General features: G+C 67.2%; 110 protein-coding genes and 2 tRNA genes (1 of these 112 running past the window's edge). 63 read left to right on the top strand and 49 right to left on the bottom strand.

From position 1 onward, the window contains the following. Positions 1-557: the final stretch of a phosphomethylpyrimidine synthase ThiC gene (thiC, locus tag AC1PPL_RS13110; RefSeq protein WP_252101990.1), read on the top strand. It extends 1288 nt beyond the left edge of the window; the window shows 557 of its 1845 coding nt (coding positions 1289-1845); its start codon lies off the left edge, out of view; the stop codon is at positions 555-557. A gap of 51 nt (positions 558-608) precedes the next feature. Here thiC and AC1PPL_RS13105 read toward each other — a convergent pair whose 3' ends face one another. Continuing rightward, positions 609-2234 (bottom strand): methyl-accepting chemotaxis protein, encoded by a 1626-nt coding sequence (locus AC1PPL_RS13105; protein WP_479973470.1) that lies wholly within the window; start codon positions 2232-2234, stop codon positions 609-611. Between the two features lie 253 nt (positions 2235-2487). On the opposite strand from AC1PPL_RS13105, the gene AC1PPL_RS13100 reads away from it, so the two are divergent. Further along, the gene (locus AC1PPL_RS13100; RefSeq protein WP_312129554.1) at positions 2488-4140 is read left to right on the top strand and encodes a methyl-accepting chemotaxis protein; all 1653 of its coding nucleotides are present in this window, start codon (positions 2488-2490) and stop codon (positions 4138-4140) included. A gap of 36 nt (positions 4141-4176) precedes the next feature. On the opposite strand, the gene ruvC is transcribed toward AC1PPL_RS13100, so the two are convergent. The 5 genes from ruvC to AC1PPL_RS13075 form a co-directional block, all read right to left on the bottom strand. Continuing rightward, on the bottom strand, positions 4177-4737 hold the full coding sequence (gene ruvC / locus AC1PPL_RS13095; RefSeq protein ID WP_015914253.1) for a crossover junction endodeoxyribonuclease RuvC: 561 nt from the start codon (positions 4735-4737) through the stop codon (positions 4177-4179). Between the two features lie 79 nt (positions 4738-4816). Beyond that, the gene (gene mtgA, locus AC1PPL_RS13090; RefSeq protein WP_123676134.1) at positions 4817-5539 is read right to left on the bottom strand and encodes a monofunctional biosynthetic peptidoglycan transglycosylase; all 723 of its coding nucleotides are present in this window, start codon (positions 5537-5539) and stop codon (positions 4817-4819) included. Between the two features lie 3 nt (positions 5540-5542). Then, positions 5543-6391, bottom strand: coding sequence for a shikimate dehydrogenase (aroE, locus tag AC1PPL_RS13085; RefSeq protein ID WP_287923685.1), 849 nt, complete (start codon positions 6389-6391; stop codon positions 5543-5545). Next, complete coding sequence (locus AC1PPL_RS13080) at positions 6391-7251, bottom strand: energy transducer TonB (RefSeq protein ID WP_015914250.1); 861 nt, start codon at positions 7249-7251, stop codon at positions 6391-6393. The genes aroE and AC1PPL_RS13080 overlap by 1 nt, the downstream gene beginning before the upstream one ends. Positions 7252-7330: 79 nt before the next feature. Continuing rightward, positions 7331-9502 (bottom strand): ribonuclease catalytic domain-containing protein, encoded by a 2172-nt coding sequence (locus tag AC1PPL_RS13075; RefSeq protein WP_479973469.1) that lies wholly within the window; start codon positions 9500-9502, stop codon positions 7331-7333. Positions 9503-9630: 128 nt separating this feature from the next. On the opposite strand from AC1PPL_RS13075, the gene AC1PPL_RS13070 reads away from it, so the two are divergent. From AC1PPL_RS13070 to AC1PPL_RS13055, 4 genes are all read left to right on the top strand, one after another. Beyond that, positions 9631-10362, top strand: a complete 732-nt coding sequence (locus AC1PPL_RS13070) for an RNA polymerase sigma factor (protein ID WP_479973468.1) — start codon at positions 9631-9633, stop codon at positions 10360-10362. A gap of 108 nt (positions 10363-10470) precedes the next feature. Then, positions 10471-11061 (top strand): ferritin-like domain-containing protein, encoded by a 591-nt coding sequence (locus AC1PPL_RS13065; RefSeq protein WP_479973467.1) that lies wholly within the window; start codon positions 10471-10473, stop codon positions 11059-11061. 71 nt (positions 11062-11132) lie between these two features. Next, a complete protein-coding gene (locus AC1PPL_RS13060) occupies positions 11133-11528 on the top strand; it encodes a c-type cytochrome (RefSeq protein ID WP_479973502.1) in 396 nt (131 codons plus the stop codon). 146 nt (positions 11529-11674) lie between these two features. Further along, the gene (locus AC1PPL_RS13055) at positions 11675-13228 is read left to right on the top strand and encodes a Wzy polymerase domain-containing protein (RefSeq protein WP_479973466.1); all 1554 of its coding nucleotides are present in this window, start codon (positions 11675-11677) and stop codon (positions 13226-13228) included. Here AC1PPL_RS13055 and AC1PPL_RS13050 read toward each other — a convergent pair whose 3' ends face one another. Then, positions 13229-13816 (bottom strand): YqiA/YcfP family alpha/beta fold hydrolase, encoded by a 588-nt coding sequence (locus tag AC1PPL_RS13050; RefSeq protein ID WP_479973465.1) that lies wholly within the window; start codon positions 13814-13816, stop codon positions 13229-13231. It abuts the gene before it with no gap. A gap of 91 nt (positions 13817-13907) precedes the next feature. On the opposite strand from AC1PPL_RS13050, the gene AC1PPL_RS13045 reads away from it, so the two are divergent. The 6 genes from AC1PPL_RS13045 to AC1PPL_RS13020 all read left to right on the top strand — a co-directional run bounded on the left by AC1PPL_RS13045 (position 13908) and on the right by AC1PPL_RS13020 (position 21431). Then, entirely contained in the window at positions 13908-16331 is a 2424-nt protein-coding gene (locus AC1PPL_RS13045) for a protein kinase domain-containing protein (RefSeq protein WP_479973464.1), read from the top strand. 56 nt (positions 16332-16387) lie between these two features. Further along, positions 16388-17560, top strand: coding sequence for a rod shape-determining protein RodA (rodA, locus tag AC1PPL_RS13040; protein WP_479973463.1), 1173 nt, complete (start codon positions 16388-16390; stop codon positions 17558-17560). A 61-nt stretch (positions 17561-17621) separates the two neighbouring features. Beyond that, positions 17622-19082 carry a metalloprotease TldD gene (gene tldD / locus AC1PPL_RS13035; RefSeq protein WP_103737173.1) on the top strand — a complete coding sequence of 487 codons (1461 nt, stop codon included), beginning with the start codon at positions 17622-17624 and terminating at the stop codon, positions 19080-19082. A 22-nt stretch (positions 19083-19104) separates the two neighbouring features. Continuing rightward, positions 19105-19653: a hypothetical protein gene (locus tag AC1PPL_RS13030; protein ID WP_479973462.1), complete on the top strand. Its 549-nt coding sequence runs from the start codon at positions 19105-19107 to the stop codon at positions 19651-19653. Between the two features lie 253 nt (positions 19654-19906). Further along, positions 19907-21025, top strand: coding sequence for a 3-deoxy-7-phosphoheptulonate synthase (locus AC1PPL_RS13025; RefSeq protein WP_047350663.1), 1119 nt, complete (start codon positions 19907-19909; stop codon positions 21023-21025). A 94-nt stretch (positions 21026-21119) separates the two neighbouring features. Next, the gene (locus tag AC1PPL_RS13020; protein WP_011806738.1) at positions 21120-21431 is read left to right on the top strand and encodes a hypothetical protein; all 312 of its coding nucleotides are present in this window, start codon (positions 21120-21122) and stop codon (positions 21429-21431) included. A 48-nt stretch (positions 21432-21479) separates the two neighbouring features. On the opposite strand, the gene mpl is transcribed toward AC1PPL_RS13020, so the two are convergent. Continuing rightward, the gene (gene mpl / locus AC1PPL_RS13015; protein ID WP_088888358.1) at positions 21480-22904 is read right to left on the bottom strand and encodes a UDP-N-acetylmuramate:L-alanyl-gamma-D-glutamyl-meso-diaminopimelate ligase; all 1425 of its coding nucleotides are present in this window, start codon (positions 22902-22904) and stop codon (positions 21480-21482) included. 216 nt (positions 22905-23120) lie between these two features. On the opposite strand from mpl, the gene AC1PPL_RS13010 reads away from it, so the two are divergent. The 7 genes from AC1PPL_RS13010 to AC1PPL_RS12980 all read left to right on the top strand — a co-directional run bounded on the left by AC1PPL_RS13010 (position 23121) and on the right by AC1PPL_RS12980 (position 29641). Continuing rightward, positions 23121-23732: a hypothetical protein gene (locus AC1PPL_RS13010; RefSeq protein WP_088888359.1), complete on the top strand. Its 612-nt coding sequence runs from the start codon at positions 23121-23123 to the stop codon at positions 23730-23732. Then, positions 23729-24316, top strand: coding sequence for a TlpA family protein disulfide reductase (locus AC1PPL_RS13005; protein ID WP_088888360.1), 588 nt, complete (start codon positions 23729-23731; stop codon positions 24314-24316). Before AC1PPL_RS13010 ends, AC1PPL_RS13005 begins: the two co-directional genes overlap by 4 nt. A gap of 110 nt (positions 24317-24426) precedes the next feature. After that, entirely contained in the window at positions 24427-24891 is a 465-nt protein-coding gene (gene accB / locus AC1PPL_RS13000) for an acetyl-CoA carboxylase biotin carboxyl carrier protein (RefSeq protein WP_011806734.1), read from the top strand. A gap of 113 nt (positions 24892-25004) precedes the next feature. Beyond that, positions 25005-26354, top strand: coding sequence for an acetyl-CoA carboxylase biotin carboxylase subunit (gene accC, locus AC1PPL_RS12995; RefSeq protein WP_011806733.1), 1350 nt, complete (start codon positions 25005-25007; stop codon positions 26352-26354). 84 nt (positions 26355-26438) lie between these two features. Then, the gene (gene prmA / locus AC1PPL_RS12990) at positions 26439-27332 is read left to right on the top strand and encodes a 50S ribosomal protein L11 methyltransferase (protein ID WP_088888362.1); all 894 of its coding nucleotides are present in this window, start codon (positions 26439-26441) and stop codon (positions 27330-27332) included. Positions 27333-27381: 49 nt separating this feature from the next. Next, the gene (locus tag AC1PPL_RS12985; RefSeq protein WP_479973461.1) at positions 27382-28719 is read left to right on the top strand and encodes a zinc-ribbon and DUF3426 domain-containing protein; all 1338 of its coding nucleotides are present in this window, start codon (positions 27382-27384) and stop codon (positions 28717-28719) included. 25 nt (positions 28720-28744) lie between these two features. After that, on the top strand, positions 28745-29641 hold the full coding sequence (locus AC1PPL_RS12980; protein ID WP_047350669.1) for a carbohydrate kinase family protein: 897 nt from the start codon (positions 28745-28747) through the stop codon (positions 29639-29641). 96 nt (positions 29642-29737) lie between these two features. Here AC1PPL_RS12980 and AC1PPL_RS12975 read toward each other — a convergent pair whose 3' ends face one another. The 8 genes from AC1PPL_RS12975 to AC1PPL_RS12940 form a co-directional block, all read right to left on the bottom strand. Further along, positions 29738-30376, bottom strand: a complete 639-nt coding sequence (locus tag AC1PPL_RS12975) for a histone (protein ID WP_479973460.1) — start codon at positions 30374-30376, stop codon at positions 29738-29740. A 180-nt stretch (positions 30377-30556) separates the two neighbouring features. Next, positions 30557-31747, bottom strand: coding sequence for a ribonucleotide-diphosphate reductase subunit beta (locus AC1PPL_RS12970; RefSeq protein ID WP_011806728.1), 1191 nt, complete (start codon positions 31745-31747; stop codon positions 30557-30559). Between the two features lie 138 nt (positions 31748-31885). Continuing rightward, entirely contained in the window at positions 31886-34810 is a 2925-nt protein-coding gene (locus AC1PPL_RS12965) for a ribonucleoside-diphosphate reductase subunit alpha (RefSeq protein ID WP_479973459.1), read from the bottom strand. Between the two features lie 356 nt (positions 34811-35166). Then, the gene (ampD, locus tag AC1PPL_RS12960; RefSeq protein WP_479973458.1) at positions 35167-35766 is read right to left on the bottom strand and encodes a 1,6-anhydro-N-acetylmuramyl-L-alanine amidase AmpD; all 600 of its coding nucleotides are present in this window, start codon (positions 35764-35766) and stop codon (positions 35167-35169) included. After that, positions 35747-37255 (bottom strand): sigma-54-dependent transcriptional regulator, encoded by a 1509-nt coding sequence (locus tag AC1PPL_RS12955; protein WP_479973457.1) that lies wholly within the window; start codon positions 37253-37255, stop codon positions 35747-35749. Before AC1PPL_RS12955 ends, ampD begins: the two co-directional genes overlap by 20 nt. A 15-nt stretch (positions 37256-37270) precedes the next feature. Then, positions 37271-38971, bottom strand: coding sequence for a sensor histidine kinase (locus tag AC1PPL_RS12950; protein ID WP_479973456.1), 1701 nt, complete (start codon positions 38969-38971; stop codon positions 37271-37273). 4 nt (positions 38972-38975) lie between these two features. Then, the gene (locus AC1PPL_RS12945) at positions 38976-39206 is read right to left on the bottom strand and encodes a PP0621 family protein (RefSeq protein ID WP_479973455.1); all 231 of its coding nucleotides are present in this window, start codon (positions 39204-39206) and stop codon (positions 38976-38978) included. Then, complete coding sequence (locus tag AC1PPL_RS12940) at positions 39203-40003, bottom strand: cytochrome C assembly family protein (protein WP_479973454.1); 801 nt, start codon at positions 40001-40003, stop codon at positions 39203-39205. The genes AC1PPL_RS12945 and AC1PPL_RS12940 overlap by 4 nt, the downstream gene beginning before the upstream one ends. A 91-nt stretch (positions 40004-40094) precedes the next feature. Here AC1PPL_RS12940 and ffh point away from each other — a divergent pair, with 91 nt between their 5' ends. Continuing rightward, positions 40095-41474 carry a signal recognition particle protein gene (gene ffh / locus AC1PPL_RS12935; protein WP_123676271.1) on the top strand — a complete coding sequence of 460 codons (1380 nt, stop codon included), beginning with the start codon at positions 40095-40097 and terminating at the stop codon, positions 41472-41474. A 121-nt stretch (positions 41475-41595) separates the two neighbouring features. On the opposite strand, the gene miaB is transcribed toward ffh, so the two are convergent. The 7 genes from miaB to AC1PPL_RS12900 form a co-directional block, all read right to left on the bottom strand. Then, positions 41596-42942 carry a tRNA (N6-isopentenyl adenosine(37)-C2)-methylthiotransferase MiaB gene (gene miaB / locus AC1PPL_RS12930; RefSeq protein ID WP_479973453.1) on the bottom strand — a complete coding sequence of 449 codons (1347 nt, stop codon included), beginning with the start codon at positions 42940-42942 and terminating at the stop codon, positions 41596-41598. A gap of 137 nt (positions 42943-43079) precedes the next feature. Continuing rightward, positions 43080-43529 (bottom strand): hypothetical protein, encoded by a 450-nt coding sequence (locus AC1PPL_RS12925; protein ID WP_015914225.1) that lies wholly within the window; start codon positions 43527-43529, stop codon positions 43080-43082. 102 nt (positions 43530-43631) lie between these two features. Continuing rightward, positions 43632-43708, bottom strand: a tRNA-Met gene (locus AC1PPL_RS12920). Between the two features lie 26 nt (positions 43709-43734). After that, entirely contained in the window at positions 43735-44514 is a 780-nt protein-coding gene (locus AC1PPL_RS12915) for an enoyl-CoA hydratase (protein WP_015914224.1), read from the bottom strand. Between the two features lie 50 nt (positions 44515-44564). Next, positions 44565-46346, bottom strand: a complete 1782-nt coding sequence (locus tag AC1PPL_RS12910) for a M61 family metallopeptidase (RefSeq protein WP_479973452.1) — start codon at positions 46344-46346, stop codon at positions 44565-44567. Positions 46347-46513: 167 nt separating this feature from the next. Then, positions 46514-47224 carry a DsbC family protein gene (locus AC1PPL_RS12905; protein WP_011806716.1) on the bottom strand — a complete coding sequence of 237 codons (711 nt, stop codon included), beginning with the start codon at positions 47222-47224 and terminating at the stop codon, positions 46514-46516. A gap of 43 nt (positions 47225-47267) precedes the next feature. Further along, positions 47268-48407 carry an FAD-dependent monooxygenase gene (locus AC1PPL_RS12900; RefSeq protein ID WP_287926693.1) on the bottom strand — a complete coding sequence of 380 codons (1140 nt, stop codon included), beginning with the start codon at positions 48405-48407 and terminating at the stop codon, positions 47268-47270. Positions 48408-48508: 101 nt separating this feature from the next. On the opposite strand from AC1PPL_RS12900, the gene AC1PPL_RS12895 reads away from it, so the two are divergent. After that, the gene (locus AC1PPL_RS12895; protein ID WP_011806714.1) at positions 48509-49378 is read left to right on the top strand and encodes an MOSC domain-containing protein; all 870 of its coding nucleotides are present in this window, start codon (positions 48509-48511) and stop codon (positions 49376-49378) included. Positions 49379-49503: 125 nt separating this feature from the next. Further along, entirely contained in the window at positions 49504-50598 is a 1095-nt protein-coding gene (gene ychF, locus AC1PPL_RS12890) for a redox-regulated ATPase YchF (protein ID WP_011806713.1), read from the top strand. A 167-nt stretch (positions 50599-50765) separates the two neighbouring features. On the opposite strand, the gene AC1PPL_RS12885 is transcribed toward ychF, so the two are convergent. Then, a complete protein-coding gene (locus AC1PPL_RS12885) occupies positions 50766-51299 on the bottom strand; it encodes a YqaA family protein (protein WP_479973501.1) in 534 nt (177 codons plus the stop codon). 169 nt (positions 51300-51468) lie between these two features. On the opposite strand from AC1PPL_RS12885, the gene dusB reads away from it, so the two are divergent. The 4 genes from dusB to AC1PPL_RS12865 all read left to right on the top strand — a co-directional run bounded on the left by dusB (position 51469) and on the right by AC1PPL_RS12865 (position 54918). Next, complete coding sequence (dusB, locus tag AC1PPL_RS12880; RefSeq protein ID WP_479973451.1) at positions 51469-52530, top strand: tRNA dihydrouridine synthase DusB; 1062 nt, start codon at positions 51469-51471, stop codon at positions 52528-52530. Further along, positions 52511-52744, top strand: a complete 234-nt coding sequence (locus AC1PPL_RS12875; protein ID WP_011806682.1) for a Fis family transcriptional regulator — start codon at positions 52511-52513, stop codon at positions 52742-52744. Before dusB ends, AC1PPL_RS12875 begins: the two co-directional genes overlap by 20 nt. Positions 52745-52826: 82 nt before the next feature. Next, entirely contained in the window at positions 52827-54428 is a 1602-nt protein-coding gene (gene purH / locus AC1PPL_RS12870; RefSeq protein ID WP_479973450.1) for a bifunctional phosphoribosylaminoimidazolecarboxamide formyltransferase/IMP cyclohydrolase, read from the top strand. A 19-nt stretch (positions 54429-54447) separates the two neighbouring features. Next, the gene (locus AC1PPL_RS12865; protein ID WP_172208412.1) at positions 54448-54918 is read left to right on the top strand and encodes a c-type cytochrome; all 471 of its coding nucleotides are present in this window, start codon (positions 54448-54450) and stop codon (positions 54916-54918) included. Between the two features lie 85 nt (positions 54919-55003). Here the strand turns inward: AC1PPL_RS12865 and AC1PPL_RS12860 are convergent, their stop codons facing one another. The 3 genes from AC1PPL_RS12860 to thiD all read right to left on the bottom strand — a co-directional run bounded on the left by AC1PPL_RS12860 (position 55004) and on the right by thiD (position 59179). Continuing rightward, positions 55004-56764 carry an alkaline phosphatase D family protein gene (locus AC1PPL_RS12860; RefSeq protein WP_479973449.1) on the bottom strand — a complete coding sequence of 587 codons (1761 nt, stop codon included), beginning with the start codon at positions 56762-56764 and terminating at the stop codon, positions 55004-55006. Between the two features lie 182 nt (positions 56765-56946). Beyond that, positions 56947-58251: a glutamate-1-semialdehyde 2,1-aminomutase gene (hemL, locus tag AC1PPL_RS12855; RefSeq protein ID WP_479973448.1), complete on the bottom strand. Its 1305-nt coding sequence runs from the start codon at positions 58249-58251 to the stop codon at positions 56947-56949. Continuing rightward, positions 58235-59179, bottom strand: a complete 945-nt coding sequence (gene thiD / locus AC1PPL_RS12850) for a bifunctional hydroxymethylpyrimidine kinase/phosphomethylpyrimidine kinase (protein ID WP_015914197.1) — start codon at positions 59177-59179, stop codon at positions 58235-58237. Before thiD ends, hemL begins: the two co-directional genes overlap by 17 nt. Before the next feature lie 115 nt (positions 59180-59294). On the opposite strand from thiD, the gene AC1PPL_RS12845 reads away from it, so the two are divergent. The 13 genes from AC1PPL_RS12845 to AC1PPL_RS12785 all read left to right on the top strand — a co-directional run bounded on the left by AC1PPL_RS12845 (position 59295) and on the right by AC1PPL_RS12785 (position 75487). Next, entirely contained in the window at positions 59295-59447 is a 153-nt protein-coding gene (locus tag AC1PPL_RS12845) for a rubredoxin (protein WP_011806676.1), read from the top strand. Between the two features lie 51 nt (positions 59448-59498). Continuing rightward, positions 59499-59891, top strand: coding sequence for a response regulator (locus tag AC1PPL_RS12840; RefSeq protein ID WP_015914196.1), 393 nt, complete (start codon positions 59499-59501; stop codon positions 59889-59891). A gap of 11 nt (positions 59892-59902) precedes the next feature. Then, complete coding sequence (locus tag AC1PPL_RS12835; RefSeq protein WP_011806674.1) at positions 59903-60268, top strand: response regulator; 366 nt, start codon at positions 59903-59905, stop codon at positions 60266-60268. Between the two features lie 16 nt (positions 60269-60284). After that, complete coding sequence (locus AC1PPL_RS12830; RefSeq protein WP_011806673.1) at positions 60285-60812, top strand: chemotaxis protein CheW; 528 nt, start codon at positions 60285-60287, stop codon at positions 60810-60812. Positions 60813-60833: 21 nt separating this feature from the next. Beyond that, complete coding sequence (locus AC1PPL_RS12825; protein ID WP_123676173.1) at positions 60834-63098, top strand: methyl-accepting chemotaxis protein; 2265 nt, start codon at positions 60834-60836, stop codon at positions 63096-63098. Positions 63099-63144: 46 nt separating this feature from the next. Next, positions 63145-69225: a hybrid sensor histidine kinase/response regulator gene (locus tag AC1PPL_RS12820; RefSeq protein ID WP_479973447.1), complete on the top strand. Its 6081-nt coding sequence runs from the start codon at positions 63145-63147 to the stop codon at positions 69223-69225. Positions 69226-69350: 125 nt separating this feature from the next. Then, positions 69351-69950, top strand: coding sequence for a YqgE/AlgH family protein (locus tag AC1PPL_RS12815; protein WP_479973446.1), 600 nt, complete (start codon positions 69351-69353; stop codon positions 69948-69950). After that, complete coding sequence (ruvX, locus tag AC1PPL_RS12810) at positions 69947-70366, top strand: Holliday junction resolvase RuvX (RefSeq protein ID WP_015914192.1); 420 nt, start codon at positions 69947-69949, stop codon at positions 70364-70366. The genes AC1PPL_RS12815 and ruvX overlap by 4 nt, the downstream gene beginning before the upstream one ends. Further along, a complete protein-coding gene (gene pyrR, locus AC1PPL_RS12805) occupies positions 70363-70896 on the top strand; it encodes a bifunctional pyr operon transcriptional regulator/uracil phosphoribosyltransferase PyrR (protein WP_011806668.1) in 534 nt (177 codons plus the stop codon). The genes ruvX and pyrR overlap by 4 nt, the downstream gene beginning before the upstream one ends. 2 nt (positions 70897-70898) lie before the next feature. Next, a complete protein-coding gene (locus AC1PPL_RS12800) occupies positions 70899-71861 on the top strand; it encodes an aspartate carbamoyltransferase catalytic subunit (RefSeq protein WP_011806667.1) in 963 nt (320 codons plus the stop codon). A gap of 213 nt (positions 71862-72074) precedes the next feature. Then, entirely contained in the window at positions 72075-73370 is a 1296-nt protein-coding gene (locus AC1PPL_RS12795; protein ID WP_479973445.1) for a dihydroorotase, read from the top strand. A gap of 19 nt (positions 73371-73389) precedes the next feature. After that, the gene (locus AC1PPL_RS12790; RefSeq protein WP_015914191.1) at positions 73390-74130 is read left to right on the top strand and encodes a lysophospholipid acyltransferase family protein; all 741 of its coding nucleotides are present in this window, start codon (positions 73390-73392) and stop codon (positions 74128-74130) included. Positions 74131-74260: 130 nt separating this feature from the next. Continuing rightward, positions 74261-75487 carry a Yip1 family protein gene (locus AC1PPL_RS12785; RefSeq protein WP_172208398.1) on the top strand — a complete coding sequence of 409 codons (1227 nt, stop codon included), beginning with the start codon at positions 74261-74263 and terminating at the stop codon, positions 75485-75487. Positions 75488-75528: 41 nt separating this feature from the next. Here AC1PPL_RS12785 and AC1PPL_RS12780 read toward each other — a convergent pair whose 3' ends face one another. Beyond that, positions 75529-76605, bottom strand: a complete 1077-nt coding sequence (locus AC1PPL_RS12780) for an ABC transporter ATP-binding protein (RefSeq protein WP_479973444.1) — start codon at positions 76603-76605, stop codon at positions 75529-75531. A 243-nt stretch (positions 76606-76848) separates the two neighbouring features. Here AC1PPL_RS12780 and AC1PPL_RS12775 point away from each other — a divergent pair, with 243 nt between their 5' ends. The 4 genes from AC1PPL_RS12775 (at position 76849) to AC1PPL_RS12760 (ending at position 81293) form a co-directional block, all read left to right on the top strand. Further along, positions 76849-78483 (top strand): ABC transporter permease, encoded by a 1635-nt coding sequence (locus AC1PPL_RS12775; RefSeq protein WP_083766778.1) that lies wholly within the window; start codon positions 76849-76851, stop codon positions 78481-78483. A gap of 68 nt (positions 78484-78551) precedes the next feature. Then, positions 78552-78908 (top strand): arsenate reductase (glutaredoxin), encoded by a 357-nt coding sequence (gene arsC, locus AC1PPL_RS12770; RefSeq protein WP_479973443.1) that lies wholly within the window; start codon positions 78552-78554, stop codon positions 78906-78908. Between the two features lie 331 nt (positions 78909-79239). Then, positions 79240-80640 carry a phospholipase D-like domain-containing protein gene (locus tag AC1PPL_RS12765; RefSeq protein WP_479973442.1) on the top strand — a complete coding sequence of 467 codons (1401 nt, stop codon included), beginning with the start codon at positions 79240-79242 and terminating at the stop codon, positions 80638-80640. Between the two features lie 290 nt (positions 80641-80930). Then, on the top strand, positions 80931-81293 hold the full coding sequence (locus tag AC1PPL_RS12760; RefSeq protein ID WP_287744294.1) for a hypothetical protein: 363 nt from the start codon (positions 80931-80933) through the stop codon (positions 81291-81293). Positions 81294-81320: 27 nt separating this feature from the next. Here the strand turns inward: AC1PPL_RS12760 and AC1PPL_RS12755 are convergent. Next, a tRNA-Arg gene (locus tag AC1PPL_RS12755) sits at positions 81321-81395 on the bottom strand. Positions 81396-81517: 122 nt separating this feature from the next. On the opposite strand from AC1PPL_RS12755, the gene AC1PPL_RS12750 reads away from it, so the two are divergent. Next, positions 81518-82597, top strand: coding sequence for a tyrosine-type recombinase/integrase (locus AC1PPL_RS12750; protein WP_479973441.1), 1080 nt, complete (start codon positions 81518-81520; stop codon positions 82595-82597). Here AC1PPL_RS12750 and AC1PPL_RS12745 read toward each other — a convergent pair. From AC1PPL_RS12745 to AC1PPL_RS12670, 16 genes are all read right to left on the bottom strand, one after another. Then, positions 82594-82845, bottom strand: a complete 252-nt coding sequence (locus AC1PPL_RS12745; protein WP_479973440.1) for a hypothetical protein — start codon at positions 82843-82845, stop codon at positions 82594-82596. The genes AC1PPL_RS12750 and AC1PPL_RS12745 overlap by 4 nt on opposite strands. Beyond that, positions 82842-84854 (bottom strand): DNA cytosine methyltransferase, encoded by a 2013-nt coding sequence (locus tag AC1PPL_RS12740; protein WP_479973439.1) that lies wholly within the window; start codon positions 84852-84854, stop codon positions 82842-82844. Before AC1PPL_RS12740 ends, AC1PPL_RS12745 begins: the two co-directional genes overlap by 4 nt. Next, positions 84851-85417 (bottom strand): hypothetical protein, encoded by a 567-nt coding sequence (locus tag AC1PPL_RS12735; RefSeq protein ID WP_479973438.1) that lies wholly within the window; start codon positions 85415-85417, stop codon positions 84851-84853. The genes AC1PPL_RS12740 and AC1PPL_RS12735 overlap by 4 nt, the downstream gene beginning before the upstream one ends. Further along, positions 85414-85734: a hypothetical protein gene (locus tag AC1PPL_RS12730; protein ID WP_479973437.1), complete on the bottom strand. Its 321-nt coding sequence runs from the start codon at positions 85732-85734 to the stop codon at positions 85414-85416. The genes AC1PPL_RS12735 and AC1PPL_RS12730 overlap by 4 nt, the downstream gene beginning before the upstream one ends. After that, entirely contained in the window at positions 85731-86354 is a 624-nt protein-coding gene (locus AC1PPL_RS12725) for a hypothetical protein (RefSeq protein WP_479973436.1), read from the bottom strand. Before AC1PPL_RS12725 ends, AC1PPL_RS12730 begins: the two co-directional genes overlap by 4 nt. Beyond that, positions 86351-86965 carry a hypothetical protein gene (locus AC1PPL_RS12720; protein ID WP_479973435.1) on the bottom strand — a complete coding sequence of 205 codons (615 nt, stop codon included), beginning with the start codon at positions 86963-86965 and terminating at the stop codon, positions 86351-86353. The genes AC1PPL_RS12725 and AC1PPL_RS12720 overlap by 4 nt, the downstream gene beginning before the upstream one ends. After that, positions 86962-88314, bottom strand: a complete 1353-nt coding sequence (locus tag AC1PPL_RS12715; RefSeq protein WP_479973434.1) for a hypothetical protein — start codon at positions 88312-88314, stop codon at positions 86962-86964. The genes AC1PPL_RS12720 and AC1PPL_RS12715 overlap by 4 nt, the downstream gene beginning before the upstream one ends. Positions 88315-88323: 9 nt before the next feature. Continuing rightward, on the bottom strand, positions 88324-88677 hold the full coding sequence (locus AC1PPL_RS12710; RefSeq protein ID WP_287804126.1) for a hypothetical protein: 354 nt from the start codon (positions 88675-88677) through the stop codon (positions 88324-88326). Beyond that, positions 88674-89105: a hypothetical protein gene (locus tag AC1PPL_RS12705; protein ID WP_479973433.1), complete on the bottom strand. Its 432-nt coding sequence runs from the start codon at positions 89103-89105 to the stop codon at positions 88674-88676. The genes AC1PPL_RS12710 and AC1PPL_RS12705 overlap by 4 nt, the downstream gene beginning before the upstream one ends. 31 nt (positions 89106-89136) lie before the next feature. Next, on the bottom strand, positions 89137-89508 hold the full coding sequence (locus tag AC1PPL_RS12700; RefSeq protein ID WP_287804129.1) for a hypothetical protein: 372 nt from the start codon (positions 89506-89508) through the stop codon (positions 89137-89139). A 41-nt stretch (positions 89509-89549) separates the two neighbouring features. Next, positions 89550-90413 (bottom strand): DUF2303 family protein, encoded by an 864-nt coding sequence (locus tag AC1PPL_RS12695; protein ID WP_479973432.1) that lies wholly within the window; start codon positions 90411-90413, stop codon positions 89550-89552. Beyond that, entirely contained in the window at positions 90410-90763 is a 354-nt protein-coding gene (locus AC1PPL_RS12690) for a hypothetical protein (protein ID WP_479973431.1), read from the bottom strand. The genes AC1PPL_RS12695 and AC1PPL_RS12690 overlap by 4 nt, the downstream gene beginning before the upstream one ends. A 343-nt stretch (positions 90764-91106) precedes the next feature. Beyond that, positions 91107-91280, bottom strand: coding sequence for a hypothetical protein (locus tag AC1PPL_RS12685; protein ID WP_479973430.1), 174 nt, complete (start codon positions 91278-91280; stop codon positions 91107-91109). Next, positions 91277-91420, bottom strand: coding sequence for a hypothetical protein (locus AC1PPL_RS12680; protein WP_479973429.1), 144 nt, complete (start codon positions 91418-91420; stop codon positions 91277-91279). Before AC1PPL_RS12680 ends, AC1PPL_RS12685 begins: the two co-directional genes overlap by 4 nt. A 3-nt stretch (positions 91421-91423) precedes the next feature. Continuing rightward, the gene (locus AC1PPL_RS12675) at positions 91424-91615 is read right to left on the bottom strand and encodes a hypothetical protein (RefSeq protein ID WP_479973428.1); all 192 of its coding nucleotides are present in this window, start codon (positions 91613-91615) and stop codon (positions 91424-91426) included. Next, positions 91612-92358, bottom strand: a complete 747-nt coding sequence (locus AC1PPL_RS12670; RefSeq protein WP_479973427.1) for an Lcl C-terminal domain-containing protein — start codon at positions 92356-92358, stop codon at positions 91612-91614. Before AC1PPL_RS12670 ends, AC1PPL_RS12675 begins: the two co-directional genes overlap by 4 nt. 310 nt (positions 92359-92668) lie before the next feature. On the opposite strand from AC1PPL_RS12670, the gene AC1PPL_RS12665 reads away from it, so the two are divergent. Next, the gene (locus AC1PPL_RS12665) at positions 92669-92971 is read left to right on the top strand and encodes a DUF2511 domain-containing protein (protein WP_479973426.1); all 303 of its coding nucleotides are present in this window, start codon (positions 92669-92671) and stop codon (positions 92969-92971) included. 25 nt (positions 92972-92996) lie between these two features. On the opposite strand, the gene AC1PPL_RS12660 is transcribed toward AC1PPL_RS12665, so the two are convergent. Together AC1PPL_RS12660 and AC1PPL_RS12655 are read right to left on the bottom strand one after the other, a co-directional pair. Further along, a complete protein-coding gene (locus AC1PPL_RS12660; protein WP_479973425.1) occupies positions 92997-93545 on the bottom strand; it encodes a DUF4124 domain-containing protein in 549 nt (182 codons plus the stop codon). Between the two features lie 144 nt (positions 93546-93689). Further along, a complete protein-coding gene (locus AC1PPL_RS12655) occupies positions 93690-94094 on the bottom strand; it encodes a hypothetical protein (RefSeq protein ID WP_479973424.1) in 405 nt (134 codons plus the stop codon). On the opposite strand from AC1PPL_RS12655, the gene AC1PPL_RS12650 reads away from it, so the two are divergent. Together AC1PPL_RS12650 and AC1PPL_RS12645 are read left to right on the top strand one after the other, a co-directional pair. Then, the gene (locus AC1PPL_RS12650) at positions 94093-94422 is read left to right on the top strand and encodes a hypothetical protein (RefSeq protein WP_479973423.1); all 330 of its coding nucleotides are present in this window, start codon (positions 94093-94095) and stop codon (positions 94420-94422) included. The genes AC1PPL_RS12655 and AC1PPL_RS12650 overlap by 2 nt on opposite strands. Next, positions 94415-94639 (top strand): hypothetical protein, encoded by a 225-nt coding sequence (locus AC1PPL_RS12645; RefSeq protein WP_479973422.1) that lies wholly within the window; start codon positions 94415-94417, stop codon positions 94637-94639. Before AC1PPL_RS12650 ends, AC1PPL_RS12645 begins: the two co-directional genes overlap by 8 nt. Here the strand turns inward: AC1PPL_RS12645 and AC1PPL_RS12640 are convergent. Beyond that, positions 94626-94826: a hypothetical protein gene (locus tag AC1PPL_RS12640; RefSeq protein ID WP_479973421.1), complete on the bottom strand. Its 201-nt coding sequence runs from the start codon at positions 94824-94826 to the stop codon at positions 94626-94628. The two genes, AC1PPL_RS12645 and AC1PPL_RS12640, sit on opposite strands and share 14 nt — an antisense overlap. A 116-nt stretch (positions 94827-94942) precedes the next feature. Between AC1PPL_RS12640 and AC1PPL_RS12635 the strand changes: the two genes are divergently transcribed. Beyond that, entirely contained in the window at positions 94943-95260 is a 318-nt protein-coding gene (locus tag AC1PPL_RS12635) for a hypothetical protein (RefSeq protein ID WP_479973420.1), read from the top strand. Positions 95261-95273: 13 nt separating this feature from the next. Here AC1PPL_RS12635 and AC1PPL_RS12630 read toward each other — a convergent pair whose 3' ends face one another. Further along, positions 95274-95522: a hypothetical protein gene (locus AC1PPL_RS12630; RefSeq protein ID WP_479973419.1), complete on the bottom strand. Its 249-nt coding sequence runs from the start codon at positions 95520-95522 to the stop codon at positions 95274-95276. Between AC1PPL_RS12630 and AC1PPL_RS12625 the strand changes: the two genes are divergently transcribed. From AC1PPL_RS12625 to AC1PPL_RS12555, 15 genes are all read left to right on the top strand, one after another. Further along, entirely contained in the window at positions 95521-96069 is a 549-nt protein-coding gene (locus tag AC1PPL_RS12625; protein ID WP_479973418.1) for a phage regulatory CII family protein, read from the top strand. The two genes, AC1PPL_RS12630 and AC1PPL_RS12625, sit on opposite strands and share 2 nt — an antisense overlap. Positions 96070-96348: 279 nt before the next feature. Continuing rightward, on the top strand, positions 96349-97161 hold the full coding sequence (locus AC1PPL_RS12620) for a hypothetical protein (RefSeq protein WP_479973417.1): 813 nt from the start codon (positions 96349-96351) through the stop codon (positions 97159-97161). Beyond that, positions 97158-98183: a YdaU family protein gene (locus tag AC1PPL_RS12615; RefSeq protein WP_479973416.1), complete on the top strand. Its 1026-nt coding sequence runs from the start codon at positions 97158-97160 to the stop codon at positions 98181-98183. The genes AC1PPL_RS12620 and AC1PPL_RS12615 overlap by 4 nt, the downstream gene beginning before the upstream one ends. A 147-nt stretch (positions 98184-98330) precedes the next feature. Further along, positions 98331-98894: a hypothetical protein gene (locus AC1PPL_RS12610; RefSeq protein WP_479973415.1), complete on the top strand. Its 564-nt coding sequence runs from the start codon at positions 98331-98333 to the stop codon at positions 98892-98894. Then, positions 98891-100975, top strand: coding sequence for a phage terminase large subunit family protein (locus AC1PPL_RS12605; protein WP_479973414.1), 2085 nt, complete (start codon positions 98891-98893; stop codon positions 100973-100975). The genes AC1PPL_RS12610 and AC1PPL_RS12605 overlap by 4 nt, the downstream gene beginning before the upstream one ends. Before the next feature lie 4 nt (positions 100976-100979). After that, positions 100980-101291: a helix-turn-helix domain-containing protein gene (locus AC1PPL_RS12600; protein ID WP_479973413.1), complete on the top strand. Its 312-nt coding sequence runs from the start codon at positions 100980-100982 to the stop codon at positions 101289-101291. Positions 101292-101339: 48 nt separating this feature from the next. Then, complete coding sequence (locus tag AC1PPL_RS12595; protein ID WP_479973412.1) at positions 101340-101561, top strand: phage head-tail joining protein; 222 nt, start codon at positions 101340-101342, stop codon at positions 101559-101561. Positions 101562-101565: 4 nt separating this feature from the next. Beyond that, positions 101566-103092 carry a phage portal protein gene (locus tag AC1PPL_RS12590; RefSeq protein ID WP_479973411.1) on the top strand — a complete coding sequence of 509 codons (1527 nt, stop codon included), beginning with the start codon at positions 101566-101568 and terminating at the stop codon, positions 103090-103092. A gap of 49 nt (positions 103093-103141) precedes the next feature. After that, positions 103142-105217 carry a prohead protease/major capsid protein fusion protein gene (locus AC1PPL_RS12585; protein ID WP_479973410.1) on the top strand — a complete coding sequence of 692 codons (2076 nt, stop codon included), beginning with the start codon at positions 103142-103144 and terminating at the stop codon, positions 105215-105217. 74 nt (positions 105218-105291) lie between these two features. Further along, complete coding sequence (locus AC1PPL_RS12580) at positions 105292-105654, top strand: capsid cement protein (RefSeq protein ID WP_479973409.1); 363 nt, start codon at positions 105292-105294, stop codon at positions 105652-105654. A 14-nt stretch (positions 105655-105668) separates the two neighbouring features. Continuing rightward, positions 105669-106019, top strand: coding sequence for a hypothetical protein (locus tag AC1PPL_RS12575; protein WP_479973408.1), 351 nt, complete (start codon positions 105669-105671; stop codon positions 106017-106019). A 14-nt stretch (positions 106020-106033) separates the two neighbouring features. Next, positions 106034-106432, top strand: a complete 399-nt coding sequence (locus AC1PPL_RS12570; RefSeq protein WP_479973407.1) for a hypothetical protein — start codon at positions 106034-106036, stop codon at positions 106430-106432. Positions 106433-106449: 17 nt separating this feature from the next. Beyond that, positions 106450-107241 carry a phage tail tube protein gene (locus AC1PPL_RS12565; RefSeq protein WP_479973406.1) on the top strand — a complete coding sequence of 264 codons (792 nt, stop codon included), beginning with the start codon at positions 106450-106452 and terminating at the stop codon, positions 107239-107241. 111 nt (positions 107242-107352) lie between these two features. Continuing rightward, a complete protein-coding gene (locus AC1PPL_RS12560) occupies positions 107353-110211 on the top strand; it encodes a phage tail tape measure protein (RefSeq protein ID WP_479973405.1) in 2859 nt (952 codons plus the stop codon). Positions 110212-110214: 3 nt separating this feature from the next. Further along, complete coding sequence (locus AC1PPL_RS12555) at positions 110215-110607, top strand: hypothetical protein (protein ID WP_479973404.1); 393 nt, start codon at positions 110215-110217, stop codon at positions 110605-110607. The last annotated feature ends 128 nt before the right edge of the window (positions 110608-110735 follow it).

Here is a 110735-nt window from a genome sequence, read left to right as displayed (position 1 = left end):
TCCAGGCCAACATGACGGAGCAGCTCAAGACCTGCCACGAGGCGCCGTTCTACACCCTGGGCCCGCTGACCATCGACATCGCCCCCGGCTACGACCACATCGCCAGCGCCATCGGCGCCGCCATGATCGGCTGGATGGGCACGGCCATGCTGTGCTACGTGACCCCGAAGGAGCACCTGGGCCTGCCCGACCGCGACGATGTCAAGCAGGGCATCATTGCCTACAAGATCGCGGCCCACGCGGCAGACGTCGCCAAGGGGCATCCGGGTGCCCGTGCGCGCGACGACGCGCTGAGCCAGGCGCGGTTCGACTTCCGCTGGCAGGACCAGTTCAACCTGGGCCTGGACCCCGATACGGCCAAGGAGTACCACGACGAGACCCTGCCCAAGGACAGCGCCAAGGTGGCGCACTTCTGCTCCATGTGCGGGCCGAAGTTCTGCTCGATGAAGATCACGCAGGAAGTGCGCGAATTCGCTCAACAGGGCCTGCAGTCCAAGGCAGAGGAGTTCAACCGCACGGGCGGCGAGCTCTACGTGCCCATCCACCGCGCCGACTGACCCACGCAAAGCCGCCGGCCTGTCATGCCAGGCCGGCTCCAAGTGGCCGTATCAGGCCGCGGCCAGCAGCCGGGTGGGCATGGGCGACGGCAGTGCGTGCGCCAGTTCACCCGGCAGGCGAAAGCGGCTGACCTGCGCCGCCAGCTCATGGGCCTGGCCGCGCAAGCTCTCGGTGGCGGCCGCGGACTCTTCCACGAGGGCGGCGTTCTGCTGGGTCATCTGGTCCAGCCGCGACAGGGCCGAGTGGATGGAGAGGATGTCCTGCTGCTGCGCATGGTGGCTGGAGCGTATGTCGGCCATCGTGCGCGCGGCGTCCTGGATGGCCGCCACCACCTGCGCCATGGTGCGCCCCGCATCAGCGGCCAGGGTGGCGCCGGCATCCACCTGCTGCACGGACGCCTGGATCAATGCCTTGATCTCGCGCGCGGCCTCGGCCGAGCGGTTCGCCAAGCTGCGCACTTCGCTGGCCACTACCGCGAAACCGCGGCCTTGTTCGCCGGCACGTGCGGCTTCCACCGCGGCGTTCAACGCCAAGATGTTGGTCTGGAACGCGATCGAGTCGATCATGCCCGTGATGTCGCCGATCTGGTGCGCGCTGTGGGCCACTTGCTGCATGGTCTGCTCCATGCGCGTCACCACGTTGCTGCCTTCGTGCGCGGCGGCTGCCGCCTGTGCGGCGCGTGCCTCGGCATGCTCGGCGGTCTCGGCCGATTGTTGAACGGCACGTGTCACATGCTCCAGCGCGGCGGCCGTTTCCTGCAGGCTGGCTGCGGCCTCCTCGGTGCGGGTGGACAGGTGGGCGTTGCCGTTGGCCATCTCGGACGAAGCCGTGTGCAGGCTGTGCACGGAGGTGCTCACCTGTCCGGCAAGGCTGCGCAGCGCGGACTGCATGACCGACAGAGACGTCAGCATGTGCCCGGTTTCGTCCCGGTCGTGGCCCACGATGTCCTGGCGCAGGTCCAGCCCCGCAACACGCTGCGCGGTGTCGCTGGCCAGTGCAATGGGCCGCGTGATGCTGCGCACCAGCCACAGCGCGAGCAGGGTGCCCAGCACCAGGGACAGGCTGCCGAACGCCAGCAGCGACCAGCGCGCCCGCAGGCTCCAGCCGCCCACGGCCAGGGCGGCCGTGTCGATGGACTGGCGCTGCGACTGCGTGAGCGCATCCAGCGACCCCAGCAATGCCTGGGACGCGGGCAGGAAGCGCTCGCCATACACCTGCTGAATGCGTGACGTGAGGCCGAAGTCGCGTGCCTGCACCAGTGCGGCCTGGGCCTCGTGGAAGTCGGCGGCCCGCGCCTTCACGCGGGACAGCAGTTCCTCGTCGGCTGTGCCGGCCAGCCGCTGTGCCAGGGTGGCTACCAGCCTGTCGTACTGCTGCTGCGTAGCGGCAATGTCGGCGCCGATGGCTTGCCCCACCTCGGGTTCTGAACTCAAGGCCACGGCCTTGTAGCGCTCGGCATTGATGGCCTGCAGCCGATAGGCGTCGGCTACCAGTCGTTCGTTGGCCACGCTGTGCTGAACCATATCGTCCGTCGATTGGCCGATGTGCCGCAGCGACCACACGCCGATGGCCGAGCCGACCAGACTCAGCGCCAGCACCGTCATGAACAGGCCCAGCAGCCGGCGACCCAGCGGGCCGATGGAAAGAGAGCGGGTAGGGGAAGAAGAGAAGGACATGCGCGTGTTCGGGGTGACCAAAGCCCTAGGGCCGAACCGCACTATGGACAAAGATTGTGACAATATGTTTTCTAGGCATGCCTTGCCGCGTTCCCTAAGCCCCGTCTCACCAGAGACAACGGGACCGTGATTACCCTGCCTTGGGATTGAGCGCTTGCAACATACAGTTGCATTCTGGTCCGCCCACGAGGCGTATCTCTGCCATGGCGTGGAACTTGCACACGCCGGTCATCATGTTCAGCAAAGGAATGCCATGAGGGTTCTGGGGCAGCTTTCCATTCGCGCGCGGCTGTATTTCGCCACGACTTTTTCCCTGGTCCTGCTGACTGCAGTGGGCGCTCTGGGCTACGTTGCGCTCGACCGCTCGCGCACCACGCTGCAAGAGCTGTTTGCGCGCCAGGTGCAAACGCTCACCGACATGGCCGAACTTCGCACCGGCTTGGGGCACCTGCGCCGTGCCGAGAAGGACATCATCATCAACTTCAACAACGCCGTGGAGGTGCAGGCGCTGCGTGAGGGCTGGAGCCGCCAGTTGGATGCGCTGCGCAAGAGCATGGCGCAGGTGCGCGAGGTGCAGGCCGGCAACGTGGAATTCACCGGCGCACTGGACAAAGCGCTGGCCGAGGTCGGGCAGTACGAAGGCGGGCTCGTGCCGATCTTCGACCAGATCGAGCGCGCCCTGCTTGATGGCGCGGGTGCGGGGGCGTATGCCGAGCGTTTCAAGGCCCACATGGACACCACCGATGCCCTGCTGGCCAGCCTGGCCACGCAGGCGCGCGGCCACATGGAAGAGGCGCGCGCCGCCCTGGACCAGCGCACCGCCACCATGTCCACGCTGATTGCTGCAGCCGTGCTGTTGGGGTTGGCGGTGCTCGTTCCGCTGACGTTGTTCAGCGTGCGTTCCATCACGCAATCGCTGGAGCAGGCGCGCGCGCTGGCCGAGCGCATTGCCGCGGGCGACCTGTCGCATGCGGTGCAGTCCCGCCAGCGTGACGAGATCGGCAGCCTCGTCGCTGCCATGGGCCGCATGCAGGATGCGCTGCGCACCCTGGTGGGCCAGGTGCAGCAGGCCGCGGGCAGCATCGCCACGGCAAGTGACGAGATCGCCCTGGGCAACCAGGACCTGAGCCAGCGCACCGAGCAGACCGCCGCCAGCCTGCAGCAGACCGCCTCGTCCATGGAGTTGCTCACCGGCACGGTGCAGCACAGTGCCGAATCGTCCCGCCAGGCCAGCGGGCTCGCGGCCAACGCGGCCGAGGTGGCGGTGCGCGGCGGCGCGGTGGTTGCGCAGGTGGTGCAGACCATGGGCGAGATTTCCGACAGCTCGCGGCGCATCGGCGACATCACGGGCGTGATCGACTCCATCGCGTTCCAGACCAACATCCTGGCACTCAATGCCGCCGTGGAGGCCGCGCGCGCCGGCGAACAGGGCCGGGGCTTCGCCGTCGTGGCCAGCGAGGTGCGCAGCCTGGCGCAACGCAGCGCCGACGCCGCCAAGGAAATCAAGGCGCTGATCGGCGCCTCCGTCGAGCGGGTGGAGGGCGGCTCGCGCCTGGTGGCGCAGGCGGGCGAGACCATGACCGAGATCGTGGCCAGCGTGCGCCGGGTTTCCGACATCGTGGCCGAGATCACCAGCGCGGCCGCCGAGCAGGCGGGCAGCATTGGCCAGGTGGGCCAATCGGTCAGCCACCTGGATCAGATGACGCAGCAGAACGCCGCGCTGGTGGAAGAGTCCGCAGCCGCGTCGCAGTCGCTGCGCGACCAGGCGGGCCGACTGACCGAGGCGGTCAGCCGCTTCAAGCTGCAGGGCGGCGCGCCGCAGCCGGGGGCCGTGGCGTTGGCGCGCGCAACCACCGCTCCGGAAATGGCGGAGAAGGACGTTGGCTTGCCCGCGCTTGCTGCGTAGGGAAAGGCCCCAGAGGCAAGGGCCGCGTTCAGTCGTTCAGTAACTGCGCCCGGCCTTGTACATGGCGTGCTGGCGCCGCGTGAGCTGCGCGACCTCGCCCACGCGGGCCATGGCCGCGCCGGCGTGCGCGTGGGTGATGGCCAGGCCCAGGGCGTCGGCGGCATCGGTGCCCGGCAGGCCGGGCAACTCCAGCAGACGGCGCACCATCTCCTGCACCTGCGACTTGGCCGCGCGGCCGTGGCCTACCACGGCCTTCTTCATCTGCAGCGCGGTGTATTCGGCCACGGGCAGATTGGCATTCACCAGCGCGGTGAGCGCCGCGCCGCGCGCCTGGCCCAGCAGCAGTGTGGACTGCGGGTTGACGTTGACGAAGATGATTTCCACCGCCGCCGTGCTGGGCTGGTAGCGCGCGGCCACTTCGCTCACGCCATCGAACAGCACCTTGAGCCGGCCCGGCAGATCCCCCAGCGCGAGGCCCGTGGCGCGCCCCGTGGTGCGGATGGTGCCGCTGGCCACGTAGCGCAGGCGATGGCCGTCCACGTCCACCACGCCGAAGCCCGTGGTCTGCAGTCCGGGGTCGATGCCAAGGATTCTCATGGACTATTAAATTTATAGCTGTTCGCGCTTGCTGCTATTGGTTTTGAGGCCGATTTTGCTTGTATGAATGACATGTGGTTCAGGGCAACTCGCTGCGCCCCATGCGCGCCAGCAGCGCGCGCGTGCGCCCGGCCAGGTAGGCCGAGCCGGGCGCCTTCTCGAAGCGTTTGGGCGCCGGCAGCATCACGGCCAGGCGCGCGGCCTCGGGCGCGGTGAGCTGGCGTGCGCTCTTGCCGAAGTAGCGCTGCGCGGCGGCCTCGGCGCCGAACACGCCTGCCCCCCATTCCACGTTGTTCAGGTAGATCTCCAGGATGCGCTGCTTGGGCAGGAGCTGCTCCAGCGCCAGAGTGAGCACGAATTCCTGCCCCTTGCGCACCAGGTTGCGCTCGCCCGACAGCAGCAGGTTCTTGGCCAGTTGCTGGGTGATGGTGGAGCCGCCGCGGATCTTGGGCGCGCGCCCCGTGGCCGACGGCCGGGCGGCCAGCTGCGCCTCGATGCGCGCATTGCGCTCCCAGGCCTTTTCGATGGCATCCCAGTCCACGCCGTCGTGGTTGACGAAGTTATCGTCCTCCGATGCGACCACCGCGCGCTTGAGGTGGTCGGATATCTGTGCGTACGGCACCCACTGCTGGCGCCAGCGCACGCCGCTGCCTTGGGACCATTGCGCCCAGGCCTCTGACCGCTGGAAGGTGGTGGATTCCGGGTCGATCACCGCCATGGCCGCGATGCGCGCCACGAAGAACAGCTGCAGCGCCAGCAGTGCCAGCAGCACCAGCATGCACCAGCGCAGTGCGCCCCGCATGCCTCAGGCCCCCGCGGCGATGGCCGCGCGCAGCTCCTGCAGCACCGGGGCCGACGGCGGGCGCACGCCGCGCCAGAGCAGGAACGCCTCGGCCGCCTGCTCCACCAGCATGCCCAGTCCGTCGCGCGCGGTGGCGCCGTGGGCCGTGGCCCAGTCCAGAAAGGGCTGCGCCGCGGGGCCGTACATCATGTCGTAGGCCAGGCTGCCGGGGCGCAGCACGCTGGCGGGCACGGGCACCGGGCCGCCTTCCAGGCTGCTGGCCGTGGCGTTGATGATTATGTCGAAATCGGCCCCTGGCGCTTGCATGTCCAGCGCCAGTAGCTCTGTTTTTTGTAGCGCTGCGAGCGCGGCGTGGCTGTCCACCAGTGCCTGGGCGCGCGCGGGCGTGCGGTTCACGACGGCGATGCGCCGGGGGTGCTGCCGCAGCAGCGGGCCCAGCACGCCGGCGGCCGCGCCGCCCGCGCCCACCAGCAACACGTCGCGCCCGGCGAGTGGAGCGCCCGCGCCTTGCGTGATGTCGGCCACCAGGCCCAGGCCGTCGGTGTTGTCGGCATGGATGTTGCCGCCGTCGAACACGAGGGTATTGGCCGCGCCGGCCAACTGCACGCGCTCGCTGCGCGTGGTGGCCAGCTGCGCGGCCTCCAGCTTGAACGGCACGGTGATGTTGCAGCCGCGCCCGCCTTCGGCGGCGAAGCTCTGCAGCGCCTGGGCGAAGCCGTCCAGCGGAACCAGGCGGCGCTCGTAGTGCAGCGACTGGCCCGTCAGTTGGGCAAAGCGCGCGTGGATCCACGGCGAGCGGCTATGGGCGATGGGGTTGCCCATCACGCAGTAGAGGTCGGCGGCGGCGGTCATCAGCGCAGGTCGGTTTCCAGGGTCTGGTCGCGCGTGAACTTGAAGCGCGAGACCACGGCGATCTGATCGGCCTTGGCGCGCATCGCCGGGCCGAAGTGGCCAAAGGGCCCCGCGGCGCGGGCGATGGCCTCGGCGCGGCGGTCCAGCAGGCGGTTGCCCGAGCCCTGCACCACCTCGGTGGCCAGCACGCGGCCGTCATGGTTCACGGTCAGGATCATGATCAGCTCGCCGTAGAGCTTCTTGCCGCCCTGCTCGGGGAAGTTCTGCGTGCCCTTGTCCTCGACCTTGCGGCGCAGCGCGTCGTAGTACACGGCGTACACCTCTTCGCGCGTGGCGGGGCTGATGTAGCGCTTGCGCGGGCGGGCGTTTTCCTCGTTGATGCGCTTTTCGATCTCGGCCAGCAGCTTCACCAGCTGGCGGCGCTTTTCGTCCTGGGCCTGGCTGTCGGTGCTCTGGCTGGGTTTGCGCGGGTCGGGCTCGGGCAGCACGGCGAGCTGCTTGCGCAACTGGGCCAGCATCTGGGTCTGCTGCTCCAGCATCTGGTCCATCTTGCGCTGGGCTTCCTCCAGGTCGTCGCCGATCGTGGTGAGGGCCGAGTAGGGCAGGGGGCTGGTGGCGCGTCCCTTGGCGGCCTCGCCGCCACCGGCCAGCGACGCCTGCGCGATGGCCTGCGCCTTGTCGGGGCGCTCGTTGGACTGCGCGTTGACCAGGATCACCTCCAGCGGCGTGTCCTGGAACACGCGGTTGAAGCTCTCGGGGTCCACGAAGCGCACCGTGAGCAGTGCGGCATGCACGGCGATGGAGACGCCCAGCGCGATCTGCAGCGTCGTCAGGCGTTGAAGCAGGGTGGAGATTTTCATCGTCGGGCCGCCATCACTGCAGGCCGCGGCGCCCCTGTGGGGCGGCGCGCTGCATGGCGGTGGAGCAAGGGAGCGGTTGTCACGGCGCCCGATTATCAGCGGTGCCGCCGGCGCCCTCGCCCTCGGCCTCGTTGACATCGACCGCGATGGCGATCGGGCCGGCCACGGCCTCCTCGTCGCCCTCGTCCTCGTCCACCGGGCCGTCGTCGCTGGCATCCAGCGGGTCGTCCAGGCGCGCCACCAGGGTGCCCGCCACGTCCAGCGTGATCTCGTCGATCTCGCCGAGCTTGACGCGCACGCGTGCGCCGCGCGGCAGCTGCTGCGCGCCCAGCACGGGCAGCACCAGTGGCAGGGTGTCGGCGCGCACCAGGAAGCTGCCGTTCGGCCCTTCCTTGAACACGGTGGCGTCCAGCTCGGCGATCTGGTTCTGCTGCAGGTACTTGAGCGTCCAGAAGCGCTCCATGCCGGCCTGGTAGCCGTTGTAGGCGCTGTAGGCGGCATCGAAGCTGCTGATGATGGAGAACAGCTCCGCGTCCTTGGGCTTGAACGGTGCGGCCAGTGCAGCGGTCTTGCCGTGGCGCGCGCAGGCAATGATCTGCCACTGGTTCACCAGGTCCACGTAGCGGCGCAGCGGCGAGGTGGCCCAGGCGTAGCTCTTCACGCCGATGCCGGCGTGCGGCAGCGCCTTGGTGGACATGCGCACCTTCACACCGGGCGCCAGGCTCGCCTGGCTGCGGTAGATGCCCGGCACGCCGTGCTCGGCCAGCATGTTGCCCCAGGTGCTGTTGGCGACGATGGCGGCCTCGGCCACGATCAGGTCCAGCGGCGCGCCGCGCTTGCGGGTGCCGATGTGCACCTGTTCGCTGCCATCGGGCTCGGCGCCGTCGTTGCGGGGCTTGTGGGCCCCCACGCTTGCCGCTTCGCTGGCTGCGCTGCCCCCCGCGGGGGCGTTCGCGCCTTCGGGCGGCCGGGCGGCGCTCAGGCGGAAGGTGTAGTCCGGCCGGTTGAAGGTCTCCGGCTTGCCGCGCACCACCTCGCGCTGGGCCTTCAGGCTTTTCGCCAGGCGGTGCAAAAAGGAGAGCTGCTCGCGCAGATCCAGCAAGGCCTGTGGCGTGTTTTTATGTTGAATGGTTGGGTCGGCCAACCACTCTTCCGTCACGATGTGGTCGAGCTGGTCGTGGCGCAGGTTCACCGTCACGGGCACGCGCTCCAGGCGCGTCTCGGTGGCGGTGATGGCCAGCGTGGCCTCGTCGATCGTCACATACAGCGACACGGCCGGGTTGGCGCGCCCCTCGTCCAGCGTGTAGATCTGCACCACCTCGTCGGGCAGCATGGTGATCTTGTAGCCCGGCATGTAGACGGTGGACAGGCGCGTGCGCCCCAGCTTGTCCAGGTCGCCCCCGGGCTGGATCGCCAGGCCCGGCGCTGCAATGTGGATGCCCAGCGTCACGGTGCCGGTGCCCAGGCCCTGTACCGACAGGGCGTCGTCGATCTCGGTGGTGGCCGAATCGTCGATGGAATAGGCCTGTACATCCGCCAGCGGCAGGTCGGCCGGCGGCTGGGGTGCCGCCAGCGGGGGAAAGCCCGTGCCCTTGGGGAAGTTGTCGAACAAAAACCGCTTCCAGTGGAACTGGTAGCTGGAGTCGATCGCACCCGCGGCCTGCAACAGGTCCAACGGAGCCTTCTGCGCGCTGCGGCTGGCCTCGACCACGGCCTTGTACTCGGGCGCGTTCTTGTCGGGGCGGAACAGAATTTTGTAGAGCTGCTCGCGCACGGGCTGCGGGCAGGTGCCGGCGACGAGTTCGGCGGCCCAGGCGTCGATCTGCGCCTGGATCTGCTTCTTCTTCTCGATGGCGGCGAGGGCCTGCTGCAGCACCTCGGCCGACGCCTTGCGAAAACGCCCCTTGCCCGCGCGGCGGAAGTAGTGCGGCGCCTCGAACAGCGCCACCAGCATGCCGGCTTGCTCGGTCACTGGCGCCTGGGCAGAAAAATAGTCGCGCGCCAACTCGGCGAAGCCGAACTCCTCCTCGGGCGCGAACTCCCAGGCCAGCGGAAGCTCCACGCCGGCGGCGATCTCGCGCGCCTGCGCCAGCAGCTCGGCCGGGGCGGGCTTGTCGAACTTCAACAGGATGTTGGCGGCCTTGACCTTGACGCGTTTACCCGAGTCGAGCTCAATCTGTGCCGAGCTTTCGGCTTCGGAGAGGATGCGGCCGGCCAGGAACTTGCCGGCTTCGTCGAACAGTGCATGCATAGGGGCGCGATTTTCCCATGGCGGCGGGCAGCGCCCCTGTTCGCGGCAGGTGATTGCGGGTGTTTGTCACGCCAGGCCTTCGGCGTGCGTCCAATGGGCAAGGGGTCTCAACGAAAGCGAGGCGAGCCATGCACCCATCCGAGGACTTACCGCAGGCGGCGGTTGTCACTGCCATCCCCACCGCCGACCGTGCGGCGGACGCGGCCTTGGTGGCCCGCGCCCTCGCCGGCGAGGCGGGAGCCTTCGCCGCCATCATGCGGCGCCACAACCGGCTGATGTTTCGCGCCGCGCGCGGCGTGGTGCATGACGACGCCGAGGCGCAGGACGTGGTGCAGGAGGCCTATTTGCGCGCCTTCACGCGGCTGCGGGCCTTCCGCGGCGATGCCGCGCTGGGCACCTGGCTGGCGCGCATCTGCCTGCGCACGGCCTTGGACGTCTTGCGCCGGCGTGCGCGCAGCGTGGCCATCGACCCCGCGCAGGCCAGCGACCAGGAGCCGCAGCCGGAGGATGCCATGTCCTATTTCGCCCCGCCCGACGACGCGCCCGACCAGGCACTTGCGCGTGCCCAGTTGCGCGCCCTGCTGGAGTCGGCCGTGCACAGCCTGCCGCCGCTGTACCGCAGCGTGTTCCTCCTGCGTGCCGTGCAGGAGATGAGCGTGCAGGAGGCGGCCTTCTGCCTGGACATCAGCGAAGAGCTGGTGCGCACCCGCTACCTGCGTTCGCGCGCCATGTTGCGCGACGCGCTGGGCGCGCGGGTGGAAGCCTGCGCCGACAGCGTCTTTCCGTTTGCGGGCGCGCGCTGCGACCAGGTCGTGCAGCAGGTGCTGGACGCACTGGCGCGGCGCGGGCTGCTGGCCTGACGGGCCGGCGCCACCCCGCCCACGCCTATGGCCCGTGCGCCGCTGTGCGCCGCGCCGATTACCCGCGCCGCCGGCGCGGCCCTTGTCCCTTTCTTCAAGGAGATGACCATGAACCGCTCTTCCTTCTTCCTGCCTCCTTCTTCTACTTCTGCACTGCTCGCGCGCCGCCGCACGGTGGGCACGGCCGTGCTCTCGGCCTCGGCCGTGGCGTTGCTGGGTGGGCGCGACGCGCTGGCCGCCGCTGCCAAGACCGATGCGCGACAGCATGAGGCCGACGTGCGCATCCTTAACACCGCACTGGCGGCGGAGTACGAGGCCGTGGCCGCCTACCAGGTGGGCGCCGAGAGCGGTCTGCTCACCTCCGGCGTGCTGCCCCTGGCGCAGCAGTTCCAGGGCCACCACAAGGAGCATGCCGACGCGATCGCCGGCGCCGTGCAGAAGATGGGCGGCAAGCCCGTGCAGGCCAAGGCGCAGTACGGCTTCCCGACCGACAAGCTCAAGGCCGAAGCCGACGTGCTGCGCTTTGCCGCCGGACTGGAGCGCGGCGCCGTGTCGGCCTACCTGGGCGCGGTGCCGCTGTTTGCCGACCGCGCCCTGGCGCAGGTGGCCGCCAGCATCCTGGGCGACGAGGCCATGCACTGGGCCGTGCTGCGCCAGGCCCTGGGTGAGGCGCCGGTGCCCTCGGCGTTCATGTCATGACCCGAGTCCAGGCGGGTGGGCGTAGGCGGGCCTGGGCATTGGTGGGCGGATTGGCGCTTGGTGCTGCGGGCATGGCGGTCGCCGGGCCCGCGCCGGCAACGCCAGCGCCGGCCGCGCCCCAGCCCATGGCGCCTGACGCAGCCCAGCTGGCACGCGGCCAGCAGATCTACGCGCGCTGCGCGGGGTGCCACGCCATCGAGGGCCACCGCACGGGACCGCAGCACTGCGGCCTGTTCGGCCGCCGCGCGGGCACGGCGCCGGGGTTCGACGGCTACTCCCAGGCCATGAAGGCCAGCGGCATCGTCTGGGACGAGCGCACGCTGCAGCGCTTCCTGAAGGACCCGCCAGCCACCGTGCCCGGCACGTCCATGGGCTACGCAGGCGTGAAGGACGATGGCGAGCGTGCGGCGCTCATCGCCTGGCTGCGCCAGGCCACGCAGCCGGGGAGCTCCTGCACGCCCAGGTAGTCCATTGCTCTTCCTTTGATAGCTACCATCGCTTGCTGAAAAAGCGCTGGAGGCATTTTTGGCTTGAAGTGCGGCTGGTGCCATGGCGGCGCCTATGATGGGCGCCACCATGACGTCCACGATCGCCTTTGCACCACCACCCCGCCATGCGTCCTGATTTCACGCCGCTGGCGATTTTGGCGATGGCGCTGCCCTTCGTCTTTGGCATTACCGAGGCTCCGTATTCCAACTTTTGGCCGCTGCTGGCCAGCGGCGCCTGCGCCTGGCTGCTGGCGGCGCTGGCCTGGTGCGGCGCCTGGCGTCCCAGTGCCGCGCGCCTGGGCGCCCATCTGGCGGCGGGTCTGCTGCTGGCGGCGCTGGTGGCCGCGGGTATCGGCCTGGTGCAGTTCTTCATGGGCGACCCGGGGTGGGCGCCGTGGGTGCATGCCTCCAGTCCGGGCCTGGCCTTCGGCAACTTGCGCCAGCGCAACCAGCAGGCCACGTTGCTGGCGCTGGGCGTGTGGGCGCTGCTGTGGTGGGTGGCGCGCCTGCAGGAGCAGGTGGACGGCAACCCGGTGCTGGCAGGGCGCGGCGCGCGCTGGCCGGTGCTGGCGGCGGTCGCGGTGCCCTGGGCCATGGTGCTGCTGGCCACTGCGGGCGCGGCCACGGCCTCGCGCACGGGGGCGCTGGAGTGGCTGGTGGTGTTGGCGCTGCTCGTCGTGTGGCGGCGCAGCAGCGGCGCACTGGCGCTCGGCATGGCCGGCGTGGGGCTGGCGGTCTATGCGGTGGCCGCGTGGGGCTTGCCGCAGCTGCTGCTGCGGTGGACGGGCATGCGCATGGACGGCCTGTTCATGCGGATGGCCGATGGCTCCCAGACCTGCGTCGGCCGCGCTACGCTATGGTCCAACGTGCTGGAGCTGATCGCCCAGCGGCCCTGGGCCGGCTGGGGCTGGGGCGAGCTGGACTACGCGCACTACATCCACCCGTTTGCGGGAGAGCGTTTTTGCGTGCTGCTGGACAACGCCCACAACCTGCCACTGCATCTGGCGGTGGAACTGGGCCTGCCGGCTGCGCTGCTGCTGTGCGGCGTGCCGCTGTGGGCCGCGCTGCGCGCGCGCCCCTGGCGAGAGGCGCAGCCCCACCGCCAACTGGCCTGGGGCGTGCTGGCCCTTGTGGGCGTGCACAGCCTGCTGGAGTTCCCGCTGTGGTACGGGCCGTTCCAACTGGCCACCGCGCTGGCCGTGCTGGTGCTGCTGGCGCCCTGGCTGTCGCGTGCGGCGCGCTGGCGCCCCGTGGGTGCGGTGGTGGCGGGCGTGGCACTGCTGGCGGCCCCGGCCATGGGGTTCGTGCTGGTGCGCGACTACGCGCGCGTGAGCGTGCTGTACCGTCCCACGGCCGAGCGGCCCGCGGCGCTGCGCGCGCTGACGGCTGCCGACGCGGCGCGGCAGGTGTGGTTCTTCCGTGCGCCAGCGCAGTTCGCGCAGCTCACCACTGCGGCGGTTACGCCCGCCAATGCGGCCGAGATGCATGCCCTGGCGTTGCAACTGCTGCACTACTCGCCCGAGCCGCGCGTGATCGAGAAGCTCATCGCCAGCGCGCGGCTGCTGGGCCGCGAGGACGAGGTGGCGCTGCACACCGACCGCTACCGCCGCGCCTATCCGTACGACTTCGGGCGCTGGCAGCGCGGCCAGCCTTCCGGTGGCCCGCCGCTGGAACACTGATCAGACCAGGTCGCAGAACGCCAGCACCTCGGGCAGGTGCCGGACGAAGTCGCTCAGCGCGTGGTCGCCGCCGGGCAGTATGCGCTGGGTGGCTTGCGGGTAGCGCGCGACCATCTCGCGCCAGTCCAGCAGTTCGTCACCCTGCGCGGCGATCAGCAGCTCCGGCCCCGCGGGCGGCAGGTGGCGCACGTCCAGCGCTTGCAGCTCGGCGATGTACTCGGGGCGGAAGAAGAACCGCTCTTCGGGGTTGTGCCACGCGGTCTGCTCGCCGATGTAGCGTTCCAGGTTGCGGGCGGGGTGGACGGCGGGGTTGAGTAGCACGCTGGCGCAGCGCGCCTGTTGCGCCACCCAGCTGGCGTAGTAGCCGCCGAGCGACGAGCCGACCACCGCCATGCCCGGTCCCTGCGGCCAGGTGGCGATGCCGCCTGCGACCAGCGCCATCGCCGCGCGCGGCGAAGGGGGCAGCTGTGGACACCAGAACGTCACGCCCGGGTGGTGCTGCGCCACGTGCGCGGCCACCTGGCGGGCCTTGGTGGACTGGGGCGAGGAGCGAAAGCCGTGCAGGTACAGCAGGTGGGTGGTGGGCATGGCTGTCAGCGTCGGCGCTGTCGAAAGGCAAATGCCGGTCCGGCGGCGGTTTTTGGTGGATGATGCGTGGATCTTGTAGCCAGCTTACGCCATGCCCGATTCCGTTTCCCGTCCGGCCACCCTGGGCGCTGCAGCGGGCGCCATGCCCGCTCGCCAGCGCCTGGGGCGATTCGAGTTGCTGCACGTGCTGGGCCGGGGCGCGCAGGCGACCGTGTGGCTGGCGCGGGACACGCGTCTGCACCGCGAGGTCGCGGTCAAGTGGCTGGCCGACGGCGGCGACGCGCAGGCGCAGGAGCAGTGGCTGCGCGAGGCGCGCCATGTGGGCCGGCTGTCGCACCCGCGCATCGTGCCGGTGTTCGAGGCCGACGTGCACGAAGGCCAGCCCTACCTGGTGTTCGAATATGTGCCAGGCTGCACGCTGGCCGAGCATCTGGCGCATCAGGGCCGCTGTGCGGTGCACGACGCGGTGGAGCTGATGGCGGACGTGCTCGAAGGGCTGCAGGCGGCGCATGAGGCCGGCATCGTGCACTGCGACCTGAAGCCGTCGAACGTGATGGTGGATGTCCAGCGCCATGCGCGGATCATGGATTTCGGCATCGCCGCGGCCATGGCCAGCCCTGGGGGCGGCCCCATTGTGTGCGGCACGCCGGCCTACATGGCGCCAGAAGCGGTGGCGGGCGCGGCGCCCGCGCCCGCGTCGGACATCTACGCCGCTGCGCTGGTGCTCGTGGAACTGCTCACCGGCAGGCGCTTGATTACTGAGCGCGATCCGGCGCAGGCGCTCGCGCATGTCGCCCGCCACGCGCCGCAGCTGCCCGAGGATCTGGGGGCGGGCGTGGACGATGGCCTGCGCTCCATCCTGCGCCGGGCCCTGGCGCGCGACCCTGCCGAGCGCTACGCCAGCGCGCAGGAAATGTGCGATGCCTTGCGTGCCTGGGCGGCGCCGGTGAGCGCCCCTACCGCGGCAAGCAATGCCGCGCTGGACTTCCTGCTGCGGCGCATGCGCCACAAGAGTGACTTTCCGGCGCTGTCCGATTCGGTGGCGCGCATCCAGCGCATGACCCACTCGGAGGACGACAGCATTGCCGATCTGACCAACGAGATCCTCAAGAGCGTTGCCCTCACCAACAAGCTGCTGCGATTGGTCAACAGCGCCCCCTTTTCCCACCTGGGGGGCGGCATCGGCACGGTCTCGCGCGCGGTGAGCCTGGTGGGCTTCAATGCGGTGCGCAACATGGCGCTGTCGCTGGTGCTGCTGGAGCACATGCAGGACCGGGGGCATGCCAAGCAGATGCGCGAGGAATTCTTGCGCACCATGATGGCCGGCGCCGTGGCGGCGCAGCTGTGCGGGCCGAGCGACCAGCGCGAGGAAGCGTTTCTCGGCGCGATGTTCCAGGGCCTGGGGCGCATGCTGTGCTCGTTTTATTTCCCGGAGGAGGCGGCACAGATCCGTGCGCTGGTGGCCTCTGACCGGCCGTCGGGGGGCGATGAAGCCGCGGCTTTGCAGGTGCTGGGACTGAGCCTGGAAGACCTGGGTGTCGGCGTGGCGCGTGTGTGGAGCCTGCCCGATTCCCTGCAGCGCTGCATACGGCCACCGCAGGGGCGGCCGCCGCAGCGCCCGCCCGAGGGCGTGGAGCGGTTGCGCTGGGTGGGACGTGCCGCGAACGAGGCGGCCACCATCATGCTGCAGCATGAGCCGGAACCCGCTGGCGCCCGCCTGCAGCAGCTGGCGGCGCACTATGCGGTCGCTTTCTCGATGACGCAGCAGGAGTTCGTCAAGGCCACGGTGCTGGCACGCGAGCAGCTCATCGCCATGGCTGACGCCCTGGACTTGCGCGTGGACAAGGGCTCGCCCGCGGCGCGCCTGCTGGCTCCGCCCGCCGCCCTGGATGCGCCGCCGGTATTGGCCGACCCGGCCACGGGCCATGAGCTGCATTACGACGCCCTGCAGACCCTGCCCCTGACGCTGGCGCAGTCCACTGATGCGGCGTCTTCCGTCAGCCAGGCGGCCGAGGTGCTGGCCGCTGGCATCCAGGAGGTCAGCAACGCCATGGTGGAGGACTTCCGCCTGAATGACATCGTGCGCATGGTGCTGGAAACCATGCTGCGTGCCCTGGGCGCGCGGCGCATCGTGTTCTGCCTGCGCGAGGTCAAGACCGAGCGCATGACCGGGCGTTTCGGACTGGGCGAGGGCAGCGCAGACGCCGTGCGCGCCCTGGCCGTGCCCCTGAAGGACGCGGATGACCTGTTTGCCGCCGTGTGCCAGCGGGGCGCCGATACCCTGATTGCCGACGCCACCGAGGAGCGTGTGCGAGCGCGTCTGCCGGCATGGTTCCTCGGCAGCTTCGATGCCACCAGCTTTCTGCTGCTGCCGCTGTCGATCAAGCAGCGTCCCTTTGCTCTCATCTATGCCGACCATGAGCGCCCTGGCGGCCTGGTGGTGGACGACAAGGTGCAGGGGCAGCTGCGCACGCTGCGCAACCAGCTGGTGCTGGCGTTTCGCCAGGCCGACTGATGCCTAGTCCTGGAATCACGCAGGGGGCTTGGCCTGGCGCCCGATAATCGCGCCCCATGGCCGCCGCTTTCGACAAACCTTCCCTGCCGCAACGCCTCCTGCCGCTGCTGCGCGGCTTTGACTGGCCGCTCATCGCGTTGCTGCTGGCGTTGTCATCCATCGGCCTGGTGGCCATGTATTCGTCGGGTTTCGACCACGGCACGCGCTTTTACGACCATGGCCGCAACATGCTGCTGGCCGCAGGCATCCTGTTCGTGGTGGCCCAGGTGCCGCCGCAGCGGCTGATGATGCTGGCCGTGCCGTTGTACACGCTGGGCGTGGCGCTGCTGGTGGGCGTGGCGCTGTTCGGCATCACCAAGAAGGGGGCGCAGCGCTGGATCAACGTGGGTGTGGTGATCCAGCCCAGCGAGCTGCTGAAGATCGCCACCCCGCTGATGCTGGCCTGGTGGTTCCAGAAGCGCGAAGGCCAGCTGCGTGCGCTGGACTTCGTGGTGGCGGGGGCGCTGCTCATGGTGCCCGTGGGCCTGATCATGAAACAGCCCGACCTGGGCACCTCGCTGCTGGTGATGGCCGCGGGGCTGTCGGTGATTTTCTTTGCGGGCCTGCCCTGGAAGCTGGTGGTGCCGCCGGTGCTGCTGGGCGCGGTGGGCATTGCGCTCATCGTCTGGTTCGAGCCGCACCTGTGCGCCGAGGGCGTGCGCTGGCCGGTGCTGCACGACTATCAGCAACAGCGCATCTGCACGCTGCTGGACCCCACGCGCGATCCGCTGGGCAAGGGCTTTCACATCATCCAGGGCATGATCGCCATCGGCTCGGGCGGCGTGTGGGGCAAGGGGTTCATGGCCGGCACGCAGACGCACCTGGAGTTCATTCCGGAGCGCACGACCGACTTCATCTTCGCCGCGTTTTCCGAGGAGTTCGGGCTGGTGGGCAACCTCACCCTGATCGTCTGCTTTGTGCTGCTGGTGTGGCGCGGGCTGGCGATTGCGGCCAATGCCAATACGCTGTTCGGGCGCCTCATGGCGAGTGCCGTGGCGATGATCTTCTTCACCTATGCCTTCGTGAACATGGGCATGGTCAGCGGCATCCTGCCCGTGGTGGGGGTGCCGCTGCCGTTCGTCAGCTACGGCGGCACGGCCATGGTCACGCTGGGGCTGGCGCTGGGGGTGCTGATGTCGGTGGCACGCGCACAGCACCAGCCCGAGCAGGGGCCGCCGCGGGCGCGGTAGCGAGGCTGCGGAGGGAACCTGCGTGCACGCAGGGTCTAGGGCGCCTGCCTACAATCGGCCGATGATTTCCCGCGAACCCACCATCGAACGCCTGGGCCTGGCCCGTGAGCTGCTGCTCACCCCCTTCGGCCTGGACGAGTCCCACCTCTCCCGCGCCCTGGCGGAGATCCGCGCGCACCGCGTGGACGACGCCGACCTGTACTTCCAGTACACGCGCAGCGAAGGCTGGAGCCTGGAGGAGGGCATCGTCAAGACGGGCTCGTTCTCCATCGACCAGGGCGTGGGCGTGCGCGCGGTGAGCGGCGAGAAGACCGCCTTCGCCTACTCGGACGATATTTCCGAGGCCTCGCTGCTCGACGCGGCCCGTACCGTGCGGTCCATTTCGGCTGCGGATAAGGTGGGACGAGCGCGAGTAGCTTCCAAAAAGATAGCAAACAGCCGTTCGCTGTACCCGCACATCGACCCCATCGCCTCGATGGACAGCACCGACAAGGTGCGCCTGCTGGAGCGCGCCGAGCAATGTGCCCGCGCCAAGGACCCGCGCGTGGTGCAGGTCATGGCGGGCCTGGCCAGCGAGTACGACGTGGTGCTGGTGGCGCGTGCCGATGGGCTGATGGCCGCCGACGTGCGCCCGCTGGTGCGCCTGTCGATCACCGTCATCGCCGAGCAGAACGGCCGCCGCGAGGTGGGCTCGGCCGGCGGGGGCGGGCGCTTCGGTCTGGCCTATTTCACCGACGAGCAGATCGGGCAGTATGTCCATGAAGCCGTGAATGCTGCGTTGGTCAACCTCGAGTCGCGCCCCGCGCCTGCGGGCGAGATGACCGTGGTGCTGGGCCCCGGTTGGCCCGGTGTGCTGCTGCACGAGGCCGTGGGCCACGGGCTGGAGGGCGACTTCAACCGCAAGGGGTCGAGCGCCTTCAGCGGCCGCATCGGCCAGCGCGTGGCGGCCAAGGGCGTCACCGTGCTGGACGATGGCACGCTGGCCGACCGCCGCGGCTCGCTCAACGTGGACGATGAGGGTCACGCCACGCAGCGCAACGTGCTCATCGAGGACGGCATATTGAAGGGCTACATCCAGGACGCGATGAATGCGCGCCTCATGGGTGTCAAGCCTACGGGCAACGGCCGGCGCGAGAGCTATGCCCACATCCCCATGCCGCGCATGACCAATACCTACATGCTGGGCGGCGACAAGGACCCGCAGGAAATCGTCGCCAGCATCAAGAAGGGCCTGTACGCCACCAACTTCGGCGGCGGACAGGTGGACATCACCAGCGGCAAGTTCGTGTTCTCCGCGAGCGAGGCCTACTGGGTGGAAAACGGCAAGATCCAGTACCCCGTGAAGGGCGCGACCATCGTCGGCAGCGGCCCGGAGTCGCTCAAGAAGGTGACCATGATCGGCAACGACATGCGCCTGGACAGCGGTGTGGGCACCTGCGGCAAGGAAGGCCAGAGCGTGCCCGTGGGAGTGGGCCAGCCCACCATGCGCATCGATGGCCTGACGGTGGGCGGCACGGCTTGAGCGCCGCGGCCGGTTGTGTGCCATGCCCGCGCCACTCTCCAGCCGCCCGCAGACTTTCACCGATCCGGACCTTAACCCGCACGGCGGCGAGGCGGACGAGGACGCGCGTGCGCTGCGCGACAGCCTGGGCGAGCTGGCCCAGCATATCGAGGCCGCCACGCGCGCGCGCCGGGGGCAGCTGGGGCCCGAGGCCGTGCGGCGCAGCGCCGAGGCGCTGGCGCATTGCGCAAGGCGCCACCAGTTGCACCTCACAGGCCTGGGGTCGGCCTGGCATGCGCTGTATGAATTCGGTGTCTACCAGCGCGCGTTGCGCGAATTGCGCGATGCCCTGGCGCAATGGCAGCAGGCCTTGCAGCAGCGTAGCCCCTCTGAGGCCGAGCGCTTCGGCGCGTTCGAGCGGCAGGCGTGGCGCACGCTGGGAGAGGCACGGCTGGTGCTCGACATCTATATGCAAGGCGACCCCTGCATGGAGCGATCGGCGCCCGACACCCGGCCTGCCGCGGAACGTCCGCCGCGTGCGCCACTGCTGGCGCGCCTGCGCCGGTGGTGGTTCGAGGGACGGCATCCGTAAGCGGTTGTAGCGCGACGGCAACACGGTGCCTATGTTGCGGTGCCGCAATACGTGCTACATTGGTTCGCATGTCAGTTCACAGCGCGTTTTACTTTTACTTTTGGTTCTCTGTCCCTGGCGGATGAGAGGTACGCGCGCACCCAGACTGAGCCCCCTTCTCTAAGAAACCGCCGAAGCTGAAAAGCCCGGCGGTTTTTTGTTATCTGTTCTCCGTTTTCCATCTTCACCCCCACACACCCGAGAGGAAGCACCCATGAACGCCCATGTCTCCAGCAGCGATGCCTGGTATCCCAACGTCGAGAAAACCAGCGAGACCGACGACCAACGCATCAAGGACATCACCGTGCTTCCTCCTCCAGACCACCTGATTCGCTTTTTCCCGATCCGCGGGTCGGAGGTGGAGTCGCTGATTGCCAACACACGCCGCAGCATCCAGCGCATCATGAGCGGCGAGGACGACCGGCTGCTCGTCATCATCGGCCCCTGTTCGATCCACGACCCGCACGCCGCGGTGGACTATGCGCGCAAGCTCAAGGCCGTGCGCGAGCAGTACAAGGACCAACTGGAAGTGGTGATGCGCGTGTACTTCGAGAAGCCCCGCACCACCGTGGGCTGGAAGGGCCTGATCAACGACCCCTACCTGGACGGCAGCTACCGCATCGACGAGGGCCTGCGCATCGCTCGCCAGCTGCTCATCGACATCAACCGCCTGGGTGTGCCGGCGGGCAGCGAGTTCCTGGACGTGATCTCGCCCCAGTACATCGGCGACCTGATCAGTTGGGGCGCCATTGGCGCGCGCACCACCGAAAGCCAGGTCCACCGCGAGCTGGCCTCCGGCATTTCGGCCCCCATCGGCTTCAAGAACGGCACCGACGGCAACATCCGCATCGCCACCGATGCCATCCAGTCCGCCAGCCGCGGCCACCACTTCCTGTCGGTGCACAAGAACGGCCAGGTGGCCATCGTGCATACCGCGGGTAACAAGGATTGCCACGTGATCCTGCGCGGCGGCAAGGCGCCCAACTACGACGCCGCCAGCGTTGCCGCGGCCTGCAAGGACCTGGAGGCCGCCGGCCTGCCGGCGTCGCTGATGGTGGACTGCAGCCATGCCAATAGCAGCAAGCAGCACGAGAAGCAGCGCGATGTGGCGCGCGACATCGCCGCGCAGATCGCAGGCGGCTCGCGCAGCGTGTTCGGCGTGATGGTGGAAAGCCACCTGCAGCCCGGAGCGCAGAAGTTCACGCCGGGCAAGGACGATGCCACGGCGCTGGAATACGGCAAGAGCATCACCGATGCCTGCCTGGGCTGGGACGACTCCGTTGCCTGCCTGGCCGAGCTGGCGGCCGCCGTGCAAGCGCGGCGCGCGCGCTGAAGCGGGCGCGGTGTAAGCTCGCGGCACGGGAATGGCGCGGCCGCGCCGTCCCGTTCACCCGTCAACACTATTCCATCAAGAGGCGAGACAGCTCATGCACAGCGAAGTATTGGTCACCCTGAGCCCCGATCAGGAATTCCGTCTGGACGCGCAGGGGGGACAGCCCCTGTCGCACGAGGACGCGCGCCGCTGGCTGGACGATGAATTTCTACGCCTGGAATGCGAGCCGCTGCGCGCCAGCGGCAAGGTGCTGCTGGCCGACAAGGTGCTGACCGTGGCCCGCGCCGCGGGGGCGACGCTGCTGGCCGATCCTGCATGGTCCGGCCAGTTTGCCCGCGCCACCGTCGCTGCGCTTGCCAGGCCCGTCGTGCGCGTGGACGTGCCGGGCATGGCTGTCAGCTTCTAAGTCTCAAGCCAAAAAGGCTGCTAGCGCTTATTAATCAAGCGCTAGAAGCTATTGTTTTGATAGTTCTGCGAGCAGTTGGGCGTGCACTCCGCCAAAGCTGCCGTTGCTCATGCAGACGATGTGGTCGCCCGGCTGCACCGCCGCGCGGATCTGGCCCACCAGCGTGGGCAGGTCGGCCGCCGTCTGCGCGCGCGCACCCATGGGGGCCAGCGCCGCAGCGGCGTCCCAGTCCAGGCCGGCGGTATGGCAGAAGGCCAGGTCGGCCGGCTCCAGCGCCCAGGGCAACTGCGCCTTCATGGTGCCCAGCTTCATGGTGTTGCTGCGCGGCTCGAACACCGCCAGGATGCGCCCGCGGCCTTCGCCCTTGGGGCCCACGCGCCGGCGCAGTCCGTCCAGCGTGGTGCGCAGCGCCGTGGGATGGTGCGCAAAGTCGTCATAGACAGCGATGCCCCGCACCATGCCGCGCAGCTCCATGCGGCGCTTGACGTTCTCGAAGCGCGCCAGCGCCTCGGCCGCCTGGGCCGGCGTCACGCCCACATGCTCGGCGGCCGCGATGGCAGCCAGGGCATTGAGCTGGTTGTGCACGCCCGTCAGCGACCACTGCACGCGTGCCACTGTGCGGCCCCGCTGCAGCACCTCGAAATCGTGCGGCTCGCCTTGCGCGCCAAAGTCGCTCACCGCGGTGCCAAAGTTGGCCACGCCGCTCCAGCAGCCGGCGTGCAGTACGCGTGCCAGGCTCTCCTCCAGCCCGTTGACCACCACGCGGCCCGAGGGCGGCACCGTGCGCACCAAGTGGTGGAACTGCCGTTCGATCTGGCCCAGGTCGTCAAAGATGTCGGCGTGATCGAACTCCAGGTTGTTCAGCACGGCGGTGCGGGGGCGGTAGTGCACGAATTTGCTGCGCTTGTCGAAGAACGCGGTGTCATATTCATCGGCCTCGATCACGAACAGCGGCGCCGTGGCGAGCGGTCCTGGCCCGGCCAGGGGCCGTACGGGTGCGCCCAGACGCGCGGATACGCCGAAGTTCATCGGCACACCGCCCACCAGGAAGCCGGGCGCCAGGCCCGCGCATTCCAGAATCCAGGCCAGCATGGACGTGGTGGTCGTCTTGCCGTGCGTGCCGGCGACGGCCAGCACATGGCGGCCCTGTAGCACATGCTCGGCCAGCCATTGCGGCCCGCTGGTATAGGGCGCGCCCGCGTCGAGGATGGCCTCCATCAGCGGAAACTTCGGCGTGCCGTCCGCCAGCCGCGCGCGGCTGACCACGTTGCCCACCACGAACATGTCAGGCTTCAGCGCGAGCTGGTCGGCGCCATAGCCTTCGATCAACTCTATTCCCAAGGCGCGCAACTGGTCGCTCATGGGAGGGTAGACGCCGGCGTCGCAGCCGGTGACACGGTGGCCCGCCTCGCGCGCCAGCGCGGCCAGGCCGCCCATGAACGTGCCGCAGATGCCCAGGATGTGTATATGCATGGCTCCCGATTCTATGGACCTCGGTGGAACCTCCAGGATTTATGAGAAAAATGGGTCTAACGCCCGTTGATCAAGCGCGAACAGCTATCGAATAAGGAGCAAATGGCGGATGCATGGTGCATTGCCCCTGCGGCGGGTGCGCCGTCACGGTTGCGTCGACGGTATTGCGGGGCATTGGGGCGACAATGGACGTCCTGCGTTCTGGACCGTGCCGCCATGCAAAACGCCCTTGCCATCGAAATCGCCAATGCCGCAGCCCGCCTGGTGGTCGAGGAGGGGCTGGAGTGGGGGGCGGCCAAGCGCCGCGCGGTCAAGGAACTGGGGCTGCCCCAGCGCACGCCGCTGCCCGACAACGACCTCGTCGAGGACGCCGTGCGGGAGTACATCGGCCTGTTTTGCGCCGATACCCAACCCTCCGAATTGCGGGCGCTGCGCGAATTGGCACTGGTGTGGATGCAACGCATGCAGGACTTCCGCCCCTACCTGGGCGGTGCGGTCTGGCACGGCACGGCCACACGGCTGTCCGACATCTACCTGGCGCTGTTCTGCGACGATCCCAAATCGGCCGAGATTGCCCTCATCGACCACCATGTGAATTACGAGCCGCGCACCGTCATGGGTTTGCGGGGCGAGCCGGTCGATGCTTTGAGTCTGAGCAGCCGATCCGCCGCGTTGCACGAAGAGATCGGCGTGCATCTGCTGATCTATGACCTGGACGACCTGCGTGGCGCGCTGCGCCCCGACGCCCGGGGGCGCGCGCCCCGGGGTGATCTGCAAGCCGTGCGCCGGTTGCTGCAGGAAATGCCTACTTCCACCCTGTCTTCATGAACGAGCCCACTCTTTCCTCTTCGGCGTCTGCCGATTCCGCAAAGGCGCCGAGCGCCCATCCGCTCCGCCGCCGCCGCTGGCTGCTGGTGGGGGCCGGTGCCCTTGCCGCCCTGGGAGGAGCGGGCCTGGCGGCCTGGCGGCTGCGGCCGGGCCCGGTGCAGGAGGGCGTGTCCGACGCCGTCTGGGACGCGCAGTTTGAAGGCCCGGCGGGCGAAGTGCTGTCCATGGCCGCCTTGCGGGGTCGCCCCCTGCTGTTGAATTTTTGGGCCACCTGGTGCCCCCCGTGCGTGGAAGAACTGCCGCTGCTCAATGCCTTTTATGGGGAACACCGCGCCAAAGGGTGGCAGGTTGTGGGCTTGGCGATCGATCAGCCTTCCAACGTGCGCAAATTTCTAGAGCGCATGCCTCTCGATTTCCCAATCGCCTTGGGGGGGCTGGGCGGCACCGACCTGGCACGCGGGCTGGGCAACGAAAAGGGCGGGCTGCCCTTTACCGTACTGTTTGGCGCAAATGGCAGCATTTTGAAGCGTAAAATGGGCCAACTAACGGCGCAGGATCTCCAAGGCTGGTCCACAACGTGGTGAGCGCCTGTGTTTCCTCAATGGAGATGGTGGCAATTGGGGTCGTTTCGGTGAAATAGTCCGAAATTAGGGTAAATTCGCTCCCCATTCCGTTTCTAGCCGTTGGAGCCCCCATGGATTTGCGAAAACTCAAGACCCTCATCGATCTGGTCTCCGAGTCGAATGTTTCTGAACTCGAGATCACCGAAGCCGAGGGCAAGGTCCGCATCGTGAAGAGCGGCGGGGCCGTGGTGCAGCAGTTCGTCGCCGCTCCCGTCCAAACACCCATGGCCGCCGCGCCCGTAGCGGCCGCGCCCACCGCGCCCGTCGCTGAATTGCCTGCCCCCGCGGCGGCGGCCCCTTCTGGCCATATCGTCAAGTCGCCCATGGTGGGTACGTTCTATCGCGCGTCCAGCCCGGGCGCGAAGCCGTTTGTCGAGGTGGGCAGCAAGGTCAAGGAAGGTGACACGGTGTGCATCGTCGAAGCCATGAAGATCCTGAACGAGATCGAGGCCGACAAGTCCGGCACGGTGACCCGCATCCTGGGTGAGAACGGGCAGGCGGTGGAATACGGGCAGCCGCTGTTCGTCATCGAGTAAGCCGCGCATGAGCGCTTCAGCCCCCGCCGCATGCGCTCGTTGCGCGTGCCTGGCAGCACCAGGCGCTGGCGCGGGTTTTTGTCTGCATGCGGCCTTGAGCCGCGAGGCCAACCATGTTTAAGAAGATTTTGGTCGCCAATCGCGGCGAGATTGCCCTGCGAATCCAGCGTGCCTGCCACGAACTGGGCGTGAAGGCCGTGATGGTCTATTCCGAGGCCGACCGCGACGCCAAATATGTCAAGCTGGCGGAGGAGGCTGTGTGCATCGGCCCCGCGCCCTCGCCGCTGTCCTACCTCAACATGCCTGCCATCATTTCGGCGGCCGAGGTGACGGACGCCGAGGCCATTCACCCGGGGTATGGCTTCCTGTCGGAAAATGCCGATTTCGCCGAACGGGTCGAAAAGAGCGGGTTCCAGTTCATCGGCCCGACGCCCGACTCCATCCGCATGATGGGTGACAAGGTGTCGGCCAAGCAGGCCATGATCCGCGCGGGCGTACCCTGCGTGCCGGGCTCCGATGGCGAGTTGCCGGATGATCCGGTGCAGATCCGCCGCATTGCCAAGAGCATCGGTTACCCGGTCATCATCAAGGCCGCTGGCGGTGGTGGCGGCCGTGGCATGCGGGTGGTGCACACCGAGGCGGCGCTGGTTAATGCGGTGCAGATGACCAAGGCCGAGGCGCAGGCCGCCTTTGGCAACCCGGCCGTGTACATGGAGAAATTCCTCCAGAACCCGCGCCATATAGAGATCCAGATACTGGCCGACAAGTACCGCAATGCCGTGTACTTGGGCGAGCGCGACTGCTCCATGCAGCGTCGCCACCAGAAGGTGATCGAGGAAGCGCCGGCACCGGGTATTCCGCGCAAGCTGATCGAGAAGATTGGCGAACGCTGCGTGGCTGCCTGCAAGAAGATCGGCTACCGCGGTGCGGGTACGTTCGAGTTCCTGTACGAGAACGGCGAGTTCTACTTCATCGAGATGAACACCCGCGTGCAGGTGGAGCACCCGGTGACCGAGTGGATCACGGGCGTGGACATCGTGCGCACGCAAATCATGGTGGCTGCGGGCGAAAAACTGCCGTTCACTCAGCGCCAGGTTCAGATCCATGGCCATGCGATCGAATGCCGGGTGAACGCCGAGGACCCCTACAAGTTCATCCCGTCGCCGGGGCGCATCACGATGTGGCACGCGCCTGGCGGCCCGGGCGTGCGCGTGGACTCGCACGCCTATACGAACTACTACGTGCCGCCGAATTACGACTCCATGATCGGCAAGATCATCGTGCACGGCGATACGCGCGAGCAAGCCCTAGCGCGCATGCGCACGGCACTGTCGGAAACGGTGATCGAAGGCATCAATACCAACGTGGCGCTGCACCGCGAACTCATGGTGGACGCCAAGTTCGTAGCGGGCGGCACCAACATCCACTACTTGGAGGAGTGGCTGTCGCAGCGCCAGCGCTGATCGTCAGCACTTCTGACCTGCCCGCTGGCATCCGGAAACGGATGCCAGCTTTTTTCATGGATCGCGTGCAAGGAGGTTGATCCCATGTTCGAGCTGAACCTGTTGTGTCCCGAGGAACGGGTGGAGACCGTGAGCGACGCGCTCGATGCGCTGGAAGCCTTGAGCGTGTCCGTGGAAGATGCCGACGCGCACACCGATGCCGAGCAGGCGCTTTTTGGAGAACCTGGCATGCCGGCCCCGCGTGAGGGTTGGCAGCGTAGCCGCATCACTGCCCTGTTTCCTACGCAAGAGGCGGCCGAGGAGGCGCGGCAACTGTTGCAGGCCCAGGATTTCTTCGAGGGCTGCATCGTGCAGGGGGTGAGTGTGGTGCAGGAGCAGGACTGGGTCCGGCTCACGCAATCCCAGTTCGCGCCGGTGGACATCACGCCCGATTTCTGGATCGTGCCGACGTGGCACGAGATGCCCGCGGCTGCGCGCCGTAGCATCCGCCTGGATCCAGGGCTGGCCTTTGGCACGGGAACCCACCCAACCACGCGCATGTGCCTGCGCTGGATTGCCAAACATGGCGACGCGGCCGGGCAGGCGCTGGGGCGCGTGCTCGACTATGGCTGCGGCTCCGGCATCCTGGCGATCGGCGCCGCGAAATTTGGCGCCACAGAGATCGACGCGGTGGACATTGACACGGCAGCCGTGGAATCCACGCGACAAAATGCGCAAGCCAACGGCGTGCAGGTGAACGCGGGTCTGCCCGAGCGGGCGCAAGGGCAATACCAGACCGTGTTGGCGAATATTCTGGCGACGCCGCTGAAGGTGCTGGCGCCCTTGCTCAGCGGCCATGTTGCGCAGGGCGGGCACCTTGTGCTGGCCGGCATCCTGGAGCGGCAGGCGGAGGAGCTGCAGGAGGCCTATGCGCCGTGGCTGCAGCTGCAGGTGTCGGACCGTGAGGATGGCTGGATCCTGATGACCGCGCGTCGCTAACCGCGCGGGCTGCGCGGGGCCGTAGAGGGGCCCCTACAATCCACAGCCGATGAGCCAGATCACCCGCTGCCCCCACTGCTCCACCACCTTTCGGGTGGTTGCCGATCAGCTGCGGATATCGGAAGGCTGGGTGCGATGCGGACACTGCAAGGAGGTGTTCGATGCATCGCAGCACTTGCAGGTGCAGGAGGCGGAGCCGTTGCTTTCCGACCTGCTTCTGGATGCGCTCAAGCCTCCGCCACAGCCCGTCGGTAAAGCCTCGGAAGGCATTCAGGTCTGGGGCAGTGCGCGGCATGTGGAGGCTCCAACATCGCTTGCGCCGGACCCGATGATGTCTGCAGCGGCCGCGTGGGCACCGCAGGAAGTGGTTCCCGCGGTGGATGAAGGCCTGCGTACGGAAAGCGAAACTCCACCATGGGTTCCCCCACCGCCCCCGGTCCCCGCCTTTCTGCTGGCGAATCCGGAGGGCGCAGCGCCTGCGAAGACGCCGAAAGCAATGGCCGCGCCCCTGGTGGATGCCGATGCGGCGCCCCTCTCTCCAGCCGCGCGCGATATTCACGCCCCGCCAGTCCATACGCTCCCGCAGGGTTACGAGTTACCGGCGGCGCCTCTTGAGGACGATGCGGAATCGGAGGAACCCAGCAGCCGCGAATCCGCGGAAGCACCTGCCGTTCTGGTTTCACCGGTACCCACAGAGGAGGGGGCCACGTCCGCTGCGGGGAGGGCGGCGCAGGAGACCATCGAATCACCAGAGATGGCGCCCAGCCCGGCTGAACCGCTGGAGTCCCTGGCGCCATCGGAGGATGCAGGCGCGCCATCGCTGGAGCGGGAAGAAGGGCACGCCGACGACCGCACGGATCCCGTCATTGAACCTGGCTTCGTGAAGGCTGCGCGGCGCAACGCGTTCTGGCGCAGGCCCTCGGTGCGTGTGGGCCTGTCCTTGGTCGGCCTGACGTTGGTGGTGGCCTTGCTTCTCCAAATCACCATCCAGGAACGGGACGACATCGCATCGCGTCATCCCGTGGCCCGCGCCTGGATGGAACGACTATGCGGGCGCTTGCAGTGCGTGCTGCAACCTCCACGGCACATCACGGCAGTGGTCATCGACAGCTCATCGTTTCTGAAGGCGCGCCACGATCCGTCCGGGTACCAGTTGCAGATGAGCGTGAAGAATACGTCGACCCAGGCCGTTGCGATGCCGGCGCTGGAACTCACGCTGACGGATGCGCAAGACCAACCCATTGTGCGGCGCGTATTGCTGCGTGACGAACTGGGGGCCCCCCTGGAATTGGCACCAGGTTTCGTGTGGAGCGGTGCACTGCCGTTGCAGGTGATCCAGGGTGCTGCGCAGGTGGCCGGCTATCGGCTGGTGGCCTTCTATCCCTGATTTTTTACTCTTGAGCTTTGACCCTATGGCTGCGCTGATTTGCGGTTCCCTGGCCTTCGACACCATCATGACGTTCGATGGGCGTTTTGCAGAGCAAATATTGCCCGAGCAACTGCATATCCTGAATGTGTCGTTTCTCGTTCCCACATTGCGCCGCGACTTTGGAGGATGCGCTGGCAATATCGCATACAGCCTCAAGCTGTTGGGAGGCAACCCGCTGCCCATGGCCATGCTGGGCGCTGATGGCGGCGAATACTTGGCGCGACTGCAGCAACTCGGCGTCGACACCCGCTTTGTCGGCCGCGTGGAGGATACATACACCGCCCAGGCGATGATCATGACCGATCGGGACAACAACCAGATCACGGCGTTCCACCCCGGTGCCATGATGCAGGCCCACCTGCACCGCATCCCGCCCGGGGCGGGTGCGCACGTGGGCATCATCGCGCCGGATGGCCGTGAGGCCATGCTGCAGCACGCGGCGCAATTCGTCGAGGCGGGCATTCCGTTCGTGTTCGATCCGGGACAGGGGTTGCCCATGTTCGATGGCGCAGACCTGCGTCGATTCATCGAGCAGGCGAGCTGGATCGCCGTCAATGATTACGAAGGCAAGATGTTGTGCGACCGTACGGGCTGGAGCCTGGCAGAGATCTCGCATCGGGTCCGCGGCCTGATCGTCACACTGGGAGCACAGGGATGTGAAATTTGGGAACAGGGTGTCAGGACGCATGTTCCCCCTGTGCAACCGGCGCAGGTGGTGGACCCCACGGGCTGCGGGGATGCCTGGCGTGGCGGTTTGCTCTACGGCCTGGAGAAGGGGTGGACCCTGGCACGTTGCGCTCAGTTGGGCAACCGGCTGGGCGCGCTCAAGATCGCGCAACGCGGCCCGCAGAATTACCAGCTGGACTTTCAACCTGACTGAGCGAGCGCCGGGATTGAAGCAGCGTTTCTGACTGCGGCTTTGCCATAAAAAAACCCGGTGCAAGCACCGGGTCGTAGGCTGGACTGTCCCGTAGCCTTATGGCTTGCCACCCGTAGGGAAGGGCCATGCGGCTTGCGGGTTCAGCGTTGTTTGCGCGACAGGAGCAGGCGCTGCGGCAGGAGCCTTAGCCTTCTTCGCGGGCGCGGCTGCCTTCTTGGCGGGTGCTGCCTTCTTGGCTGCTACGGCCTTTTTGGCAGGAGCGGCTGCCTTCTTGGCGGGTGCTGCCTTCTTGGCTGCTACGGCCTTTTTGGCAGGAGCGGCTGCCTTCTTGGCGGGTGCTGCCTTCTTGGCTGCTACGGCCTTTTTGGCGGGAGCGGCTGCCTTCTTGGCGGGTGCTGCCTTCTTGGCTGCTACGGCCTTTTTGGCAGGAGCGGCTGCCTTCTTGGCGGGTGCTGCCTTCTTGGCTGCTACGGCCTTTTTGGCAGGAGCGGCTGCCTTCTTGGCGGGCGCTGCCTTCTTGGCTGCTACGGCCTTTTTGGCAGGAGCGGCTGCCTTCTTGGCGGGTGCTACCTTCTTGGCTGCTACGGCCTTTTTGGCAGGAGCGGCTGCCTTCTTGACCGGCGCTGCCTTCTTGGCTGCTACGGCCTTTTTGGCGGGCGCTGCAGCTTTCTTGGCTGGAGCCGTCTTCTTAGCGGGAGCTGCTTTCTTTGCAGCGGGTTTCTTCGCAGTTGCCATCATTTTCTCCTTGGGTCGATTTGCAAAGAGCACCCCACGCCTGCATTGGGCGTGGAGCGATCCATGGCGACGACTGAATATGCGTCACCACGAATGCGGAAACGCCCCAAGGCCGCAGCGCCGAACGGTGCTGTGTGCGCGGAGCGTGGTTGAAAAATCATGGCCTGGTCTACGAAGATGTCAGTCCCAGGACAAGGCGCCGCCCGACTGGTACTCGATGACGCGCGTCTCGAAGAAGTTGCGTTCCTTCTTCAGATCAATCATCTCGCTCATCCAGGGAAACGGATTCTCTTCATTCGGAAAGAGCGCTTCCAGCCCGATCTGTGTGGCGCGGCGGTTCGCGATGTAGCGCAGGTAGCCTTTGAACATGGAAGCGTTCATACCCAGCACGCCACGCGGCATGGTGTCTTCGGCATAACGGTATTCCAGTTCCACTGCCTTGATGAACAGAGCCTTGATCTCGTCCTTGAACTCGGCCGTCCACAGATGTGGGTTTTCGAGCTTGAGCTGGTTGATCAGGTCGATGCCGAAGTTGCAGTGCATGGACTCGTCGCGCAGGATGTACTGGTACTGCTCGGCAGCGCCGGTCATCTTGTTCTGGCGGCCGAGTGCCAGGATTTGCGTGAAACCCACGTAGAAGAACAGACCTTCCATCAGGCAGGCAAAAACGATCAGCGACTTGAGTAGTGTCTGGTCGCTCTCGGGTGTGCCGGTCGTGAAGCGCGGATCCATGATCGCTTCGATGAAGGGGATCAGGAACTCGTCCTTGTCGCGAATGGACTGGACCTCGTTGTAGGCGTTGAAAATCTCGCCTTCGTCCAAGCCCAGAGACTCCACGATGTACTGGTACGCATGGGTGTGGATGGCTTCCTCGAACGCCTGGCGCAACAGGAACTGCCGGCATTCCGGCGCCGTGATGTGGCGGTAGGTGCCCAGCACGATGTTGTTGGCGGCCAGCGAGTCGGCCGTGACGAAGAAGCCCAGGTTGCGCTTGACGATGCGCCGTTCGTCCTCGGTCAGGCCGTTCGGGTCCTTCCAGAGTGCGATGTCCCGCGTCATGTTCACTTCCTGCGGCATCCAGTGGTTGGCGCAGGTGGCGAGGTATTTCTCCCACGCCCACTTGTACTTGAACGGCACCAGCTGGTTGACGTCGGTCTGGCCATTGATGATGCGTTTGTCGACCGCAGACACGCGGCGGTGTTGGGGTGCTGCAGACGCGGTAGGGGCAGTGCGCGTCGAAGTGCTGGCGACGGACTGCAACACGGGTGCTTGGAAACCGTTTGGCGGAGGCTCCACAGGGCGGTCGTTGGAGTGACTGCCGTCCAAGAGTTTTTGCGATGAGGGCTTGACTTCGTCGTCCCAGGTGAGCATAGGTTTTCCAGTGGTCGGATTATGGAAGCAGTGCTTCAAAATGAAAAGCACCGAAGCGTTGCCAGGCGTGATCTGTTGCTTCACGACACATGCGAACGAGGCGACGGAGTGTCGCGCTGCGCCCGCATGCGCACGGCATTACTGGCAGGCTTCGCAGCCGGGGTCGTCAATGGCACAGAACTTCACGTCGGTCGCAGGGATGGCAGCAGCCTGCGCCTGCGCCTGCGCTGCGGCCACGGCAGCGTTCAGTGCCGAGCTTGGTGCCATCGTTCCCTCCCCCGTGTCGCTTGCGCCGGACGCGACGGCATTGAGCTGGCGTGTGTTCACGGTACTCATCTCCACATGCGTCGCGCTCTGCGTGCGCAGGTAGTAAGTGGTCTTCAGACCGCGTATCCACGCAAGCTTGTATGTCTCGTCGAGCTTCTTGCCTGAGGCGCCGGCCATATAGATGTTCAGGCTCTGCGCCTGGTCGATCCATTTCTGTCGACGCGCCGCCGCTTCGACGAGCCAGGTGGGAGCGACTTCAAAGGCCGTGGCATACAGTGCCTTGACGGTGAGGGGAACGCGGTCGATCGCGTGCAGCGATCCCTTGAAGTGCTTGAGGTCCATGAGCATCACGTCGTCCCACAGGCCCAGCTGCTTCAGGTCGCGCACCAGGTACTGGTTGATGACCGTGAACTCTCCCGAGAGGTTGGATTTGACGGAGAGATTGCCGAAGGAGGGCTCAATGGAGGCGTCCACGCCAACGATGTTAGAGATGGTGGCTGTGGGCGCAATGGCGATGCAGTTGGAGTTGCGCATGCCGTCTTGCGCGATCTTGGCGCGCAGCATGTCCCAGTCCAGACGGGTCGTACGGTCCACCTCCACGTACCCGCCACGTTCCTGCTGCAGCAACTGCAGTGAATCCAGCGGCAGGATGCCCTGGGACCACAGAGAACCCTGGTAACTGGAGTATTGGCCCCGTTCTTGGGCGAGATCGGTTGAGGCCCAGTAGGCGTAATAGCAGAGAGCCTCCATGGAGGTATCGGCAAACTCCACTGCGGCGTCGCTTGCGTAGGGGATGCGCAGTTCATACAGCGCGTCCTGGAACCCCATCAGGCCCAGGCCGACGGGGCGGTGGCGCAGGTTGGAGTCCTTGGCCTTCTGTACGGCGTAGTAGTTGATGTCAATCACGTTGTCCAGCATGCGCATGGCCGTGCTCACGGTTTTGCGCAGCTTGTCGTGGTCGACGCCTCCGTCCTTGAGATGGCGCGCGAGGTTCACCGATCCCAGGTTGCACACGGCCGTCTCGGCATCGCTGGTGTTGAGCGTGATCTCGGTACAGAGATTGGAACTGTGCACTACGCCTACATGCTGCTGGGGAGAGCGGACGTTGCACGGGTCCTTGAAGGTGATCCAGGGATGGCCGGTCTCGAACAGCATGGACAGCATCTTGCGCCAGAGGTCGACGGCCGGTACGCGTTTGAACAGGGGCAGCTCGCCGCTCTCGGCCTTGGCCTCGTAGGCGATGTAGGCTTTTTCGAAGGCCTGTCCGTACAGGTCGTGCAGGTCAGGGACATCCGAGGGGGAAAACAGTGTCCACAGGCCCTTTTCCATTACGCGTTTCATGAACAGGTCGGGAATCCAGTTGGCCGTGTTCATGTCGTGTGTGCGTCGCCGGTCGTCGCCGGTGTTCTTGCGCAGCTCCAGGAATTCTTCGATGTCCAGGTGCCAGCTTTCCAGGTAGGTGCAGACGGCACCCTTGCGCTTGCCGCCCTGGTTCACGGCCACGGCCGTGTCGTTGACCACCTTGAGGAACGGCACCACGCCTTGCGACTCGCCGTTCGTGCCCTTGATGCGTGCACCGAGGGCGCGTACGCGTGTCCAGTCGTTACCCAGGCCGCCCGCGAACTTGGACAGCAGGGCGTTTTCCTTGATGGATTCGTAGATGCCCTCCAGCTCGTCGGGCACCGTCGTCAGGTAGCAGCTGGACAGCTGCGAGCGCAATGTGCCGCTGTTGAACAGCGTGGGCGTGCTGCTCATAAAATCGAAGGAGCTGAGCAGTTCGTAGAACTCGATGGCGCGGGCGTTGCGGTCGTCCTCGCGCAGCGCCAGGCCCATGGCCACGCGCATGAAAAAGGTCTGAGGCAGCTCGATGCGCGTTTTGCGCACATGCAGGAAGTAGCGGTCGTACAGCGTCTGTAGGCCAAGATAGTCGAACTGCAGGTCGCGCTCGGCCTTCAGTGCGCTTCCCAGGCGCTGCAGGTCGAATTCCATCAGGCGCGGGTCGAGCAACTCGTTGTCCACGCCCTGGCGGATGAACTGTGGAAAATTTTCGGCGTAGGCCAGGGCCATGTCGGCGGGATTCACGTCGCGGCCTAACACCTCGCGCACGATGGTGTGCAGCAACAGTCGTGCCGTCGCGTAGGTGTAGCCGGGATCTTTCTCGATCAGGGTGCGCGCCGCGAGGATGGATGCCTTGTACACCTCGTCCATGGGTACGCCGTCGTACAGGTTGCGCATGGTCTCCGCGATGATGGGCGCGGCCTGGACGTCCGATCCCAGGCCCGTGCATGCGGCTTCTACCAGGCTCTGCAGGCGCAGAATGTCAAGCTCCACGCGCTGACCTTGGTCCTGTACATACAGGGCCGGCATCTGGGGTAGCAGTTGTTCCTTCTTCTGTGCGCGTTCTTGCGCGCGGCGCTCGCGGTAGAGCACGTAGGCGCGTGCCACCTCATGATGGCTGCCTCGCATCAAGCCCAGCTCCACCTGGTCCTGCACGTCCTCAATGTGGAACGTTCCTCCTGCGGGGCGCGAGCGCATCAGCGCGCGCACGACTGCCTGGGTCAGCTGATCGACCACTTCGCGCACGCTCGCCGAGGCTGCTCCCTGTGCCCCGTGAACGGCCAGGAATGCTTTCATCATCGCCACGGCGATTTTTTGCGGCTCGAAGGGCACCACGGCGCCGTTGCGGCGGATGATCTGGTAGTGCATCAGTGGATGGGCCCCGGTCGGCGTGGCCGACGGGGTGGCCCGTGCAGGCGATGGGGTGTCAACAGGAACGGATAGGGGCGCAGCGTGCATGGAGGTCCTCGGAGGTGTTCGGAGAAATGGCCAGGCGGACGGGCAGTCACCTTCGGCCGGCGAAACGGCGGCGTAGACTGTCGCCGCACACTATATCTAGTGTGTCTTGATGGTTCAAGACACTAGGGGTAGTGTATCCCCATAAGAGGCTGGCGAGATCGTTTCGTCGTGATTGAACGCCTGGGCCTTCTACTGCCGTCGCAGCCTCCGTAGGGTCAGGCCCGCATCCGACGGCTTGAGCCATGGTGCGGCATGCCGGCCGATCTTGCGCGCAAACGCGCGTGCAACTTCATCCTGAGCAGTGAAGGCGAGGCGAAGGCGCAAAGTGCGGCAATGCGTCCGGGTGGCTGGAGGGATCAGCACCCCGGCGGAAAAAGAACACCCGTGCCGGCGAAGGCTCCATAAAGTACACGCCAGTCAAACCCAGGGCCTGGGTCGTGTTTGCGTTCAGGGGCGATGTGCTCATGTCCTGCGATGTAGCGCACGGGGTAGCGCTGCCGCAGCGCCTCGCAAAGGGTCACAAGGGTGGTGTACTGCGCCTGCTCGAAGCTCCCGCCTTCCAGCCCTTCGAGCTCAACGCCGATCGAGTCGTCGTTGCAGGCATCGCGCCCCCGGTAATGGGAACGGCCCGCGTGCCAGGCGCGTCGGCCCACGTCCACGAACTGCCACAGCACACCCGCGCGCGTGATGAAGAAATGCGTCGACACTTCCAGGCCGCGAATCTGCTGGAAATAAGGATGGGCGCCCCAGTCCAGCTGGTTCATGAAAAGCCGGTGGACATGGTCCCCGCCAAACTGCCCGGGGGGAAGGCTGATGGAATGCACCACGATGAGGTCCACGCTGGCCTGCGGGGGGCGTGGCCCGTGGTTGGGCGAGTCCATGCGTCTCGCATTCGCGTACCAGCCGCCGTGCCAGGCGGGCCGCCGGGCCGCAGGCTCAGGGCTGCGCGTCGCCATGGCTGTCGCCGTCTTGCGGTACCTCGATGTGCAGCCGGGCAATCCGGTAACGGATCTGGCGCAGGCTGATGCCCAGGCGGGCTGCGGTGGCCGTGCGGTTGAAACCCGCCTCGCGCAGGGCGCGCACGAGTATTTCCCGTTCCTGCTGGTCGAGCCAGGCTTGCAGATCGTTGGGCAGGGGCATGCCTTCGCTGATGCCGGACCAACGAGGGGGCGCGTGCGGCTCAGCGGGCTGTGCGATGGCTGGTGCGGACGGTACGGGCTGCGGTAGGGGTGGCGGTGCCTCCACGGTGGGGGCTGGCGCGCCTTCAACGTGCAGCTCATGGCCATCGCTGAGGGCTACCGCGCGATGCAGCAGGTTTTCCAGCTCGCGCACATTGCCGGTGAGCGGGTGCTGTGCGATGCACCGCAGCGCTTCTTCCGTCAGGCGGGGAATGGCCACCCCCGATTCTTGCTCGATACGGGCCAGCAAGGCCTCGCACAGCGCGGGCAGGTCCTCTCGCCGCTCGCGCAACGGTGGGATCAGCAGTTCGATGACATTCAGCCGGTAATACAGATCCTGGCGGAAGCGCCCCGCCTGCACGTCAGCGGCCAGGTCTCGGTGCGTGGCGCTGACGATGCGCACGTCCACGGCTTCTTCCTGCGTGGAGCCCAGGGGCCGTACCGTGCGCTCCTGGATCGCACGCAGCAGTTTGGATTGCATGGGCAGCGGCAGGTCGCCAATTTCGTCAAGGAACAACGTGCCTCCACGGGCGGCCTGGAAGTAGCCCTCCCGGTCGTGCGTAGAGCCGGTGTAGGAACCCTTGCGCGCGCCAAAGAACTCTGCCTCCAGCAGGTTCTCGGGAATCGCGCCGCAGTTGACGGCGATCAGCGGGCCTTCGGAGCGCTGGCTGCTGGCATGCAGCGCGCGGGCCACCAGTTCCTTGCCCGTGCCTGACTCGCCACGCACCAGCACGGGGGCCATGCTGCGCGCCACCTTGGCGATGCGCTGCTTCACATTGCGCATGGCTTCGGAGTCGCCGATCAGGCGATCCAGCACAGGATCTTGCATGTCCGGCCACTGCGTGACGTTGCGTGCGCCGGGGCGGGTGGCTTTGGGCGCCGCCAGTACGGCGCCAATACCCTGCACCGCCGAGGCCACCACGGCACGGAATTGCTTCAGGTCCACGGGCTTGGTCAGGTAGTCGAACGCGCCCGCGCGCAGCGCCTCCACCGCGTTCTCGGCCGATCCATAGGCCGTCATGACCACGCAGCGTTCACGCCGCTGCTGGCTGCGCAGGTCGTGCAGCAAGTCCATGCCGAAGCCGTCGGGCAGCCGCATGTCGGTGATCACGACGTCGAACTTCTGCGTCTGCAGCTGTTGGCGCGCGCCGTCCACGCTGGCGGCGGTCTCCACGCGGTAGCCTTCGCGCAGCAGGGTCAGCTCATAGAGGGTGCGCAGATCGGGTTCGTCATCGACGACAAGAATGGAGGCAGTGGATGCATTCATGGTCTGTGGGCCGTGTCAGACCACGATTGTGTCAAACAGTGATGCGCTGTCCGCAGGGCGCGAAAGACTGCGGAAGGTCACAGTGAAGGCGTTTCCCGCCACCTCGCCACGCGCCAGGCTGCGTGTGGTGCGCTGGTGGCCGATGGCCGCCCCGTGGCGCTGGCACAGTTCGCGGCAGATGTACAAGCCCAGCCCGCTGGAGCGGCTTTCGGATGAGAAGAAAGGCTCGAACAGATGCCGCTCCACCGATTTGTCCAGCGGTGCGCCATCGCTCCACACCTGCACGCCGGCCTTCCCGCCGGGGGTGGCGCGCGTCGCGAGGCACAGCGAGTCGGGTTCGGGCCCCTTGTAGCGCAATGCGTTGTCCAGCAGGTTCACCAGCACGCGCCGCAGGTGCTCGGCGTCGAACTCCACCTGCGCCGCGCCCGCGTCCAGTACCAATTGCCCCTGGCGGCGTGCGGGGTCCTGCGCCGTCCAGTCGTTCCACACCTGCTGCACCGTGGCATCCAGTGCCACGGTGGAGGTGCTGGCCTGGTGGATCTGGTGCTGCACGCGCGCAATGTCCAGTACGTCTTCCGTGATGCGCACCAGTCGGTCGGCGTTTTGGCGCACCATGTGTGTCAGGCGCTTCTGTGTGGGGTCGTCCAGGTCTTCGTCCAGCAGTTCGTTGGCCTGCACGATCGCTGCCAGCGGGTTGCGGATCTCATGTGCCACGGCGGCCGACATGCGCCCCATGGCGGCCAGCTTCTCGGTGCGCAGGCGCGCTTCCATCTCGCGCAGGTCGTGCAGGAACATCACGCACAGCGGCTCCCCCGGAGAGTCGTCCGGGGCGTCCTGCGTGTGGGTGAGCCATGCGCGCACGCGCAGGGCCATGGGGATCTGGCCATCGTGCAGGACGTTGACATCGGCATGCTGGGGACGCTCCATCTGGAAAGTGGCGCACGCCAGATCCATGAGGGGTTTGAAGGCCGCCGTGTGCGTGAGCGTCAGGGAGGAATCTCCGGAGATCTTGTGGCCGAGCATCAGCAACGCCGCAGGGTTGGCCAGGCGGACCTGGCCATGCAGGTCCAGCACCAGCACGCCATCGGCCACGTGCTGCATCACCAGGGCACTGACCGCGCGGTGGGTGCGCGCATCCATCTGGCTGCGCCGGGCCATCTGCTGCTCGCTGGTGAGCTTGGCGGCCAGCAGATGCACCAGATAGGCGACGATGAAGTAGCCGGTGCCTGTCAACGCCGCCTGCAGGTAACGCTGCGTGCCGTCTCCGGCGCCGCCGTATGTGCCCAGCCACCAGGCCCAGGCCAGCAGCAGCAGCGTGGCGCCGGCCGTGGTTGCCAGAGCCAGAGTCAAGGATCCCAGCACGCCTGCCATCAGGACAGGAAGCCCGAACAACGGCGTGAAATTCAAGCCGCCCGACTGCTGCAGCGCCTGCAGCACGCTGACCAGCAACAGATCCAGCCCGATGGACGGCAACCACTGGATGCCGGGGCGCGGGTCGGGCACCGCGCCGTGCCCCCACACCCGCAGCGCCACCGTGGCCACCAGGTAGCCCAGGCAGATGCTGAACAGCAGCGGTTCGCCGGCCTGGTTGAGTGCAATGCCCAGCAACTGCAGCAGCAGCAGCGCCAGCGCCACCATCACGCGCGCTGTGAGGAAGGCATTCCACAGGCGATGAAAGGGCAGGGGAGAGGCGGCGGCTGCCAGCTTGGAGGGCATTGGCTCAGGCGGGCCCACGGTCCCGGTGGGCGGTGCTGCAGTACATATGCGCCCCCCCGGGCACGGCATCGCCACGTGGCAGGTGCACGCCGCAGTGGGCGCAGCGCACCATGTCCTGTGGCGGTGCGATGGGCGGACGCTGGGTGTTGCCTTGCCGCGGCGCAGACGCACGGCGCTGCGCGCGCCACACCGCGTAGACCACGGCCAGCACAGCGAACAGGACCAGGTATTTCATGCCGCCCGCCCCAGCACCACTTCCATTACGAAGCGTGAGCCCACGTAGGCCAGCAGCAGCAGTGCCGTGCCTGCATACAGCACGCGCACGGCGCTGCGGCCGCGCCAGCCAAAGCGCGAGCGGCCCAGCAGCAGCACCGCGAAGGAGATCCAGGCCAGCAGCGAGAACACGGCCTTGTGGTCCCACAGCCAGGCGCGGCCGTAGAGCTGCTCGCTGAACAGCCAGCCCGCCACCAGCGTGGCCGAGAGCAGCACAAAGCCCGCCGTCACGAAGCGGAACGTGAGCCGCTCCAGCGTCAGCAGCGGCATGCCGCTGTGCGAATCGGCAGCCAGGCGCATCTGGCGCTCGGCACGGCTCATGAGCCAGGCGTGCACCACCGCTGCGGCAAACAGGCCATAGCATGCAATGCCCAGCGTGAGGTGCAGCGGCAGCCAGGGCGAGGCGGATACGTGCAGTGGCCGGCCCGGAAACAGCGCTGCCACCAACACGGCCGCGCCGCCCAGTGCGCACAGCACCCAGCGCGCGCGCATCTGCGGAAACAGCTGCCGCTCAACGGCGTAGGTGGTCAGTACCAGCCAGGCCGTCATCGACAGGGCGGCGGCAAAGCCGAAATGCGGCGTGCTGCCCAGCAGGCTCCAGACCAGCGCAGCGCCATGCAGCATCCAGGCAGGGGCCATGATGGCCAGTTGGCCGCGGCCTGTGGAGGTGCGCGGCGCCAGGGCCGCCGCCAGCGCGTAGGCGGCGGCGGTGGCCAGGGCGAGCAGCCAGCCGAGCGGGGAAGCACTGGGTAAAATCATGGGTTCGCAGTTTAGCCTTTCGCCCCTGGTCGTCGGGGCTGTGCCATCGGCCGGCATTACGCCCGGGCCGGTGCATCTGGAGCATTTGGCCATGGCCTCCGCACTCACCGAAAAACTCACCCGTCTCGTCAAGGAGATGCGCGGCCAGGCCCGCATCACCGAAGCCAACGTGCAGGACATGCTGCGCGAGGTGCGCATGGCCCTGCTGGAGGCCGACGTGGCGCTGCCCGTGGTGCGCGACTTCATCGCCCGCGTGAAGGAAAAAGCCCTCGGTCAAGAGGTGCTGGGCAGCCTGAAGCCCGGCCAGGCGCTGGTGGGCATCGTGAACAAGGAGCTGGCCGCGACCATGGGTGAGGGCGTGGCGGACATCAACCTCAACGCGCAGCCGCCGGCGGTGATCCTGATGGCCGGCCTGCAGGGTGCGGGCAAGACCACCACCACGGCCAAGCTGGCCAAGCACCTGATCGAAAAGCGCAAGAAGAAGGTGCTGACCGTCTCGGGCGACGTGTACCGCCCCGCCGCCATCGAGCAGCTCAAGACCGTGACCAAGCAGGCCGGCGCCGAGTGGTTCCCCAGCACGCCCGACCAGAAGCCGCGCGACATCGCCCTTGGAGCGCTGGACTACGCCAAGAAGCACTTCTTCGACGTGCTGTTGGTGGACACTGCCGGCCGCCTGGCCATCGACGAGGTGCTGATGCAGGAAATCAAGGACCTGCATGCCGTGCTGACCCCGGTGGAGACGCTGTTTGTCGTCGATGCCATGCAGGGCCAGGACGCGGTGAACACCGCCAAGGCTTTCAAGGAAGCGCTGCCGCTCACGGGCATCGTGCTCACAAAACTAGACGGTGACTCGCGCGGCGGTGCGGCGCTGTCGGTGCGCCAGGTGACGGGCGCGCCGATCAAGTTTGCTGGCGTGTCCGAGAAGATCGACGGCCTGGAAGTGTTCGACGCCGAGCGCCACGCGGGCCGCATCCTGGGCATGGGCGACATCGTCGCGCTGGTCGAGCAGGTCACGGCCGGCGTGGACATGGAGGCGGCGCAAAAGCTCGCCGCCAAGGTCAAGAGCGGCGACGGGTTCGATCTGAACGACTTCCTGGCCCAGTTGCAGCAGATGAAGCAGATGGGCGGCCTGTCCAGCCTCATGGACAAGCTGCCCGCGCAGCTCACGGCCAAGGCAGGTCAGGTGGACATGGACAAGGCCGAGCGCGACATCCGCCGCAAGGAGGGCATCATCTGCAGCATGACGGCGCTGGAGCGCCGCAAGCCCGAGCTCATCAAGGCCACACGCAAGAAGCGCATCGCCCAGGGCGCCGGCGTGCAGGTGCAGGAGGTCAACCGCCTGCTCAACGAGTTCGAGCAGATGCAGGGCATGATGAAAAAGATGAAGGGCGGCGGCCTCATGAAGCTCATGAAGAAGATGGGCGGCATGAAGGGCGGCCTGCCGGGCATGGGAGGCATGCCGCGGTTCTGAACAGGGGAGCGGTGACCGCTCCTATAAATAGAGCTGCTCGCGCTGGTATTTCAAGGGTTTCAGGCGGAAAACCATCTGAAATCCAGAGGTGACAAGCGCTGGTAGCTATGGTTTTTGAGGGTCATCCGACCGCGGTCGTGACCTCGCCGGTCACCACCTCGCCGCGCAGCGTGTAGGTACGCGCCTCGGTGATGTTCACGTCGATCATCTGGCCGATCAGCCGCTCCTGGCCGGGGAAGTTGACGACGCGGTTGCACTCGGTGCGGCCCATCAGCTCGCTGCCGTCGCGCTTGGACACGCCCTCCACCAGCAGACGCTGCACCGTGCCCACGCGCTCCTGGCTGATCTCCAGGATGTTGCGGTTGATCACGGCCTGCAGCTCCTGCAGGCGGCGCAGTTTCACCTCATGCGGCGTGTCTTCGTGCAGGTTGGCGGCGGGCGTGCCGGGGCGCGGGCTGAAGATGAAGCTGAAGGAATTGTCGAAGCGCACGTCGTCGATCAGCTTCATCATCTTCTGGAAGTCTTCCTCGGTCTCGCCGGGAAATCCCACGATGAAGTCGCTGCTCATCGCCATGTCGGGGCGGATGGCGCGCAGCTTGCGGATGGTGCTCTTGTATTCCATGGCCGTGTAGCCACGCTTCATGGCCATCAGAATGCGGTCGCTGCCGTGCTGCACGGGCAGGTGCAGGTGGCTCACCAGCTTCGGGATCTTGGCGTAGGCCTCGATCAGGCGCGGCGTGAACTCGTTGGGATGGCTGGTGGTGAAGCGGATGCGCTCGATACCGGGGATCTCGGCCACGTACTCCAGCAGCAGCGCAAAGTCGGCTTTCTCCGCCGTGTCGCCCATGGCGCCCAGATAGGCGTTCACGTTCTGGCCCAGCAGCGTGACTTCGCGCACGCCCTGGTCGGCCAGGCCGGCGACTTCCACCAACACGTCCTCGAACGGGCGGCTGACCTCTTCGCCGCGCGTGTAGGGCACCACGCAGTAGCTGCAGTACTTGGAGCAGCCTTCCATGATCGAAACGAACGCGCTGGCGCCCTCCACGCGCGCGGGCGGCAGGTGGTCGAACTTCTCGATCTCAGGGAAGGAAATATCCACCTGCGGCCTGGCCTTGGCGGCACGGGCGTTGAGCAGATCGGGCAGGCGGTGCAGCGTCTGCGGGCCGAAGACCACATCCACGAACGGGGCGCGCTTGATGATCTCCTCGCCCTCTTGGCTGGCCACGCAGCCGCCCACGCCGATGAGCACGCCCTTGTCCTTGAGGTGCTTGACGCGGCCGAGGTCGCTGAACACCTTCTCCTGCGCTTTCTCGCGCACCGAGCAGGTGTTGAAAAGGATCAGGTCGGCTTGCTCCGGGTCGTCGGTGGGCTCATAGCCCTGGGCGGCGCCCAGCACATCGGCCATCTTGTCCGAGTCGTACTCGTTCATTTGGCAGCCGAAGGTCTTGATGAAAACTTTCTTGGACATGGCTTGTGTCTCTTCAATCTCGCGAAAGACCGGCCACCGCGGCGCAGGCGGCAGCGGGGCGGTTGCGGGCTGGCCAGCGGGGCCGGCGAAACGCGAACGCGCGCCGGGCTTCAGCGCGCTGCATCAGCGCGGGTGTGTCAGCGCAGCGCGGCGGGCTTGGTGTCCCACTCGAAACGCACGTTGGTTTCGGTGTCGCTGCCCTTGCGGGGCAAGGCGGCCTCGGCGGGCGTGAGGATCCAGGCGGTGAGCAGCATGCCCGTGCTGGCCTCGGTCACGTAGTTCACCTTCAGGGGCTTGCCCTGCACGGTGTGGGTCATGACCAGCGCGTTCTGCGGGCTGAACAGGCGCATGCCGGGCGCCACCTGGATGGCATTGCCGTTGAGCAGGGCCGTCGTGCGGTCTTGGAAGTTCAGCGTGCCGCGCAGCGCATTGGCGGGGAAGGTGCGCGCAAGGCCGGTGGCTGCCACCGTCTGGGCCGTGGCGGCCGTGGACGCGGCGCCGCCCAGCAGTGCCAGGCATGCGAGGGTCGCCAGCCAGGCGCCGCGGGTGCGGGTGGACGCAAAGGTGCGGGTGTTGCAGCGATTCATGGTGTACATCCAGGGGCTGAAACGAAAATTCTAGTGGCAGGCGCCGGCCCGCCACGCGGCTAAAGAAAAACCCGCAGCACCTGGGGCGCTGCGGGTTGTATCTGGTGGTGGTACCGGGACTTGAACCTGGGACATCAGCATTATGAATGCTGCGCTCTAACCAACTGAGCTATACCACCGAAGCCTCGAATTATAGAACAAAAATTTATTGGTGCGTGAAGACTGCTGCGCGCTTGTTCACGAAGGCGTCCATGCCTTCCTTCTGGTCCTGGGTGGCGAACAGCGCATGGAACAGGCGGCGCTCGAACATCACGCCATCGCTCAAAGTCCCTTCGAAGGCGCGGTTCACCGATTCCTTGGCGGCCATCACGGCGATCTGCGAGAAACCGCTGATGACGAGGGCCGCACCCAGGGCTTCTTCCATCAGCTTGTCCAGCGGCACCACGCGGCTGACGAGGCCGGAGCGCTCGGCTTCCGTGGCGTCCATCATGCGGCCGGTGAGGGCCATGTCCATGGCCTTGGCCTTGCCCACAGCGCGCGGCAGGCGCTGCGTGCCGCCCGCGCCGGGGATCACGCCCAGCTTGATTTCGGGCTGTCCGAACTTGGCATTGTCCGCCGCGATGATGAAGTCGCACATCATCGCCAGCTCGCAGCCGCCGCCCAGGGCGTAGCCGCTCACGGCCGCGATGACGGGCTTGCGGATGCTGCGGATCTGCTCCCAGTTGCGCGTGATGTAGTCGCCCTTGTACGCATCGGCAAAGCTGTACTTGGCCATGGCGCCGATGTCGGCGCCCGCGGCGAAGGCCTTCTCGCTGCCCGTCAGGATGATGCAGCCGATCTTCTCGTCAGCGTCGAACGCCTTGAGGGCCTCGCCCAGCTCGGTCATGAGCTGGTCGTTGAGCGCGTTGAGTTGCTTGGGACGGGCGAGCGTGATGATGCCGACCTTGTCCGCTTCGGTGCGGACTTCGATGCATTCGTAGGCCAAGGTGATCTCCTGTTTGTAGTGGGTGGGATGCCGGGAATATACCCAAGCCTTCATGCCTGAGGACCCGGCTGGGCCGGCCCCAGCCAGCGCTGGGCCACGGCGGCGTCCTGCACGTCCAGGCGCACCGTGTCAGAGGCCGCGCCGGCGCCTGGCAGCGTGAGCGCCAGGCGCATCAGACGCTGGTCGCGCGCCACCAAGGCCGTGATCTGGATGGCGCTGGCGGCGTACAGCGGCACATCGTCCAACTTGTGCAGGCGCCAGGCCTGGCCCGGCGTTTCCAGCGCCAGCCATTCGTCGCCGGCCATGAAGCCGGCCGCCTCTGCCGCACCGCCGCGCAGCACGGTCTTGATGTGCACGCCGTGGTTCTCGTTCACGCGCAGGCCCAGGCGCTGGGCGATCTGTGCGGGCTCCGCCTGCAGCCGGATGCCATGGGCGGCCAGCAGCTCGGCCAGCGGCAGCTCCGCCGTGCCGTGCGCCCACTGCCCGATCTCGCCGGACCAGTCGCGCCCCGACAACTCCTGCAAAACGGCCAGCAGGTCGGTCTCGGCCATGGGGCCGCCGCCCGTGCGCTGCCACAACGCGCGCATCACGTCGTCCAGCGTGGTGCGGCCTTCGCGGCGCAGCGCGAGGTCCAGGCACAGGCCCACCAGCGCGCCCTTGGTGTAGTAGCTCACGGTGCTGTTGGGCGTGTTCTCATCCTGGCGGTAGTACTTGACCCAGGCGTCGAAGCTGGCCTGCGCCACCGACTGCACCTGGCGGCCCGGCGTCTGCAGCATCTGGTTGATGTTCTTGGTCAGCAGACGCAGGTAGGTGGCGTGGTCCACCAGGCCTGCGCGGCGCAGCAGCAGGTCGTCGTAATAGCTGGTGAAGCCTTCGAAAAACCACAGCAGCTCGGTGTAGTTCTCGCACGCGTAGTCGTAGCGCGCGAACTCGGCGGGGCGCAGGCGCTTGACGTTCCAGGTGTGGAAGTATTCGTGGCTGATGAGGCCGAGCAGGGTGGTGTAGCCCTCGGGCGTGGCGGCGTCCCCCACGCGCGGCAGGTCGCGCCGGCCGCAGATGAGGGCGGTGGAGTTGCCGTGTTCCAGCCCGCCGTAGCCGTCGTGCACCACGTTGAGCAGGAACACGTAGCGCGTGAACGGCGGCTGCTGCGCGCCATGCCAAAAGCGGATGGCCTCCTCGCAGATGCGCTGCACGTCGCGCAGCAGGCGTTCGCCATCCAACGACGGCGCGGCGCCCGCCACCACCAGCTGGTGCGCCACGCCGCAGGCGGTGAACTGGGCGCTCCAGAACGGGCCCATCTCCACGGGGCAGTCGACCAGTTCGTCATAGTTGCGCGCGCGGTACAGCCCGAAGCCGGACGGGGTGACCTCCACCGGCTCCAGCCCCGTGGCCAGCGACCAGCCGGCCAGCGCGGGCGGGCAGGCGACCTCCAGCGTGTGCGGCGCGTCCTCTTGCCCGTGCACGCGCAGGCACAGGCTGGTGCCGTTGAAGAAGCCCCGCGTGGCGTCCAGCCAGGCGGTGCGCACCGAGGTGTCGTAGGCGGCCACCTCGTAACTCAGCACCAGCGGCGTGCCCGCCGTGCACTGCGCGCGCCAGCGGTGCTTGTCCAGCTGCTGCACGGGCACGGGGGCGCCGCCCTGCTGCGCCTGCAGCGACTGCAGGTTCTTGGAGAACTCGCGCACCAGGTAGCTGCCCGGAATCCACACCGGCAGCGACAGCTCCTGCTGCGCCGCCGGCACCGCCACGGTGAGCGTGACGCGGTACAGGTGGGCGTGGGTCTGCGTGGGGTCGATGCGGTAGTGGACGGCGGCGGTGCTGGCGGCAAAAGACATGGCGGGATGCAGCTAGAGGGGGTGATATCAAAAAAATAGCTGCTTGCGCTTGCCGCACAAGGGTTTCAATATGAAATGTATTGAAAGTCCTCAGTGAGCAAGCGCTAGCAGCTCTCATATTTGCAGCGCATGCCGGTGAAGGATGCGCGGTGGGCGGCAGTGGCGCCTTACTTCCCGGCAGCGGCCAGGCGCTTTTCCACGTCCTGCGCGCCGATGGCGCCGGGCACGCGCGAGCCGTCGGCAAAGATCAGCGTGGGCGTGCCGGTGATCTTGTGCTTGCGCCCGAACGCCAGATTGCGCTGCAGCGCTGCCGTGTCGCAGCTGGCCGCTGCGGGCGTCTTGTCGCGCAGCATGTGGTCGTCCCACGCGGCCGCGCGGTCCTTGGCGCACCAGATGTTGCGCGACTTCTCGGCCGAGTCGGGGCTGAGGATGGGGTAGAGGAACAGGTACACCGTCACGTTGTCCACGTTCTGCATGTCCTTCTCGAAGCGCTTGCAGTAGCCGCAGTTCGGGTCCTCGAACACCGCCAGCTTGCGCTCGCCGTTGCCACGCACCAGGGTGAAGGCGTCCTGCAGCGGCAGGGCCTTGAAGTCCACCGCCGTCAGCTTGTTGATGCGGTCCTCTGTGAGGTTGCGCCGCGCCTTGGTGTCGATCAGCTCGCCCTGGATCAGGTAGTTGCCCTGGGCGTCGGTGTAGAACAGGTCGGTGCCGATGCGCACCTCGTACAGCCCCTTCATGGGCGTGGAGCGCACTTCGTCGATCTGCTGCAGCTGCGGGATGCGCTCTGCCAGCGCCTTGCGGATCGCGGCGTCCTGTGCCGATGCGTTCAGGCCCAGGCACAGGGCAGTGGCGGCCAGCAAGGTGGGGAGGAGTTTCATTGCGTTGGTTTCCGTTTCTACTCAGAAAAAGGGGCTCGTCGTATCAGTCAGCGCCCATGGCCTGGCGGGCCACCCAGGCCTTGAGCGGGCCGCTGCGCTCGAAGCCCTTCATGCCCCAGTTGCGCAGCGCGGCCAGCGCGCCCTCGCGCCGGGTGAAGAGCTGCTGCAGGCCGTCCATGGCCATGCCCATCGGCAGCAGCGTGGCCTTGCGTTCGCGCTCGTAGCTGCGCAGCAGGCGCAGATCGCCCACGCTGCGCCAGGCCGCGCGCTCGTGCAGCACACGCGCCAGCGTGCGCGCGTCGCCCAGGCCCAGGTTCAGGCCCTGGCCGGCCAGGGGGTGCACGTTGTGTGCGGCGTCGCCGGCCAGTGCCCAGCTGCGGCGCGCACCCAGGGCGGACTGGCCGGGCAGGGCGCCGCACCAGTGGCGCGCCTGGGCCTGCTGCAGCGGCCAGCTGGCGCGCGGGCCCGCGAGCTGCAAAGCGCCCAGCGCATCGCGGCTGGCTTCGCGCAGGCGCTGTGTGAAGCTGCCTTCGTCGGCCTGCAGCCAGTGCGGAGCCTGCTCCTGCGGCACCGACCACACCACGGCCACGGTGCGCCCCTGGGCGCCGTCCAGCGGCAGGAAGGCGAGGATGCCGCCGTCGGGCAGGAACCACTGGCGCGCCACCTGGCCGTGGGGCCGCTCGCACACCAGCCGCGTGGCGATCGCGTGCTGGGCGTAGGGGGTGATGTCGAATTCGGCACCGAACTCGGCGCGCGTGCGGCTGGCGCGGCCTTCGCACACCACGGTGAGCGCGGCGTCCACGGGCGCGGCGACCGGCTCCACCAGCGGCTGAAAGCGCACGGCATCTGCCAGGCGCGCCTCCAGCGCGGGCACGTCCACGATCCAGGCCAGCGCGTCGTGGCCCTGCTGGGCCGCGTCAAAGCGCACCTGGCCGTCCTGGTCGGCGTGCACCTGCATCTGCAGCACGGCCGTCGCATGCTGCGCGTCGGGCCAGCCGCGCACGGATTCCAGCAGCGCGCGCGAGGCGGCATTGAGCGCGTAGGCCCGCACGTCGCCGTCGGAGGGGGCGCTCTCCGGCGGGCCCACCAGCGCCACGCGCAGGCGGTCGCGCGCCAGCAAGAGTGCCAAGGTGCGGCCCACCACGCCCGCGCCGCGGATACATACGTCAAATGTCTGCGCCATCCCGGGATTGTAGGAGCCGCGCTACGCCCCTGCGCCGGGTGGGGCGGCGGCACAATCGCGGGCCAATCCCCTCATCCATCGACAGCGACAGGAGCAGCAGCGTGAGCTTTCGTGCAGACCATGACTTGACCGGTACCGTGGCCCGGCTGTTCATCCATCCCGTGAAGTCCTGCGCGGGCATCGAGGTGCAGCAGGCCTTGCTGACCGATACCGGGCTGGACCTGGACCGCGCCTGGATGGTGGTCGACGCGCAGGGCGTGTTCCTGTCGCAGCGCACGCTGCCGCGCATGGCGCTGATTCGCCCGCAGTTGCGCAGCGACGACCTGGTGCTGCGCGCGCCCGGCATGCTGGCGCTGCATGTGGCGCTGGACCGGGTCGAGCAGCCGGCCACCGTGCAGGTGTGGGACGACACCGTGCCCGCCTGGGACATGGGCGACCTGGCCGCGCAGTGGTTTTCGGACTTTTTGGGGCTGCGCTGCCGGCTGGTGCGGTTTGACCCGGAGCACCGCCGGCTGTCCAGCCTGCGGTGGACCGGCGGCATCGAGGCGCCCACCCAGTTCGCGGACGGCTTTCCGCTGCTGGTGGCGAGCCAGGGGTCGCTGGACGGCCTCAACGAGCGGCTGCTGGCCGCGGGCGAGGGGGCGGTGGGCATGGAGCGCTTTCGGCCCAACCTGGTGATTGCCGGGGTCGAGGCGCACGACGAAGACCGCATCGACGAGCTGTTCATCGGCACGGGCGAAGGCGAGGTGCGGCTGCAGCTCGTCAAGCCGTGCACGCGCTGCCCCATCCCCAACATCGACCCCGCCACGGCCGAGAGCACCCCGGCCGTCAGCACGGCCCTGCGCCGCTACCGCCAGGATCCGCGCATGGACGGCGCGATCACCTTCGCCATGAATGCCATCGTGCGCGAGGGCACGGGCACGGTGCTGCGCGTGGGCCAGCCCGTGGCGGCCAACCTGCGGTTCGACTGAGGGGGGCCCTGCGGGGGGCGCCCGGCGAGGGGAGCGCCTGCGGGGCATTGGCGCGCGCGCGCTTCGCTTCATACCCCCTCCCGTAAAATGGCGGGTTTGTCTCCCGAACCTACGAAAGCCCTGCCATGAGCCTGAAATGCGGCATCGTGGGCCTGCCCAACGTCGGCAAGTCCACCCTCTTTAACGCCCTCACCAAGGCCGGCATTGCCGCCGAGAACTATCCTTTTTGCACTATCGAGCCCAACACCGGCGTGGTGGAGGTGCCCGATCCGCGCCTGCAGCAGCTGGCAGAGATCATCAATCCCGAGCGCATCGTGCCCGCCATCGTCGAGTTCGTCGACATCGCGGGCCTGGTGGCTGGTGCCTCCAAGGGCGAAGGCCTGGGTAACCAGTTCCTGGCGCACATCCGCGAGACCGATGCCATCGTCAACGTGGTGCGTTGCTTCGAGGACCCGAACGTGATCCACGTGGCCGGCCGCGTGGACCCCATCGCCGACATCGAGGTCATCCAGACCGAGCTGTGCCTGGCCGACCTGGCCACCGTCGAGAAGGCCCTGCAGCGCTATAGCAAGGCGGCCAAGAGCGGCAACGACAAGGAAGCCGCCAAGCTGGTGCAACTGCTCACGCCCATCCAGGCTGCGCTGGATGAGGGCAAGCCGGCGCGCACCGTGCCCGTGTCCAAGGAAGACGCGCCGCTGCTCAAGCAGTTCTGCCTGATCACCGCCAAGCCGGCGATGTTCGTGGGCAACGTGGCCGAGGACGGCTTCGAGAACAACCCCCTGCTGGACAAGCTCAAGGCCTATGCGGAGGCCCAGGGCGCGCCCGTGGTCGCCATCTGCGCCAAGATCGAGGCCGAGATGGCCGAGATGGGCGACGAGGACCGCGACATGTTCCTGCAGGAAATGGGGCTGGAGGAGCCGGGCCTGAACCGCCTGATCCGCGCGGGCTTCAAGCTGCTCGGCCTGCAGACCTACTTCACGGCCGGCGTGAAGGAAGTGCGCGCCTGGACCATCCACGTGGGCGATACCGCGCCGCAGGCGGCCGGCGTGATCCACGGCGACTTCGAGCGCGGCTTCATCCGCGCGCAGACCATCGCGTTCGAGGATTTCATCCAGTACAAGGGCGAGCAGGGCGCCAAGGACGCGGGCAAGATGCGCGCCGAAGGCAAGGAATACGTCGTCAAGGACGGCGACGTGATGAACTTCCTCTTCAACGTCTGACCCGCACTTTGGCTGGCAGCGCCAGCCTTGACGGGCACAAAGGCCCATGTGCATGCCTGGGGAGCCAGCACCCGCGCTGCCGCACTTGCTGAAGCTGTGGCGCGCCGTGCATCCCCTCGCGTGACCCCCGGCGCCGGGTGCCAGTGGCGCGCCCGTATGCCGTGCGATCAGGGATGCAGCCAGCGTACCCAGTCGCCTGGCACCAGGTACAGCAGGCCGGCCGTCATGCTGGCATAGCGGAAGAACTTGCCAATCGCCATGTAGAGCAGGCAGGGCCAGAACGGCATGCGCAGCCAGCCGGCCACGGCGCACAGCGGGTCGCCCACCACGGGCAGCCAGCTCAGCAGGCAGGTCTTGGGCCCCCAGCGGCGCAGCCACACGCGGGCGCGCCGTTCGGTGCGGCTCAGTTCGCGGGCGGGCTTGGCGGGGGCCTGCGCATGGCCCGCATGGCGGTGCCGGCGGGCGGCGTCCCAGGCGCGGTGCGCGCCCAGGCCCATCCACCAACTGACCGCGCCGCCCAGCGTGTTGCCGGCCGTGGCCACCAGGATCGCGGGCCAGAGCAGTTCGGGGTTCAGCTTGACCAGGCCGAACACCGCCGGCTCCGAGCCCACGGGCAGCAGCGTGGCGGAGATGAAGGCCACGATGAACACCGTGCTCAGGCCGAATTGGGGCAGAGCCAGCAGGTCCAGCAGTTGGTGCATCCAGATTTCCATAGCAGGGCTGCGAGTGTAGGGGCAGCGGTGCGCTGGCTGCGTCGCCACCCGCGGGCGCAACATGCGCAATCGCAGTGCTGGCTTTTCGGTTGCTGAAATTTTGGGCAGGTAGAATCCGCCCCTTCGCCCACACACCCCCAGCCCGCCCGTACCGTCCATGCAGATCGGCCCCATTCCCTTGGCCAACCGCCTGTTCGTCGCCCCCATGGCGGGCGTGACGGACCGGCCGTTTCGCCAGCTGTGCAAGCGGCTGGGCGCGGGCTATGCGGTGAGCGAGATGGTGACCTCGCGCAAGGACCTGTGGAACAGCCTCAAGACCAGCCGCCGCGCCAACCACGAGGGTGAGCCCGGCCCGATCGCGGTGCAGATCGCCGGCACCGACGCGGCCATGATGGCCGAGGCCGCGCTCTACAACATCGACCGCGGTGCCCAGATCATCGACATCAACATGGGCTGCCCCGCCAAGAAGGTCTGCAACAAGTGGGCGGGCTCCGCCCTGATGCAGAACGAAGCCCTGGCCGTGGAGATCGCCGACGCCGTGGTGGCCGCCTGCGCACCGCGCGGCGTGCCCGTCACGCTGAAGATGCGCACCGGCTGGTGCCAGCAGCACAAGAACGCCGTGGTGCTGGCGCGCCGCTTCGAGGACGTGGGCATCCAGATGCTGACCGTGCACGGCCGCACGCGCGAGCAGGGGTACAAGGGCCAGGCGGAGTACGACACCATCGCTGCCGTGAAGGCCGCCGTGCGCGTGCCCGTGGTGGCCAATGGCGACATCACGTCGTCCGAGAAAGCCCGGGCGGTGCTGGCCGCCACAGGCGCCGACGCGGTCATGATCGGGCGCGCGGCCCAGGGCCGGCCGTGGATCTTCCGCGAGATCGGCCACTACCTCGCCACTGGCGAGCACCTCGCGCCGCCGCTGGTGGCCGAGGTGCGCCGCCTGCTGCTGGAGCACCTGCAGGACCACTACGGCCTGTACGGCGAGGCCAGCGGCGTGCGCAGCGCGCGCAAGCACATCGCCTGGTATGTGCGCGCGCTGCCGGGCGGCGAGGCACTGCGACAACACATCAACACCATCGAGGACTGCGCGGCGCAGTGGCAGGCGGTGGCCGATTTCTTCAGCGCGCTGGGCGCGCAGATGGACCGGCTGCCGTCCGCACACGACGGCGCCGACGCGGTCCCGCCCGTGAGGGAAACAGAGCATGAGCCGGAACAACATTGAACAATGCGTGCGCGAGAGCCTGCAGGGCTACTTTCGCGACCTGGGCGGCGAGACGCCCGACGGCGTGTACGACATGGTCGTGCGCCTGGTGGAAAAGCCGCTGCTGGAGGTGGTGATGAGCCACGCCGACAACAACCAGTCCCGCGCCGCCGAATGGCTGGGGCTGAACCGCAACACGCTGCGCAAGAAGCTGGTGGAGCACAAGCTGCTCTGATGTTGCTTCTAAAAGAATAGCTGGTGGCGCTTTCCCATCAAGCGCTACAGCCCGATTTCATCAAAACCATCACGAGTCCCCCATGAACGCACTCCTTTCCGTCTCCGACAAGACCGGCATCGTCGAATTTGCCCAGGCACTGCATGCGCTGGGCATCCGCCTGCTGTCCACCGGCGGCACCGCCAAGCTGCTGGCCGAGAGCGGCCTGCCCGTCACCGAGGTGGCCGAGGTCACGCAGTTCCCCGAGATGCTGGACGGCCGCGTGAAGACGCTGCACCCCAAGGTGCATGGCGGCCTGCTGGCGCGCCGCGAGCTGCCTGCGCACATGGCGGCGCTGAAGGAGCACGGCATCGACACCATCGACCTGCTGGTGGTCAACCTCTACCCGTTCGAGGCCACGGTGGCCAAGGCCGGCTGCACGCTGGCCGACGCCATCGAGAACATCGACATCGGCGGCCCCGCCATGGTGCGCAGCGCCGCCAAGAACTGGAAGGACGTGGGCGTGGTCACCTCGGCCGACCAGTACGACGCGGTGCTGGGCGAGTTGAAGGCCGCGGGCAAGCTGTCCGACAAGCTGCGCTTCGCGCTGTCGGTGGCGGCGTTCAACCGCATCGCGCAGTACGACGGCGCCATCAGCGACTACCTGTCGTCCATCCAGTTCGTCGAGGCCAAGCTGTCCGAGAGCTACGTGCCCGAACGCGCGCTGTTCCCCGGCCAGAGCAACGGCATCTTCACAAAGATCCAGGACCTGCGCTACGGCGAGAACAGCCACCAGCAGGCCGCGCTGTACCGCGACCTGCACCCTGCGCCCGGCTCCATCGTCACCGGCGTGCAGCTGCAGGGCAAGGAACTCTCGTACAACAACATCGCCGACGCCGACGCCGCCTGGGAATGCGTCAAGAGTTTCAAGCTGCCGGCCTGCGTGATCGTCAAGCACGCCAACCCCTGCGGCGTGGCCGTGGGCACGAGCGCGCTGGAGGCCTACAGCAAGGCCTTCCAGACCGACCCCACCAGCGCCTTCGGCGGCATCATCGCGCTGAACCGCCCGGTGGACGGCGCGGCCGCGCAGCAGATCGCCAAGCAGTTCGTCGAAGTGCTGATGGCGCCCGACTTCACGCCCGAGGCGCTGGAGGTGTTCAAGGCCAAGGCCAACGTGCGCCTGATGAAGATCGCTCTGCCTGCCTTCGGCGGTGCCACGGCGTGGGAGCAGGGGCGCAACCTGATGGACGCCAAGCGCGTGGGCTCGGGCCTGCTGCTGCAGACGGCCGACAACCATGAGCTGCAACTGCCCGATGTGAAGGTGGTGACCCTCAAGCAGCCCACGCAGGAAGAGATGCAGGACCTGCTGTTCGCCTGGAAGGTGGCCAAGTACGTCAAGAGCAACGCCATCGTGTTCGTGAAGGGCGGGATGACCATGGGCGTGGGTGCGGGCCAGATGAGCCGGCTGGATTCGGCGCGCATCGCCAGCATCAAGGCGCAGGCCGCGGGCCTGTCCCTGCAGAACACCGTGGTGGCCAGCGACGCCTTCTTCCCGTTCCGCGATGGGCTGGACGTGGTGGTCGACGCGGGCGCGACCTGCGTCGCCCAGCCCGGCGGTTCCATGCGCGACCAGGAGGTCATCGACGCGGCCAACGAGCGCGGCGTGGCCATGGTCTTCACGGGCGTGCGCCACTTCCGTCACTGAGACGCGCTGACCACGCCGCATGCCGGTGGACCCAGACCCGCTGCACGACGACGACACACCGCCGCCCCGGCCCCGCTGGCTGGGCTGGGCGCTGGTGGTGTTCATGGTGCTGGTGGTGCTGGGCGTGCTCAACGTGGGCTGGCGCATCCTGCAGCCGGGGCCCGCAGCCCAGGCGCTGGACGCCGCCCAGCAGGCGCACCCGGAACGGGCCGCGGGCCGCGCGCTGGTCGAGGCATCGGATTGCCTGCGCTGCCATGGCCTGGAGCGGCACGCCGTAGGCCCGGGCTTTCGCCAGATCGCCGCGCGCTACGCCGGCCGCAGTGATGCGGCCGCGTACCTGGCCGGCAGGATCCGCGAGGGCAGCGTGGGCGTATGGGGCCGCACGCTGATGCCGCGCCATCCCCAGATCACCGAGGCGCAGGCCCTGCAGATGGCGCAGTGGCTGTTGGCGCTGCCGCCCGCCGAGGGTGGTGTGCTATTGAATCAATAGCTGTTAGCGCTTATTGGACGGGCGTTAGAGTCAGAAAACGCTGTAAACCCTCGCTTGGACGGCGGCACCGCTTGCGCCGTCCCGCTCACACCTTCAGCAGGCGGCCCGGCGTGCCGGCCTGTACGGCCAGCGTGGTCTCGGCGCTGGTGGTGAACTGGCGGCTGGTAATGGTGTTCACGTACACCCACTGCGCGCGGCATTCGGTGGCCGTGGCGGTCACCACCATGTAGCCGCGGCGCGCGGTGTCGCAGTACTTGAGTGGCTCCACCAGCTGCAGCAGCGCCGCCGACAGCGTGGCCGGGTTTTCATTGGGCAGGTATTCCTCGAAGCCGGGCGAGCTCACCGACGAGGTGGCGAACTCCACGCCCACGGGGTTGCCGTTCATGTCGTTCAGCTCGCTGGCCCAGGCATTGTGCGTGTCGCCCGCCAGCACCACCAGGTTCTTGTTCATGGCGCGGGCCATGCCCAGCACCGTCTCGCGGGCGGCCTGGTAGCCGTCCCACGCGTCCAGGTTGTAGGGGATGGAGGGCTGCGCCAGGATGGCTTGCTCCTCCGGTGTGAGCGTGGCGGGCGCCGTGCGCGCCTTGGCGACGATGGCCGCGTAGCGCGACACCGTCACGCCGCTGCCTGGCTGCAGCGTTTCCATGAGGATGGGCGCGGGGATATTCATGCGGCCCATCAGCACCTGCTGGCCCAGCATCTGCCAGGTGGCGCTGGAGGCGGCCATCTGCTGCTGCAGCCATTGCGTCTGCGCGGTGCCCAGCAACTGGCGCGCGGGATTGCCCACGGCCGCGGTGAAGCCCGCTGCGTCGAAGCCGCCGGGCTTGAAGAAGGCGGCGTAGTCGACCTGCGCATCGCGTCCCACCACGCGCGTGTCCAGCATGTGCAGCGCCAGCAGGTTGCCGAAGGCGAAGCTGCGGTAAATGACGTCCGGCTGCGCGTTGCGTGTGGGCATCCACTCGTGGTACGCCTGTAGCGCCACGGCCTTGCGCGCGGCGAAGCTGCCTTCGGCGGCTTGGTGGTTTTCCGCGCCGTTCATCCAGGTGTCGTTGGCGATCTCGTGGTCGTCCCACACGGCGATCATGGGCGCGGCGGCGTGCAGCGCCTGCAGGTCGGCATCGGTCCGGTACTGGGCATGGCGCGTGCGGTAGTCGGCCAGGCTCAGGATCTCGTTGGCCGGCTGGGACAGGCGGCTCAGCGCCGCCGCGTTGCCCGAGGCGTAGCCGCCCTGGCCGTATTCGTAGAGGTAGTCGCCCAGGTGCACGGTGGCGTCCAGGTCGCCGCGCCGGGCGGCATCGGCGTACACGTTGAAGTAGCCGGCCGGGTAGTTGGCGCACGAAAACACGGCCAGCTTCACCTGGGCCACGCTGCCCGTGGGCAGGGTGCGGGTGTGTCCCGTGGGCGAGGTGGCCTCGAAGGCCTTGAAGCGGTAGTGGTAGACGGTGGCGGGCTTCAGGCCCGTGGCGTCCACCTTGACCGTGTAGTCGCGCGCGGCGCTGGTGCGCACCTCGCCGCGCGCCACGATGCTGGCGAAGGCGGCGTCGCTGGCCACCTCCCACTGCACGGGGATCTCGGCGCTGAAGTCGGCGGGCGGCGTGACGCGCGTCCAGAGCATGACGCGGTCGGCCAGCGGGTCGCCGCTGGCCACGCCGTGCGCGAACTGTACGGCGGGTGCGTCATCGTCGCCGCCGCCGCAGGCCGCCAGGGGCAGGGTGCCCAGCGCGGCGGCGCCCAGCGTGATCTGCCGCACGAAACGACGGCGCCCGCCGTCTGCGGCTAGCGGGGTGCTGGCGTGCGCAGCCTGCAGGAGGTTGGTGAGGGGCTTGGAATCGTCGTGTCGCTGCATGGCGGGCGGGTGAAAGGTGATGAACCCGCCAAGGCTCGCAGCAAGGGATGACGGTTTCATGAACCACCGTCGCGCACGCGTCAGTGCGCCCATCCGCCGGCCACCCGCAAGGATGGTCGCGGGAGAGTAAGTACGTTTTATGCCTCCAGCGCCCTCCAATCAAGCGCTGGAAGCTATGAAAACTATAGCTTTTGGAACACGTCGCGCGCCACGGCCACGGTGTCGGCGATGTCCTGCTCGGTGTGGGCGGCACTCACAAAGCCGGCTTCGTAGAGCGCCGGGGCAATGTAGACGCCGCCGTCCAGCAGGCCGTGGAACAGCGTGTTGAAGCGCATGCCGTCGGTGTTGAGCACCTCGGGGTAGTTCTGTGGCAGTTGCGGCAGCAGGAAGAAGCCGAACATGCCGCCCTGGGTGTCGCCGCAGAACGGCACACCCGCAGCGCTGGCAGCGCCCGCGAGGCCGTCGATCAGGGCGCGGGTGCGGGCGCCCAGGGCGTCGTAGAAACCGGGCTCGGCGATCTCGCGCAGCGTGGCCAGTCCGCAGGCCGTGGCCACCGGGTTGCCCGACAGCGTGCCCGCCTGGTAGACCGGACCCAGCGGCGCAAGCTGCTCCATCACGGCGCGCGAGCCGCCGAAGGCCGCCAGCGGCATGCCGCCACCGATGACCTTGCCGAGCACGGTGATGTCCGGCTTGAAGCCCGGGATGACCTGGGCGTACAGGCTTTGCGCCCCGCCCAGCGCCACGCGAAAGCCGGTCATGACCTCGTCGATGACCAGCAACGCGCCGTGCTGCGTGCACAGCTCGCGCGCGCGGCGCATGAAGGGCACGCTGGCGCGCACGAAGTTCATGTTGCCGGCAATGGGCTCCATGATCACGCAGGCGACGTCGTGGCCGTGCAGCGTGAAGGCCTCCTCCAGTTGGGCCACGTCGTTGTATTCCAGCACCAGGGTGTGCTGCACCACCTCTTGCGGCACGCCGGCGCTGGTGGCGTGGCCGAAGGTGGCCAGGCCCGAGCCGGCCTTGACCAGCAGCGAGTCGGCATGGCCGTGGTAGCAGCCGTTGAACTTGATGATCTTGTTGCGCCGGGTGGCGCCGCGCGCGAGGCGGATGGCGCTCATGCCGGCCTCGGTGCCCGAGCTGACCAGGCGGACCATCTCCATGGAAGGCACGTGGCGGATGATCTCTTCGGCCAGCTCCACTTCACGCTCGGTCGGCGCGCCGAAGCTGAAGCCCTCCAGGGCTGCTTTCTGCACGGCCTCCAGCACGGCCGGGTGGCCATGGCCCAGGATCATGGGTCCCCAGGAGCCGATGTAGTCGATGAAGCGCTGGCCGTTGGCGTCCCACATGTAGGCGCCCTGGGCACGCGTGATGAAGCGGGGCGTGCCGCCCACGGCGCGGAACGCGCGCACCGGCGAATTCACGCCGCCGGGGATGAGCGCCTTGGCGCGTTCGAAAAGGGGGAGATTGAGGTCAGTGTTGTGTGTCATGGGGTGGCAAATCGAAGCCCTCCACGACCGCGGAGGGAGATACGTCGTCGTCGGTGTCCTCGTCGTCGGGCTGCGCCCAGAACATGCGGTCGGGCAGCACATGGCCCATGCCGGGGCGGAATCCGTGCTGCAGGCAGCCGTCCAGGTAAGTGAGCGCTTCGCTCGTGGCCTCGCCCAGGTCGCTGCCGGTGGCAATGAGCGCCGCCAGGGTGGCCGACAGGGTGTCGCCCGCTCCGATGAAAGTCACTTCAAAGCGTTCGAAGCGCCCGCTGCCCAGCACCGTTTGCGGTGAGGCGAGCACATTGTCGATATGCCGCTCCGCCGCGGGAATGCCGGTCACCAATAGATAGGGCACGCCTATCTCCGCGACTGCCATGGCCAGGTCGCGTGCCGAGGGTGGGCGCTCACTGCCCCAGTCCGGCAGCAGCCAGCGCCACAGGGTGCTGTGGTTTCCAACCAACACCGATGTCTGCGGCAGCAACAGCTCGCGGAAGGCGTCGTGGTACTGGTCGATGAGGTCGTCCTGCCACCACGACAGGTCCGGCATGAAGGCGATGACGGGCACGTCCGCATAGTCGGCGGCGATCTCGGAGATGGCGCTCAGGTTCTCGGGGCTCCCCACGAAGCCCACCTTGATCGCGTGCAGCGGCATGTCTTCCAGCACGGCACGGGCCTGCTCAGCGACCGTCTCGTCTTCGAAGGCGTAATGGTCGAATATCTCGGCGCTGTCACGCACATAGGTCCCGGTCACCACCGGCGCGACATGCCCCCCGACCGAGGACACCGCCGAAATATCGGCCGCCAATCCTCCCGCGCCGCTGGGGTCGTTTGCATTGAAAACCATCACGCAGATGGTGGGGGCGGTGGATTCGCTGTCATCCGCAGTCAAGCTTGGGCTGTCGGGTGCTGAAGGGGTATTCGATTGCATGGGTGGGTGCCAGCGTAACCGGTGGCACGAAAGCTGCATCCGGCGGTGATGACTAGATACAATCGTTGCATTCTATGTGAAGGCCCCTTAAGCTGTGACGGACCCAAAAACTTGGATGTGTTTGATTTGCGGTTGGATATATGACGAAGCTGCGGGCTGCCCAGAGCACGGCATTGCCCCCAACACCCGCTGGGCAGACGTTCCCATGAACTGGACCTGTCCCGAATGCGGCGCCCGCAAGGAAGACTTCGAGATGGTCGAGATTTGAGGCGCGGCTCCTGCCAGCGTTGTTTTTTCGTTCCTCAGGAGCAGTGAGAAATTGGCTACGACGACGACCGGTCCCACCTTCCGTGTCCTGGTGGTGGACGACAGCAATACCATACGGCGCAGCGCCGAAATTTTCCTCAAGCAGGGAGGGCACGAGGTTTTATTGGCCGACGATGGTTTCGATGCCTTGGCCAAAGTCAATGATTACCAGCCTCAGCTGATTTTCTGCGACATCCTCATGCCCAAGCTGGATGGTTATCAGACCTGCGCCATCATCAAACGCAACGCGCGTTTTGCTGATACGCCCGTGGTAATGCTTTCATCCAAGGACGGGGTTTTCGATAAGGCGCGCGGCCGCATGGTCGGTTGCCAGGAATATCTGACCAAACCATTTACCAAAGACCAGTTGCTGCAGGCTGTGCAGCAATTTGGAAATGCCCAATAAGGAGTTTTGTAATGCCGATTCAGAAAGTTTTGGTCGTGGACGACTCGAAGACCGAGTTGATGTTTCTGACCGACTTGCTGCAGAAAAAGGGCATGCAAGTGCGTACCGCCGAGAATGCCGAAGAGGCATTTCGCCGTCTGGCCGAGGAAAAGCCGGACCTGATCCTGATGGACGTGGTCATGCCCGGCCAAAACGGTTTCCAACTGACCCGTGCCATTACCCGCGATCCGCAGTATGCGGATGTGCCCATCATCATGTGCACGAGCAAGAACCAGGAAACCGATCGCGTGTGGGGCATGCGCCAGGGCGCGCGCGGCTACATCACCAAGCCAGTCGATCCTGCAGAACTGCAGGCCAAGATCGACGCGCTGAACTGAGGCCGGCTGCATACCCATGGCTAACCGCGAAGCCCTGAAAGAGCTACAGACACGACTTGCCGCCCGGCTGCAGGCTGCCAGAGGCGAGGGTGTGTCCGTGTCGTCCTGGTTGGCCGTGGAGTCTGCCGGACGCTATTTCCTTCTCCCCCTTGGACAGTCGGGGGAGATCTTCCCCTGGGGCGGGGTGCAGCCCGTTCCGTATACCCAACCGTGGTTCCTGGGCGTGGCCAACCTGCGTGGCGCGCTCACCGGCGTGGTGGATCTGGCGGGCCTCCTTGGCGCCGCGCAGATGCGCACGGAGCAGGCCTTGGCAGAATCCAGCCTGCTGGCCTTCAATGGTGCGCTGGACGTGAATGCCGCCTTGCTCGTGGACCGGCTGTCCGGCCTGCGGGGAATGGAGGCCTTCGTCGCCTCCGAGCCGCCGGAGGCCGATGCGCCCCCCTATTTCGGCACCACCTATCTTGATGCACAGGGCACGCGTTGGCAGGAATTGAACCTGCACGCCCTTTCCCAGCATCCCGCTTTTCTCAGCATCAGCGCTTGATTATTTCTGTAAGGCAGCACCATGTCCGTCGTCAATCCATTTGGAAAATTGTTTAACCGCAAGCCCGCCGACCCGGATGCTGAGCTGAACCCCGCTGACTTGGCGCAGGACCCGGCGGGCGGCCTGCTTGCCGATGCGTACCAGACCGATGGCATGGCTAGCGTGCAGGGCGATCCGGGCGATGCGGCGCAGTACCCCGAAGGGGAGTTTGCGGATGAAGACTTGGTCTCGCTGCCTCTGCTGGGCCGCGCAACCACTGCCGTCCACCAGCGCCGCCTGCTGATGCTGCTGGGTGTTGGCTTGGTGGTGCTCGCCTTGATTGCCGGTTGGGTTCTGCAGCAAGCCAACCGCTCGGCGCAGCAGCTCACGGCGACCGGCCAGTCGCTGATGCAGTCGCAGCGGCTTGCAAAGTCCGTGTCGCAGGCCTTGGTGGGCAGCCCCCAGGCCTTCCCCGACGTGGTGGAGAGCTCGGGCGTGCTGGCGCGCAACGTGCGCGCACTCAACGGCGGCGACAACGAACTGGATGTGCAGGCACTGGGCGAGCCTTTCCGCCCCGAACTGGATGCCATCACGCCGCTGGTGGAGCGTGCCGAGCGCAACGCGGGCGTGGTGATGGGTCAGCAAAAGATCCTGACGCAGGTGGGCGACGCTCTGCGTACCATCAACCGCCAGTCCTCGGACCTGCTGGAGATCGCGGAGACGGTCTCGTCCCTGAAACTTCAGCAAAATGCGCCGGCCTCCGAGATTTCTGCCGCAGGCCAGCTGGTGATGTTGACCCAGCGTATCGGCAAGTCGGCTAACGAGTTCCAAACGACGGAGGGCGTGAGCCCCGAGGCGGTGTTCCTGCTGGGCAAGGACTTGAACTCCTTCAAGGAAATCGCACAGGGCATGCTGGACGGTAGCGCCGACCTCCGCCTGGCTGCCACCCGCGATGCCCAAACCCGCGAGCAACTGGAGTCGCTCATCAAGCTGTATGAGCAGACGCGTACGCAAGCCGGCGCCATCCTGGGCAACCTCCAGGGTCTGGTGTCCGCACGTGAGGCGCAATCGGCCATCCTGGCAGACAGCGAACCGCTGCGCCGTCAACTGGAAGGCCTGCAGAGCAAGCTGTCGGCACAATCGGGCATGGGTGCGGGCCAGTTCGCCGCGCTCGCCGTGGCCGGTATCTTCGTGCTGCTGTGCGGCGTGGGTATTTCGCGCGTGCAGCTGCTGGACAGCCGCAGCCGCCAAGCCACGGCCGAAGCGCAGCAGCGTGATGCCAAGCGCCAGGAACAGGAAGCCAAGCGCATCAACGACGCCAATCAGGCGGCCATTCTGCGACTGATGAACGAACTGCAATCGGTCGCTGAAGGGGACCTGACGCAGGAAGCCACCGTGACGGAGGACATCACGGGCGCCATCGCCGACTCGGTGAACTACACGGTGGAAGAGCTCCGCCAGCTGGTGGGCAACGTGCAGAACACTGCGGCCCGGATGGCCCAGACCACCGCGCAGGTGGACAGCACCTCTACGGAACTGCTGGCGGCTTCGACCGAGCAGCTGCGTGAAATCCGTGAAACGGGCCGTTCGGTGCTCGAGATGGCAACGCGTATTAACGACGTGTCTTCGCAAGCGCAGGAATCCGCCTCGGTGGCCCGTCAGTCGCTGCAGGCCGCCGACCAGGGTCTGCAGGCCGTGCAAAACGCCATCGGCGGTATGAACGCCATCCGCGACCAGATCCAGGATACGTCCAAACGCATCAAGCGCCTGGGCGAGTCATCCCAGGAGATTGGCGAAATCACCGAGCTGATCTCGGACATTACCGAGCAGACCAACGTGCTGGCTCTGAACGCGGCCATCCAGGCTGCCTCCGCCGGTGAAGCCGGTCGCGGCTTCTCGGTGGTGGCGGAAGAAGTGCAGCGTCTCGCGGAGCGCTCCGCAGACGCCACGCGCCAGATCTCGGCGCTCGTGAAGGCCATTCAGACCGACACCCAGGACGCGGTGGCCGCTATGGAGCGTTCCACCCAGGGCGTGGTGGAGGGAGCGCGTCTGTCGGACAGCGCAGGAACGGCGCTTTCGGAGATTGACCGCGTGTCGCGGCGCCTGGCCGAGCTGATTGAGCAGATCTCATCGTCAGCCTCCCGCGAAGCGGACCTCGCCAACGGCGTGGCAGACAACATCCAGCATATTTTTGCGGTGACGGAGCAGACCGGAGAAGGTACCCGTACGACTGCGCAGCAGGTGCGTGAACTGTCTCACGTGGCCGAGGAACTGCGCCAGTCGGTGGCGCGATTCAAGATTGCCTGACGTCTTCCATTAACGAACTTGCTCCGGATCAGCCGGGGACGAATCCATGTCATCTGTTGACGCCGCAAACGCACAGGGCGCCGATTGGGCCCAGGGCGAGCAGGATCTTGGGCCGCTCGCATGGGTGCTCGATGAACTGCGCAAATCCTTGGATGGTGCCGTCAAGGCCATGCGCCGTTTCGTGCGCGATGCCGAGATAGCGCGGGAGTCCGATCTCGCCTCACTGGACGCGGGGCCCTTGCGCATCGCACGCCAGCAACTCCACCAGGCCAGCGGCGCGCTGGAGATGGTGGGCATGGCGCCTCCGGCACTGGTGTTGCGCGCCATGGAAACGGCGGTCCAGCGGTTCGTTCAGCGGCCGGAGACCTGCAGCGATGATGCAGCGGCGGTCATCGAGCGCGCCAGCTTTGCCTTGATCGAATATCTGGAGCATGTGCTCGCAGGCAAGTCCGTATCGCCGGTGGCGCTGTTTCCCCAGTACCGCGAGGCGCAGACGCTAGCGGGGGGTGAGCGGGTGCATCCAGCGGACTTGTGGCCCGTGGAGCGGCGTTTCCATGATCCTGACGTGCCGGTTGCCGCTGCGCCGCTGCCGTATGGATCGGAAGCGCGTGCGCGACTGGACAGCGCGGTACTGCGGCTGGTGAAGAATGCGGACCCGGGCGCCGCTGCAGACATGCAGACAACCTGCCTGGGCTTCGCCGCGGCGCAGACCGACCGCCAGGCCCGCGCTTTCTGGAAGATCTGCGCAGGCTTTTTCGAGGCCCTGGCGCAGCAGGCACTCAATCCGGACCTGTATGCCAAGCGCGTCGCTTCGCGCGTGCTGATGCAATACGCCACCTTGGCCAAGGGGGACACGGCGATCAGCGACCGTCTGGTGCAGGATCTTCTGTTCTTCTGCGCCCAGGCCGTGGTGCCTGCGACGGCGGAAGCAGCTTCCCGCATGCCGGTACTGACGGCCGTACGGCGCGCGTTTGATTTGAATCGCTACCAGCCGGTGGACTATGACCAGCCGCGCTTCGGTCTTTTCGACCCTGCCATTCTTGCGCAGGCGCGCAAGCGCATTGCCGCGGCCACGGAAACCTGGTCCGCACTTGCGGGTGGAGACCGCAACAAGCTCAAACCGGCAGCGGACCAGTTCAGCCTGGTGTGTGATTCATTGCGCAAACTGCACCCGGACAGCGAAAGCCTGGCACTGGCCCTGACGCGTGCCTTGGAGGCCACCACACGGTCGGGCGAGCCTCCTTCGGCAGCGCTGGCCATGGAAGTGGCCACCTCTGTGCTGTATCTGCAGGCGTCCTTCGAGGAACTGGATGCCGCTCAGCAGTACATGGCGGAGCGAGCTGCGCGGCTGTCCGAGCGACTGGACAGCGTGGTTGCCGGCGGGGAATCGCAACCTCTTGAACCCTGGATGGAAGAGCTGTATCGCCGCGTCAGCGACCACCAGACCATGGGTAGCGTGGTCGGTGAACTGCGGGCGACTCTAGCAGAGGCAGAGAAGTCCATGGACCAGTTCTTCCGCAGCCCGGAAGACATGACCCTGCTTGCCTCCGTGCCTGGCAGCCTGCAGCAGATGCGCGGCGTGCTGTCCGTGCTGGGACTGGATCAGGCCTCCTTGGCCGTGGTGCGTATGCGCGACACGGTCGAGCGCATGCTGACCAACGACCTGCCCGAGGAAGAGCGCCCGCAGGTTTTCGAGAAACTGGGCAACAGCCTGGGAGCGCTGGGTTTTCTCATCGACATGCTGAGCTACCAGCGTGCCATGGCGCGCAAGCTCTTCGTTTACGACGAAGAGCTGGGCGAGTTGCGTGTCCTCATGGGGCGGGCGCGTGCGCAACTGCCTCATCCGGGCGCGCATGATCAGGAAGCGCCTGCCGTACCCGCGTTGGAGCTCCCATTCCCCGACGCACCCGAACCCGCGGCTGCGGCTGTGGTCGAGAGCGCCACGCCGTCTGCACTGGCGGACATTGATTTTTCGCTGCTTGACGTGGACGCGGCGACGTCGGAAGGCGCCGTTTCGGCGGTGGCCGCTCCGGAAGAGCCCGCGCTTCCAGTGGTTCCTTCGAGCAACGTCGCTGCCGCAGCCCTGCCGGAGGACGATGGCGAGGATGAACTGCTCGACATCTTCCTGGAAGAGGCGCGCGAAGTTGTCGCCACCGGCTTGTCGGCCATTGACGCGCTGCGTGCTGCACCGGGTGACCTGAGCGAGCAGACCACGCTGCGGCGGGCCTTCCATACCCTCAAGGGTAGCTCGCGCATGGTGGGACTGAACGAATTTGGTGAAGCCGCGTGGTCCATGGAGCAGACGCTCAATGCCTGGCTGGCCGAGCAAAAACCCATCAAGGAAGCGCTGCTGCAACTCTCCTCCGAGGCGTTGGGCGCCTTTGGTCGATGGGCCGATGACATCGCAGCAGGAGCTGCCGACCCGTGGAAGGCCGAAGCCTTCCGGGTTGCGGCGGATGCGATGCGCACGGATGGCACGTTGCTGCCACTGGGCGTGCCCTCCCCCGATTCCGCGGACACCACTGCGGCCTTGGCGCCGCAAGTGCCCGCAGAACCGCTGCTGCCTGACGAGCCCGTGTTGTCGGTGCCAGACCTTCCGGAGCCCGCGGCCGAACCACAAGCATTTGCCATTGAACCGCCTGCACCGCTCGAAGCGGTTGACGCCCACGCCAACGCTGCCGCGCTGGAGTTTGATCTGGTGCTGCCGGATGTCGACGTGCCGTCTCAGGACGCGACGGCGGGCCATGAGGAAGTGGGCGGCGACTTTGTCGACACCTTCATCGATGTGGATGAGGCCGACCAGGCCGTGTTGCCGGTGGAGGAGGTGCCCGCAGCTCCCGAGACGGTGACGGAGGAGGTGGATTTCTCGCTGTTCGAGGCTGCGCTGCAAGCCACCGATGCGCCAGCACAGGAGGTCGGCGAACCCGCTTCAACAGTAGCGGCTGACACGGTGGCGGAGCCGGCGGATAACGCATCCGCGGTGCGGCAGGACGAGACATTCTTTATCGGCACGGATGGCGTCCAACCCGAGTTCATCCTGGACGAGGAGCCAGCGGCGGACGTACCGTCTGCGCAAGCCGCCGAAACCGTGGCTGGGACGGACGGTCCGGTGGAGGAAGCGGTCGACGAAGCGGTCAAGGTCATCGAGCACCTGCGCATCGGCATACCGTTATACAACGTGTACCTCAACGAGGCCGATGAATGGTCGCGCCGCCTCGTGACTGCGTTGCAGGAATGGTCGCTGGAATTGCACCAGCCGCTGCCGGACAGCGCGGTGGCGTTGGCGCACTCGCTGGCAGGCAGCTCTGCCACTGTCGGGTTCTCGGCACTGTCCAATCTTGCGCGTACCCTGGAACATACGCTGCAGCATGTTCAACTGCTCCAGCAGGGTCTCCCCGAGCATGCGCAGGCATTCAACGCCGCTGCCGAGGACATCCGGAGGCTGCTGCACCAATTCGCCGCAGGCTTCCTGAAGGAGCCCAGCGCCTCGGTGCTGGAACAGCTCAACGAGATCCTGCAGACCGAAGTGATCAGCGGCATGGTGTCGCTGGAAGACCGTGCTTTCGCCGAGGCAGAGGCACAGGCATTTGAGACGCCGGAGCCGGCGCCGGCAACGCCTCAGGGCACCGCGCATGCGACGGCCGTCGACGAGCCGACTGCCCCATCGCCCGTGGTGGCGCCTACGCTCTCCGTAGGCCACGACCGCGTGATTGGCGATACTGTCGCGCCTGCCGTGCCGACCACCGTCGATATCGATGACGACATCGATGCGCTGGACAACATCGACCCCGATCTGTTCCCCATTTTCGAGGAAGAAGCGGTTGAACTGCTGCCCACGCTGGGTGGGGCGTTGCGCCAGTGGTCGTCGCGGCCGGAGAACCTGGGCGCACGCAGCGAACTGCTGCGCGCCCTGCACACCCTCAAGGGCAGTGCGCGCCTGGCAGGCGCGATGCGGCTTGGCGAAATGGCGCACCGCATGGAAACGGCCGTGGAGCAGATCGACACGGAAACCGTGGCGGCCGCAGACATTGAGCCCTTGCTGGTCAACTTCGACGCTTTGCAGGCGAGTTTCGACGCGCTGCGCGCAACTGGAGCGGAGCCGGCGGTACCGGCCGCTGAGCATGGACAGGACGCACAGGTGGTCCAATCCGCTCCCGCGCCAGGGCTTTCCCAGCCGCTCGCTCCGCCCGTTGCGTTGCGTGCGCCGTTGGGTGCAGCCCCTGCGCCGGCCCCCCTGCGTGCGGCAGGTGGGCATTCCGTGCGCGTACGTTCGCAACTGCTCGACCGGCTGGTGAACCAGGCGGGCGAAGTGATGATCGCGCGTTCGCGGCTGGACGTGCGTATGTCGCAACTGCGCAGTTCGCTGACCGATTTGTCGGGCAACCTGGAGCGCCTGCGCCAGCAGTTGCGTGACATCGAGGTACAGGCGGAATCGCAGATGCAGTCCCGCTTGGCCCTGTCCAAGGACATGGCGGCGGGCTTCGACCCGCTGGAATTCGACCGCTTCACCCGCGTTCAGGAACTGACGCGCATGATGGCGGAGTCGGTCAACGACGTGGCCACCGTGCAGCGCAACATGCAACGTGCGATGGAAGACGCCGAAGACGATCTGATCGCCCAGGGCCGCCAGGCACGTGAGTTGCAGCGCGACCTGCTGCGCACGCGCATGGTGGAGTTCGAGGGCATCTCGGAACGCCTCTATGCGGTGGTGCGCCAGGCATCCAAGGAAACCGGCAAGCAGATCAAGCTGGACATTTCGGGCGGTTCCATCGAAATGGACCGCGGCGTGCTGGACCGCATGACCCCTGCGTTCGAACACCTGCTGCGCAACTGCGTGGGGCACGGCATCGAGGAACCCGAGATGCGTGCCGCTGCCGGCAAGGCTCCTGTGGGTTCGATCTCCATCGACTTGCGGCACGAGGGCAACGACGTGTCGGTGGCGTTTCGCGACGACGGGGCAGGCCTGAACATCGCCCGCATCCGGGACAAGGCCGTGGCGCAAGGGTTGATTGCCCCCGATGCGCAGCTGAGCGATGGCGAGGCGGCAAACCTGATCTTCATGCCGGGCTTCTCCACGGCGTCGGAGATCACGGGCCTTTCTGGCCGTGGTATCGGCATGGACGTGGTGCGCTCGGAGGTGAATGCCTTGGGTGGCCGCATCGAGACCTCCACCGAGGCGGGCAAGGGAACGTCCTTCCGCATGGTGCTGCCGCTCACGACAGCGGTGACCCAGGTGGTGATGCTGCGCGCGGGCAACCTGACCATCGGCGTGCCAGCCAACCTGGTGGAGATCGTGCGCCGCAGTTCCGGCACGGAGCTCGACGCTGCCTATGCCAGCCATACCTTCTCGGATGGCCTGGAGGATCTGCCCTTCTACTGGGCGGGTGCATTGCTCCAATCGTCCTCGCGCAGCACGGAGGTCACGGGCAAGAGCCGCCCCGTGGTGATCCTGCGCAGCGCGTCGCAGCGCGTCGCGATGCACGTGGACGAAGTGCTGGGCAACCAGGAAGTCGTGGTGAAGAACTTGGGGCCGCAGCTGTCGCGTCTGCCAGGCCTCGCGGGCATGTCCGTGCTGGCTTCGGGCACCGTGGTGCTGATCTACAACCCGGTGGCGCTGGCCACGGTGTACGGCGACCAGGTGCGCGCGGCCACGCACGCACCGGCGGTGGACCAAGCCGGCGCGGTGGTGGCCGCCGAGGGCGGCACGCCCGCCGCTTCGCTGCTGGTGCCGGTGCAGCAGGTGCCGTTGATCCTGGTGGTGGACGACTCGATCACCGTGCGCCGCGTCACGCAGCGCCTGCTGCAGCGCGAAGGCTACCGAGTGGCCCTGGCGGCCGACGGCCTGCAGGCGCTGGAGCGCCTGCAGGAAGAGCGCCCCGCGGTCGTGTTGTCCGACATCGAGATGCCGCGCATGGACGGTTTTGACCTCGCACGCAACATCCGCTCCGACGCTGCGCTGCAGGACCTGCCGATCATCATGATCACTTCGCGCATTGCGCAGAAGCACCGCGACCATGCGATGGAACTCGGCGTGAACCACTACCTGGGCAAGCCCTACTCCGACGAGGAACTGATGAGCCTGGTGCGCCACTACGCCAGCCTGAACACGGAGGCAGCAACCGTCTGACGGCGACGCAGTCCGGCGTCACGCAGGCCCGGCTGGCTGCACGCCTGCCGGGCCTTGTCTTTTGTGCGCCGGGGCGATGCCCTCGGATAACGGGCCGATGCGGTGGTTGGCCGTAAAATTGCCGCATGCCTGCCGATACCGCGCCCATGAATCTGACGCACCACTTCCTGATCGCCATGCCGGGCGTGGAAGATGCCTCTTTTTCGCGCAGTGTGGTGTATTTGTGCGAGCACAGCGAGCGCGGCGCGCTGGGGTTGATCATCAACAAACCCACGCCTATCAGCCTGGAAGGGCTGTTCGAGAAGGTGGACCTGTCCCTCGGGCGAGAGGATCTCACGCTGCAGCCGGTATTCCAGGGCGGCCCGGTACAGACCGAGCGCGGCTTCGTGCTGCACGAGGCCATGCGCGGCCCGCAAGAGAGCGAGGACGAGTCGCCCTACGCCTCCACGATGACCATCCCCGGCGGGCTGGAAATGACCACTTCCAAGGATGTGCTGGAGGCGCTGGCCCATGGGGCGGGCCCACGGCGCGTCCTCGTGACGCTGGGCTACTCGGCCTGGGGCGAAGGTCAACTGGAGTCCGAATTGGCCGAAAACAGCTGGCTCACCGTGGGTGCGGACGTGTCGGTCATCTTCGAAACGCCTGTGCAAGAGCGCTATAACCGTGCACTGGGGTTGCTGGGCCTGCAGTCGTGGATGCTGTCGCCCGAAGCGGGGCATGCATGAGCGGCCAGCCTGCTCCAGCCGTCGTCCCCGCGCATTTCCAATCCTTTCTGGCTTTCGATTACGGGCTCAAGCGCACCGGCGTCGCCGTGGGTACGCGCATGCTGCGCAGCGCCACGCCCCAGGGCACGATCCGCGCAGAGGGCGATGCCCGCTTCGCCCAGGTGGCCGAGCGCATCCGCGAGTGGCAGCCCGATGCCCTGGTGGTGGGCGTGCCGCTGCATCCCGACGGGGCTGCCCATGAGAACACCGCCCGTGCGCTCAAGTTCGCGCGCCAGCTGCGCGGGCGCTTCGGCCTGCCGGTCTTCGAGGTGGACGAGCGCTACAGCACCACCGAGGCCCTTTCTGCGGGCGCGGCTGATGCCGACGCCGCGTCGGCCTGCATCATCCTGGAACAGTTTTTGAGGAACCTGCCATGAGTTCTGCTACGACCCCGCCGGGTGCCACGCGCCCGGGCCATCTCACGCTGGATGCCGAGGCGCTGTACGCCGAGCTGCTGCGCGGCGTGCGCATGCTGCGCGAATCTGACACTTACTTGGCGGGCATCGCCTCGGGCGGTGCTTGGCTGGCCGAGCGTCTGCAAAAGGACCTGGGCTTGCCGGGCCAGGCCGGGGTGCTGTCGTCCGCCATGCACCGCGACGATTTCTCCCAGCGGGGCCTGGCCTCCAGCGCGCAGACCACGCTGCCGTTCGACGTGAATGGTGCGGACATCCTGGTGCTGGACGATGTGCTCTACACCGGCCGCACCATCCGCGCCGTACTCAATGAGCTGTTCGACTACGGCCGCCCGGCGCGCGTGCGCCTGGCGGTGCTGGTGGACCGCGGCGGCCGCGAGCTGCCGGTGGCCGCCGAGTTCGCTGCGGCGCGCGTGGCGCTGCCGCCCACGCAATCGCTGGCACTGGCCCGCAGCGAGGCCGGCGCTTTCCATTTCGACGTCAAAGAGGTCTGACGGTGCTGTACAAGCGCAACCCCCAACTCAACAAGAACGGCGAGCTGATCCACCTGCTGTCGATCGAGGGCCTGCCCAAGGACATCGTCACGCACATCCTGGACACGGCCACCAACTTCGTCAGCGTCCAGGAGCGCGAGGTCAAGAAGGTGCCGCTGCTGCGCGGCAAGAGCGTGTTCAACCTGTTCTTCGAGAACAGCACGCGCACGCGCACCACGTTCGAGATCGCGGCCAAGCGCCTGTCGGCCGACGTGTTCAATCTGGATATCGCGCGCAGCTCCACCGCCAAGGGCGAGACGCTGCTGGACACCATCGACAACCTGAGCGCCATGGCGGCGGACATCTTCGTCGTGCGCCACAGCGAATCGGGCGCGCCCTACCTGATCGCACAGCATGTGGCACCGCACGTGCACGTGGTGAACGCCGGGGACGGCCGGCACTCGCACCCCACGCAGGGGCTGCTGGACATGTACACCATCCGCCATTACAAGAAGGACTTCTCCAACCTCACGGTGGCCATCGTGGGCGACGTGCTGCATTCGCGCGTGGCGCGATCGGACATCCATGCCCTGACCACCCTGGGCGCAGCCGAGGTGCGCGTGGTGGGCCCACGCACGCTGGTGCCTTCCGACATGGCGCAGATGGGCGTGCGGGTGTTCCACAACCTGGAGGAAGGCATCAAAGGCTGCGACGTGGTCATCACACTGCGCCTGCAGAACGAGCGCATGAGCGGTGCGCTGCTGCCTTCCAGCCAAGAGTACTTCAAGAGCTTCGGACTCACGCCCGAGAAGCTGCGGCTGGCCAAACCCGATGCCATCGTCATGCACCCGGGCCCCATCAACCGCGGCGTGGAGATCGACTCCGCCGTGGTGGACGGTCCGCAGGCCGTGATCCTGCCGCAGGTCACCTTCGGCATCGCGGTGCGCATGGCGGTCATGTCCATCGTGGCAGGGAATGAAGCATGACCTCGCTGAGCCGCTTCGCGCCTTCCCCCCAGGGGGACGCCGCGAACGCGACGGGGCGGCCCTTGCACGGCGGCCCTGACCTGGGTTGCCCCAGTTTCATGGGGTGTGGGTGGCGCACGGCGCCATGGATCACCAGCATGACTTATTTGCTATTGTGTTGATAGCTGCTAGCGCTTGTGGGACGGGCGTTAGCGGCCAATTTGGCTTAGAACCATGAAAATCCTCATCCAGAACGGCCGCGTCATCGACCCCGCCAGCGGCCTCGACAAGGTGTGCAACGTGGCGCTGGCGGCGGGCCGCATCATCGCGGTGGACCGCGAGCCCCAGGGTTTCACGCCCACCCGCGTGATCGATGCCAGCGGCTGCCTGGTGCTGCCGGGTCTGGTGGACCTGGCGGCGCGCCTGCGGGAGCCGGGGCATGAGCATGAGGGCATGCTGGAGTCCGAGATGGCGGCGGCCGTCGCGGGTGGCGTGACCAGCCTGGTCTGCCCGCCCGACACCGACCCGGTGCTCGACGAGCCTGGCCTGGTGCAGATGCTCAAGTTCCGCGCCGAGAAGCTGCACCAGGCGCGGCTGTTCCCCTTGGGCGCAGTCACGCGTGGGCTGGCCGGCGAGGTGCTGACCGAGATGGCCGAGCTGACGGAGTCCGGCTGCGTGGGCTTCAGCCAGGCCGAGGTGCCGCTGACCAGCACCCAGGTGCTGCAGCGCGCGCTGCAGTACGCCGCGACCTACGGGTACACCGTCTGGCTGCGCCCGCAGGAACTGCACCTGGGCAAGGGCGTGGCCGCCAGCGGCCCCCTGGCCACACGGTTGGGCCTGTCGGGCGTGCCCGTGGCGGCGGAGACGATCGCACTGCACACCATCTTCGAGCTGCTCAAAACCACGGGCGCGCGCGTGCACCTGTGCCGCCTGTCCAGCAGCGCGGGCGTGGATCTGGTGCGTCAGGCCAAGGCGGCCGGCCTGCCGGTGAGCTGCGACGTGAGCATCAACTCGCTCATGCTCATCGATGCGGACATCGGCTACTTCGACAGCCGCGCGCGCCTCACGCCGCCGCTGCGCCAGCAGCGCGACCGCGATGCGCTGGCCGCGGCGCTGCTGGATGGCACCATCGACGCGTTGGTGTCCGACCACACGCCGGTGGACGAGGATGCCAAAGCTTTGCCATTTGCCGAGGCCGAGCCCGGCGCGACGGGGCTGGAGTTGCTTCTGTCCGTGGCGCTCAAGTGGTCGCAGGAAGGCGGCGCGCCGCTGCAGCGTGCGCTGGCCGTGGTCACCGCAGAGCCCGCGCGGGTGCTGGGCACGTCGCTGGGCACGCTGCAGGCCAGCGTGGGCCGCATTATCGAAGGCGGGGTGGGCGACCTGTGCGTGCTGGACCCTGCGGCGCATTGGACCGTGCAGGCCGACGCACTGGCCAGCCAGGGCAAGCACACGCCGTTCTCGACCTATGAACTGCCGGGCCGGGTGCGCTACACCCTGGTGGGCGGCCAGGTCGCGTTCGAGCGCGGCTGAGCGACGCCAGCACACGCACATGCTGCGGGGATTACGGGCCTGCTGGCGGGTGTTGCGGCTGGTGCTGCACGCTGCACAGGGGTTGCTGGTGGTGGCGTTGCGCTTTCCCCGCCTATCGGTGGAGCAGCAGCAGGCGCGGGTGCAGGCGTGGGCGCTGGGCCTGCTGGCCTGCGCGGGGGTCACGCTGGAGGTGCGCGGCACCCCGCCGAGCCAGGGGCCGGTGCTGCTGGTGGCCAACCATCTATCCTGGCTCGACATCCCGGTGATGCATGCGGCGCGCTACTGCCGCTTCATCTCCAAGTCCGACGTGCAGGCTTGGCCCATCGTCGGCACGCTCGCCACGGCAGCGGGCACGCTGTACATCGAGCGCGCGTCGCGGCGCGATGCCCTGCGCATGGTGGGCAGCATGCGGGATGCCCTGTTGCGGGGCGAAATACTCGCGGTGTTTCCCGAAGGCACGACCGGCGACGGTCGCACGCTGCTGCCCTTTCACCCCAACCTGCTGCAGGCTGCGCTGCAGGCGGACGTGCCCGTGCAGCCCATCGGCCTGCGCTTCGTGGACCGAGCAAGCGGCCAGACCACCCACGCCCCGAGCTACATCGGCGACGAAACGCTGGTGGGCTCCATCTGGCGCACGCTCACGGCGCCGCCCATCACGGCGGTGGCGCATTTCGGCATGCCCGAGCGTGCGCAGGGGCGCGACCGCCGGGTGTGGGGCCAGGCATTGCATGCCGCAGTGGACGATCTGCGCCAACGCTGAATAGCCTCCTGCTGTCGCCAAAAGTGCACATGTGTGTGCAACGGGGCTGTAACGGTCTGTTTACATCCATCGCATCGACATGCGCCTGCAGTATGGTGCGCCTCTTTGCCAATAACCGAGGGAGGGATGCATGCAACTGATGGAGCGCGTGAAGGGGATTTTGCTCAAGCCCCGCGAGACCTGGGCCGCCATTGATGGAGAGCCTGCCGATACGGCACGCCTGTTCACGGGCTACCTGATGATCCTCGCGGCCATTCCGGCTGTCTGCGGATTCATCGGCATGTCGCTGATCGGCATGGGAGGCTTTGGCTTCAGCATGCGCGTGCCGGTGCTCGCCGGGCTGGCCAACATGGCCGTGTCCTATGTGTTGAGCCTGGTCGGCGTGTATGTGCTGGCCCTGGTCATCAATGCGTTGGCACCCACGTTCGGCGGCACCCAGAACCAGGGACAGGCGCTCAAGGTCGCGGTCTACGCCAGCACGGCCGCCATGCTGGGCGGCGTGTTCAGCCTGTTGCCGGCGCTGGCCATCCTGGGCCTGGTGGCGGCGCTGTATTCGCTGTACCTGCTGTACCTGGGCCTGCCGCTGCTGATGCGCAGCCCGGCTGCGCGCGCCGTGCCCTATACGGCGGTGGTCGTGGTGGTGGCCATCGTGCTGGGCATCGTCATTGCGGCCATCGGTTCGCTGTTCATGCCGCATGGCCCCGCCATGTGGGGCAGTGCGGGCGGCCCGGCCGTGGTCATCGACACGCCGCGTGGGCAGGTCACGCTGGACACCGCCAAGCTGGAAGAGGCCGGCAAGAAGATGGAAGAGGCTGCCCGCCGTATGGAGCAGGCGCACAAGAGCGGCGATACCCAACAGATGACCGAAGCCGCAGGCCAGGCGATGGCGGCGGCCATGGGAGGTGCCAAGCACCAGACGGTGGGGGTCGATGCGCTCAAGGCCGCGCTGCCCGCCAAGCTGGGTTCGCTGGAACGCACCAGCTATGAGGTTCACGACGGCGCTGCCACAGGCCTGCCGACCAGCCAGGCGGAGGCCGAGTACGGCAACGGTGACAAGGTTGTGCGCATTTCGGTCGTGGATGCGGGTGCATTCGGCCAGTTGGCCCAACTGGCAGGCATGGTGCAGGGCGAGCGCGAGAGCGACGGCATCGTGGAAAAGACCTGGCAGGAGAATGGCCGCACGTTGCACCACAGCTACGCCAAGGACGGCAGCCAGGCGGAACTGCGCGCGGTGCTCAAGAACGGCGTGGTGGTCACGGTGGAGGCCGAGAACCTGCCGTTGAAGGACGTACAGGGCTTCATGGGCCAGATCGACCTGGCCACGCTGGAGAACCTGCCGCGCAAGGACAAGTCCTGATCCTGCCGCTCCGCGACGGCAGGGGCGCTTGGGAGGCGCGGTCAGGGTGCGGCGTTCTCCCGTTCGAACGCCACCACGTGGTCGACCTGTGTGCGGATGCCGATCCATTCGCCCATGGCATGGTCATGGTGGCTGGGCACGTGGGCCATCACGGTGAGGCCGTTGGCCAGTTCCAGCGTGTACAGAAATTCCGAGCCGCGAAAGGCCTTGCGCACGATGCGCGCCCGCACGGGTGAGCTGTCGTCATGCACCACGTCGTCGGCACGCAGCAGCACGTCGCATTCGCCGCCGGGGTAGCTTGCCGGCAGCAGGCAGCCGTCGATGTCGGTCAGGTCGCCCAGCGGGGTGCGCGCCACCACATGGCTGCCCTGCTGCACCAGCGTGGCGGGGGCGAACACGCCATGGCCGATGAAGTCGGCCACGAAGCGCGTGGCGGGGCGGTGGTAGAGGGAGTAGGCATCGTCCCACTGGTGCAGGTGGCCGCCCTCCAGCACGCCGATGCGGTCGCCGATGGCGAAGGCCTCCAACTGGTCGTGCGTGACGAACAGTGCCGTGGCGCCGGCGGTCTTGAGGATGCTGCGCACCTCGTGGGCCAGCCGCTCGCGCAAGTCCACATCCAGGTTGGAAAACGGCTCGTCCAGCAGCATCAGCCGCGGGCGCGGTGCCAGCGCGCGCGCCAATGCCACGCGCTGCTGCTGGCCGCCCGAGAGCTCGTGCGGAAAGCGCGCCTCGCTGCCCTCCAGACCCACCAGGGCCAGGGACTCGCGCACGCGTTCGGCCTGCTCCGCGCGGGGGAGTGCGTGGATGCCGAAAGCCACGTTGCGCCCGACGCTGAGGTGCGGAAACAGCGCATAGTCCTGGAACACCATGCCCATGCGCCGCTGCTCGGGGGGCATGCTGCGCCCCGGTGCGCCCACCACCTCGCCCCCCAGGCGGATGGCTCCTTCGGCGACGGGTTCCAGCCCCGCTACCGCGCGCAGCAGGGTGGTCTTGCCGCAGCCCGAGGGGCCGATGAGCACACCGATCTCGCCGGCGGCCAAGCCCAGGGTCACGCCGCGCACGGCGGCTTGCGGGCGGTTGGCGTACCGCACGTCCAATTGAGACACTTCCAGAAACATGGCGTGAGTTTAGGGCGTGTCCTGCCCTGAATGACCCCACGCTGCAGCGCCGTACTGCGCAGGCGTGGCCCCGCGCTGCGCCGCCTGGGGCGCGCCGCACCAGGGTCCACATGCTGGCAGGGCGCGGCCGACTGCGGCCCGCGGTTGCGTAGAATTGTTCCCATTTGCATCACAGTCGCCAGGGTTCACCGGGCAGGCGGTGGATGCGCTCTCTTCGCCTTGCACCTCGCTACCGGCCGTCCCTTGCTGCCACGAATCCGCCGCGCCCTGCGCTCCACTTCACTGATCCTGTTGGCCTTGCTGCTCACGCTGCCCCTGCTGGCTGTGCTGGGGGCGTGGCTTCCCTGGGGCGAGGGCGGCGCGCAGTCCGGTGCCATCCTGCGCGCCATGGCCACCACGGTGCTGCCGGGGTACCTGTGGACCACGCTGTGGCTGGGTCTCGCCGTGGCCGTGGGCGCGGCCGTGGTGGGCACGGCCTGCGCCGCGGCGGTCACGCTGTTCGACTTCCGTGGCCGGCGCTCGCTGGAGTGGCTGCTGCTGCTGCCCCTGGCCATGCCGGCCTATGTGACGGCCTACGCCTATACCGACTTCCTGCAGTTCAGCGGCCCGCTGCAGGTCGGGCTGCGCGCCACGTTCGGCCTGGAGGGCCGCCTGCTGCCCGAGGTGCGCAGCCTGGGCGGTGCGGTGTGGGTGTTCATCTTCTCGCTCTACCCCTACGTGTACCTGCTGGCGCGCACGGCGCTGGGCGAGCGTGCGGCGCACCTCATGGAGGCGGCGCGCCTGCTGGGCGCATCGCCCGCGCGGCGCATCCGCAGCGTGGCGTTGCCGCTGGCACGCCCGGCGGTGGCCGCGGGCGTGGCGCTGGTGCTCATGGAGACGCTGGCCGACTTCGGCGTCGCGGCGTACTTCGGCATCCAGACCTTCACCACGGGCATCTACAAGGCCTGGCTGTCCATGGACGACCGGCTTGCCGCGGCGCAGCTCGCCACCGTGCTGCTGGTGCTGGTGGTGCTGCTGCTGCAGCTGGAGCTGCGCGCGCAGCGGCGCATGCGCTTTGCCACGGGCGGCGTGGGCCACGCCGGCTCGACCGAGGCGCAGCCCACGCGGCTGCACGGTGCAAGCGCCGTGGCGGCGTGGCTGGTGTGCGCCCTGCCAGTACTGATGGGCTTCGTGGCGCCGGTGCTGTTCATGCTGCGGCCGCTGGCGGCCGACTGGTCGGTGCTGCCCTGGTCGCGTTTCATCGAATGGGCGGGCAACAGTGTGCGGCTGGGGGGCATTACGGCCGTGCTAGCCGTGGGCATTGCCCTGGTGCTGGCGTTTGCCGTGCGCCGCCGGCGCGATGCGCTCACGCGTGGCGTGGTGCAGCTGGTCAGCCTGGGCTACGCCGTGCCCGGTGCGGTGATCGTCGTGGGTCTGCTGCTGCCCGTGGGCTGGATGCAGGCCGCGGCGCCCGGCTGGGGGCTGCCCGCGATCATCACCGCCACGGCCGTGGGCATCGTCTGGGCCTACCTGGTGCGTTTTTGCGCGGTAGCGCTGCAGTCGGTGCAAAGCGGCTACGCGCGCGTCTCGCCCAGCCTGGACGACTCGGCGCGCATGCTGGGCGTGGGCAGCCTGGGCGTGCTCACGCGCGTGCATTGGCCGCTGCTCAAGCGCTCCACCGCGGCGGCGGCGCTGCTGGTGTTTGTGGACGTGATGAAGGAGCTGCCGGCCACCATGGTGCTGCGCCCCTTCAACAGCGACACCCTGGCCGTGGTGGCCTACCAGCTGGCCCGCGACGAGCGCCTGGGCGAGGCCGCGCTGCCCTCGCTGGCGCTGGTGGCCGTGGGGCTGGTGCCGGTGATCCTGCTGAGCCGCACGCTGCGCGCGTCGTCGCGCTGACCCGGCGCCGCCTCATTGGACACCGAGGCGGCCCGGTACGGCCCAGCGTGGCGGCCTACACTGCGCGCATGACCCCTGCCGACATCACCATCTACCACAACGCCCGCTGCAGCAATTCGCGCGGCGCCTTGGCGCTGCTGCGCGAGCGCGGCATCGAGCCCACCGTCGTGGACTATCTCGCCCAGCCGCTGGATGCCGTCCAGCTCACCGCCTTGGTGGCGCGCCTGGGCGTGCCCGTGCGCGAAGTCATGCGCACCAAGGAGGCCGCCTACACCGCGCTGGAACTGGCCGACCCGGGCCGCACCGATGCCGAGCTCATCGCCGCCATCGCCGCGCACCCGGTGCTGCTCAACCGCCCCATCGTCGTGACGCCGCGCGGTGCCCTGCTGTGCCGCCCGCCCGAGCGGGTGCTGGAGTTGCTCTGATACCGGGCCATCGGAATTTCGGGTATTTCGGTTAAATTGGCCTGTAACGCTTATTTTTCAAGCGCCAATAGCTATTAAATAAATAGCAAAAAGACCCATTTCCCTGGCGCCGCGCCGCTTTCCTACAGTCGCGCGCGGCGCCGGGCCGATATGCTGGGCGGCATGCTGCCTGTTCCGGGCCGTGGGAGAGCGCCATGACACCACCCGTACCGCCAGAAGAATGCGCCCCGCATGCGGGGCCCATGCATGCGGTCGCTGGCCGTGCGGCCGCGGCGCGCGCTGTGCAGCAATGGTCGTCGGCGGGCCCTCGCCGCGTGCTCCACCCCCGCGCATGATCCGCGTGGCCGTGCTCTCGGGCCTGGGCCACGCGATCTTCGTGGCCGTCGGGCTGCTGGTGTACGTGATGGGCACGCGCATCGGCCACCAGCGCCGCCACCCCTCGGCCGCCATGGGCTGGGTGCTGGGCATCGTTACGTTTCCCTATCTGGTCGTACCGCTGTTCCTCTTGTTCGGCACGCGCAAGTTCGCGCGGCCCGCGCGCCGCCCGCACGGCCCGCCGCTGGAGGCAACGGAAGGGCCGCCCTGGGCCACGCGGCTGCTGGCCAGCCTGGAGCTGGCGCCCGCCGTGCGCAATGCGCAGGTGGTGCTGCATGCCGACGGCACGCAGGCGCTGCAGGGGCTGCTGGCCACCATTGCGTCGGCCCGCCACCGGCTGGACCTGTGCACCTACGTGTTTGCCTACGACGAGGTGGGGCGCGAGGTGGCGCGCGCGCTGCTGGACTGCGTGCACCGCGGCGTGCGCGTGCGCCTGCTGGTGGACGCCTTGGGCAGCATGCGCACGCCGCCCGGCATGCTGCGCGCGCTGCGGCGCCAGGGCCTGCAGGTGCGCCGCTTCATGCCGCTGCTGCACAACCCGCTGCACGGGCGCACCAACCTGCGCAACCACCGCAAGCTGGTCGTGGCCGACGGCGAGCGGCTGTGGAGCGGCGGACGCAACCTGGCCTGCGAGTACTTCATCGACCGGCCGGGCCACCCCGCCTGGGCGGACTTGAGCTACGAGGTCCATGGCCCGCTGGCCGCGCAGGCGCAGGCCCAGTTCGCCACCGACTGGCGTGTGGCGCGCGGCCTGGTGCTGCGCCGCCGCCGCAAGGCACGGAGCACCGCCGCGCCGGCGCAGCCCGCGCCGCCTGCCCACGGCCCGTTGGCGCAGTGGCTGCCCAGCGGCCCCGACCATGCCGACGACACCGTGCATGCGCTGCTGCTGGCGGCTGCCTACCATGCCCAGCGGCGCATCGTGGCCGTCACGCCGTACTTCGTGCCCGACGACGCGCTGCTGGACGCCTGGTGCCTGGCCTGCCGGCGCGGCGTGCAGGTCAGCGTGGTGGTGCCGGCGCGCTCCAACCACCGCCTGGCGGACCTGGCCCGCGAGCGCGCGCTGCGCCAGCTGGCCGCCGCGGGTGCGCGGGTATGGCTGTCCCCGGCCATGGTGCATGCCAAGGCGGTGCTCATCGACGACGAACTGGCTCTCGTCGGCTCGCTCAACCTGGACGCGCGCAGCCTGTTCCTGAACTACGAGGCCATGACCGTGTTCTACGGCCTGCAGGAACTGCACTGGCTGGCGCAGTGGAGCGACCAGCTGCTGGCCAGCGCGCGCCCCTACCACGCGCGTGCGCCCTCCTGGCTGCGCGACGTCATCGAAGGCGTGGTGCGCTCGGTGGGCTTTCAGCTCTAGGGGGCTGCCGCGCCCGTGCAGGGCGAAGGGTAGGCCGGTGCGTTCGCTGTTGGGCGGCGCGGCGGTGATGGGTAGTCGTGGTGCCCGGGTTGCCCGGCACAGGTGCGCCGCACGTCCCTTCGGACCCATGGGGCGTGGGATGCGCGATCGGGGCCGTGCAGTGATGCGATGGCGCCCTCGTCCGACACGCCTGCGGCCGGCTGGCGGGCACGCCCGCAGCCACCGCCACACTACAACGGGGATATCGGGCGCACGCAGCGTGCGTCCACCACTGTTTTAAGGAGTGCGCCATGAACGCCACCGATCCGCGATTTCCCCAAAACCCACCCATCGACCCCGACCTGGCCGAACAGGCACGACCCGGCCACGGCGTGCCGTCGCAAGACCCCGAGCCGCAGGCACAGCAGCCCCTGCCGCCCGAAGACCAGGAGCGTGAATCCAAATCGGTGCTGATGGGCGGCGGCGCGATGGCGGGCGCAGCTGCCGGCGCGGCCGTAGGCGCTGCCACGGCGGGGCCGGTGGGCGTCTTTGTGGGCACCCTGGCGGGCAGTGTGGCGGGGGCGCTGGGCGGCGCTGCGGCGGGCCGGCTGGTGGACACCGACCCCACGGCACCGGAAACCGACCCCAAGGCTGGGACGGACGGCGAGCGCTAGATCCTGCGCCGGCATCTGCCCGGAAAGTGGTCCCTCCGACAGGAATCGAACCTGTATCTAGCGCTTAGGAGGCGCTCGTTCTATCCATTGAACTACGGAGAGAGGGGTTATGCATTGTAGCTGCTTGCCTCTGCGTTAGTTGGCTGCCACTCATCTAACATCGCCATGTATCATCGCGCCCGTGATACGGATTTGATACCGTATCAACTGATACAGGGGTGGTCGTGGCCAGCATCATCAAGATCGGCCAGCGCTGGCGTGCGCTGGTGCGGCGCAAGGGGTTTCCATCGTACTGCAAGACTTTTGCGGCGAAGGCTGATGCCGAGGCCTGGGCGCGGCAGATCGAAGGGGACATTGACCGCGGCCAGGCCCCGCGTGCGGCCGCGGTTGTGGGGCGCGTGGTAACGGTGGCGGACCTGATTGACGCCTACCGAAGGATGCGCGCCGCCTCGCGGCCGGTGGCTGATACGTCCAGTGAGCACTACGTGCTGCGCACGCTGGCGCGGGACTTGGGCGCGCACGATGCCACGCGCATGACGCCCGATGACCTGGTGGGCTACGCCCGCGCGCGAGCCGAGGATGGGGCCGGGCCCTACACGGTGAACATGGAGCTGTCCAAGCTGGGAACGGTGATGCGCTATGCGGCGCTGGCGCTCAAGGTGAAGGTGCCCGATGTGGTGGCCGAGGCGCGCCCATTGCTGGCCCATCTGGCGCTGGTGGGCGGTGGTGGCAAGCGCGAGCGGCGGCCGACGGAAGATGAGTTGCACCACCTGCTGCAGCGGCTGGCGTCAGACTTCGGCGCGGTGTACGCGGATGCAGTGCGGTTTGCCGTGCTGACGGCCATGCGCCGTGGTGAGATCGTGAAGCTGGTGCGTGACGACGTGGATCGCGCGAAAAAGCTGATCCTGGTGCGCGATCGCAAGGACCCGCGCGCGAAGAAGGGCAATGATCAGTGGGTTCCGCTGCTGGGTGATGCGCTGGGCATCATCGACCGGCAGCCGCGCGCGGATGGCGATGGGCGCATCTTCCCGGTGCACCCGCAGACGCTCAGCAAATATTTCAAGGCCGCATGCAATGCGCTGGGCATCGTGGATCTGCATTTTCACGACCTCCGCCACGAGGGCACAAGCCGACTGTTTGAGCAGGGCTTCGCGGTGCAGGAAGTGGCGCTGGTGACTGGGCACAAGAGCTGGACGCATTTGAAACGCTATACGAACCTGCGGCCAGAATCGTTGCACACGCGCACGCCAGTGCAGCCCAAAAAGGCGGCGCGCAAGACCGCCAAGGGTGCTACTGGCGGCTAGTGTCCGCGGTGCTGCAGGGCCTGTGCGCGGCAGTTGTCAAGGTAGGCGGCCACGTCGCGGTAGTCCGCCCAGCGCTTGCCGCCGTCGACGTATGTGGGGATGCCGAACTTCCCGTCGCTGATCTGATTGAGCACCGCGCCGCGGGTGATGCCCAGCACCGTGGCGAGCTGGTCGGTGCCAAGGCGGGGGCCGTACTTGTCTGCGATCAGCACCTGGGTGAGCAGGCTTGTTGTGGGTAGTGCGCTCATGCCACGGCCCTCCCATAGATCAACGCCTCATGCGCGAAGTTGGCTCGCACCAGGGCCTCGGCCACGGGCGGGCAGACGCTGTTGCCGCACATGCGCACCTGGGCGGTGGTGCTCAAATGGGTGCGCGGCAGCTCCAGCGGGTGGGCGGCCTGGTGGCCGTCGGCGAACAGGCGCGCGGGGTCGGGTATCTGGTCGATCACGTAGTGGTCGGGGAAGCCTTGGGCCTTGTACAGCTCGCGGGGTTTGAGCATGCGCAGGGTGATGTCCACCAGCACCCACCACTGGCCCGCGTGGTGCATCAGCACCAGATCGGCGGGCTGGGCAAAGTGCTCGGGCAGGTGGGTGTGCAGCAGTTCGGCGCACTGGCGGGCGCGCTCGCGGTGCTCGGACGCGATGGTGTCGGCGGGTACCTGCTCGGCCTGCACCAGGCCCATGCGGGCCTTGGTGGGCAGGGTGTGCATGGGTTCGTCCATGGCCTGCCACTGGCCGCCGTTGCTGTAGTACTTGACGGCGTAGGCTGTCACCAGGCGCTGCTGCGCGCCGCTGCTGGTGATGGTGCTGGCCGGATCATCGGCGCGGCGGCCGTCGCCGTCGTAGAAACCGCCGTTGGCTTGCTCAAGAAAGGCCGACACCAGCGCGCTGGGCGGGTTGCTGGCGGTGCAGGTGCCCAGGGGTGTGCGCAGGTCGCGCACGCCGTGGCTCCAGCGCTTGGTGCCGCAGCTGCCTTCGCCGTGGCCCATGTCCACCAAAGTGGCGGCCACCACGCCTTGCTTGATGCCGCCGGCCACTGCCGTGCCCAGGGGCTTCTCGATGGGCTGCGTGCGGGCGTCCTGGCCGGGGCGTTCGCCGTAGCCGATGGTGACCAAGTGCGCGGCGGTCAGCGCGTGGTGCGTTCCGCCGGCGGATACCGTCCCTGCGGGCGTTTCAACGCTGCGGCCTCCTAGATGAGCTTCGGTTGTGCCACGCAATGGCGAGAGGATGGGCGCCACTGCGGAAAAGTGGCCGCCCTTCACCTGTGCGCACTGCGTGCGCAGTGGTTCGTCCGCCGTCATGGTGCGCTGGTTGCTGCTGTTGGCGTGCTCTGTCAGGAACGGCGCCAGCACCGGCTGGCCCAGCATATGGTGATTACCGGTGGTAATGGTCGGCAGGGGTTGGTCGGCGGCGGCGCCGGGGTGGCCGCTGGTGTTTGTAACGATGAACGGCGACGCACTCGCCAGCACATGCCGCCACAGTCCCTTCGCCACGCGCCGCTGCGTGTTCACCGCCAGTGGCCGGGCGCGGCCGAAGATGCTGGCGCCCTCGATGCTCCAGTCGATGCACTCTGCGGCCGTGCGGTGCGGGGCCAGCTCGCCGGCCAGCACGCGGCGGTCGGTGGGCTCTGCGTGGGTTTGTTCGGGCCAGGTGATGGGCAGGCCGTCGCGCCGCGCGATCAAGAAAAGGCGCTTGCGGATGGTGGGCGTGCCGTAGTCGCTGGCGCGCAGCTCGCGCCAGTCCACCGTGTAGCCGTGCTGGCGCAGCTGGCGCACGAAAGACTCGAAGGTCTTGCCGCGGCGCGCCGGGCAGGGGCGGGCGTGGCCGTCGACGCCCACCACCAGCGGGCCCCAGGTCTTGAACTCTTCCACGTTCTCCAGCATCAGCACGCGCGGCTTGCACAGCGCCACCCAGCGCATGCCCACCCAGGCCAGGCCGCGGATGTGCTTGGCTACGGGCGTGCCGCCCTTGGCCTTGCTGAAGTGCTTGCAGTCGGGCGACAGCCACACCAGCGCCACGGGCTGGTTGCCAGTGACCTTGATCGGGTCCACGCTCCACACGCTCTCGCACAGGTGCAGCGTGTGCGGGTGGTTCATGGCGTGCATGGCCAGCGCCTCGGGGTCGTGGTTGATGGCGATGTCCACCGGGCGGCCGAAGGCGGCCTCCAGGCCGGTGCTGGTGCCGCCGCCGCCGGCAAAGTTGTCGATGATGAGCTCGCCGGGAAAGGCGAGTGGCAGGGTGAAGGCGTCGCGCTTCATGCCGCACCCCTCCCACCCATCCGCGCACGCTTCACTTCCTGCTTGAGCCGCGCTGCGGTGCCCTTGCCGTAGATCTGGTCGGCAACGATGTCGCGGGCCTTGCTCATTTGCAGCGGGCTGCTGGCGTCGATGATGGCTTCGCAGGCGTCCAGGCTGTCCAGCACCTGCAGCATGCCGGGGCCGTCGAAGCCGAAGCGGCCCAGGCGGTTGTAGCGCTCTTTGCAGCGGCCCATGGCGTCCTGGGCGCGCTCCAGCATGTCGGCCAGGGTGTCGTCTATCTCCAGCGCGCGCACCTTGCACATGTTGAGGGTCATCGCCAGGTGGTCGAAGTCGTCGGTGTCGGTGGTGCCGGCGCGCAGGCGGTCGAAGCACGTGCGCATCTTGACGTGCTCGCCCGCGATCTCCGCGGGGTCGTGCGGCGCGGCGTTAAAAAGTTTGCGCAGCGGCGCGGCCGGGTCCACGGCGGTGGTGCGGGCGGGCTTGCGCTGCATGCGCGCCATTGCGCGGAGTTGGGCGCGGCGCTGGGCGCGGCCGTCGGGCAGGGTGGCGAAGGGGGTGCTCATTGCGGGGCCTTTACGGTGTACCCATGGGCGCGCAGTAGCTTGGCGGCGGCGGCCAGGCGCGCTGCGTGGGCCTTGGCGTTGGGGGTGTCGTTCCAGTGGTAGGTGCCGTCGCGCAGCTGCACGCAGCCGTTGGCGATGTCGCGCTGCAGCAGGGCGTACACATGAGACGGGTTGGTGATGCCGGTGTGCGCGGCGAGAACGGCGGCGGTCATGCCGCCCTGTTCGCGCAGCAGCGCGCGCATGTGGTCCACGCGGGTGCGGCGCGGTGCGCCGGTCGGGGCGAGGGCGGCGGCCATGGCGGCCATGGGGCAGGTCATACGGTGGCCTCCAGGCGCTTGAACTCGACTGCCCACACCCAGGGGTTCACATCCCAGCTTCCAGCGCCGTTGATCTGTTCCCATAGGTCGCGGTAGGCCTGCACCGGGCTGTAGATGCTGGTGGGAGGCTTACCGTGGTGGTCTGGGTGCACGTTGACACCCTCGGCGAGCGCGTCGGCTTTGCTGATGTCCTGCAGGCGCTCCACGCGCACGCCGGTGACCACCAGCGTGATGCGGCTGGCCCAGCGGGGCATGTGGATGCTGGGCTTCCATGGGCCATATGCATACAGATCTGGGGTGATGCCGTCGGCCATGTACGCCACGTCTTCGGGTCGGCGGGCGGGTGGTTCGGTGTTGTCGCGGTACAGGTGACAAAACGACTCTCGCACCCACAGCCGGTCGCCGGCCGCGCCATAGGGGCACCGTATCTCGCGTCCAACAGGTGCCACGTCTTCATCAATCGGCACCAGGGGCGCCGGTGATCCATCGCGCAGTTTCACGCCTGGGCCGCCGACGAACCCGGTGGGCTGCGGCTTCATCACCCGCCGCGTCTGCGTCTTTGTGCCAGCCAGCAGCGCGCGCACCATGGCGCCGCTGAAAAGGATGGGGCGTTCTTTCATGCGGCGGACCCTCCGTCCAGCTTGCCCACCAGCGCGTGATACCGCTCCAGAAACGCATCGCGCCACTCCGTCCAGTGCCGCTGCTCGCGCCACATGCTGGTCAGGCTGTAGCCATCGGCGGCGGGCACCTGCTGGCCGGGGGTGTCGATGACGGGCCAGGGGGCATTGACGGCAGGGTCGTAGGGCAGCAGCTCGCGGCGCTCAGTGGCCAGGGCCACCAGGTCGCAGTGGTGCACCAGCTGGCGGTAGGCGACGAAGGCCGAGAACAGGCGGAAGTGCCGGCGCAGGGTGAGTGCGTGGGGGTTCTCGAATGCGGCCCAGGCTTCGCGCAGGTGCCACTTGACCGGGCTGGCCATGTCGCCGGTGATGGCTTCGTGCGCGTCGTGCATCAGGCAGCACAGTTGCACCAGCGGCGTGTGGCCCGCGTCTGCGGCCAGGTCGGCGCACAGCAGGCTGTGCTCTGCCACGCTGTACGGGCGGCGCGTGGCGCCGGTGTAGCGGTTGATCTGCGCGAGCTGGTGGGCCAGCGATTCAATGGTGTACTGCGCCTGCGCGGCGTAGGGGCCGGACAGGTGCTGTTCGGCGCCGTTGGAGAGGACTAGCCAGGTCATGGGGTGCCGCCTTCCTTGGCCTGGGCGCGGGCGGCGGCGATGGCGGCGAGCAGCGTTGCGCCCGATACCGTTCGGTCGCAGTAGCCCATCTCAATATCCCAGCGGATCGCGCCCTTGGCGTGACCGACCCGGCATCGCTCGAACACGACGCGGCCGTAGTGCTCGATCAGCTCATACAGCGCATCTTCCTGTGCTGCAGGCGCTGCCTGGGTGGTGGGCGTGGCGCGCCAGCGAGACAGAGCGGTGCGAATCAGCTCATCGGCGTGATAGTCATAGATCACCCGCTTTGAGTTTTCGCCAACTGTCACATGCGACGCGAACTCAGAAACAAGTTCTTCGATCTCTTCATCGCTCGGCCCCGCCACAGCGGCAGGCGCTGCCTGCATGGCTTTGGTGGCGAGGTCGGCAATACGTTCGGGCATCGAGAGCCAGTGCCCATCATCGTTGCGAATAAGCGCGTCGGCATTGTCAAGTGCGTCTTCAACGGCCTGCAACAGGGCTCTCGGGTCTGTCCGCTCATTCACCGGCAGTGCGGCAGGCGCTGCCACTACCAGCGGATCGCCCATCCCAGCGGCATAGGCATCGCGGGCGCGCTGCTTCATCGGCTGATGCACAGGTGCATTCAGAAGATAGTCGCTGTACCAACTCTCAAATGCACTGTCAGCTACATGCAGTTCTGGCGTGCTGTCGATATAGGCAGGCGCTGCCTGTGCCCGCACGGCGCGGTCGCGGCGCTTGCGGAACTCGTAGATGCCGCTGCGCATTGCACTGAATGCCTCGCTTACGGCTTCCTGAGCCTGCTCCAGCGCGGATTCATCGAAGGCATCGCCATCCTCGTCATGCTGGGCGTTGAGTGTGTTGATCGCGGAAAGCAAGCGCTCTGCATCCTGCGCCATGTATTCGGCGTGCTCGATGGCATAGTCCTGCGGTGTGCGGCTAGTTCCATCGCCCCGCGCCGGCTCCGCAATCTGATGCAGGCACTCCCGCCGGCGCAGCGGCTCCACGCCGCCGGCGCCGATGCTTGCGGCCCACTGCTCCAGGCGGTGGGCGGCGGTGATGTGTTCGATGTACGCGCTGTGGGTGTCGGGCTCGTTCTTCCAGTCCGGCACGCCGTTCACGCTGACGCCTTCGGCGTACTCTTGTGCCGCTTCACGCAACAGGCGGCAGGCGTTGCCGACCGGGTCGTCGTGTGGCGCGGGTTGGGCGGGTGGGCCGGGGTAGAGCGCGATGAGCGGCTGGCCGAATCCTTCGGCGAAGGCGCGCACTTCGGCGTGGTCGGTGGACCAGAGGCGCACGTTGCCGTTGTCCGCGAACACGGCCCACGCTGCCGGGTGTTGTTGGGTGCTCATGGGGTGCTTTCAGGGCTGGGTGATGGGGTTGCCTTGCATGTCCGTCACGCGGCCGTCGCGGTAGTGCAGGCGGTCGTTCATGCGGCTGGGCAGGGCCAGGGCGTCGGCCGCGCCGGGGCGGGCGTAGCTGGACAGCTCGGCGCCCGCGTAGGTGCCGGTGCTGGTGCTGTTGCAGATAGGCATGTCGCTGTGCTGGCGACGCACGCGGGCGGCGCGCTGTATGCGGGCGTAGTCGGCCGCGCTGCGCTCCAGCTCGGCGCCGCGGGCGCGGCGTTGGCGCTCGGGTGAGTGCAGGCCGGCGGCGCGCGGCACGGGCACGGGGCGGGTGTGCAGGTGGCCCGGCAGCATGGTGGTGCGGTTCATTGCGCGTCCACCTCGCGCTGCTGCTGCGCGGCATACGCCTTGGCGGCGGCTTCGCCCTCCAGCGCGGCGTAGGCTGCGCCGTCCAGGGCGTCGTCGGGGTTGAACAGGCCGTTGCGCGCCGTGGTGGCTGCGCGCACCATCTTGAGGGTCTTCATGAAGGCCCAGCCCTGGCGCTCGGTGAGCTGCGTGCCCTCGATGGCATTGAACGCGGCCACGGTGGCGGCCATGCTGCGCTCTTGCCCCTGGCCGCTGTCGCGCTGCTGGCCGCGGGTGGTGATGGTGCTGGACGCCATGGCCAGCAGGTCGTGCGCGTGCAGGGGTGCAGGCGTGGCTGGCGCGGGCGCCACCGTGGCAGCCGGCCAGGTCGTTTTGCGTGTGCTGGCGGTAGCGGGCGGGACGAGGACGGGCTTGCGCTTGGGTGTGGTCATGGTGCTGCTGTGGTGGTGGGTTGTTGGAGCATCACGCCGCGGCGTGCTGCTGCTGGTGCTCTTGATTCGATAGCTGCTCGCGCTGATGGGGTAAGCGCTTGGGGCAGATTTCGATGGAGACTGCCCGCGCCCGCAGCTCGGGCATGGGCGGGTAGGTGTTGGTGCCGGGGAATACGCGGATGTGCTCCAGCTGGCAGCGCACGATGGCGCCGGGCTGCAGGTCGGCCTGGTGGGCGTGCCAGAAGTCCCGCGCCTGCGGGCCTGTCCAGGCCACGCGCCAGGCCTCTTTCTTGTTGGCGCCCAGGTTGTCCACCAGCAGCAGCTGCAGGCGGAAGTCGCCGCTGGGCGCGGCGTCCACCACGGGCTTGGACTTGCCCAGGTACATGATTCCGTTGGCGTTCATGTGGCCTCCTGCGGTGCTGCTGGGTTGATGGCGGCTGGCGCTTACGGCTTGCCGATCAGCACCGTGTAGCCGCTCTTTTCGCGGACGGTGTTCACGTAGCCGGTGAAGGCGTCTTCGATGGCGCGCTCGGGGCGCTCCAGCTCGTACCAAAACTTGACGCCGCCCGATGCCAGCCGGTACTTGAGGCGAGCTGTCAGCTTGTAGCCGTCGCCGTTCTTGAAGATGCGCAGACCCAGGGTGAATGTCTGCGGGATCTTTAGCGAGCCGTCAGCGCCGGCCTTGGCGTCGATCACCTCGTTGTAGGTGAGCTGGACCTGCCCGTCCTGCAAGCGGCGGGCGCTGCTGAAGTTGATGCCTGTGGCGGCCTGGATGGTGGTGGCCACGTTCAACAGAGTCTGTGCGTCCTGACCGTTCAAGTCGGTGAAGTTGTCCTCGATGAATTCCGAGAACTCAGCCTGGCCCATGGGCTTTCCGTTGTGCTCCAGCCATTTCTTGCACTCGGGCGTGAGCTGGGCGGTGAAGTGCGCGCGGTGATCGCGCCAGCCGGGAGTGAGGGAGTCGCGTTGGTCGTTGAAAACGGCGGTGATGGTGCGCGCATCGGGGTCGGCGTAGATGTAGCCGTAAAGCATGGCGCCCTGGTCATTGCAGTAGGCCAGCAGGCTGTCCACATCGCCCAGCATCACGGTGCCTTGGGCGCGATTGCGCTGTGGCGCGGCCTTCTCGATCAGCGACGTAACGTCCTGCAGGGTGTAGCCTTCGGGCAGCACTGCGAGGGTGGCGTCGCCGTGTTGGCGGAAGTTGAGGGTGCCGGCCACGCTAGCGGCCATTTGCTCGGCGATCTGCAGCGCCTCGCATTCGTTTGCAATGGTGCCAATGGCGCCGAGGGTGTTGGTTGTTTCGCTCACATGGCCTCCTTGAGTTGAGCGGGTGCGGTTGTGGTCGCAACCTCTCGCAGCTCCAGCGACTGCTGGCGCGGGTGGTTGCGGGTGGTCTCGCCGTCTTCGGTGAGGTAGAAAAAGTCGGTGGGTGTCTCGGGCTTGGGCAGGGCCAGCGTGCGGTCCACCGTCACGTTCACGCGGTCGATGTCGCCGCCGCTGGTGTTGCGCACGGCGGGCACCACCTTGACGGTGACGGTCAGCTTTCCGGCTCGGCCGGTGATCTGCACCGTGCGGAACAGCTCGGCCATGTCGGCGCTGAGCGCGGCATGGGTGCTGCCTTCGTTGATCTCATTGAGCAGGTGGGCAAAGGACTTCATGGCTTTCCTGTGGTTGAAGAAATTGATAGCTGCCAGCGCTTGCCCATCAAGGGCGCGGCGCGGTGATGACGATGACTGCCAGCGCCGCCAGGCACGCCAGCACCACGGCCACGTGGCCCAGCACGCCCAGGCCGAAGCCCTCGGGCTCGGGCGGGGTGTGGGTGGCCAGGGTCCAGCGGCGGCCGTGGTCGTCTGCGCGGTGACGCCGTGGGTTGCGCGCCGTGGGGCGGTGGGTGTGCGTGTGCAGGCCGGCGTGCGCGCCCTCGGGCAGGTGGCAGGCCTGTGGGCAGGGGCAGGGCGTGCGGCCCTGGCGGGCACTGGTTGGCGATGCAGGCGGGGTGGCTCATCGGGCAACCCCTGCCAGCACGGCCAGGGCCATTCCGATGACGATGCCCACGGCGGTGCCGGCCCACCAGCCTTGCGCCCAGGCGACGGCGGCTGGGCCTTCGGCCTCGGGCAGCGGCGTGGGCCTGGGCTGGCGGGTGCGCAGGCTGCGCAGCAATTGGCCGGCGGTCATTGCGCACCCCGCGGGTGGTAGCGGCAGGCGCTGGCGCCGGCCAGGCCGTACAGCTCGATGGCCTGGGCGATGGCGCTGGCCGCGCCGGTGGCGGCGATCAGCAGGCGCAGGGCGCCGGATTTGACGAGGTAGGTGTGCATGGCTCAGCCTTTCGTGAGGGGCGCAGGCGTTGCGGGGGTGGTTGTCTGCCCGGCTGCGCGCCACGCGGCGCGGCGGCGTGCGCCGTCGAACGCGATGGCGATCTGCACGGCGTGGTGCGCGGCTGCGCGGGCAACGCACTCGGCCACGGCGGCGCGGGCCTGGTCGCAGAGGGTGTCGAGGCGGGCGGGGGTCATGCCGCACCGCCTTCGCTGGCGCGCGCCAGTACGGCGGCGGGCAGGGTGTCGATGTCGTGGGCAGCGTCCAGAAGCGAGGCGGCGGCGCTGCGCAGCTCGGCGGGGGTCATGCGCAGCGTGATGTCGGCGCGTGACATCAGGCCGATGCGCAGGCTCACTTCGGCCAGGTCTTCCTCGCCATCGCGGTAGACCGAGAGTTTGCCCTTTTCGCGGTCCGTTGCGGCGATGATGTCTTCGGGCAGGTAGTTCCCGCAGGGGATGCCAAAGCGGCGCTGCTTGCTGAATTTCCCCTCGCTTACGTGGGCCGGGCGCGGGGTGTGGGTGAAGACGCTGGGGGAGGCGGTTGCGACGGTGGTTGCTGGCGCCGGGGCGCTGGCGTCAAAAGGATTGAAGGACTCAAGGGGTAATTTGCGGACGGCAACAGCCGAGCCCTCGGAGCTCTTGTGGTTGGTGATCTGCTTGCCGCCGCTGAAGTTGCAATCCCAGGCGTAGGAGGTGTCTTCCTCGTCTTCCTTGCTGGACCAGCACCAGTCCTGCGGCAGTGCGTCGCGGCAGTTGGCGAGGAGCAGGGATTGCTCTTGCGGGGTGGGCAGCTCGCCGCCCACGCTGGCGGCCCAGTCCTTGGCCTGCTGCCAGGTCGTGCGCTGGCCGGGGCGGGCGTCCAGCAGGAAGAGGTGGTGCGCGGGGCGGCCCTCGGGGGTGAGGGGGGTGCCGGCGTAGCGGGGGGTGGGTGGTGGCTGCATCTCTTACTCCTAAACTATGGTTTGAATTAAACCATGGTTTTAGAGAGGCTGCAACTATAGTTTTTTTGTTCACGCCACAATGTCTGCAGGAGGCAGTGCAATGCAGGACGTGATGAGGGGGGTTGCTATCGGCGCTTGGGCTTTAGTTGGGTGTGCGGTGAACGCTCAGGTGCGCTGCACCATGCCCAATGGGGTAGTAATTGAGCAGCGGCTATCGAACGCCTGCCCGGCAGGCGCAAGCCGGGCGGAGACATTAGACGGCAAGCCGGCCGTGGTCCGGTCACCTACTAAGGTGCCACCGGCGCCCGTGGTGACCGATCGCCGCACTTTCAAGTCTCAAGAGGTGACGAGGGCGGAGTTCGGCGGGGCGTGGCCCCTGACGGTGGAGCGTGGAACGCTACGCTGCATGTACCCGGTGCCCGGGATGTCGCAGGTTCGTGCCTACCTGGTGGTGGTTGATGGGGAGTTCTACGCACTCAATGGGGTTGCTCGAGCGCATGCGGCGAAGATGGGGTGGCGCTCGATTGATTCGATATGGCGCGATAACCTGGCAATTCCCGGTACCAAGGTGCCGGTGACACCGCTGGCTCAGCGTGCGGCCAAACTTTGCTAGTGCAGCGAGCGGCGGTCATGGCGCTTCATTGCTGTGCCTGCAACTCCCGAAGCTCCTTTTGCAGCGATTCCAGTTCGGCTCGTAGTTCACGCGTGCGAGAGTCACACATGGTGGCTGCGGCCTGCATCTCCGCGGATATGGATTGCTCCCAGGTGGCGCCAGCCAGGTTGTTGTTGGCGTAGCCCTTGCGCCTGACCAGTTCAGCCTGTTTAGCCGCGCATGAGCGCTGGTGGCCGTCAATGGCTGCGCGTGCATCGGCAATACCGCGATTCTCCAGATAGGTGCGTCGCTGCCAGCTGGCGCCAAAGGCGCCTTCCTTTTTTGTAGGCGCCGTAGCATTCTGCGTGGCCGTTGGCGCTGCAACAGCTGTCGCCTGCGTAGCACTGGTGTGGCCGCGTGATGGTCGGACATCTATCGCTTCGCCGCGTCCCGCGCAGGGCGCGTCCTGATACACCACTTTGCCATCGGTTCCTGTGCACTTGTTGATAGCCCAAGCGTGATTGCTTGCCATCACCACTGCAATTACCGCAATACGCACAAAGAGAAGGCCATTAGACACGTTAGCGTTGAGCATCTCACCTCCGAACCTAGTCTCGACAGTTTACAAGTTGCGACAAAACGAGACCATGGGCACGCGAAAAACAGATTTGAACGCTAGTGGTTAGTGGGGCGCTCCATCTTGCGGCGGTGAAGTGGAAAGGTGATCACGTTGCTGGATCTAGGCGGCGTTGCGTCCGCCATTGCTTTTCACGTCGAGCATGGCCCTGATTTGTCCCTCAATGTGCCCTTGCTGGCGCTCTGAGAGGGTGCGGTATTCGTGCAAGCTTACTGTTTGCATTGGCCACTCGGCCGGCTTTGTTGCGATGTAGGTCGCTGTGGCTTCACATGCTGTCGGTGTGCGTGTGCTGGGGACCATCTCCCCGATGCCCGTAGCCAGCCAGAACAGGTCTACGCCTAGATATTGAGCGGCATAGGCGCAGTTCTCGGCAGTCATGGATTTGGACCGTCCGTCCAGTAACTTGTCGATAGCAACGCGCGAAACATTGAGGCGCTGTCGTAAAGCGTCCCGGCCAACCTTCGCGTAGTCCATTGCGGCCTGTAGTCGGCCTTTGAATTCAACCATGGTTGCAATTGTCTCGTCGCTTGCAAAAACCATGGTTTGCAAACAATGGAAACTATGGTTTAATTCCGGCATGTTCAAAGATGAGGCCATAGAACTCTTAGGCGGTAGCGCTGCCAGCGCGGCCGTTTTGATGGGTGTGACCTACCAGGCCGTTAACAAGTGGCCGCACAACTTGCCGCTGCGCATTTCGGACCGGGTGCTCGGCGCCTGCGTCCGTCGCGGGATCGTTGTGCCTGAGCGGTTTATTGATGATGAGCCAGCTCCAGCGCATACCGGTAAAGCGCAAGCAGCTATCAATACGGAAGCAAAGGAAGGCGCCCATGAGTGACATGGCTCGCATTGAAATCGTCCTGCGCGCCGACGGCCGCGTGGATATGCGCAGCACCTTCATGGATCGGCAGGATTCCGCGTTCACGCCATTCGCCCAGCATCGTCTGCCCGTCGAAGTGGGAAAGCTTGCTGACGAACTGCGCGCGCAGATGGTGTCCTTGCTGCGCAGCCAGCTTGACGCCTGCGAGGCGGCTGCGGGGGTTAGTCGGCTATGACCTTGTACACCTCGTTGAACTCGATCTGCACCATGCGCGGACCCTCTACTGGCCCCCGCTCTTTGAATCGGTGCAGGCTCAAGTCGGCATTGCCGAAGTACACCAGATCGTCGTCTTTCAGGCTGCGCGCCAGATCCATGAAGCGCTCTTTGAATTCCGCGCCGCTCATCATCTTTTCGTTTGCCATGCCTGCCCTCCTTGTGGCTGTCGGTGGTGGTGTAGGAGCTTCCATCGTAGCCCAGGGCGGGGCGGGCGCCCCTCAAGCGCAAGCAGCTATCAATTTCAAAGCAGAGGAGGGCGTTTATGCCTGAAAAGCTGATGCTCGGCCTTCTGGACTGTGCCGAGTCCTGGGCCAACCGTGCGGGCCAGTCGTTGACGCGCCGCGCCAACTGGACGCCCGCCACGTTCACTGCAGGGCGCAGGCCCGAGGAGCGGGCGCTGCTATCTGCGGCGGCCGAGGTGTACGACCTGTTGGGCGCGACGCCTGAGGGCTGCGTGCTGATGCGCGAGCTGGGCCTGGACACGGATGCGGGCTGCCAGGCGTTGCCCACGCACGAAGAGCTGTCTGCGCGGCTGGTCGACCACCGCGCGCGCTTGTATGCGGCCGGGGGTACGGACTGATGTGTGGCGCGCTTCATTGCAGCACCTTGCGCTGCAGTTGCAAGAGCGCTGCCAGGGCGGGCGCTGGCGCGCTGCCGGTTTCGATCATGCGGGCGCGAGACAGCTCCATCCAGCGTGCCAGCGCGTGCGCGGAGAAGGTGGGCTCGCATTCCAGTACCAGCACCAGCTGCTGCATGAATAGCTCCAGCGCGGCTACGCGGTCGTGCAGCTGTTGGGGCAGTGGTTGCGGGCTGGCGGCGAGAGGGGAAGGGTGATTCGTCATGGGAATTAATGTCTCGATTCCAGCAGGCCTTGCCTATGGCGCCGATGAGTCCGTTCCCGACATGCGTTGCGGCATGACGGTGGAGGATGCGATCTATCACACGGTGCACGGCTACCCTGGTGGTGTTGTGGCTCTGGCGGCTCGCATGGGTGTCTCTGCCAACACGCTGACGCATAAGGCCAACCCCAACAACACCACGCATCACCTGCATCCGCGCGAGCTGGTGGCGCTGCAGCACATGAGCGGTGATGCTGCGGTGCTGCACGCCATGGCGGCAGCGCTGGGCTACACCGCGCAGCTGGCGACGCCCGACCAGGCAGATGGCGACATGGTGGAGGCCAGCATGCGCCTGCAGGTGGCGTTTGCCGATTTGATGCGCGCTGTGGCTGATCCCTTGGCGCGCGTGGCTGTTGAGCCCGCTAAGCCTGTCACCGGCAATGAGGTGCGCCGTGCGGAGTATCAGGGGCATGAGTTGCATGCAGCCATGGCCCACATGCTTGCCACGATGCGCGCCCATATGCGGGCCGCACCACGGGTGGAGGGATGACGTGCCGCAACTGCGAGAAGTCACTGCAGTACGCCCAGGCCGTAAAAGCCTGGTGTGGTTTCAGCATGTCGTGCGTCCATTGCTGCGCCCGCCTGGTGCAGTCGGCGCGGCCCATGCGGACTGCGCAAGAGGCCATGCTGGCCGTGATCGCGCGCAGGCCGGGGCGCCCCGCGCGCTCGGCTGTTTTGCAGGCCCTGAGGGCGTTGGATGCGACCTCAGTCCCGATGAGCAACGGATAGGCCGCGTGGTGCGCGATCTGCCCATGAGCTGGGATGCCCGATGAGTGGCCTGCAGGTGACGTTGCGCATCGAGAACTTGTCCGCTGTGCAGGAGCAGCTGGGTAAGTTGACGGGGCGGCAGGCGCGTGAGGCGTATGCCAAAGCGCTGAATGACACGGGCTTTTACGTGCGCAGGCAGATGCAGGCCGAGATACGCCGCAGGTTTGACCGGGTGACGCCGTACATCGAGCGTTCTCCACGTGTGGTGCCGGCCACTGCAGATCGCCTGCAGGTGGCCATTGAGCCGACGTACATGGGGGGCAAGGGTGTTGACCCGCAAAAGGTTTTGCAGGCGCAGTCGTTTGGCGGGCGCCGGCGTGATAAGCGCAGCGAGGTTGCACTGCGGCGCGTGGGTCTGTTGCCTGCTGGTTATCAGGTGGTGATTCCGCGTGAGCCTTTCCCGGGCAGCGCTGATGCCTACGGGAACATCAAGGGTTCGTTCATGGTGCGGGTGATCTCGTACTTTCAGGCGTTCGGGGAGCAGGGCTACAAGTCCAACATGACCGAGCGCCGCAAGCGCAATCTGCGCAACCAGCAGGGCATCGGCAGCATCGCCACGAAGAAGGTCTACAAGACCACGCTGGGGGTGCGCTTCTTTGCCAGCATGGGCCGCCTGCGGGGCGGCCATCTGGCCCCTGGCATTTGGGCGGCCAGTGGCACGCATGACGTGCAGCTCAAGCCGGTGCTCATGTTTGTGCGCGCCGGCAACTATCAACCGCGCCTGGTCATGGATGACGTGGCCAAGGCTGCAGACGCTCAAACCTATCTCGACCGCCGCGTGCGGTTCCGCATTCGTGAGGCCGCAGGCGTATGAATCACTATCCCCACCACATCGGTGACTTCAACACAGCGACACGGCACCTGTCACGGCTGGAGCGTGCCATCTACCGTGACATGCTGGATATGTACTACGACACGGAGGCGCCGCTGGACGGCAGCGACTTCGACCGACTGGCGCGCCGTCTGCTGTGCCGTGACAGTGATGAGATGGCTGCGCTGCAGTTCGTGCTGGATGAGTTCTTCGAGCAGCAGGAGGATGGCCGCTGGGTGCACCACCGCTGCGAGCGGGAGATAGCGGCCTTCAAGCTGCAGCAGGCAGATCGCGGCGTGGTGAAGTCCAATGAGAAACAGCGACAACACCGCAGCCGTGCTGCGCGTGGTGCTATGTTTTCTGCACTGCGCGCGCTGGGTGTAGTGCCGGATGCCAAGACCAAGAATGCCGAGTTGCGCACCCTGTGCATGCAGCACGGCGTAGACCTGTCGGGCATCTATGGTGACAACGGTGGCGGCGGTGGTGTCACGGCACCTGTCACGGCACATGCCGTGACAAGCGCTGTGACAGACACGGCATGTCACGCAAATGGCACGGGTAACCAGAATCAGAACCAGAACCATATAAAACCCCCCAACCCCCCTGCAGGGGGGGCGAGTGGTGGATTGGCAATCGCTACAGCCCTGTCCGCCCACTTCCCCTTGCACCGCCGCACCCGCATCGCCGAGGTCGCCGAGCTGGTCAACAGCCTGCAGGCCAGCGGTGAGGTGACGGGCGAGCAACTGCTGGAGGCAGCGGGGCAGCAGGCCGATCTGCTGGGCAAGGACAACGGCAAGGCCTGCCCGGGTGTGCTGGGCTGGCTGCGGCGCAAGGGCTGGCTGGACAGCGCGGCGCTGCCTGCGGGTGGTGGCATCGCGTCGGACTGGTCGGCAACCCGCAGCGGCATCGAGGCCATGGGCCAGCGCTTGGGCCTGCCGGCGTGGGAGGAGTCGGGCTACCGCCTGCTGGAGCAGTACGAAGCTGAGGTGCGCCGCCGCCTGGCAGAGCAGGGAGTGCCAGCGTGATCGTCTGGCGTCGCGGGTCCTTCCCGGCCCCCTCCAGTGCGGGTAATTCGAGCCGCCTTCTCGGACTGTTGCGGGTGACTCCTAAGGGGGTTAAGTGAAGATGGCGCTTGCACTTGAAGCTACTATTTATGTAGCAAAGGGGTATGCATGAAGGTGCTGCCCATGCTCGATCAGCAGGTGTCCCAGGCCGAGTTCGCCGCCATGATCGGCGTCAGCGAGGCCCGCGCGTCGCAGCTGGTGAGCGAGGGGGTAATCGTGCGCGGGGACACGGCTCACGAATGGCTGGTGGCGTACTGCGAACGCCTGCGCGACCAGGCGGCAGGGCGACTGGGCGAGGGCGCTGGCGGCCTGGACCTGGTGCAAGAGCGCGCCGCCCTGGCGCGCGAGCAGCGCATCGGCCAGTCCATCAAGAACGGCGTGGCGCGCAAGGAATACGGCCCGGTGGGCCTGCTGGCCGATGTGCTGGGCACGGCTGCAAGCGCGGTGGTGGACCGCTTCGACCACCTGGAGGGCGTGCTGGCCAAGTCCTGCCCCGACCTGGCCGAAGAAGCCAAGACCGCCGTGCTCACCTTGATCGCCGACGCGCGCAACGAGTGGATCCGTGCCACAGCCAAGCTGGTGGACGATGCCGTGGACGCCATGCTGGCCACCGACGAAGGCGAAGACGAAGACATGGCCACATCTTCCGGGTTTGAGGACGCCCCCCTGTGACCACCAACCTCAAGCTCCACCCCGAGACGGCCGCAGCCATCAAGGCCGCCGTGCGCCGCGGGTTGGAGAGCCTGCGGGCGGAGCCGCCCCAGCGCCTGGGCGACTGGGCGCAAGAGCACTTCAAGCTGGCTGGCGAGAGCAGCCACAAAAAGGGCGCCTGGGTGGCGTGGGCCTTCCAGGTCGGCATCCTGGACATGATGAGCGACGATCGCATCGAGGAACTCGATGTGATGAAGTCCAAACGCGTCGGCTACACCAAGATGGTCACGGCCTTCGTCTGCTACAACATCGCGCACCGCAGGCGCAAGCAAGCGCTGTGGCAGCCCACCGACGACGACCGCGACAGCTACGTCAAGAGCGAAATCGACCCGCTGCTCGACCCGCTCACCGGCGTGCCAGCCGTCAACGCCGCGCGCAAGCAGGGCAAGGGTGCTACGCAGGAGACGGTCAAATACAAGCCCTTCCGCGACAGCGTGCTCCATCTGCTGGGCGGCAAGGCCGCGCGGGCCTACCGCCGCATCACAGTGGCCGTCGCAATCCTGGATGAGTGGTCCGCCTTCGACCAGTCCGTCGAAAAGCGCGGCACGCCCGATGTGCTCGCCAAGGGCCGGCTTGAGGGCGCCGCGTACCCCAAGTTTGTGGGTGGCTCCACCCCAGGCATCAAGGGCCTGTGCCACGTAGAGCGCGGATGCGAGAACGCCGAGGGCATGGTGCGTTTTCACATCACCTGCCCGCACTGCGACGCCGAGCACCCCCTGATGTGGGGCGGCAAGAAAGTGGCCCACGGCTTCAAGTGGGAGCGCGGCAACCCCGCCAGCGTGCGGCACGTCTGCCCACACTGCCGCGAATCCATCACCCAGGCCGACTACCTGCCCGCCGGCGTGCCCATGCAAGGCGCCTGGGTGTGCTCGCGCACCGGCAAGCGCTACGGCCCTGACCGCATCTGGAGCGACGCCCAGGGCAACCCCTGCCGACCGCCCAAGTCCGTGGGCCTGCACGTGTGGGCCGCCTACAGCCCGCAACGCAGCTGGGAAAGCATCGTCAAAGAGTTCGAGGACGCGCTGCGCGCGATGGAAGCGGGCGACGTTGCGCCCATGCAGACCTTCGTCAACGAGACCCTGGGCGAAACCTGGGAGCTCGCCGGCGAGCGCAGCGATGAACACGCCCTGCAGGCCCGCGCCGAGCCCTACAAGCTGTGCACCGTGCCCAAGGGTGGCCTGTACCTCACCGCCGGCGTAGACGTGCAGCGCAACCGCTGGGAAATCACCGTCTACGCCTGGGGCAGGGGCATGGAGTCCTGGGTGGTGGATGTTGTGATCATCGAGGGCAACCCCGCCGTGGATGAAGAATGGGATGCCGTTACTCAGCAGCTGCAGCGCCGGTACGTGCAAGAGTGGCACGGCGGCAGCCTGGGCATCAGCGCCACCAGCATCGACAGCTCGGACCAAACCCAGGCCGTCTACAACTGGGTCAGCAAGGCGCAGCACGTGATCCCCAAGCTGCGTGCCATCAAGGGCGACGGTAGCGACAACGTGGCCATCGTCGGGCCCAGCAGCCTGCAGGAAATCAACTGGCGCGGCCGAAAGGTGCAGCGCGGCGTCAAGCTCTGGCGCGTGGGCACCGACGCGGCCAAGGACCTGCTGCTGGGCCAGCTCAGCATCGAGCACCCCGGGCCAGGCTACATCCATTTCAGCGATGAACTGCCGCGCGAGTTTTTCGAACAGCTCACCGCCGAACAGCGCGTGCTGGCCAAGGTGCAGGGCCGCGATCAATACAAGTGGATCAAGCGCCGCCCGCGCAATGAGCAGCTGGACAACCGCAACTACGCCATGCACGCGGCCATGTGCGAGCGCATGCACAAGTGGACCGAGGCGGAATGGTCCCGCCTGGAGGCCGCCGTGCAGCCGCCGGCGGATCTGTTCAGCCAGCCTGCGCAAATCGAAGTCAAAACCGAGCCCAACGCAGACTCATCAAGCGCTATCAGCTATGAAATAAATAGCGACCGCGCCCCGCTGCATCAAGTAACCCAGGCGGCGCCATCCCGCGCCCCAGCCCGCAAACCTCTCGCCCGCAACTGGTAACCCCATGCCCAACACCCAACCCCGAGAACTCCAAGCCCTGCTGGCCGCTGAGCCCGACCTGGTGGACCGCATCTTTGAGTACCTGCTGGCCGAGTTCCCCCATATCGCGGGCGATGCGGCCATGGTCGAGAAAGCGCAAGCCGCCGTGCGCGCGGAGTTCGCGGGCGAAGAGGTCTACATCCAAAAGCGCAGCAGCAAAGACATTGCTGCCGAGGTGCTGCGCATGTTCAATGGCCGCAATGCCACCGAAGTTGCGCGGCGCCTGCGGATCCACCGTGCCACCGTGTACCGCTATTTGAAGCAGGCCGGAAAGTAGTCGCAGTTTTTCCGGGAAATGCGACACCCGGCCCGGTAGCGTGCGGGAATGAGCACGCCTGAACAACAGCAGCGCCTTGCGCAACTCAACGCCGCCATCCACTCGGGCGAGCGCACCATCACCGACGCCAAAGGCGCCTCCGTCACGTACCGCAGCCTCGATGAAATGATGGCCGCGCGGCGTGATCTGGAGGCGCAAATGGCTCCCGCGGGCACACGGCGCCGGGCCGTGGTGGCGCGCGCCACCTTTACCACCCTGCGCGGAGGCTGAAGCCATGGCTGACAAGCGAGCGAAGCGCCCAGCGCCCACCTGGTTGGACCGTACCATCGGCTGGATCAACCCCCGCGCAGGCCTTCGCCGCGCCAGCGCGCGCGAGATGCTGGGGCGCGCCTATGAGGGCGCGAGCCGTACTGATGGCTGGCGCCCGCGCCGCGCCGGGGCCAGTGCGCGGGCTGACTACATTGCCGACGCCCGCGAGCTGCGCCACCGGGCCCGCGCCTTGGCCAGCAACGTGCCGCTGATCGCCCAGGCCGTGAATGTGATGGTGTCCTGCACGGTCGGCACGGGCATCGTGCCCCGGTGGGTCAACGACGGCAACGGCGTTGCGGCCAAACGGTGGAAGGACTGGACCCGGCTGGCCGACTACGACGGCCTGCTGGACTTCTACGGCCTGCAGGCCAAAGCCTGGGGCACCATGAAGGTGGATGGCGAGGTGCTGGCCCGCCTGCGCGAGCGGCGCGTGGGCCCCACGGTGGTGCCGCTGCAAATCCAGCTGCTGGAGATTGACTGGCTCGATGTGGAGCGCAACGAGGTGCGTGGCACCAACGAGGTGATCGCGGGCATCGAATACGACCGCCGCGGCGAGCGGGTGGCCTACTGGCTGTTTGACCGTCACCCCGGCGACGTGGGATTGCGCGCCACGCTGCGCGAAAGCCAGCGCGTGCCGGCGGATGAGATCATTCACCTCTTCAACCCCGCCCGCCCTGGCCAGCAGGCAGGCATCACGGCGCTCGCGCCGGTGATCGCCACCGTGCGCGATCTGCAGGTTTACGAGGATGCCGAGCAGGCCCGCAAGAACTTTGAAACCCGCATGGCTGCCATTGGCGAGTGGGACGAGTCACTGACCGATGCGGCGGCTCTGCCGGAAAACCTCAAGAACCAGGGCGCAGGGGCAGGGCCCGCCGTTCTTGATCTGGGCGAGATCGCGGGTGGCGGCCTCATTGGCCTGCCGCCCGGCATGCGCAACCCCACGTTCATCGAACCCAAGGCAGCGCCGGGGTATGTGGACTACGTCAAACACAAGCAAAAGATCATCTGCGCGGGCATGGGTGTGCCCTATGAATTCGCCACCGGCGACATGAGTGAGGTGAATTTCAGCAGCTCGCGCGTGCGCACCAACCAATACAAGCGCGACGTGGAGCGGGAGCAGTGGACGTTGATGGTGCCCATGTTCTGTGACCGCATCGCCACGCGGTGGCTGTCGCTGAGCGACCTGGTGGGCCAGCCCTTGCCGCCGAATGTTTATCCAGACTGGACCACGCCCAAGTGGGCCAGCGTCAACCCCGTGCAGGACGTGGCTGCCGACCTGTCAGAGATCAAGGGCGGCTTGTCCTCCATCAGTGAAAAAATCCGCCAGCGCGGCTATGACCCCGAGCTAGTGTTTGGCGAGCTCAAGACCGATCTGGAACGCCTGAACAAGGATGGCACGCTGCCCCTGCTGGCCGCACTGCTGGGCGCGCAGAACCCCCTCGACCTGGTGGCGAGCCTGGGTGAGCCGGTAGATGGAGCCTCGCGCAAATAGTCGCAGTTTTTCCGGGAAATGCGACAGCGAACCCGGAACACTGCGGCCCATGCCTCAAGCCGCAGCACCCAACACCTCCACCCAACAGCGTGACACGCGCGACCTGCCGGTGCAGGTGCGTGCTGCCACGCTGGAGCCCTCCACCTTCAACGAAGCCGACAACACCGTAGAGGTGGTTTGGACGCAAGGCGCATCGGTGCGCCGCTTCGACTATTGGGAGGGCAAGCCCTACGACGAAGCGCTGGACGTAACCCCCGAGGCGGTGGACATGACCCGCTTCGACGCGGGCGCCGTGCAGGTCATCGACAACCATCGCATGTACGGCGGCGTCAATGCCATCCTGGGCATTGCCGAGCGCGGCTGGATCGCCAACGGCGAAGGCCGCGCCATCATCCGCCTCAGCCAGCGCCCCGAAGTGGCCGGCATCGTGGCCGACATTCGCGCGGGTGTCATCCGCGCCATCAGCTTCGGCTACAGCGTGCAGCAATACGCCATCACTCCCGGTGCCCAGCGCACCGACGGCGGTACGGTGGACCTGTACCGCGCCGTCCGTTGGACTCCGAAAGAAATCTCATTCGTGACCGTGCCCGCCGATGCAGGCGCAGGCACCCGGTCCGCCCCCCAAGCCTCGCAACAGCAGGGCGCCCAGTCGGGCGGCCTGCCGTGCGAATTCGTCCGGGCAGCCGCCCACCCATCCGCAACTCAGGAGCAACGCATGCCCCAAGAAAACACGCAGGGCGACGGCGGCACCGCCGACACCCAACAAACCGCCGCCAACGCCGGTACCGTCAACCGCGCAGCGCCAGCGGCCACGCCCGCGCACGCTGCGCCGCAGGCTGACGCCACCCGCGCCGCCGATGTGTTGGCTCTGTGCCAGCGCCATGGCGCCACCGACCTGGCCGAAAGCCTGCTGCGCCAAAACGCCACGCTCGACCAGGCCCGTGCGGCCATTCTCGACCGCATGGACGCGGCCGACCAAAGCCGCCGTGGCGGCAGCACTGTCAGCGTGCAGACCGTGCGCGACGAACACGAAACCCGCATGCGTGGCATGGAAGAAGCCGTCATGCACCGCATGGACCCGCGCGCCCAGCTCACAGACCTGGGCCGCAACTACCGCGGCCTGTCGCTGACCGAAATGGCGCGCGAGGCCCTGGAAGGCCTGGGCGTGTCTACCCGTGGCCTGTCGCGCAACGAGATCGCCACGCGCGCCTTCCAGGTGCGCGCCACCGGCTACCACACCACGGGCGACTTCCCGAGCCTGCTGGGCGGCGTGGGCGCCCGCCGTCTGCGCGCCGCGTATGAGGCGGCGCCCACCACCTTCCAGTTGTGGGCCCGTCGCGCTGCCAACCTGCCTGACTTCCGTATCACCAACGTGCTGGCGGTGGGCGGCGCCCCCGAGCTCAAGAAGCTCAACGAGGCCGGTGAGTACACCTACGGCACCATCAGCGAAGACGCCACCAGCTACCGCGCATTCAGCTACGGGCGCGCCATCGCGCTCACGCGCCAGATGTTCGTCAACGACGACCTGGGCGCCTTCGACCGCCTGCTGCAGCGCTTCGGCGAATCGGCCCGCCGGCTGGAAAACCGCCTGGTTTACGACCAGATTGCCAAGAACCCGACCATGCAGGACGGCAAGGCCCTGTTCCATGCGGATCACGGCAACCTGCTGGCGGCCACCAGCACGCTCACGCTGGACAACATGGGCAAGCTGCGCGCGCTGATGCGCAAGCAAAAGGATCTGGATGGCAAGACCCAGCTGAACCTGGCGCCCGCGTACCTGATCGTGCCCTCGGACTTGGAGCAGGCTGCGTACACCTTCACCAGCTCCAACTACACGCCCACCACCATGGCCGATGTGAACGAGTTCCGCGCCGGTGGCCGCACGGCGGTGGAGCCCATCGTGGAGCCGCTGCTGGATGAGGTGAGCACCGCCTCCTGGTACATGGCCGCACGCTCGGGCCAGATCGACACCGTGGAGTACGCCTACGTCGATGGCTCCGAAGGCGTGCGCACCGAGACCTTCGCCAGCGAGGACATCGACGGCGTCAAGGTGCGCGCCACGCTGGACTTCGCCGCCAAGGTCATCGACTGGCGCGGCGTTGCCAAGGCCAACGGAACGACCTAACCCCAAGCCCTGGCGGCTGGCCTGCACCCCTGCGGGCCAGCCATCGGCAAACCCCTTTATTCGGAGTCAACACCATGAAGAACTTTCGCCAATCGGGCAACGTGCTCTCTGTCGCGGCAGCTGCTGCGGCGGTAGCTGCCGGGCAGGTGTCCATCGTTGGTACGCACATCGGTGTGGCCGCCACGCCTGCGGCCATCGGTGAGCCCTACGAACTCAACCTTGACGGCGTGTACGAAGTGCCCAAGGCCACCGGCGCTGCGTGGACCCAAGGCCAGGCCCTGATGTGGGATGCCTCGGCCGGCGCCTTTGCCGCAGTTGGAACGCCCGCCAGCGGCGATGTGACCGCCGCCGGCCTCACCGCCTGGGCTGCTGCCGCATCCAGCGATGCCACGGGCCTGGTCCGCTTCGCTGGCATCCCCGGCACCGTCACTGCCTGATAGGCGCCGCCACCATGCTGCTCGCCACCAGCCGCCAAGACCGCATCAACGGTGCTGTGGCGCGTGCCCATGCCAACGCCACCGTGCAGCTCACTGCCGGTGGTCCGGCTTGGGCGGCGGCGTATGACGTGGCCTTGCCAGAGGCGTCGCCCTTCGCCGACGCGGCCACCGTCCCGCAGTACACCGTATCGATGTGGCTGCAGGGCATAGGCGACTTGGCTGAAGGGGACGAGATCATCCTGACCACCGCCCACTGGCCCCTCGGTCAGCGCTGCCGCGTCAGCACCTCTGTGGTGCCCGACTCTGGCGGCTGGGCGGTGTTCTCTGTCGTGCCGCTGCCACCCGTGCAGCCGGTGGTGCTGTAGGGGAGGGCGCGGGCATGTTCGGCGTCATCTCTCTCATCGCTACACGCCTGGCCGGCGCATTGGGTGCCGGCTGGGACGTAGCGGACGGCACGCACCCGCAAGACCGCCGCACCCTGCCGCGCGCCGGTGTGCGCCTGGAAGACGCCGCGTTCACCGGCTCCAGCGGCCCGAATGTCACCCTGCAGCCGCGCTACGTGATTGAGTTGGTAGTCAACGCCGAGGCCTCCGCATATGCGGTGCTGGACGCGGCGGTTGATGCCGCCATTGCGCAGCTGCACCACTGGCGCCCCGGCAGCCAGCACCAGCGCCTGGTGCTGCAGGGACTGCGCGCCATGGACGCCGCAGACCTGACCCTCATCGGGTTTGAGTTGATGTTTGCCCTTACCACCACCCGTCCCGGCTGCAATGAGTAGCCGCCACAGGAGCCCCCATGCCCATTTTGCACACCACCAATCAGTACCTCATCTCGCGCGGCCGCGTGTACTTCGACCCGTATGACGCCAATGAGCAGCTCACGGGGGAGATCGACCTGGGCAACTGCCCTGGGGTCAACATCACAATCAGCACCGAGAAGAAGGATCACTACTCCAGCCAGACCGGCCTGCGCCAGAAAGACAAGACCTGGAACCTGCAGGTGGACCGCACCGGCACGCTGACCTGCGACAACTTCTCCCCGTCCAATGCCGCGCTGTGGTTGTCCGGCACCATGGAGAAAAAGACCCAGGCCGCCACGCCCGTCACCGGCGAACTGCGCAACGTCACCCCCGGGCGCCAATACCAGTTGGGCGCCACCACGGCCAATCCGCTGGGGGTGCGCAACGTGACCGCCGTCACCGTCAAGAACGAAGCGGGCACCACAACCTACGACGCCGGCACCGACTACAACGTGGAGCTGGCCACCGGCCGCGTACAGATTCTGGAGGGCGGTGCCATCGTCGCGGGCAAGGTCCAGTTCGGCTACACGCCCGTGGCGGGTGAGTTCGAGTCGGTCAAATCCGGCGCCAAGGCCGAGCTGACGGGCGCCCTGCGCATCGTCTCCGACAACCCCGACGGTGCCAACCGCGACTGGTTCCTGCCCAAGGTCACGCTCACCCCCAGTGGAGACCTCTCTCTGATTGCCGAGGGCGACGACATCGTGACCATGGAATTCGGCCTGGAAGCCCTCAAGCCCGCCAACGGCGAGGCTATCTACTGCGATGGCCGTCCCGTAGCGACACCTTAAACCGTCACCTCACACTCACGGCGCCGCGGCGCGCCGTGCGTCTCCAAGTGCTGCCGATCTGGCAGCAGTTGAAGCCGCTGCATTGCCCACGCACCACCTCACCACCTGCCCATGGCCATCAAGCCCATACAGATCCTGATCAACGCGAAGGACAACGCCAGCTCGGTGTTTTCCTCGCTGCAGGCCAAAGTGGCGGCCGTGGGCGCGGCCATTGCTTCGTACTTCGGCGTGCAGGCATTCGCGGGCGTGGTGCAGGGGGCGGCAGACTTCCAGGCCGCCATGAGCCGTGTGGAGGCGGCCACCGGCGCCACCAAGGAAGAAATGGCGCAGCTGCGCCAGGTGGCGCAAGACGCGGGTGCCAATACCAAGTTCACCAGCGTGGAAGCCGCCGGCGCGCTGGAGAACTTGGCCAAGGCGGGCCTTAGCGCCAAAGACGCTGTGGCCACGTTGCCCGCTGTGCTTCAGCTGGCGCAGGCTGGCGACATCGGGCTGGCCGAATCGTCCGAGCTGGTCACCAAGGCCATCATGGGCATGGGATTGGCGTTCACCGACGCCGGGCGCGTGGCAGACGTGCTGGCCATGGGCGCCAACGCCACCAACACCAGCGTGCTGGGTCTGGCGCAGGCCCTCAGCTACGCCGCACCTGTAGCCAATAGCCTGGGCCTCAGCCTGGAATCGACGGTGGCCATCATCGGCAAATTCGCCGATGCGGGTATCGATGCCAGCCGCGCCGGCACCGCGCTGAACAGCATCCTCAGCCAGTTCAGCAACCCGGCCAGCAAATTCCGCCAGGAGCTGGCCGCTGCCGGCATCACCACCAACAATTTTGAGGATGCGCTGCACCAGTTGGCAGCCGCGGGGCCTGCAGGGTCTAAGGCCATCATTGCCGTGGGGCAAGAGGCTGGACCGGCCTTGCGCGCTTTGCTCAACCAGGGCATGGGAGCTCTGGATGACCTGATTTTGAAGCTGCGCGACGCCGAGGGCAGCGCCGCCGCCACCGCCAAGGTGATGCAGGACAACCTCAACGGCTCGCTCAACGGCCTGAGCAGCGCGTGGCAGACCGTCAAGGATGTGCTGGGAACGCCTGTGCTGCCCGTCATCAAGGAAGGCGTGGACCAGCTGGCCGCCGCCCTGCGTGGCGCTGTGGCCGATGGCACCGTGCAGCGCTTCGGCGAGAGCTTTGCCGTGGCATTCCAGAACGCCATGAAGTGGGTGCGCGAGTTCGTCGCATCGGTGGACTTCACGGCGGTGCTTGCCAAGATGCAGGGCTGGGCCGACCAGACGGCGGCGGCCATGTCCCGCCTGTCGGAGTGGGCCACCAATACGGGCAATGCGGTATCCCTGGCCTACAACGTGATGACGGCCGGCGCCAATGGGGTGCTCACCGCCATCTACGGTATCGGCAGCGTCTTTGCCGAGATCGCGTCCAGCGTGATGGGCGGCGTGGCAAAGCTGCGTGAGGGTCTGGCGGCTGTGACCTTCGGCGGCCTGTCGGATTCATTCAAGCTCGCCGCGGAGGACGCACGCAGCGCTGCCGAGGGCTTCGGCCAGGCCGCACAGGACATGCGCGACAAGGCGGCGCAAAGCCTGGGTGACATGGCAGATCGCGCACAGGGCGCGCGCAACGCATTCTCCGGCTTGGTGGAGGGTATGCAGCGCACCGCACCTGCTGCGCAATCTTCCGCGCAGGCCATCGCCCGTGTGGCCGAGGAGCTCAGCCGCGCAGCCGATGCCAACGCGGCAGCCCGCCAAGCCACCGAGAAAAAAGCCCAGGCCGACGAAACCGCGCGCGCCGCGGCGGAGCAGCACCGCGCCGCCCTGGGGCAGCTGCGCGCCGACTACCAGCAGCTCGTTCAGGCTGGCGATCTCGACGCTGCCGGCGCAAAGCTGCAGGAGATCAACCGCCACCTGCGTGACACCGCCAATGCCGGCAATGACGCAGGCAAGGCCGCACAAGATGCCGCAGCGCAACTTGAGGCTGCCTTTGAGCGCCTGGGCATTACCAGTAGCGCCGCGCTCAAGCAGCAGGCCGACGCGGCCAAACGCGACTTCGAGATCATCAAGGACTCTGGCGTTGCTACGGCCGAGGACATTTCCGCCGCGTTCAAGAAAGCGGCCGACGCCGCCATCGCGGCCAACAAGGGCATAGCGCCCAGTTGGGTTGCCGCCCAGGCGGGCGTGCGTGGCTACACCACCGAAATCGACGGCGCTGGCAAAAGCGTGCTCAAGCTGCGCGATGAAATCGACCGCACCGCCAGCTCCAGCAGCCGCGCCAGCGGCCAGATGCAGGGCCACTGGGGTGGCGTGCGCGACTCCGTCAATGCCGCCAGCCAGGCGGTGCAGGAATACAACCAGCGCGTGAAGGAGCGCTATGGCCGTCCGGGTGAAGGCGGCCCGCGCACCACCAGCAGCCGCGGCGAAAAGCTGGGCGATGGGGTTGAGCAGATCGGCAGCGGCGGCACCCAGTTCCGCAACCGCGACGGCATGACCTCTGACGCGCGCGGCAACGTGCAACAGCAATGGATCTGGACCCGTGCGGCCATCATCCAGTACCTGGAAGAGGCAGGCCTGGACAAGCTGCTGGCCGAAGACCTCTCCAAACAATTCGTGCAGCCCGATGGCACTGTGCCCTACATCGCCAGCGAAGCGCAAAAGCGCTGGGGCGGGAAGTACGCCACCTTGTCCGAAGCGCTGGGCAAGATGGCTGACTACTACAACTACGGCGACGGCAAGTTCGAAGGCGCGCAGCGCACGGCGTTCTTACAGTCGCAGCAGGGTGGGGCGCCTGCGCCATCGCCAGCGCCATCTCCCGCGCCGGCGCCCAGCATGTTCGGCCGCCAGACCGTCACCGTCAACCTGCAGATCAATGGCCAGGACTACGGTGATGTTGAAACCGACTCCGACGGTGCTCGCGTAATCCAAGGATTGCTTGGCGAGCTGGAGCGCGCCAAACGCAACTCAGGCAGGTAACCCATGGCACCACCCACCACACACACCCTGGGCGCGCTGGATGTACCGCGCTCACTCATCTGGGTGGACGAATTCAACTGGAGCGCCGTCGTGCGCGCGCATGAGACCTCCATCACAGGTGCGCTCATCGTGGACCAGGCTGTGCTGCAGGCTGGGCGCCCCATCACCCTGCAAGGCGTGGATGACCACGGCTGGGTGGCGCGTGGTGCGCTCGCCAATCTGTGGGCGCTGGTCAATGCCACCACCGATGCCCTCAGTCTCACCCTGGCTGATGGCCGCGCGTTCACTGTGCGCTTCGCTCCAGATTCGCCCATCGAAGCCTCGCCCGTCGCCCGCGCAGAGTTGCCCAATGCAGATCTGCCTTACGTCGTCACCCTGCGGCTTGTGACCGCCTGACCGCCCAAGGACCCGCCACCATGTCTTTACTCGCCGGTGATATCCGCTTTGCCCGATCGGCCAACATGGCCGACGTGCCCGAGGGCGGCGGCCCGCCGTCCGCCCAGCTGCTGACCAGTGGCCGCAGT

It is taken from the genome of Diaphorobacter sp. B2A2W2 (assembly GCF_056730635.1).
The sequence above is the reverse complement of the archived record's forward strand: the minus strand, read 5'-3'. Positions and strand labels throughout refer to the sequence as shown.

Coding starts and splice junctions, on each gene's coding strand:
- AC1PPL_RS13105 (WP_479973470.1), bottom strand. CDS start 2,234: ATGTCCTTCTCTTCTTCCCCTACCCGCTCTCTTTCCATCGGCCCGCTG.
- AC1PPL_RS13100 (WP_312129554.1), top strand. CDS start 2,488: ATGAGGGTTCTGGGGCAGCTTTCCATTCGCGCGCGGCTGTATTTCGCC.
- ruvC (WP_015914253.1), bottom strand. CDS start 4,737: ATGAGAATCCTTGGCATCGACCCCGGACTGCAGACCACGGGCTTCGGC.
- mtgA (WP_123676134.1), bottom strand. CDS start 5,539: ATGCGGGGCGCACTGCGCTGGTGCATGCTGGTGCTGCTGGCACTGCTG.
- aroE (WP_287923685.1), bottom strand. CDS start 6,391: ATGACCGCCGCCGCCGACCTCTACTGCGTGATGGGCAACCCCATCGCC.
- AC1PPL_RS13080 (WP_015914250.1), bottom strand. CDS start 7,251: ATGAAAATCTCCACCCTGCTTCAACGCCTGACGACGCTGCAGATCGCG.
- AC1PPL_RS13075 (WP_479973469.1), bottom strand. CDS start 9,502: ATGCATGCACTGTTCGACGAAGCCGGCAAGTTCCTGGCCGGCCGCATC.
- AC1PPL_RS13070 (WP_479973468.1), top strand. CDS start 9,631: ATGCACCCATCCGAGGACTTACCGCAGGCGGCGGTTGTCACTGCCATC.
- AC1PPL_RS13065 (WP_479973467.1), top strand. CDS start 10,471: ATGAACCGCTCTTCCTTCTTCCTGCCTCCTTCTTCTACTTCTGCACTG.
- AC1PPL_RS13060 (WP_479973502.1), top strand. CDS start 11,133: ATGGCGGTCGCCGGGCCCGCGCCGGCAACGCCAGCGCCGGCCGCGCCC.
- AC1PPL_RS13055 (WP_479973466.1), top strand. CDS start 11,675: ATGCGTCCTGATTTCACGCCGCTGGCGATTTTGGCGATGGCGCTGCCC.
- AC1PPL_RS13050 (WP_479973465.1), bottom strand. CDS start 13,816: ATGCCCACCACCCACCTGCTGTACCTGCACGGCTTTCGCTCCTCGCCC.
- AC1PPL_RS13045 (WP_479973464.1), top strand. CDS start 13,908: ATGCCCGATTCCGTTTCCCGTCCGGCCACCCTGGGCGCTGCAGCGGGC.
- rodA (WP_479973463.1), top strand. CDS start 16,388: ATGGCCGCCGCTTTCGACAAACCTTCCCTGCCGCAACGCCTCCTGCCG.
- tldD (WP_103737173.1), top strand. CDS start 17,622: ATGATTTCCCGCGAACCCACCATCGAACGCCTGGGCCTGGCCCGTGAG.
- AC1PPL_RS13030 (WP_479973462.1), top strand. CDS start 19,105: ATGCCCGCGCCACTCTCCAGCCGCCCGCAGACTTTCACCGATCCGGAC.
- AC1PPL_RS13025 (WP_047350663.1), top strand. CDS start 19,907: ATGAACGCCCATGTCTCCAGCAGCGATGCCTGGTATCCCAACGTCGAG.
- AC1PPL_RS13020 (WP_011806738.1), top strand. CDS start 21,120: ATGCACAGCGAAGTATTGGTCACCCTGAGCCCCGATCAGGAATTCCGT.
- mpl (WP_088888358.1), bottom strand. CDS start 22,904: ATGCATATACACATCCTGGGCATCTGCGGCACGTTCATGGGCGGCCTG.
- AC1PPL_RS13010 (WP_088888359.1), top strand. CDS start 23,121: ATGCAAAACGCCCTTGCCATCGAAATCGCCAATGCCGCAGCCCGCCTG.
- AC1PPL_RS13005 (WP_088888360.1), top strand. CDS start 23,729: ATGAACGAGCCCACTCTTTCCTCTTCGGCGTCTGCCGATTCCGCAAAG.
- accB (WP_011806734.1), top strand. CDS start 24,427: ATGGATTTGCGAAAACTCAAGACCCTCATCGATCTGGTCTCCGAGTCG.
- accC (WP_011806733.1), top strand. CDS start 25,005: ATGTTTAAGAAGATTTTGGTCGCCAATCGCGGCGAGATTGCCCTGCGA.
- prmA (WP_088888362.1), top strand. CDS start 26,439: ATGTTCGAGCTGAACCTGTTGTGTCCCGAGGAACGGGTGGAGACCGTG.
- AC1PPL_RS12985 (WP_479973461.1), top strand. CDS start 27,382: ATGAGCCAGATCACCCGCTGCCCCCACTGCTCCACCACCTTTCGGGTG.
- AC1PPL_RS12980 (WP_047350669.1), top strand. CDS start 28,745: ATGGCTGCGCTGATTTGCGGTTCCCTGGCCTTCGACACCATCATGACG.
- AC1PPL_RS12975 (WP_479973460.1), bottom strand. CDS start 30,376: ATGGCAACTGCGAAGAAACCCGCTGCAAAGAAAGCAGCTCCCGCTAAG.
- AC1PPL_RS12970 (WP_011806728.1), bottom strand. CDS start 31,747: ATGCTCACCTGGGACGACGAAGTCAAGCCCTCATCGCAAAAACTCTTG.
- AC1PPL_RS12965 (WP_479973459.1), bottom strand. CDS start 34,810: ATGCACGCTGCGCCCCTATCCGTTCCTGTTGACACCCCATCGCCTGCA.
- ampD (WP_479973458.1), bottom strand. CDS start 35,766: ATGGCGACGCGCAGCCCTGAGCCTGCGGCCCGGCGGCCCGCCTGGCAC.
- AC1PPL_RS12955 (WP_479973457.1), bottom strand. CDS start 37,255: ATGAATGCATCCACTGCCTCCATTCTTGTCGTCGATGACGAACCCGAT.
- AC1PPL_RS12950 (WP_479973456.1), bottom strand. CDS start 38,971: ATGCCCTCCAAGCTGGCAGCCGCCGCCTCTCCCCTGCCCTTTCATCGC.
- AC1PPL_RS12945 (WP_479973455.1), bottom strand. CDS start 39,206: ATGAAATACCTGGTCCTGTTCGCTGTGCTGGCCGTGGTCTACGCGGTG.
- AC1PPL_RS12940 (WP_479973454.1), bottom strand. CDS start 40,003: ATGATTTTACCCAGTGCTTCCCCGCTCGGCTGGCTGCTCGCCCTGGCC.
- ffh (WP_123676271.1), top strand. CDS start 40,095: ATGGCCTCCGCACTCACCGAAAAACTCACCCGTCTCGTCAAGGAGATG.
- miaB (WP_479973453.1), bottom strand. CDS start 42,942: ATGTCCAAGAAAGTTTTCATCAAGACCTTCGGCTGCCAAATGAACGAG.
- AC1PPL_RS12925 (WP_015914225.1), bottom strand. CDS start 43,529: ATGAATCGCTGCAACACCCGCACCTTTGCGTCCACCCGCACCCGCGGC.
- AC1PPL_RS12910 (WP_479973452.1), bottom strand. CDS start 46,346: ATGTCTTTTGCCGCCAGCACCGCCGCCGTCCACTACCGCATCGACCCC.
- AC1PPL_RS12905 (WP_011806716.1), bottom strand. CDS start 47,224: ATGAAACTCCTCCCCACCTTGCTGGCCGCCACTGCCCTGTGCCTGGGC.
- AC1PPL_RS12900 (WP_287926693.1), bottom strand. CDS start 48,407: ATGGCGCAGACATTTGACGTATGTATCCGCGGCGCGGGCGTGGTGGGC.
- ychF (WP_011806713.1), top strand. CDS start 49,504: ATGAGCCTGAAATGCGGCATCGTGGGCCTGCCCAACGTCGGCAAGTCC.
- AC1PPL_RS12885 (WP_479973501.1), bottom strand. CDS start 51,299: ATGCACCAACTGCTGGACCTGCTGGCTCTGCCCCAATTCGGCCTGAGC.
- dusB (WP_479973451.1), top strand. CDS start 51,469: ATGCAGATCGGCCCCATTCCCTTGGCCAACCGCCTGTTCGTCGCCCCC.
- AC1PPL_RS12875 (WP_011806682.1), top strand. CDS start 52,511: ATGAGCCGGAACAACATTGAACAATGCGTGCGCGAGAGCCTGCAGGGC.
- purH (WP_479973450.1), top strand. CDS start 52,827: ATGAACGCACTCCTTTCCGTCTCCGACAAGACCGGCATCGTCGAATTT.
- AC1PPL_RS12865 (WP_172208412.1), top strand. CDS start 54,448: ATGCCGGTGGACCCAGACCCGCTGCACGACGACGACACACCGCCGCCC.
- AC1PPL_RS12860 (WP_479973449.1), bottom strand. CDS start 56,764: ATGCAGCGACACGACGATTCCAAGCCCCTCACCAACCTCCTGCAGGCT.
- hemL (WP_479973448.1), bottom strand. CDS start 58,251: ATGACACACAACACTGACCTCAATCTCCCCCTTTTCGAACGCGCCAAG.
- thiD (WP_015914197.1), bottom strand. CDS start 59,179: ATGCAATCGAATACCCCTTCAGCACCCGACAGCCCAAGCTTGACTGCG.
- AC1PPL_RS12845 (WP_011806676.1), top strand. CDS start 59,295: ATGTGTTTGATTTGCGGTTGGATATATGACGAAGCTGCGGGCTGCCCA.
- AC1PPL_RS12835 (WP_011806674.1), top strand. CDS start 59,903: ATGCCGATTCAGAAAGTTTTGGTCGTGGACGACTCGAAGACCGAGTTG.
- AC1PPL_RS12830 (WP_011806673.1), top strand. CDS start 60,285: ATGGCTAACCGCGAAGCCCTGAAAGAGCTACAGACACGACTTGCCGCC.
- AC1PPL_RS12825 (WP_123676173.1), top strand. CDS start 60,834: ATGTCCGTCGTCAATCCATTTGGAAAATTGTTTAACCGCAAGCCCGCC.
- AC1PPL_RS12820 (WP_479973447.1), top strand. CDS start 63,145: ATGTCATCTGTTGACGCCGCAAACGCACAGGGCGCCGATTGGGCCCAG.
- AC1PPL_RS12815 (WP_479973446.1), top strand. CDS start 69,351: ATGCCTGCCGATACCGCGCCCATGAATCTGACGCACCACTTCCTGATC.
- ruvX (WP_015914192.1), top strand. CDS start 69,947: ATGAGCGGCCAGCCTGCTCCAGCCGTCGTCCCCGCGCATTTCCAATCC.
- pyrR (WP_011806668.1), top strand. CDS start 70,363: ATGAGTTCTGCTACGACCCCGCCGGGTGCCACGCGCCCGGGCCATCTC.
- AC1PPL_RS12795 (WP_479973445.1), top strand. CDS start 72,075: ATGAAAATCCTCATCCAGAACGGCCGCGTCATCGACCCCGCCAGCGGC.
- AC1PPL_RS12790 (WP_015914191.1), top strand. CDS start 73,390: ATGCTGCGGGGATTACGGGCCTGCTGGCGGGTGTTGCGGCTGGTGCTG.
- AC1PPL_RS12785 (WP_172208398.1), top strand. CDS start 74,261: ATGCAACTGATGGAGCGCGTGAAGGGGATTTTGCTCAAGCCCCGCGAG.
- AC1PPL_RS12780 (WP_479973444.1), bottom strand. CDS start 76,605: ATGTTTCTGGAAGTGTCTCAATTGGACGTGCGGTACGCCAACCGCCCG.
- arsC (WP_479973443.1), top strand. CDS start 78,552: ATGACCCCTGCCGACATCACCATCTACCACAACGCCCGCTGCAGCAAT.
- AC1PPL_RS12765 (WP_479973442.1), top strand. CDS start 79,240: ATGATCCGCGTGGCCGTGCTCTCGGGCCTGGGCCACGCGATCTTCGTG.
- AC1PPL_RS12760 (WP_287744294.1), top strand. CDS start 80,931: ATGAACGCCACCGATCCGCGATTTCCCCAAAACCCACCCATCGACCCC.
- AC1PPL_RS12745 (WP_479973440.1), bottom strand. CDS start 82,845: ATGAGCGCACTACCCACAACAAGCCTGCTCACCCAGGTGCTGATCGCA.
- AC1PPL_RS12740 (WP_479973439.1), bottom strand. CDS start 84,854: ATGAAGCGCGACGCCTTCACCCTGCCACTCGCCTTTCCCGGCGAGCTC.
- AC1PPL_RS12735 (WP_479973438.1), bottom strand. CDS start 85,417: ATGAGCACCCCCTTCGCCACCCTGCCCGACGGCCGCGCCCAGCGCCGC.
- AC1PPL_RS12730 (WP_479973437.1), bottom strand. CDS start 85,734: ATGACCTGCCCCATGGCCGCCATGGCCGCCGCCCTCGCCCCGACCGGC.
- AC1PPL_RS12725 (WP_479973436.1), bottom strand. CDS start 86,354: ATGAAAGAACGCCCCATCCTTTTCAGCGGCGCCATGGTGCGCGCGCTG.
- AC1PPL_RS12720 (WP_479973435.1), bottom strand. CDS start 86,965: ATGACCTGGCTAGTCCTCTCCAACGGCGCCGAACAGCACCTGTCCGGC.
- AC1PPL_RS12715 (WP_479973434.1), bottom strand. CDS start 88,314: ATGAGCACCCAACAACACCCGGCAGCGTGGGCCGTGTTCGCGGACAAC.
- AC1PPL_RS12710 (WP_287804126.1), bottom strand. CDS start 88,677: ATGAACCGCACCACCATGCTGCCGGGCCACCTGCACACCCGCCCCGTG.
- AC1PPL_RS12705 (WP_479973433.1), bottom strand. CDS start 89,105: ATGACCACACCCAAGCGCAAGCCCGTCCTCGTCCCGCCCGCTACCGCC.
- AC1PPL_RS12700 (WP_287804129.1), bottom strand. CDS start 89,508: ATGAACGCCAACGGAATCATGTACCTGGGCAAGTCCAAGCCCGTGGTG.
- AC1PPL_RS12690 (WP_479973431.1), bottom strand. CDS start 90,763: ATGAAGTCCTTTGCCCACCTGCTCAATGAGATCAACGAAGGCAGCACC.
- AC1PPL_RS12685 (WP_479973430.1), bottom strand. CDS start 91,280: ATGACCGCCGGCCAATTGCTGCGCAGCCTGCGCACCCGCCAGCCCAGG.
- AC1PPL_RS12680 (WP_479973429.1), bottom strand. CDS start 91,420: ATGCACACCTACCTCGTCAAATCCGGCGCCCTGCGCCTGCTGATCGCC.
- AC1PPL_RS12675 (WP_479973428.1), bottom strand. CDS start 91,615: ATGACCCCCGCCCGCCTCGACACCCTCTGCGACCAGGCCCGCGCCGCC.
- AC1PPL_RS12670 (WP_479973427.1), bottom strand. CDS start 92,358: ATGCAGCCACCACCCACCCCCCGCTACGCCGGCACCCCCCTCACCCCC.
- AC1PPL_RS12660 (WP_479973425.1), bottom strand. CDS start 93,545: ATGCTCAACGCTAACGTGTCTAATGGCCTTCTCTTTGTGCGTATTGCG.
- AC1PPL_RS12650 (WP_479973423.1), top strand. CDS start 94,093: ATGGTTGCAATTGTCTCGTCGCTTGCAAAAACCATGGTTTGCAAACAA.
- AC1PPL_RS12655 (WP_479973424.1), bottom strand. CDS start 94,094: ATGGTTGAATTCAAAGGCCGACTACAGGCCGCAATGGACTACGCGAAG.
- AC1PPL_RS12645 (WP_479973422.1), top strand. CDS start 94,415: ATGAGTGACATGGCTCGCATTGAAATCGTCCTGCGCGCCGACGGCCGC.
- AC1PPL_RS12640 (WP_479973421.1), bottom strand. CDS start 94,826: ATGGCAAACGAAAAGATGATGAGCGGCGCGGAATTCAAAGAGCGCTTC.
- AC1PPL_RS12635 (WP_479973420.1), top strand. CDS start 94,943: ATGCCTGAAAAGCTGATGCTCGGCCTTCTGGACTGTGCCGAGTCCTGG.
- AC1PPL_RS12625 (WP_479973418.1), top strand. CDS start 95,521: ATGGGAATTAATGTCTCGATTCCAGCAGGCCTTGCCTATGGCGCCGAT.
- AC1PPL_RS12630 (WP_479973419.1), bottom strand. CDS start 95,522: ATGACGAATCACCCTTCCCCTCTCGCCGCCAGCCCGCAACCACTGCCC.
- AC1PPL_RS12620 (WP_479973417.1), top strand. CDS start 96,349: ATGAGTGGCCTGCAGGTGACGTTGCGCATCGAGAACTTGTCCGCTGTG.
- AC1PPL_RS12615 (WP_479973416.1), top strand. CDS start 97,158: ATGAATCACTATCCCCACCACATCGGTGACTTCAACACAGCGACACGG.
- AC1PPL_RS12610 (WP_479973415.1), top strand. CDS start 98,331: ATGAAGGTGCTGCCCATGCTCGATCAGCAGGTGTCCCAGGCCGAGTTC.
- AC1PPL_RS12600 (WP_479973413.1), top strand. CDS start 100,980: ATGCCCAACACCCAACCCCGAGAACTCCAAGCCCTGCTGGCCGCTGAG.
- AC1PPL_RS12595 (WP_479973412.1), top strand. CDS start 101,340: ATGAGCACGCCTGAACAACAGCAGCGCCTTGCGCAACTCAACGCCGCC.
- AC1PPL_RS12590 (WP_479973411.1), top strand. CDS start 101,566: ATGGCTGACAAGCGAGCGAAGCGCCCAGCGCCCACCTGGTTGGACCGT.
- AC1PPL_RS12585 (WP_479973410.1), top strand. CDS start 103,142: ATGCCTCAAGCCGCAGCACCCAACACCTCCACCCAACAGCGTGACACG.
- AC1PPL_RS12580 (WP_479973409.1), top strand. CDS start 105,292: ATGAAGAACTTTCGCCAATCGGGCAACGTGCTCTCTGTCGCGGCAGCT.
- AC1PPL_RS12575 (WP_479973408.1), top strand. CDS start 105,669: ATGCTGCTCGCCACCAGCCGCCAAGACCGCATCAACGGTGCTGTGGCG.
- AC1PPL_RS12570 (WP_479973407.1), top strand. CDS start 106,034: ATGTTCGGCGTCATCTCTCTCATCGCTACACGCCTGGCCGGCGCATTG.
- AC1PPL_RS12565 (WP_479973406.1), top strand. CDS start 106,450: ATGCCCATTTTGCACACCACCAATCAGTACCTCATCTCGCGCGGCCGC.
- AC1PPL_RS12560 (WP_479973405.1), top strand. CDS start 107,353: ATGGCCATCAAGCCCATACAGATCCTGATCAACGCGAAGGACAACGCC.
- AC1PPL_RS12555 (WP_479973404.1), top strand. CDS start 110,215: ATGGCACCACCCACCACACACACCCTGGGCGCGCTGGATGTACCGCGC.